Origin of the sequence: Rhizobium sp. AQ_MP (assembly GCF_014237835.1) — a bacterium.
Lineage (GTDB): Bacteria > Pseudomonadota > Alphaproteobacteria > Rhizobiales > Rhizobiaceae > Allorhizobium.
Genome location: NZ_JACJVI010000001.1, coordinates 112,246 through 220,924, shown reverse-complemented (window position 1 = coordinate 220,924; position 108,679 = coordinate 112,246). Strand labels below are relative to the sequence as shown.

General features: G+C 62.6%; 122 protein-coding genes and 1 tRNA gene (2 of these 123 running past the window's edge). 65 read left to right on the top strand and 58 right to left on the bottom strand.

The window, feature by feature from the left end; all coding sequences use genetic code 11:
- On the top strand, positions 1–385 hold the 3' portion of the coding sequence (gene dut, locus H6M51_RS01190; RefSeq protein ID WP_185808063.1) for a dUTP diphosphatase. 92 nt of this gene lie to the left of the window's left edge; 385 of the gene's 477 nt are visible here — the last part of the coding sequence; the start codon falls outside the window, past its left edge; the stop codon is at positions 383–385.
- Between the two features lie 10 nt (positions 386–395).
- Positions 396–1,280 (top strand): GNAT family N-acetyltransferase, encoded by an 885-nt coding sequence (locus tag H6M51_RS01185; protein ID WP_185808062.1) that lies wholly within the window; start codon positions 396–398, stop codon positions 1,278–1,280.
- 22 nt (positions 1,281–1,302) lie between these two features.
- Here H6M51_RS01185 and H6M51_RS01180 read toward each other — a convergent pair whose 3' ends face one another.
- Positions 1,303–1,926: a LysE family translocator gene (locus H6M51_RS01180; RefSeq protein WP_185808417.1), complete on the bottom strand. Its 624-nt coding sequence runs from the start codon at positions 1,924–1,926 to the stop codon at positions 1,303–1,305.
- A 134-nt stretch (positions 1,927–2,060) separates the two neighbouring features.
- On the opposite strand from H6M51_RS01180, the gene H6M51_RS01175 reads away from it, so the two are divergent.
- The 3 genes from H6M51_RS01175 (at position 2,061) to H6M51_RS01165 (ending at position 4,944) form a co-directional block, all read left to right on the top strand.
- Positions 2,061–2,678: a LysE family translocator gene (locus tag H6M51_RS01175; protein ID WP_185808061.1), complete on the top strand. Its 618-nt coding sequence runs from the start codon at positions 2,061–2,063 to the stop codon at positions 2,676–2,678.
- Between the two features lie 143 nt (positions 2,679–2,821).
- Positions 2,822–3,790 carry a cysteine synthase A gene (cysK, locus tag H6M51_RS01170; RefSeq protein ID WP_185808060.1) on the top strand — a complete coding sequence of 323 codons (969 nt, stop codon included), beginning with the start codon at positions 2,822–2,824 and terminating at the stop codon, positions 3,788–3,790.
- Between the two features lie 110 nt (positions 3,791–3,900).
- The gene (locus H6M51_RS01165; protein ID WP_185808059.1) at positions 3,901–4,944 is read left to right on the top strand and encodes an HWE histidine kinase domain-containing protein; all 1,044 of its coding nucleotides are present in this window, start codon (positions 3,901–3,903) and stop codon (positions 4,942–4,944) included.
- A gap of 40 nt (positions 4,945–4,984) precedes the next feature.
- Here H6M51_RS01165 and H6M51_RS01160 read toward each other — a convergent pair whose 3' ends face one another.
- The 8 genes from H6M51_RS01160 to rsmI all read right to left on the bottom strand — a co-directional run bounded on the left by H6M51_RS01160 (position 4,985) and on the right by rsmI (position 13,444).
- The gene (locus H6M51_RS01160; protein ID WP_185808058.1) at positions 4,985–6,514 is read right to left on the bottom strand and encodes a YifB family Mg chelatase-like AAA ATPase; all 1,530 of its coding nucleotides are present in this window, start codon (positions 6,512–6,514) and stop codon (positions 4,985–4,987) included.
- 227 nt (positions 6,515–6,741) lie between these two features.
- The gene (gshB, locus tag H6M51_RS01155) at positions 6,742–7,689 is read right to left on the bottom strand and encodes a glutathione synthase (RefSeq protein ID WP_185808057.1); all 948 of its coding nucleotides are present in this window, start codon (positions 7,687–7,689) and stop codon (positions 6,742–6,744) included.
- Positions 7,690–7,799: 110 nt separating this feature from the next.
- Complete coding sequence (locus tag H6M51_RS01150) at positions 7,800–8,912, bottom strand: sn-glycerol-3-phosphate import ATP-binding protein UgpC (protein WP_185808056.1); 1,113 nt, start codon at positions 8,910–8,912, stop codon at positions 7,800–7,802.
- A 14-nt stretch (positions 8,913–8,926) separates the two neighbouring features.
- Positions 8,927–9,769, bottom strand: a complete 843-nt coding sequence (gene ugpE, locus H6M51_RS01145) for a sn-glycerol-3-phosphate ABC transporter permease UgpE (RefSeq protein WP_185808055.1) — start codon at positions 9,767–9,769, stop codon at positions 8,927–8,929.
- Between the two features lie 10 nt (positions 9,770–9,779).
- A complete protein-coding gene (locus H6M51_RS01140; protein ID WP_185808054.1) occupies positions 9,780–10,661 on the bottom strand; it encodes an ABC transporter permease subunit in 882 nt (293 codons plus the stop codon).
- A 66-nt stretch (positions 10,662–10,727) separates the two neighbouring features.
- Positions 10,728–12,026, bottom strand: a complete 1,299-nt coding sequence (locus tag H6M51_RS01135; protein ID WP_185808053.1) for an extracellular solute-binding protein — start codon at positions 12,024–12,026, stop codon at positions 10,728–10,730.
- Between the two features lie 135 nt (positions 12,027–12,161).
- Complete coding sequence (locus H6M51_RS01130) at positions 12,162–12,530, bottom strand: YraN family protein (RefSeq protein WP_185808052.1); 369 nt, start codon at positions 12,528–12,530, stop codon at positions 12,162–12,164.
- On the bottom strand, positions 12,527–13,444 hold the full coding sequence (gene rsmI / locus H6M51_RS01125; RefSeq protein WP_185808051.1) for a 16S rRNA (cytidine(1402)-2'-O)-methyltransferase: 918 nt from the start codon (positions 13,442–13,444) through the stop codon (positions 12,527–12,529). The genes H6M51_RS01130 and rsmI overlap by 4 nt, the downstream gene beginning before the upstream one ends.
- A 225-nt stretch (positions 13,445–13,669) precedes the next feature.
- On the opposite strand from rsmI, the gene dnaN reads away from it, so the two are divergent.
- The 6 genes from dnaN to H6M51_RS01095 all read left to right on the top strand — a co-directional run bounded on the left by dnaN (position 13,670) and on the right by H6M51_RS01095 (position 18,106).
- Positions 13,670–14,788, top strand: a complete 1,119-nt coding sequence (dnaN, locus tag H6M51_RS01120) for a DNA polymerase III subunit beta (RefSeq protein WP_185808050.1) — start codon at positions 13,670–13,672, stop codon at positions 14,786–14,788.
- 126 nt (positions 14,789–14,914) lie between these two features.
- Positions 14,915–15,508, top strand: coding sequence for a phospholipid N-methyltransferase PmtA (pmtA, locus tag H6M51_RS01115; RefSeq protein WP_185808049.1), 594 nt, complete (start codon positions 14,915–14,917; stop codon positions 15,506–15,508).
- 112 nt (positions 15,509–15,620) lie between these two features.
- Positions 15,621–16,325: an orotidine-5'-phosphate decarboxylase gene (pyrF, locus tag H6M51_RS01110; RefSeq protein WP_185808048.1), complete on the top strand. Its 705-nt coding sequence runs from the start codon at positions 15,621–15,623 to the stop codon at positions 16,323–16,325.
- Between the two features lie 24 nt (positions 16,326–16,349).
- Positions 16,350–16,637, top strand: a complete 288-nt coding sequence (locus H6M51_RS01105; protein WP_185808047.1) for a DUF1330 domain-containing protein — start codon at positions 16,350–16,352, stop codon at positions 16,635–16,637.
- A gap of 134 nt (positions 16,638–16,771) precedes the next feature.
- The gene (locus tag H6M51_RS01100) at positions 16,772–17,752 is read left to right on the top strand and encodes a complex I NDUFA9 subunit family protein (protein ID WP_185808046.1); all 981 of its coding nucleotides are present in this window, start codon (positions 16,772–16,774) and stop codon (positions 17,750–17,752) included.
- A 195-nt stretch (positions 17,753–17,947) separates the two neighbouring features.
- Positions 17,948–18,106: a hypothetical protein gene (locus tag H6M51_RS01095; RefSeq protein ID WP_167494938.1), complete on the top strand. Its 159-nt coding sequence runs from the start codon at positions 17,948–17,950 to the stop codon at positions 18,104–18,106.
- Positions 18,107–18,169: 63 nt separating this feature from the next.
- Here the strand turns inward: H6M51_RS01095 and H6M51_RS01090 are convergent, their stop codons facing one another.
- Complete coding sequence (locus tag H6M51_RS01090; protein WP_185808045.1) at positions 18,170–18,976, bottom strand: undecaprenyl-diphosphate phosphatase; 807 nt, start codon at positions 18,974–18,976, stop codon at positions 18,170–18,172.
- Between the two features lie 141 nt (positions 18,977–19,117).
- Between H6M51_RS01090 and H6M51_RS01085 the strand changes: the two genes are divergently transcribed.
- From H6M51_RS01085 to guaA, 13 genes are all read left to right on the top strand, one after another.
- The gene (locus H6M51_RS01085; RefSeq protein WP_113460203.1) at positions 19,118–19,810 is read left to right on the top strand and encodes a glutathione S-transferase family protein; all 693 of its coding nucleotides are present in this window, start codon (positions 19,118–19,120) and stop codon (positions 19,808–19,810) included.
- A gap of 11 nt (positions 19,811–19,821) precedes the next feature.
- Positions 19,822–20,976, top strand: a complete 1,155-nt coding sequence (gene queG / locus H6M51_RS01080; RefSeq protein WP_185808044.1) for a tRNA epoxyqueuosine(34) reductase QueG — start codon at positions 19,822–19,824, stop codon at positions 20,974–20,976.
- A gap of 3 nt (positions 20,977–20,979) precedes the next feature.
- On the top strand, positions 20,980–21,861 hold the full coding sequence (locus H6M51_RS01075) for an SDR family oxidoreductase (RefSeq protein ID WP_185808043.1): 882 nt from the start codon (positions 20,980–20,982) through the stop codon (positions 21,859–21,861).
- Between the two features lie 370 nt (positions 21,862–22,231).
- Positions 22,232–22,594, top strand: a complete 363-nt coding sequence (locus H6M51_RS01070) for a septal ring lytic transglycosylase RlpA family protein (RefSeq protein ID WP_185808042.1) — start codon at positions 22,232–22,234, stop codon at positions 22,592–22,594.
- 102 nt (positions 22,595–22,696) lie between these two features.
- Positions 22,697–23,989: an RsmB/NOP family class I SAM-dependent RNA methyltransferase gene (locus H6M51_RS01065; protein WP_185808041.1), complete on the top strand. Its 1,293-nt coding sequence runs from the start codon at positions 22,697–22,699 to the stop codon at positions 23,987–23,989.
- A gap of 125 nt (positions 23,990–24,114) precedes the next feature.
- A complete protein-coding gene (locus H6M51_RS01060; RefSeq protein WP_185808040.1) occupies positions 24,115–25,395 on the top strand; it encodes an imelysin family protein in 1,281 nt (426 codons plus the stop codon).
- A 45-nt stretch (positions 25,396–25,440) separates the two neighbouring features.
- Entirely contained in the window at positions 25,441–26,967 is a 1,527-nt protein-coding gene (locus H6M51_RS01055; protein WP_185808039.1) for a di-heme oxidoredictase family protein, read from the top strand.
- Positions 26,967–28,073, top strand: coding sequence for an imelysin family protein (locus H6M51_RS01050; RefSeq protein WP_185808038.1), 1,107 nt, complete (start codon positions 26,967–26,969; stop codon positions 28,071–28,073). The genes H6M51_RS01055 and H6M51_RS01050 overlap by 1 nt, the downstream gene beginning before the upstream one ends.
- Before the next feature lies 1 nt (position 28,074).
- Positions 28,075–29,151 carry a DUF1513 domain-containing protein gene (locus H6M51_RS01045; RefSeq protein WP_185808037.1) on the top strand — a complete coding sequence of 359 codons (1,077 nt, stop codon included), beginning with the start codon at positions 28,075–28,077 and terminating at the stop codon, positions 29,149–29,151.
- Positions 29,152–29,190: 39 nt separating this feature from the next.
- Entirely contained in the window at positions 29,191–29,643 is a 453-nt protein-coding gene (locus tag H6M51_RS01040; RefSeq protein WP_407073533.1) for a TspO/MBR family protein, read from the top strand.
- Positions 29,644–29,709: 66 nt separating this feature from the next.
- Positions 29,710–30,159: a PaaI family thioesterase gene (locus tag H6M51_RS01035; RefSeq protein ID WP_185808035.1), complete on the top strand. Its 450-nt coding sequence runs from the start codon at positions 29,710–29,712 to the stop codon at positions 30,157–30,159.
- On the top strand, positions 30,156–30,794 hold the full coding sequence (locus tag H6M51_RS01030; RefSeq protein WP_185808034.1) for a 5'-methylthioadenosine/S-adenosylhomocysteine nucleosidase: 639 nt from the start codon (positions 30,156–30,158) through the stop codon (positions 30,792–30,794). The genes H6M51_RS01035 and H6M51_RS01030 overlap by 4 nt, the downstream gene beginning before the upstream one ends.
- 76 nt (positions 30,795–30,870) lie before the next feature.
- Entirely contained in the window at positions 30,871–32,433 is a 1,563-nt protein-coding gene (gene guaA / locus H6M51_RS01025; protein ID WP_185808033.1) for a glutamine-hydrolyzing GMP synthase, read from the top strand.
- A 69-nt stretch (positions 32,434–32,502) separates the two neighbouring features.
- On the opposite strand, the gene H6M51_RS01020 is transcribed toward guaA, so the two are convergent.
- Entirely contained in the window at positions 32,503–33,066 is a 564-nt protein-coding gene (locus H6M51_RS01020; RefSeq protein WP_185808416.1) for a methylated-DNA--[protein]-cysteine S-methyltransferase, read from the bottom strand.
- A 173-nt stretch (positions 33,067–33,239) separates the two neighbouring features.
- Here H6M51_RS01020 and H6M51_RS01015 point away from each other — a divergent pair, with 173 nt between their 5' ends.
- The 3 genes from H6M51_RS01015 to H6M51_RS01005 all read left to right on the top strand — a co-directional run bounded on the left by H6M51_RS01015 (position 33,240) and on the right by H6M51_RS01005 (position 35,669).
- Positions 33,240–33,590, top strand: coding sequence for an ArsC family reductase (locus H6M51_RS01015; RefSeq protein ID WP_185808032.1), 351 nt, complete (start codon positions 33,240–33,242; stop codon positions 33,588–33,590).
- A gap of 4 nt (positions 33,591–33,594) precedes the next feature.
- The gene (gene ybaK, locus H6M51_RS01010) at positions 33,595–34,068 is read left to right on the top strand and encodes a Cys-tRNA(Pro) deacylase (RefSeq protein WP_185808031.1); all 474 of its coding nucleotides are present in this window, start codon (positions 33,595–33,597) and stop codon (positions 34,066–34,068) included.
- A 350-nt stretch (positions 34,069–34,418) separates the two neighbouring features.
- Positions 34,419–35,669, top strand: coding sequence for an aminopeptidase (locus H6M51_RS01005; RefSeq protein ID WP_185808030.1), 1,251 nt, complete (start codon positions 34,419–34,421; stop codon positions 35,667–35,669).
- A gap of 4 nt (positions 35,670–35,673) precedes the next feature.
- On the opposite strand, the gene H6M51_RS01000 is transcribed toward H6M51_RS01005, so the two are convergent.
- From H6M51_RS01000 to H6M51_RS00965, 8 genes are all read right to left on the bottom strand, one after another.
- Positions 35,674–36,792 carry an endonuclease/exonuclease/phosphatase family protein gene (locus H6M51_RS01000; RefSeq protein WP_185808029.1) on the bottom strand — a complete coding sequence of 373 codons (1,119 nt, stop codon included), beginning with the start codon at positions 36,790–36,792 and terminating at the stop codon, positions 35,674–35,676.
- A 111-nt stretch (positions 36,793–36,903) separates the two neighbouring features.
- Positions 36,904–37,269, bottom strand: coding sequence for a hypothetical protein (locus H6M51_RS00995; RefSeq protein ID WP_185808028.1), 366 nt, complete (start codon positions 37,267–37,269; stop codon positions 36,904–36,906).
- Positions 37,270–37,463: 194 nt separating this feature from the next.
- Positions 37,464–37,844: a DUF6481 family protein gene (locus tag H6M51_RS00990; protein ID WP_185808027.1), complete on the bottom strand. Its 381-nt coding sequence runs from the start codon at positions 37,842–37,844 to the stop codon at positions 37,464–37,466.
- 26 nt (positions 37,845–37,870) lie between these two features.
- Positions 37,871–38,092 carry a hypothetical protein gene (locus tag H6M51_RS00985; RefSeq protein ID WP_185808026.1) on the bottom strand — a complete coding sequence of 74 codons (222 nt, stop codon included), beginning with the start codon at positions 38,090–38,092 and terminating at the stop codon, positions 37,871–37,873.
- Between the two features lie 131 nt (positions 38,093–38,223).
- Entirely contained in the window at positions 38,224–38,433 is a 210-nt protein-coding gene (locus tag H6M51_RS00980; RefSeq protein ID WP_006725042.1) for a cold-shock protein, read from the bottom strand.
- Between the two features lie 245 nt (positions 38,434–38,678).
- On the bottom strand, positions 38,679–39,278 hold the full coding sequence (locus tag H6M51_RS00975; protein ID WP_185808025.1) for an NAD(P)H-dependent oxidoreductase: 600 nt from the start codon (positions 39,276–39,278) through the stop codon (positions 38,679–38,681).
- Positions 39,278–40,888, bottom strand: a complete 1,611-nt coding sequence (gene xseA, locus H6M51_RS00970) for an exodeoxyribonuclease VII large subunit (RefSeq protein ID WP_185808024.1) — start codon at positions 40,886–40,888, stop codon at positions 39,278–39,280. Before xseA ends, H6M51_RS00975 begins: the two co-directional genes overlap by 1 nt.
- 65 nt (positions 40,889–40,953) lie before the next feature.
- A complete protein-coding gene (locus H6M51_RS00965; protein ID WP_185808023.1) occupies positions 40,954–42,786 on the bottom strand; it encodes a hypothetical protein in 1,833 nt (610 codons plus the stop codon).
- A 171-nt stretch (positions 42,787–42,957) separates the two neighbouring features.
- On the opposite strand from H6M51_RS00965, the gene H6M51_RS00960 reads away from it, so the two are divergent.
- Both H6M51_RS00960 and H6M51_RS00955 read left to right on the top strand, forming a co-directional pair.
- Complete coding sequence (locus H6M51_RS00960) at positions 42,958–43,995, top strand: glycosyltransferase (RefSeq protein ID WP_185808022.1); 1,038 nt, start codon at positions 42,958–42,960, stop codon at positions 43,993–43,995.
- Positions 43,992–44,366 carry a GtrA family protein gene (locus H6M51_RS00955; protein WP_185808021.1) on the top strand — a complete coding sequence of 125 codons (375 nt, stop codon included), beginning with the start codon at positions 43,992–43,994 and terminating at the stop codon, positions 44,364–44,366. Before H6M51_RS00960 ends, H6M51_RS00955 begins: the two co-directional genes overlap by 4 nt.
- 15 nt (positions 44,367–44,381) lie before the next feature.
- Here the strand turns inward: H6M51_RS00955 and H6M51_RS00950 are convergent, their stop codons facing one another.
- A complete protein-coding gene (locus tag H6M51_RS00950) occupies positions 44,382–45,368 on the bottom strand; it encodes a Gfo/Idh/MocA family protein (RefSeq protein ID WP_185808020.1) in 987 nt (328 codons plus the stop codon).
- A 193-nt stretch (positions 45,369–45,561) separates the two neighbouring features.
- On the opposite strand from H6M51_RS00950, the gene H6M51_RS00945 reads away from it, so the two are divergent.
- The 4 genes from H6M51_RS00945 to H6M51_RS00930 all read left to right on the top strand — a co-directional run bounded on the left by H6M51_RS00945 (position 45,562) and on the right by H6M51_RS00930 (position 49,233).
- The gene (locus H6M51_RS00945) at positions 45,562–46,122 is read left to right on the top strand and encodes an isochorismatase family protein (protein ID WP_185808019.1); all 561 of its coding nucleotides are present in this window, start codon (positions 45,562–45,564) and stop codon (positions 46,120–46,122) included.
- A gap of 11 nt (positions 46,123–46,133) precedes the next feature.
- Complete coding sequence (locus tag H6M51_RS00940) at positions 46,134–47,102, top strand: GlxA family transcriptional regulator (protein ID WP_185808018.1); 969 nt, start codon at positions 46,134–46,136, stop codon at positions 47,100–47,102.
- A 182-nt stretch (positions 47,103–47,284) separates the two neighbouring features.
- Positions 47,285–48,235: an aldo/keto reductase gene (locus tag H6M51_RS00935; RefSeq protein ID WP_185808017.1), complete on the top strand. Its 951-nt coding sequence runs from the start codon at positions 47,285–47,287 to the stop codon at positions 48,233–48,235.
- 2 nt (positions 48,236–48,237) lie between these two features.
- Complete coding sequence (locus H6M51_RS00930; protein ID WP_185808016.1) at positions 48,238–49,233, top strand: aldo/keto reductase; 996 nt, start codon at positions 48,238–48,240, stop codon at positions 49,231–49,233.
- Positions 49,234–49,241: 8 nt separating this feature from the next.
- On the opposite strand, the gene H6M51_RS00925 is transcribed toward H6M51_RS00930, so the two are convergent.
- Positions 49,242–50,102, bottom strand: coding sequence for a DMT family transporter (locus tag H6M51_RS00925; RefSeq protein WP_185808015.1), 861 nt, complete (start codon positions 50,100–50,102; stop codon positions 49,242–49,244).
- Between the two features lie 108 nt (positions 50,103–50,210).
- Between H6M51_RS00925 and H6M51_RS00920 the strand changes: the two genes are divergently transcribed.
- The 4 genes from H6M51_RS00920 to H6M51_RS00905 all read left to right on the top strand — a co-directional run bounded on the left by H6M51_RS00920 (position 50,211) and on the right by H6M51_RS00905 (position 54,584).
- Positions 50,211–51,638, top strand: coding sequence for a PLP-dependent aminotransferase family protein (locus tag H6M51_RS00920; protein ID WP_246780350.1), 1,428 nt, complete (start codon positions 50,211–50,213; stop codon positions 51,636–51,638).
- 98 nt (positions 51,639–51,736) lie between these two features.
- Positions 51,737–52,762, top strand: coding sequence for an ABC transporter substrate-binding protein (locus H6M51_RS00915; protein ID WP_185808014.1), 1,026 nt, complete (start codon positions 51,737–51,739; stop codon positions 52,760–52,762).
- 2 nt (positions 52,763–52,764) lie between these two features.
- Positions 52,765–53,817 (top strand): iron ABC transporter permease, encoded by a 1,053-nt coding sequence (locus H6M51_RS00910; RefSeq protein WP_185808013.1) that lies wholly within the window; start codon positions 52,765–52,767, stop codon positions 53,815–53,817.
- On the top strand, positions 53,814–54,584 hold the full coding sequence (locus H6M51_RS00905; protein WP_185808012.1) for an ABC transporter ATP-binding protein: 771 nt from the start codon (positions 53,814–53,816) through the stop codon (positions 54,582–54,584). Before H6M51_RS00910 ends, H6M51_RS00905 begins: the two co-directional genes overlap by 4 nt.
- Before the next feature lie 26 nt (positions 54,585–54,610).
- Here the strand turns inward: H6M51_RS00905 and H6M51_RS00900 are convergent, their stop codons facing one another.
- The gene (locus H6M51_RS00900; protein WP_185808414.1) at positions 54,611–55,354 is read right to left on the bottom strand and encodes a helix-turn-helix domain-containing protein; all 744 of its coding nucleotides are present in this window, start codon (positions 55,352–55,354) and stop codon (positions 54,611–54,613) included.
- A gap of 281 nt (positions 55,355–55,635) precedes the next feature.
- Between H6M51_RS00900 and H6M51_RS00895 the strand changes: the two genes are divergently transcribed.
- The 3 genes from H6M51_RS00895 (at position 55,636) to H6M51_RS00885 (ending at position 58,015) form a co-directional block, all read left to right on the top strand.
- On the top strand, positions 55,636–56,550 hold the full coding sequence (locus H6M51_RS00895) for a DMT family transporter (RefSeq protein ID WP_185808011.1): 915 nt from the start codon (positions 55,636–55,638) through the stop codon (positions 56,548–56,550).
- Between the two features lie 139 nt (positions 56,551–56,689).
- Complete coding sequence (rsgA, locus tag H6M51_RS00890; protein ID WP_185808010.1) at positions 56,690–57,712, top strand: ribosome small subunit-dependent GTPase A; 1,023 nt, start codon at positions 56,690–56,692, stop codon at positions 57,710–57,712.
- 153 nt (positions 57,713–57,865) lie between these two features.
- Positions 57,866–58,015: a hypothetical protein gene (locus H6M51_RS00885; protein WP_185808009.1), complete on the top strand. Its 150-nt coding sequence runs from the start codon at positions 57,866–57,868 to the stop codon at positions 58,013–58,015.
- Between the two features lie 131 nt (positions 58,016–58,146).
- Here H6M51_RS00885 and pheT read toward each other — a convergent pair whose 3' ends face one another.
- The 14 genes from pheT to infC form a co-directional block, all read right to left on the bottom strand.
- The gene (gene pheT, locus H6M51_RS00880) at positions 58,147–60,570 is read right to left on the bottom strand and encodes a phenylalanine--tRNA ligase subunit beta (RefSeq protein WP_185808008.1); all 2,424 of its coding nucleotides are present in this window, start codon (positions 60,568–60,570) and stop codon (positions 58,147–58,149) included.
- A gap of 82 nt (positions 60,571–60,652) precedes the next feature.
- A complete protein-coding gene (locus H6M51_RS00875; RefSeq protein WP_246780349.1) occupies positions 60,653–60,928 on the bottom strand; it encodes a DUF2442 domain-containing protein in 276 nt (91 codons plus the stop codon).
- On the bottom strand, positions 60,909–61,142 hold the full coding sequence (locus H6M51_RS00870; RefSeq protein ID WP_185808007.1) for a DUF4160 domain-containing protein: 234 nt from the start codon (positions 61,140–61,142) through the stop codon (positions 60,909–60,911). The genes H6M51_RS00875 and H6M51_RS00870 overlap by 20 nt, the downstream gene beginning before the upstream one ends.
- An 81-nt stretch (positions 61,143–61,223) precedes the next feature.
- Positions 61,224–61,514: a DUF2442 domain-containing protein gene (locus H6M51_RS00865; RefSeq protein WP_185808006.1), complete on the bottom strand. Its 291-nt coding sequence runs from the start codon at positions 61,512–61,514 to the stop codon at positions 61,224–61,226.
- The gene (locus tag H6M51_RS00860) at positions 61,511–61,825 is read right to left on the bottom strand and encodes a BrnA antitoxin family protein (protein ID WP_185808005.1); all 315 of its coding nucleotides are present in this window, start codon (positions 61,823–61,825) and stop codon (positions 61,511–61,513) included. The genes H6M51_RS00865 and H6M51_RS00860 overlap by 4 nt, the downstream gene beginning before the upstream one ends.
- A complete protein-coding gene (locus tag H6M51_RS00855) occupies positions 61,764–62,057 on the bottom strand; it encodes a BrnT family toxin (protein WP_185808004.1) in 294 nt (97 codons plus the stop codon). Before H6M51_RS00855 ends, H6M51_RS00860 begins: the two co-directional genes overlap by 62 nt.
- Before the next feature lie 39 nt (positions 62,058–62,096).
- Positions 62,097–63,182: a phenylalanine--tRNA ligase subunit alpha gene (gene pheS / locus H6M51_RS00850; RefSeq protein ID WP_185808003.1), complete on the bottom strand. Its 1,086-nt coding sequence runs from the start codon at positions 63,180–63,182 to the stop codon at positions 62,097–62,099.
- 126 nt (positions 63,183–63,308) lie between these two features.
- Complete coding sequence (rplT, locus tag H6M51_RS00845) at positions 63,309–63,713, bottom strand: 50S ribosomal protein L20 (RefSeq protein WP_185808002.1); 405 nt, start codon at positions 63,711–63,713, stop codon at positions 63,309–63,311.
- Positions 63,714–63,750: 37 nt separating this feature from the next.
- Complete coding sequence (gene rpmI, locus H6M51_RS00840) at positions 63,751–63,954, bottom strand: 50S ribosomal protein L35 (protein WP_054151415.1); 204 nt, start codon at positions 63,952–63,954, stop codon at positions 63,751–63,753.
- Positions 63,955–64,109: 155 nt separating this feature from the next.
- Positions 64,110–65,432 (bottom strand): HAMP domain-containing sensor histidine kinase, encoded by a 1,323-nt coding sequence (locus H6M51_RS00835; RefSeq protein ID WP_185808001.1) that lies wholly within the window; start codon positions 65,430–65,432, stop codon positions 64,110–64,112.
- Positions 65,429–66,094 (bottom strand): response regulator transcription factor, encoded by a 666-nt coding sequence (locus tag H6M51_RS00830; protein ID WP_185808000.1) that lies wholly within the window; start codon positions 66,092–66,094, stop codon positions 65,429–65,431. The genes H6M51_RS00835 and H6M51_RS00830 overlap by 4 nt, the downstream gene beginning before the upstream one ends.
- Positions 66,095–66,097: 3 nt before the next feature.
- The gene (locus H6M51_RS00825; RefSeq protein ID WP_185807999.1) at positions 66,098–66,667 is read right to left on the bottom strand and encodes a hypothetical protein; all 570 of its coding nucleotides are present in this window, start codon (positions 66,665–66,667) and stop codon (positions 66,098–66,100) included.
- Between the two features lie 146 nt (positions 66,668–66,813).
- Entirely contained in the window at positions 66,814–67,419 is a 606-nt protein-coding gene (locus tag H6M51_RS00820) for a hypothetical protein (RefSeq protein WP_185807998.1), read from the bottom strand.
- 170 nt (positions 67,420–67,589) lie between these two features.
- Positions 67,590–68,126, bottom strand: coding sequence for a translation initiation factor IF-3 (gene infC / locus H6M51_RS00815; RefSeq protein WP_185808412.1), 537 nt, complete (start codon positions 68,124–68,126; stop codon positions 67,590–67,592).
- Between the two features lie 178 nt (positions 68,127–68,304).
- On the opposite strand from infC, the gene H6M51_RS00810 reads away from it, so the two are divergent.
- Positions 68,305–69,099, top strand: coding sequence for a carboxylesterase (locus H6M51_RS00810; RefSeq protein ID WP_185807997.1), 795 nt, complete (start codon positions 68,305–68,307; stop codon positions 69,097–69,099).
- Positions 69,100–69,274: 175 nt separating this feature from the next.
- Positions 69,275–69,892 carry a transglutaminase-like cysteine peptidase gene (locus H6M51_RS00805; RefSeq protein WP_185807996.1) on the top strand — a complete coding sequence of 206 codons (618 nt, stop codon included), beginning with the start codon at positions 69,275–69,277 and terminating at the stop codon, positions 69,890–69,892.
- 6 nt (positions 69,893–69,898) lie between these two features.
- On the opposite strand, the gene H6M51_RS00800 is transcribed toward H6M51_RS00805, so the two are convergent.
- Entirely contained in the window at positions 69,899–71,080 is a 1,182-nt protein-coding gene (locus tag H6M51_RS00800; RefSeq protein ID WP_185807995.1) for an MFS transporter, read from the bottom strand.
- A gap of 136 nt (positions 71,081–71,216) precedes the next feature.
- On the opposite strand from H6M51_RS00800, the gene H6M51_RS00795 reads away from it, so the two are divergent.
- Both H6M51_RS00795 and H6M51_RS00790 read left to right on the top strand, forming a co-directional pair.
- Positions 71,217–71,834 carry an RNA polymerase sigma factor gene (locus H6M51_RS00795; protein ID WP_185807994.1) on the top strand — a complete coding sequence of 206 codons (618 nt, stop codon included), beginning with the start codon at positions 71,217–71,219 and terminating at the stop codon, positions 71,832–71,834.
- Between the two features lie 22 nt (positions 71,835–71,856).
- Complete coding sequence (locus tag H6M51_RS00790) at positions 71,857–72,255, top strand: VOC family protein (RefSeq protein WP_185807993.1); 399 nt, start codon at positions 71,857–71,859, stop codon at positions 72,253–72,255.
- A gap of 27 nt (positions 72,256–72,282) precedes the next feature.
- Here the strand turns inward: H6M51_RS00790 and mbfA are convergent, their stop codons facing one another.
- Positions 72,283–73,266: an iron exporter MbfA gene (gene mbfA, locus H6M51_RS00785; RefSeq protein ID WP_185807992.1), complete on the bottom strand. Its 984-nt coding sequence runs from the start codon at positions 73,264–73,266 to the stop codon at positions 72,283–72,285.
- A 130-nt stretch (positions 73,267–73,396) separates the two neighbouring features.
- Here mbfA and H6M51_RS00780 point away from each other — a divergent pair, with 130 nt between their 5' ends.
- Together H6M51_RS00780 and H6M51_RS00775 are read left to right on the top strand one after the other, a co-directional pair.
- Entirely contained in the window at positions 73,397–73,867 is a 471-nt protein-coding gene (locus tag H6M51_RS00780) for a group III truncated hemoglobin (protein ID WP_185807991.1), read from the top strand.
- Between the two features lie 154 nt (positions 73,868–74,021).
- Positions 74,022–75,119 carry a TRAP transporter substrate-binding protein gene (locus H6M51_RS00775; protein WP_185807990.1) on the top strand — a complete coding sequence of 366 codons (1,098 nt, stop codon included), beginning with the start codon at positions 74,022–74,024 and terminating at the stop codon, positions 75,117–75,119.
- Between the two features lie 73 nt (positions 75,120–75,192).
- Here H6M51_RS00775 and H6M51_RS00770 read toward each other — a convergent pair whose 3' ends face one another.
- The 3 genes from H6M51_RS00770 to H6M51_RS00760 all read right to left on the bottom strand — a co-directional run bounded on the left by H6M51_RS00770 (position 75,193) and on the right by H6M51_RS00760 (position 78,859).
- Positions 75,193–77,187: a primary-amine oxidase gene (locus H6M51_RS00770; protein WP_185807989.1), complete on the bottom strand. Its 1,995-nt coding sequence runs from the start codon at positions 77,185–77,187 to the stop codon at positions 75,193–75,195.
- Between the two features lie 65 nt (positions 77,188–77,252).
- Positions 77,253–77,423: a hypothetical protein gene (locus tag H6M51_RS00765; protein ID WP_185807988.1), complete on the bottom strand. Its 171-nt coding sequence runs from the start codon at positions 77,421–77,423 to the stop codon at positions 77,253–77,255.
- A complete protein-coding gene (locus tag H6M51_RS00760; RefSeq protein WP_185807987.1) occupies positions 77,420–78,859 on the bottom strand; it encodes an APC family permease in 1,440 nt (479 codons plus the stop codon). Before H6M51_RS00760 ends, H6M51_RS00765 begins: the two co-directional genes overlap by 4 nt.
- 121 nt (positions 78,860–78,980) lie before the next feature.
- Between H6M51_RS00760 and H6M51_RS00755 the strand changes: the two genes are divergently transcribed.
- Positions 78,981–80,012 (top strand): AraC family transcriptional regulator, encoded by a 1,032-nt coding sequence (locus tag H6M51_RS00755; protein ID WP_185807986.1) that lies wholly within the window; start codon positions 78,981–78,983, stop codon positions 80,010–80,012.
- 2 nt (positions 80,013–80,014) lie between these two features.
- Here H6M51_RS00755 and H6M51_RS00750 read toward each other — a convergent pair whose 3' ends face one another.
- The 4 genes from H6M51_RS00750 to H6M51_RS00735 form a co-directional block, all read right to left on the bottom strand.
- Positions 80,015–81,043, bottom strand: coding sequence for a histone deacetylase family protein (locus tag H6M51_RS00750; protein WP_185807985.1), 1,029 nt, complete (start codon positions 81,041–81,043; stop codon positions 80,015–80,017).
- 137 nt (positions 81,044–81,180) lie between these two features.
- The gene (locus H6M51_RS00745; RefSeq protein ID WP_185808411.1) at positions 81,181–81,522 is read right to left on the bottom strand and encodes a hypothetical protein; all 342 of its coding nucleotides are present in this window, start codon (positions 81,520–81,522) and stop codon (positions 81,181–81,183) included.
- Between the two features lie 145 nt (positions 81,523–81,667).
- Complete coding sequence (locus H6M51_RS00740; protein ID WP_185807984.1) at positions 81,668–82,198, bottom strand: GNAT family N-acetyltransferase; 531 nt, start codon at positions 82,196–82,198, stop codon at positions 81,668–81,670.
- 25 nt (positions 82,199–82,223) lie between these two features.
- Positions 82,224–82,796: an XRE family transcriptional regulator gene (locus H6M51_RS00735; protein WP_185807983.1), complete on the bottom strand. Its 573-nt coding sequence runs from the start codon at positions 82,794–82,796 to the stop codon at positions 82,224–82,226.
- Between the two features lie 124 nt (positions 82,797–82,920).
- On the opposite strand from H6M51_RS00735, the gene H6M51_RS00730 reads away from it, so the two are divergent.
- The 4 genes from H6M51_RS00730 (at position 82,921) to H6M51_RS00715 (ending at position 86,615) form a co-directional block, all read left to right on the top strand.
- Positions 82,921–83,484, top strand: a complete 564-nt coding sequence (locus tag H6M51_RS00730) for a helix-turn-helix domain-containing protein (protein WP_185807982.1) — start codon at positions 82,921–82,923, stop codon at positions 83,482–83,484.
- 82 nt (positions 83,485–83,566) lie between these two features.
- Positions 83,567–84,769, top strand: a complete 1,203-nt coding sequence (locus tag H6M51_RS00725; protein ID WP_185808410.1) for a glycine C-acetyltransferase — start codon at positions 83,567–83,569, stop codon at positions 84,767–84,769.
- A 2-nt stretch (positions 84,770–84,771) separates the two neighbouring features.
- A complete protein-coding gene (gene tdh, locus H6M51_RS00720) occupies positions 84,772–85,797 on the top strand; it encodes an L-threonine 3-dehydrogenase (protein WP_185807981.1) in 1,026 nt (341 codons plus the stop codon).
- 89 nt (positions 85,798–85,886) lie between these two features.
- Positions 85,887–86,615 carry an MOSC domain-containing protein gene (locus H6M51_RS00715; RefSeq protein ID WP_185807980.1) on the top strand — a complete coding sequence of 243 codons (729 nt, stop codon included), beginning with the start codon at positions 85,887–85,889 and terminating at the stop codon, positions 86,613–86,615.
- Here H6M51_RS00715 and H6M51_RS00710 read toward each other — a convergent pair.
- A complete protein-coding gene (locus H6M51_RS00710) occupies positions 86,600–88,291 on the bottom strand; it encodes an FAD/NAD(P)-binding protein (protein ID WP_185807979.1) in 1,692 nt (563 codons plus the stop codon). The two genes, H6M51_RS00715 and H6M51_RS00710, sit on opposite strands and share 16 nt — an antisense overlap.
- A 167-nt stretch (positions 88,292–88,458) precedes the next feature.
- On the opposite strand from H6M51_RS00710, the gene H6M51_RS00705 reads away from it, so the two are divergent.
- A complete protein-coding gene (locus tag H6M51_RS00705) occupies positions 88,459–88,689 on the top strand; it encodes a DUF2171 domain-containing protein (protein WP_185807978.1) in 231 nt (76 codons plus the stop codon).
- An 83-nt stretch (positions 88,690–88,772) separates the two neighbouring features.
- On the opposite strand, the gene H6M51_RS00700 is transcribed toward H6M51_RS00705, so the two are convergent.
- Positions 88,773–89,174, bottom strand: a complete 402-nt coding sequence (locus H6M51_RS00700) for a ketosteroid isomerase-related protein (RefSeq protein ID WP_185807977.1) — start codon at positions 89,172–89,174, stop codon at positions 88,773–88,775.
- An 81-nt stretch (positions 89,175–89,255) separates the two neighbouring features.
- Here H6M51_RS00700 and H6M51_RS00695 point away from each other — a divergent pair, with 81 nt between their 5' ends.
- The 8 genes from H6M51_RS00695 (at position 89,256) to H6M51_RS25040 (ending at position 94,373) form a co-directional block, all read left to right on the top strand.
- A complete protein-coding gene (locus H6M51_RS00695; RefSeq protein ID WP_185807976.1) occupies positions 89,256–89,849 on the top strand; it encodes a GNAT family N-acetyltransferase in 594 nt (197 codons plus the stop codon).
- On the top strand, positions 89,846–90,721 hold the full coding sequence (locus H6M51_RS00690; protein WP_185807975.1) for a carbon-nitrogen hydrolase family protein: 876 nt from the start codon (positions 89,846–89,848) through the stop codon (positions 90,719–90,721). Before H6M51_RS00695 ends, H6M51_RS00690 begins: the two co-directional genes overlap by 4 nt.
- Before the next feature lie 74 nt (positions 90,722–90,795).
- Positions 90,796–91,065 (top strand): CopG family ribbon-helix-helix protein, encoded by a 270-nt coding sequence (locus tag H6M51_RS00685; RefSeq protein ID WP_185807974.1) that lies wholly within the window; start codon positions 90,796–90,798, stop codon positions 91,063–91,065.
- The gene (locus H6M51_RS00680) at positions 91,062–91,376 is read left to right on the top strand and encodes a type II toxin-antitoxin system RelE/ParE family toxin (protein ID WP_185807973.1); all 315 of its coding nucleotides are present in this window, start codon (positions 91,062–91,064) and stop codon (positions 91,374–91,376) included. Before H6M51_RS00685 ends, H6M51_RS00680 begins: the two co-directional genes overlap by 4 nt.
- Positions 91,377–91,500: 124 nt before the next feature.
- Positions 91,501–93,324, top strand: a complete 1,824-nt coding sequence (lepA, locus tag H6M51_RS00675) for a translation elongation factor 4 (RefSeq protein ID WP_185807972.1) — start codon at positions 91,501–91,503, stop codon at positions 93,322–93,324.
- Between the two features lie 66 nt (positions 93,325–93,390).
- On the top strand, positions 93,391–93,621 hold the full coding sequence (locus H6M51_RS00670; protein ID WP_185807971.1) for a type II toxin-antitoxin system CcdA family antitoxin: 231 nt from the start codon (positions 93,391–93,393) through the stop codon (positions 93,619–93,621).
- A 2-nt stretch (positions 93,622–93,623) separates the two neighbouring features.
- Positions 93,624–93,923, top strand: coding sequence for a CcdB family protein (locus H6M51_RS00665; RefSeq protein WP_185807970.1), 300 nt, complete (start codon positions 93,624–93,626; stop codon positions 93,921–93,923).
- 84 nt (positions 93,924–94,007) lie between these two features.
- A complete protein-coding gene (locus tag H6M51_RS25040; protein ID WP_185807969.1) occupies positions 94,008–94,373 on the top strand; it encodes a DUF1508 domain-containing protein in 366 nt (121 codons plus the stop codon).
- Positions 94,374–96,016: 1,643 nt separating this feature from the next.
- On the opposite strand, the gene H6M51_RS00655 is transcribed toward H6M51_RS25040, so the two are convergent.
- From H6M51_RS00655 to H6M51_RS00640, 4 genes are all read right to left on the bottom strand, one after another.
- Positions 96,017–97,651 (bottom strand): CRTAC1 family protein, encoded by a 1,635-nt coding sequence (locus tag H6M51_RS00655; RefSeq protein ID WP_185807968.1) that lies wholly within the window; start codon positions 97,649–97,651, stop codon positions 96,017–96,019.
- The gene (locus tag H6M51_RS00650) at positions 97,648–98,961 is read right to left on the bottom strand and encodes a vanadium-dependent haloperoxidase (protein WP_246780348.1); all 1,314 of its coding nucleotides are present in this window, start codon (positions 98,959–98,961) and stop codon (positions 97,648–97,650) included. The genes H6M51_RS00655 and H6M51_RS00650 overlap by 4 nt, the downstream gene beginning before the upstream one ends.
- Positions 98,962–99,059: 98 nt before the next feature.
- Positions 99,060–99,653 (bottom strand): LysE family translocator, encoded by a 594-nt coding sequence (locus tag H6M51_RS00645; RefSeq protein ID WP_185807967.1) that lies wholly within the window; start codon positions 99,651–99,653, stop codon positions 99,060–99,062.
- Between the two features lie 99 nt (positions 99,654–99,752).
- Positions 99,753–100,457 carry a type 1 glutamine amidotransferase gene (locus H6M51_RS00640; protein ID WP_185807966.1) on the bottom strand — a complete coding sequence of 235 codons (705 nt, stop codon included), beginning with the start codon at positions 100,455–100,457 and terminating at the stop codon, positions 99,753–99,755.
- A 231-nt stretch (positions 100,458–100,688) separates the two neighbouring features.
- On the opposite strand from H6M51_RS00640, the gene H6M51_RS00635 reads away from it, so the two are divergent.
- Positions 100,689–100,991 carry a SelT/SelW/SelH family protein gene (locus H6M51_RS00635; RefSeq protein ID WP_185807965.1) on the top strand — a complete coding sequence of 101 codons (303 nt, stop codon included), beginning with the start codon at positions 100,689–100,691 and terminating at the stop codon, positions 100,989–100,991.
- A 43-nt stretch (positions 100,992–101,034) separates the two neighbouring features.
- Here H6M51_RS00635 and H6M51_RS00630 read toward each other — a convergent pair whose 3' ends face one another.
- Positions 101,035–101,478, bottom strand: a complete 444-nt coding sequence (locus H6M51_RS00630) for a BA14K family protein (RefSeq protein WP_185807964.1) — start codon at positions 101,476–101,478, stop codon at positions 101,035–101,037.
- A 253-nt stretch (positions 101,479–101,731) separates the two neighbouring features.
- Here H6M51_RS00630 and H6M51_RS00625 point away from each other — a divergent pair.
- Positions 101,732–101,816 (top strand) — tRNA-Leu (locus H6M51_RS00625).
- A 159-nt stretch (positions 101,817–101,975) separates the two neighbouring features.
- Positions 101,976–102,194 (top strand): hypothetical protein, encoded by a 219-nt coding sequence (locus H6M51_RS00620; RefSeq protein ID WP_185807963.1) that lies wholly within the window; start codon positions 101,976–101,978, stop codon positions 102,192–102,194.
- Between the two features lie 23 nt (positions 102,195–102,217).
- On the opposite strand, the gene H6M51_RS00615 is transcribed toward H6M51_RS00620, so the two are convergent.
- From H6M51_RS00615 to H6M51_RS00600, 4 genes are all read right to left on the bottom strand, one after another.
- A complete protein-coding gene (locus H6M51_RS00615; protein ID WP_210314657.1) occupies positions 102,218–102,535 on the bottom strand; it encodes a hypothetical protein in 318 nt (105 codons plus the stop codon).
- Between the two features lie 125 nt (positions 102,536–102,660).
- Positions 102,661–103,515: a C40 family peptidase gene (locus H6M51_RS00610; protein ID WP_185807961.1), complete on the bottom strand. Its 855-nt coding sequence runs from the start codon at positions 103,513–103,515 to the stop codon at positions 102,661–102,663.
- A 13-nt stretch (positions 103,516–103,528) separates the two neighbouring features.
- Positions 103,529–103,876: a MarR family winged helix-turn-helix transcriptional regulator gene (locus tag H6M51_RS00605; protein WP_185807960.1), complete on the bottom strand. Its 348-nt coding sequence runs from the start codon at positions 103,874–103,876 to the stop codon at positions 103,529–103,531.
- 92 nt (positions 103,877–103,968) lie between these two features.
- On the bottom strand, positions 103,969–105,360 hold the full coding sequence (locus H6M51_RS00600; RefSeq protein ID WP_185807959.1) for a M17 family metallopeptidase: 1,392 nt from the start codon (positions 105,358–105,360) through the stop codon (positions 103,969–103,971).
- Positions 105,361–105,615: 255 nt separating this feature from the next.
- Between H6M51_RS00600 and H6M51_RS00595 the strand changes: the two genes are divergently transcribed.
- Entirely contained in the window at positions 105,616–106,329 is a 714-nt protein-coding gene (locus H6M51_RS00595) for a tetratricopeptide repeat protein (RefSeq protein ID WP_407073543.1), read from the top strand.
- 4 nt (positions 106,330–106,333) lie between these two features.
- Here H6M51_RS00595 and H6M51_RS00590 read toward each other — a convergent pair whose 3' ends face one another.
- Entirely contained in the window at positions 106,334–106,921 is a 588-nt protein-coding gene (locus tag H6M51_RS00590) for a YigZ family protein (protein ID WP_185807957.1), read from the bottom strand.
- A gap of 7 nt (positions 106,922–106,928) precedes the next feature.
- Complete coding sequence (locus H6M51_RS00585) at positions 106,929–107,318, bottom strand: hypothetical protein (protein WP_185807956.1); 390 nt, start codon at positions 107,316–107,318, stop codon at positions 106,929–106,931.
- Between the two features lie 254 nt (positions 107,319–107,572).
- Between H6M51_RS00585 and H6M51_RS00580 the strand changes: the two genes are divergently transcribed.
- On the top strand, positions 107,573–108,679 hold the beginning of the coding sequence (locus H6M51_RS00580) for a DNA translocase FtsK (protein WP_185807955.1). The gene runs 1,980 nt beyond the window's last position; the window shows 1,107 of its 3,087 coding nt (coding positions 1–1,107); its start codon is at positions 107,573–107,575; the stop codon falls past the right edge of the window.

The window sequence follows — 108,679 nt, the reverse complement described above, 5'->3', positions numbered from 1 at the left end:
GGCCGGGGCAGCGGGGATGGATCTGCGTGCGGCTGTCGAAGAGGGTCAGCCGATGACACTCACACCGGGCGCCAGAGCTCTGGTGCCAACCGGCTTCATCATGGAAATCCCCGAAGGCTTCGAGGCCCAGATCCGGCCACGCTCGGGGCTTGCCTTCAAGAACGGCGTGACCTGCCTCAACACGCCCGGCACCATCGACAGCGACTATCGCGGCGAGGTGAAGGTGCTGCTGATCAATCTCGGCCAGGGGAATTTCGTCATCACCCGCGGCATGCGGATCGCCCAGATGGTGATCGCACCGGTGACGCAGGTGCGGGTGACCGAGGTGAACGAGACGAGCGACACGACGCGCGGTGCGGGCGGGTTCGGGTCGACCGGGGTGTGAGGGCGCCAGCATGCTGGAGGCACTGACGCTGCGGGAAGGTTACTTTGGAGATCCTCCGGCGTTTCAGGCGCTCGCGGAGCTGCTCCAGGACATCTTCAACATCGACATCTCCAACCAGATGAAACTGGGCGGACCTGATCCCACATCCATGCCGTTCGGCTATTTCGATCCGTTAGGACGATGCGTTGCGAATTTCTCCGCCTTCTCCATGCCACTTGTTGTCAATGGCCGTATGGTTCGGGCCGCTGGCTACCAGTCTGGAGCCGTGCTGCCGGGTTATCGCGGACAGGGGCTATACCGGACCCTAATGAAGCGAGCCTTCGACTGGGCGGAACGCGGAGGCTTCGAAGCCGGGATGTTGCTGACGGACAAGCCGGGGCTTTATGAACCCTACGGCTTTCGGATCATACCCCAGTTCAAATTTTATGGTGCCGTTCCACAAGCTGACTTGCCTGTGCCCAGAGCGCGTGACCTCGACCTGAAGCAAACGGCGGATCTCCACATCGTTCAGATGGCGCTCGAGACTCGGCAACCCGTCTCGGAAACATTCTCCGTCGTTAGGCAAAAGGAAATGTTCCTGCTTAACGCCCACTTTGATTCGGATATCAGACTGAGCCTGCTGGCGGAAGACAGTGCAGTGATTGCCTGGAAGCCCCAGGGGCAAACGTCGCTGCAGATCCTGGATGTCGCGGCCCGCTATGTCCCGCCGCTGAGCCATATCGTGGCAAGCCTCGGGCCGAATTTCGAGAATGCCGAGGTTTTCTTCCCCGTAGATCGGCTGGATTGGAAAGGTGCAGCAAGACCGCATCAAAGCGCCTGTGTGCTCATGGTAAAGGACCTTGAGCCTGCGTCTCTGACGCAGCCTTTCATGCTCTCGCCCCTGGCAGATTTCTGAGAAGTGGCCCTATTTCGGATGTTCAGCGCTGCGCTTCCGTCACCATGCGGATCGCGAGAGCCGCGAGCACCGTGCCCATGAGCCTGCGCTGCACCACCATCCAGAACGGGCGCCCGGCGAGGAAGACCGCAATAGAGCCTGCGGACAGGGCGATCAGGCCGTTGCCCGTCACGCCGATGACGATCTGCGTAAAACCCAAAACCAGCGACTGGAGCAGAACGCTGCCGCGGGTAGGATCGATGAACTGCGGCAAAAGCGACATGTAGAGAATCGCGACTTTGGGGTTCAGCAGGTTGGTGACAAGTCCCATGAAGAAGAGCTTGCGGGGACTGTCAGCGGGCAGATCACGCACATGAAAGGGCGAGCGGCCTCCAGGCCTCAACGCTTGCCAAGCGAGCCAGCCGAGATAGAGCGCGCCACAGAATTTCAGCACCTCGAAGGCGAAGGGAACGGCGAGCAGCAGGACGGTGATGCCGAAGGCTGCGAGAAGCATGTAGACGACAAAGCCAAGAGCCACGCCGCCCAGCGAAATGAGGCCTGCCATGGGGCCCTGGCAGATAGACCGGGACACCAGATAGGTCATGTTCGGCCCGGGCGTCAGCACCATACCAAGGCAGACAAGGCTGAAGGCAAGGAATGCGGGCATGCTTGGCAAGAGATCTTTTCCTCACGGCGGTTGATGCCTCGTAACGGCAACCGTCTCGGGGCCGCAACCGCGATCGTGTCACCGTTGCAAGTCTTTCGCTCCAGGTTTAGGAATCGCGACGCAGGAGGACACCCATGACCCTGACGACAATCATTGCCTATTGCGGCGCGCTCTTCATCGCGGCGGCCATTCCGGGACCCGGCATGACCGCGATCGTGGCGCGGGCCCTGGGCTCGGGCTTCCGGCCGACCTTCTTCATGGGTCTCGGGCTCATCCTCGGCGATCTCGTCTATCTGACCGCGGTGATCCTCGGGCTCTCGGTTTTGGCCAAGACATTCGTCACGCCGTTCCTGATCCTGAAATTTCTCGGCGCCGCCTATCTCGTCTATGTCGCCTGGAAGCTCTGGACGGCCGGCCTTGTTCCCCAGGACATCAAGGCGGAAAAGGCAATTCGCCCCTCCATGTCCTTTCTCTCCGGCCTGCTGGTGACACTCGGCAACCCGAAGACCATGCTGTTTTACGTCGCACTGGTGCCGACGCTGATACCGCTCGAGGCAATCGGGCTTGCCGACTATGTCCTGCTTGTCGGCCTGACCTTCATCGTGCTGATGGCGGTCCTGCTGCCCTATATCCTGCTCGCCGCCCAGGCGCGTGGATTGCTGAAGCGTCCCGAAGCCCTGAAGATGCTTAACCGCAGTGCGGCCGGCATTCTGGCCGGTACTGCCGCCTATATCGCGGTGCGCGCCAGTTGAGCACCGACACGGCGCCAGAGACCGTCTCGCGGGCAACCGGGGCAGATTTTTCCAAGGATGGCCTGCCCGGCGACATGAGCATGCTGGCATGCGCGCAACGTGCGGCGTAAGCTCTGCTCAACCAAATCACCAGGGAGAAACACATGACTGAGCAGAAGAAACCCGGTCGCGGACGCATCTATGGTTCGATCACGGAGACGATCGGCGATACGCCCATCGTGCGGCTCGACAAGCTGGCCAAGGAGAAAGGCGTCAAGGCGCATCTGCTCGCCAAGCTCGAATTCTTCAACCCGATCGCCTCGGTCAAGGACCGCATCGGCGTCGCCATGATCGAGAGCCTGGAAGCCCAGGGCAAGATCGTCCCCGGCAAGACCACGCTGATCGAGCCAACCTCCGGCAATACCGGCATCGCACTTGCCTTCGCGGCTGCCGCCAAGGGTTACAAACTGATCCTCACCATGCCGGAGACCATGTCGATCGAGCGCCGCAAGATGCTGGCCCTGCTCGGCGCAGAGCTCGTGCTGACGGAAGGCGCGAAGGGCATGAAGGGCGCTATCGCCAAGGCGCAGGAACTGGCAGAGACGACGCCGGACGCGATCATCCCGCAGCAATTCGAGAATCCGGCCAATCCGGAGATCCACCGCAAGACCACCGCCGAGGAAATCTGGAACGACACAGAGGGCACGATCGACTTCCTCGTCTCCGGCATCGGCACCGGCGGCACGATCACCGGCACGGGACAGGTCCTGAAGAGCCGCAAGCCGGAGATCAAGATCGTCGCGGTGGAGCCGGCCGACAGCCCGGTGCTCTCCGGCGGCAATCCCGGCCCGCACAAGATCCAGGGCATCGGCGCGGGCTTTGCACCTGCGATCCTCGACACCCATGTCTATGATGAGGTCGTCACGGTCACCAATGACGAAGCCTTCGAGCATGCGCGTCTGGTTGCCCGCCTTGAGGGCGTTCCGGTCGGCATTTCCTCGGGTGCGGCCCTGACCGCGGCGATCAAGCTTGGCCAGCGCGAGGAGAACGCCGGCAAGACGATCGTCGTGATCATCCCCTCGTTTGCCGAGCGTTACCTCTCGACGGCGCTCTTTGCCGGTCTCGGCGAGTGATGACCTGATGGAACGCCGGGGCACCCTCCGGCGTTCTGCCTCCGATTGCGGGCATCCCTTTACCGGGTTAGGATGATTTCCGAGAAATCGAATGCATCTTCTGGGGACTTATGCGCGCATTCCTACAACGCCTACCGGCCTTCGCATCCGTCCAAGACAGGCTGTCTCCGAGCAAACTTGTCGCGACCTATGTCGCGAGCCTGATGGTCTTCGCTGTCGCGCTTGCGATACGCGCGTGGTTCGATTCCGTGCTGCCCGCCGGCTTCCCCTTTCTCACCTTTTTTCCGGCCGTCATCATCTGCGGCTTTGTCTTCGGGTTGCGTCAGGGTATCCTCGTGGCCGCCCTGTCCGGCCTTTCCGCCTGGTATTTCTTCATCAGCCCGGGCCGCTTCGATTTCTCCATCGGCACGCTGCTGGCGATGAGCCTCTATCTGTTCGTCGTGACCACGGCGCTGGGGCTTACCTATCTGCTGACCAGCGCCTACAGGCACGAGATCACGGCACGTGAAGAGATCCAGCGACTGGCCGAGCAGCAGGAGGTCATGGCACAGGAACTGGACCACCGGCTGAAGAACATTTTCGCCACCATCAACGCCATCATCAGCCTGTCGCTTAAGAACGCATCAAGCGCGGACGAACTCGCTGCCAGACTCAGAGACCGACTGACCGCGCTTGGACGCTCGAACCTGCTGTTACGGGGATTGCGCCAGGGAGAGGACGCCTCCCTGCAGGCCGTCATTGACCAGGCGCTGGAACCCTTCGCGATCGTCGGCACCTCGCGCTTTTCATCGAGCGGTCCGCGCGTGCCGATCGGCGGCCAGACCGTCGTCGTACTGAGCCTGATCCTGCACGAGCTTGGAACCAACGCCGCCAAATACGGGGCGCTCAGCGTCAGCCACGGGCAGGTATCCCTCGACTGGCATATCGATACCGACACCTCAGCCCACCAGAACCTCGTGCTGCGTTGGCGCGAAACAGGCGGCCCGCCGCCCCTCGCCCCGCCACCGGGCTCAGGAGGGTTCGGCTCGACCCTGATGAAACGAGTGATCGCCGGCGTGCGCGGCCAGACGGAGATCACCTATCCTGCGAGTGGTGCGGAAGTCACCCTGACGCTGCCTGTCGACATGCTCAATCCCATGGTGAAGCAGGTCTGATCCTCCTTCCAGGCTTCATGCTTTTCCACACCCTTGCCGATCAAGCTGCCGCTGCAAGTCTTTCGGACGCAATCCGATAGGAAATCGCCTCGGCCAGATGGATCCGCCCCAGGGTCTCTGCACCGTCGAGGTCTGCCAGTGTGCGCGCAACCTTCAACACCCGATGGTAACCTCGCGCCGAAAACCGGAACTTTTCGGCGGCATCCCGCAACAGCTGCACCCCCGAAGCATCCGGTTCTGCCAGCGTCTCGATCAGCGCTGTCGAGCAGCGGGCATTGGTGCTGAACGGTAGGCCAAGCCGCTCGAAGCGCTCGCGTTGGCGGGCCCGGGCGGCAGCCACGCGTCTGGCGACCTCGGTGCTGCTTTCAGCGGCCCGTGGCCGGATGAGATCCGTTGCCGAAACGGCCGGGACATCGATACGGATGTCAATGCGGTCCATCAGCGGCCCCGAGATACGGCCCTGATATTCGCTCTGGCAACGGATGCCTCGGGCGCAGACATGGCCCGGCTCTCCTGCCATGCCGCAACGGCAGGGGTTCATCGCGGCCACCAGCTGGAAGTCGGAGGGATAGGAAACCCGGTGATTGGCGCGGGCAATGATGCATTCACCGGTTTCGAGTGGCTGACGCAGGGCATCGAGCACGGGAGGCGCGAATTCCGGCAGTTCGTCGAGGAAGAGAATGCCGTGATGGGCAAGCGAGGCCTCGCCGGGTTTCGCCCTCAGGCCACCCCCGACCAGGGCCGCCATGGTGGCCGAATGATGCGGCGTGCGGAAGGGACGACGATCAGATAGCTTGCCGCCGGAAAGCTGACCGGCGATCGAGTGGATCATCGAGACTTCAAGCAGTTCGGCAGCAGACAGTGGCGGCAGGATCGAGGGCAGACGCGCCGCCAGCATCGACTTGCCAGAGCCAGGCGGACCGACGAACAACAGATTATGACCACCTGCAGCCGCGACCTCCAGCGCCCGCTTCGCGCTTTCCTGGCCCTTGATGTCGGCAAGGTCAGGCAGGTTGGCTGCCAGCGCCCGGATCGATGGTTCCGGTCGGGACAGGACCTGGGTGCCGCGGAAATGGTTGGCGAGCGCGATCAGACTGCGGGGCGCGAGTATGTCGATCTCGCTGCCGGCCCAGGCGGCTTCGGCACCGCTGTCTGCCGGGCAGATCAACCCCTTGTCCATGGCATTGGCGCTGATGGCGGCCGGAAGCGCGCCAGCGATCGGCGCAATCGTGCCGTCCAGATTGAGTTCGCCGATCACGAGAAAGCCGGAGAGCGCGTCACCCGGAATGGCGCCCAAGGCTGCCATCAAGCCGAGTGCGATGGGCAAGTCGAAATGTGAGCCTTCCTTCGGCAGATCTGCCGGTGCCAGATTGACCGTCACGCGCTTGGCCGGAAGCGCCAGACCCGAGGCATGCAGGGCCGCCTGCACCCGCTCGCGGCTTTCGGCCACTGCCTTGTCGGGCAGGCCGACGATCTGCATGCCCGTCTTGCCGGGGGCGACCATGACCTGAACTTCGACGGGCACACCCTCGATGCCCTGGAATGCAACCGTACTGACACGCGCTACCATTGCCCGTCCTCGCCGATCGACCGATGGTCGCCACTGCAACTTCATATTGCGTGTGGCGACGGGAACAATCTCGCATAAGAAGCATTGGAACGCAAGAACATTTACGGAACATCCGCAGCCTCAAGTAGGGCCACAGTTGTTCCGGGTTGCATACGGCAAACAAGCGCTCATCTTCAACGTCGAAACAGGCCTTTAGAGCCGTTCGACTTCAAATGGAATGAACGGCCCTAGGCGCGCTTGCGCTCGATGGCATCCCAGAGGAGAGCCGCGATATCCGCGCCGCCGAACTTCTTAACCTCCCGGATGCCTGTCGGGGACGTCACGTTGATTTCGGTCATGTAGTCGCCGATCACGTCGATGCCGACAAGCAGGAAGCCGCGCTCGCGCAGGGCCGGGCCGATGCGGGCGCAGATTTCGCGCTCACGTGCCGTCAGTTCGGTCGGCTCCGGCTTGCCGCCGGCATGCATGTTGGAGCGGGCATCATGTTCGGCCGGCACGCGGTTGATCGCGCCCACGGGCTCGCCATCAACGAGGATGATGCGCTTGTCGCCCTTGCGCACGGCCGGCAGGTAGCCCTGGGCGATAAAGGGTTCGCGGAACATCTGACCGAACATCTCCATCAGCGAGGAGAAGTTGCGATCGTCGCGGGTGGAATGGAAGACGCCGGCGCCGCCATTGCCATAGAGCGGCTTCAGAATGATGTCGCCCTGCTCCTGGCGGAAACGGGCAATCTCGGCGGGATCCTTGGTGATCAGGGTCGGTGGCATCAGGTCGGCGAATTCGGTGACGAAGATCTTCTCCGGCGAATTGCGTACCCAGGCCGGATCATTGACGACGAGCGTCTTCGGATGGATCCGCTCGAGCAGATGGGTCGAGGTGATATAGGCCATGTCAAAGGGTGGATCCTGCCGCAGCAGGATCACGTCCATCGTCGAGAGGTCGACGCGCTCAGGGGCGCCAAGCGTGTAGTGGTCGCCCCTGATGTCGCGCAGTTCCATCGGCTCGACGGTGGCAAAAATCTTGCCATCACGCATGGAGAGCCGGTCCGGCGTGTAGTGGAACAGCTTGTAGCCGCGGCTCTGGGCCTCCAGGCTCATGGCGAAGGTGCTGTCGCCCGCGATGTTGATCGTGGACACATGGTCCATCTGGACCGCGACGTTTCTGATTCTGGCCATGCGCTATCCCCTTGCAATTGCCCCGCAGATTTAGGCGGCGCGCTTTGCGATGGCAACGCCGCCCTTCTTGAATTTTGCTGAAGCGAGCATGAGGCCGGCTGCGAATGCGTTCAGGCAAAGGCGCGGTCGGGGCTGTCTTCGTTCGCCCGATCCTCGGATGGGGAGAGGACGGGTTCCAGACGGCGACCGTTTTCGGCGGAGAAGACATGCAGCCTGGAGGGGGCGATCTTCAGCGGCAGACGGCCGTTCAACGCGACGTGGGATGCAACCACGGCCGTCAAGACCTGGTCGGCGACAAGGCCGTGAACCAGGCGCTGCGCGCCGAGTTCCTCGACATAATCGATGGTCATCGCGAACTGGGCATCCTCGTCGCTTGTGAGGACCAGATCTTCCGCGCGCATGCCGAGACGGACCGGACCGTCTGACCAGCCAGCACCGCTCAAGAGACACGCATCCGCAAAGAGCAGGCGTCCGCCTGAGATCCGCGCATCGACCAGGTTCATCGCCGGCGAGCCGATGAAGCTCGCGACAAAGGTGGAAGCGGGGCGGTTATAGACCTCAAGCGGTGTGCCGATCTGCTCGATGCGGCCGCCGTTCAAGACGACAAGACGATCGGCAAGCGTCATAGCTTCCAACTGGTCATGGGTGACATAGATCGCCGTGGTCTTCAGCCGCTTCTGCAGCTTGCGAATTTCGCCGCGCATGGTCACGCGCAGCTTGGCGTCGAGATTGGACAGCGGCTCATCGAAGAGAAAGACGGCCGGCTTGCGGACGATGGCACGGCCCATGGCGACGCGCTGGCGCTGGCCGCCCGAAAGCGCGCGCGGCTTGCGGTCGAGATACTTCTCGATCTCCAGCATCCTGGCCGCTTCCGCCACGCGGGCGGCGATCTCCGCTTTCGGCGTGCCGCGGTTCTTCAGGCCATAGGCGAGATTGTCGTAGACGGTCATGTGCGGATAAAGCGCATAGTTCTGGAAGACCATGGCGATGTCGCGATCCGCTGGCTCGACCTGGTTGACCACGCGGTCGCCGATCGAAATCGTGCCCTGGGAGATGTCTTCGAGGCCCGCCACCATGCGCAGAAGCGTGGACTTACCGCAGCCAGATGGGCCGACGAGCACGATGAACTCGCCATCCTCGATCTGGATATCGACGCTGTCCACGGCCTTGGCGCCGCTCTTGTCGTAGATCTTGGAGACCTCGTTGATGTCGATGGACGCCATGGTCGGCACTCCCTTTACTTGTCGGTTTCGGTGAGGCCCTTGATGAACCAGCTCTGAAACACCACCACCACGATGACGGGCGGCAGCATGGCGAGCACGGCCATGGCAAAGGCTTCGTTGTAATCGGGGATCTGCGAGCCGACCCAGACCTGCAGGATCTGCTTGATGCCGCGCATCAGGGTGTAGAAGCCCTCGTCCGTGGTCATCAGCATGGGCCAGAGATACTGGTTCCAGCCGTAGACGAACATGATGATGAAGACGGCAGCGATCATGGTGCGCGAGAGCGGCAAGAGGATATCGATGAAGAACTTGAAGGGGCCGGCACCGTCGATGCGGGCGGCCTCCAGGAGTTCGTCAGGGACCGACTTGAAGAACTGGCGGAAGAAGAAGGTGCCGGTGGCAGATGCCAGAAGCGGCAGGATCAGGCCCTGATAGCTATTGAGCAGCGAGAGATCGCTCATCACCTTGTAGGTCGGCATGATGCGCACTTCGAGCGGCAGGAGCAGCGTGGTAAAGATCAGCCAGAAGGCGAGTGTGGCGAAGCGGAAGCGGAAATAGACGATGGCATAGGCGGCCAGCATTGAGAGCACGATCTTGCCGATGGCAAAGCCCAGGCCGAGGATCAGTGAGTTCATCGCCATGGTGAGCCCGGTCACCTGACCGGTGAAGCCGCCGGACTTGAAGAGGACCTTGTCATAGGTCGAAGTAAAGTCGTCGCCGATGGACAGCATCAGCCCGTTTGTATGGATCTCGGCTGCAGAATGGGTCGATGTGGTGAAGGCCACCACCAGCGGCCCGAGCATGAAGAACACGCCCGCGATCAGGATCAGATGGTCGAAGAATTTGGTGCGGTACATTTCGCTCTCCTCAACCGTAGTGGACGCGGCGTTCGATGAAGCGGAACTGGATCATGGTCAGCACGAGGACGACGAGCATCAGGATGACCGACTGGGCCGAAGACGAGCCGAGGTCATTGCCGCGAAAGCCGTCGAGATAGACCTTGTAGACCAGCGTGATCGGGTTGTTGGCCGCCTTGTCCTTCACGATGACGTCGATGACGCCAAAGGTGTCGAAGAGCGAATAGGTCATGTTGATGACGAGAAGGAAGAAGGCGGTGGGGGTGAGCAGCGGCAGGATGACCGTCCAGAAGCGGCGCGTGCCCGACTTGCAGTCGATGGCGGCCGCCTCGCGGATCGAGACCGGGATGCCCTGGAGGCCCGAGAGAAAGAAGATGAAGTTGTAGGGGATCTGGTTCCAGACGGCGACCATGACCATGGCGAAGGCCGTGTCGAAATAGTTGAGGCCGACCTTCATCTCCCAGCCGAAGAGGGCGGCGAATTTGACGAAGGGGCCGATATGCTGGTCAAACAGCATCATGCCGATCAAGCCTGCGACTGGCGGGGCGATGGCATAGACGACGATCAACAGCGTCTTGTAGGCCGACTTGCCGCGGATCACCGCATCGGCCTTCAGGGCAAGCAGCATGCCGATCGAAAGAGCAAGGAAGGTGACGATCAGGCTGTAGCCGATCGTGAAGCGGGCGATCTTCTGGTATTCGGGCGAGGCCAGCGCATCAGTGTAATTGGCTGCACCGACAAAGGTCGAGCCGAAGCCGAAGGGATCCTCGATGTAGAAGGACGAGGTGATCGCCTGCATCGAGGGCCAGTAGAAGAAGATCGAAATGATCGCGAACTGCGGCAGCAGGAACAGATATGGCAGGTATCGCGAGTTGAACTGGACGCGCTTCATGGAGCCCTCTCAATGCAAGTCCCGGGGGCTTGTCGCCCCCGGGTCCCAATCAAGTTTCAGAAATGATCAGCCGGCCGTCTTGGCGAAGCGGGCGAGAAGCTCGTCGGCTTCCTTCTTGATCGTTTCCATGGCGTCCTTGGCCGTGGTCTCACCGGCGAAGAGGCGGTTGTATTCGCGCTCCATCACGGCGCGGATCTGCGGGTAGAAGCCGAGGCGATAGCCCTTGTTCCACTCCGCAGTCGGCAGCTGAAGCTGCTTGATGCCAACTTCGGCGGCCGGCTTTTCGTTGTAGTAGCCTTCCGACTTCGACAGTTCGTAAGCTGCGTTGGTGATCGCAACGTAGCCGGTGGCCTGGTGGTAGAACTTCTGGACTTCGGTCGAGGTCAGGAAGTTGAAGAAGGACGCCGAGCACTTGTTTTCTTCAGCCGACTTGCCAGCCATTGCGAAGAGGGCAGCGCCACCGATGAAGGAGTGGACGCCAGCGCCTTCGATCGAGTTCCAGTATGGCAGGAAGGTTGCCGAGAAGGGCATGGTGGCGGTCTTCTGCAGGCCACCGAAGGAGCCCGAAGAACCGATCCAGAGAGCGGCCTTGCCTTCTTCGAAGACCTTCTGGTTGTCGTTCCAGGCAGCACCGTAGTAGCCGAACAGGCCCTGATCGTACCAGGCCTTCAGCTTGTCATACATCATGACGTGATTTTCGTCGGTGACGTTGATGGTCGTGTCGACGATACTGTCATAGCCGTTGTTGTTCGAGGCGAACTGGAGGTTGTTGCGCGAGAAGAAGTTCTCGGTGAACTGCCAGGTGAGCTGCGACTGGACGAGCGGGATGAAGCCGGCTTCCTTGAGCTTCGGAGCGATGGCTTCGAACTCTTCCCAGGTCTTCGGGGCCTCGACGCCGGCCTTCTTCAAGGCCTCGTCGTTGATGTACATGATCGGCGCCGAGGAGTTGAACGGCATGCCGACGAACTTGCCGTCCGAGTCGGCGTAGAAATAGCGGACGCCTTCGATGAAGGCATTGCGATCGAATTCGAAGCCGTTTTCCTTCAGGAGGTCTTCGGCAGCAATCGTCGCGCCCTTGGCGTTGATGATGGTGGCGGCACCGGCGTCGAAGACCTGCAGGATGTTCGGCTGCTCGCCCGACCGGAAGGCGGCGATGCCGGCCGACAGGGCTTCTTCGTACGAGCCCTTGGAGACAGGCGTCAGAACGCACTCGGTCTGGGCAGCGTTGAACTTCTGGGCGATCTCGTTGATGACTTCGCCGTTGCGGCCACCCATGCCGTGCCACCAGGTGATGTTGGTCGCGGCAAGCGTCGTCGATGCGGTCATGGTCAGGGCCAGAGCGGCCAGGGAAATCTTCTTGATCATGGGTCAGATCCTCTCCACCGGTTGTTGCGGTGAGGGCTCCAATAGGCGTGCTCCGTGACAGCGCCTTGAAAGTTTTGTGTCAGGGCTGTCACAAAACGAAGGTTTCATTCACCCCAGCTCGAAAGTGAAACGAAGCTAAAATGCACCCTCGAAATGGGTCGGCCAGCGCCATGGCCGCACCACGATGATGTCATGGCGAAGTGACAGACGTGTTGCATCGGATTGCCTGCGCAGCCAATGATCTGCAGCATTCGCGATACGGCGCTCGGCCTCGTATCCGACGGCATCGACGCCAGCGCGCAGATCTCGTCTGGCTTTCACTTCTACGAAAATGACGAGGTCGCCTCGGCGGGCGATAATGTCCACCTCCCCCGCCTTTGTCTTGTAGCGCAGAGCCACGATCCGGTAGCCCTTGAGGAGGAGCGCGAGCGCTGCACGGTATTCCGACCAGCGGCCCAGCCTCTCGGCGCGGATGCGTTTCTGATCCGCGCCTTTGGGCCTCATGCGGCCCCCTTGAGTTCCAGAAGGCGCTGGTAGAGATCCTTGCGCGGCAGGCCGGTCAGGCGCGCGGCTTCCGTGGCGGCCTTGGCCGTCGGCATGGTGGCGGACAGTTCGGCAAGCAGGCTGTCGACATCAGCGGCATCGGGCGCCGCATCGGGAGCCGGCGGGCCGATGACAAGGACGATCTCGCCCTTCACCGTCTTCTCCGCATAGTCTTGCGCGAGATCGCCCAAGGGACCCCGGCGGAATTCCTCGAAGGTCTTGGTCAGCTCGCGGCAGACGGAAGCCGGTCGATCATTGCCGAGTTCGTCGGCCGCGGCTGTCAGCGTATCGCCTATGCGATGGGGCGATTCGAAGAAGATCAGCGTTGCGGGCACTTTGGAGAGTTCGCGGAGGCGATCGCGTTTGGCCTTGTCTTTGGTGGGCAGGAAGCCGGCAAAGAGGAAGGCATCGTTCGGCAGGCCGGATCCGACGAGGGCTGCGAGCGGGGCCGAGGCGCCGGGGATCGGCACGACGCGGTGGCCGGCCTCAATGGCGAGCTGGCCGAGGCGATAGCCCGGGTCGGAGACGAGCGGCGTGCCGGCATCGGAAACGAGGGCGACGGACTTGCCGGCTTCCAGCGCGGCCAGCAGACGGGCGCCCGCCTCATCGGCATTGTGCTCGTGATAGGCATAAGGCCGGTTCTCGATGCCGTAGCGGTCGAGAAGCACACGTGTCACCCGCGTATCCTCGCAGGCGAGCACATCGGCGCCAGCCAGCGTTTCCAGTGCGCGGATGGTGATGTCGCCGAGATTGCCGATCGGCGTTGCCACGAGATAGAGCGCAGGCTCCAACGGGCGGGCCGCAATCGGCGTATCGTTCAGGCGGTAGCGCTTGGCACCAGGCGCCGCGGCCGCATTTTTCTCTTCTGTTGTCATTCGGCCTTTATCCTCCAGCCCCTTGCCCGCGGCAAGGGCGACGCGGTCATAAACCATTCCGATAACCTTCGCGTGGGACGAACGTGGAAAACCTTGGAGCCTCTTGCTTTTCCCGCTCTTTTGCTGCCATTTTGCCCGTCCACATCGTCCGGCCCGGGGACTGCCCGGCCCCCTTTTTCCGATCCGGAACTCCGGAAGACGACACGTCGAAAGCGGTAGCATCCCATGCGTATAACTCTTGAACGGTCCAATCTCCTCAAGTCTCTGAACCACGTGCACCGCGTGGTCGAGCGTCGCAACACGATCCCGATCCTGTCGAACGTGCTGCTGAAGGCCGAAGGTGCCGAGCTCGACATGAAGGCAACGGACCTCGACCTCGAAATCACCGAGGGCACACCCGCCATGGTCGAGCAGGCCGGCGCCACGACGGTTCCAGCCCATCTGCTTTACGAAATCGTGCGCAAGCTGCCCGACGGTTCGGAAGTCCTGCTTGCCACCAATCCGGACGGCTCGACCATGACGGTCGCCTCCGGACGTTCCAAGTTCTCGCTGCAGTGCCTGCCGCAGTCCGACTTCCCGGACCTGACGGCCGGCACCTTCACCCATTCGTTCAAGATCAAGGCATCCGATTTCAAGATGCTGATCGATCGCACCCAGTTCGCAATCTCGACGGAAGAAACCCGCTACTATCTGAACGGCATCTTCCTGCACACGATCGAAGCCGGCGGTGCGCTGAAGCTGCGCGCCGTGGCAACCGACGGTCACCGTCTGGCGCGCGCCGATGTCGATGCGCCCTCGGGTTCGGAGGGCATGCCGGGCATCATCATTCCGCGCAAGACGGTCGGCGAGCTGCAGAAGCTGATCGACAATCCGGATCTTGTCATCTCTGCAGAGATTTCCGATTCCAAGATCCGCCTGACCATCGGCTCGATCGTTCTGACCTCCAAGCTCATCGACGGCACCTTCCCCGATTACCAGCGAGTCATTCCGCAGGCGAACGACAAGGAGATGCGCGTCGATTGCCAGACCTTCGCGCGTGCCGTTGACCGCGTCTCGACCATCTCGTCTGAGCGTGGCCGCGCCGTGAAGCTCGCACTCGCCGACGGCCAGCTGATGCTCACCGTCAACAATCCGGATTCCGGAAGTGCGACGGAAGAAGTAGCCGTCGGTTATGAGAGCGACGCGATGGAGATCGGCTTCAACGCCAAGTATCTCCTCGACATCACCGCCCAGCTTTCCGGTGACGATGCGATCTTCCTGCTGGCCGACGCCGGCTCGCCGACGCTCATTCGCGACACGGCTGGCGCTGATGCGCTCTATGTCCTGATGCCGATGCGCGTCTAAGTCGGGAATTTTCTTTCCGGATTCTTGCTCCGACTGCGTCATTCTCCCTTGCGTTTGCGACAGACAGGCCCAAAATTGTCGCAATCGGCTCGCAGCAATCGAGCAGCAACAAGAAGAGGGACGATCATGGCCATTCGACTGAAGGAACGGTTCGAGAAGAAATTCGACGAGGAAATCCGGTTCTTCAAGGGCATGATGCAGGGTCCGAAGACGGTCGGCGCGATCGTGCCGACGTCCTCTGTCACGGCAAAGCGCATGGCAAGCGTCATCGACGTGAAGTCTGGCTTGCCTGTGCTTGAGCTCGGCCCCGGGACGGGAGTCATCACCAAGCAGATCCTCGCGCGCGGCGTATCGCCCGAGAAGATCGTTTCGGTCGAGTATTCAGAAGACTTCTATCGTCGCCTGGTCGAGGACTATGCCGGCGTCAACTTCATCCATGGCGATGCCTTCGATCTCAAGAACTCGCTTGGTGCCTTCGCCGACAAGACGTTCGATTGCGTCATCTCCGCCGTGCCGATGCTGAGCTTCCCCATGGAAACGCGTATCGCCCTGCTGGAAGACCTGTTGTCGCGCATTCCGCAGGGGCGCCCAGTGGTGCAGATCACCTATGGCCCGGTGTCTCCGATCATCGCCCGGCCTGACCGCTATCATATCCAGCATTTCGACTTCGTCGTGCGCAACATCCCGCCGGCCCAGCTCTGGATCTATCGCAAGGCCTGAGGGCCGCCTCAGCAGAACAGGGGATCGTCGCGTTACCACCATTTGTCGTGCTTGCGCTTCATCGCGCGGCATGCGACTGGACGGCCATGGAGATCTGGCAGGAGTCTTAAACTTGAGCGCACGTCACCGTCTCATCGTCGGACTGGATGTTCCGACCGTCCAGGAAGCGGAGCGGGTCGTCTCGACGCTCGGCGACAGCATCTCCTTCTACAAGATCGGCTATCAGCTCGCCTTTGCCGGGGGGCTGGAATTCGCCCGTGACCTCGCCAAACAGGGCAAGCAGGTCTTCCTCGACATGAAGCTGCTCGACATCGACAACACGGTGGCATCCGCCGTCGAGAATATCGCGCGCATGGGCATGACCATGCTGACGCTGCATGCCTATCCGAAGGCGATGGCTGCGGCGGTCAAGGCGGCCGAGGGATCCGGCCTCTGCCTGCTCGGCGTGACCGTGCTGACGTCTATGGACGAGCAGGATCTGACGGATGCCGGATACGAATACGATCCGCGCACGCTGGTGATGCGTCGCGCAGAACAGGCTCGCATCGCTGGCATGGGCGGAATCGTCTGCTCGGCGGAGGAAGCCTCGGCCGTGCGCCAGATTGTCGGTCCGAAAATGGCGATCGTGACGCCCGGCATCCGGCCGGCCGGCGCCGACAAGGGCGACCAGAAGCGTGTCATGACACCATCCGATGCAATCGCCGCCGGCTCGAGCCACCTTGTCGTCGCGCGCCCGATCGTCAAGGCTGCGGATCCGAAGGCTGCAGCGCTGGCCATTCTTGCCGAGATGGACGAGGCACTTACCAAGCAGGCATGAACAAAGAAAAACCGGGAGGAAGACATGGCCAAGGGCTACTGGATCGCACGCGTCGATATTCGTGACACCGAGCGCTACAAGGATTATGTCGCGGCTGCAAAGCCTGCATTCGAGAAATACGGCGCGAACTTCCTCGCGCGTGGCGGTGCCTATACCCAGCTTGAAGGCCCGGGCCGGGCGCGTAACGTGGTGGTCGAATTTCCGTCTCACCAGGCTGCCGTCGATTGCTACAACTCGCCGGAATACCAGATCGCCGCGAAGATCCGCCAGGAAGTGTCGGACGGCGAAATCGTCGTTGTCGAAGGCATCTGATCGCGCCTCCAGCCCTGCGCCTCCATGTCCTTCGGGTGCGGCCTTGACGGGCCTTTCCCCCGTCGGACGATTCGGTTAAGAGAGGCCAGATCGCGCACATCGTGTGCGCCCATTTTCGTTCAGGGGAGCCGTCCATGACCTTGTCCAACCTTCCGCCGCTCGTCACCGTTTTCGGGGGCTCGGGCTTCGTCGGACGGCATGTGGTCCGGGCGCTCGCCAAGCGCGGCTACCGGATCCGTGTCGCCGTACGCCGCCCGGATCTCGCCGGTTTCCTGCAGCCGCTCGGCAATGTCGGCCAGATCTCCTTCGTCCAGGCCAATCTGCGCTACCGGTCGTCGGTCGATGCTGCGGTCCAAGGCGCCGACCATGTCGTCAACTGCGTCGGCATCCTGTTCGAGAGCGGCCGCAATGGCTTTGACGCCGTTCAGGATTTCGGTGCCCGCGCGGTGGCAGAAGCTGCCCGCTCCGTCGGCGCGACGCTAACGCATATCTCGGCGATCGGCGCCGATGCCAAGTCCGACTCGGTTTATGCAGCGACCAAGGGCCGTGCGGAAGCCGCCGTCCAGGCGATCATCCCGGATGCCACCATCCTGCGTCCGTCGATCGTTTTCGGTCCGGAGGACGGCTTCTTCAACAAGTTTGCCGCCATGGCGCGCCTGGCGCCGGCGCTGCCGCTGGTGGGCGGCGGCAAGACTAAGTTCCAGCCGGTCTATGTCGGTGACGTCGCCGAAGTCGTGGCGCGCGCCGTCGATGGCACGATCGCCCGCGGCAAGATCTACGAGCTCGGCGGCCGTGACGTTGCGACCTTCAAGCAGTGTCTCGAGATGATGCTCGACATCGTCGGCCGCAAGCGTGCCCTGGTCACGCTGCCCTTCGGCATCGCTTCGCTGATCGGCAGCATTGCCTCGGCTGTACCGCTGATCACCCCGCCGCTCACCAGCGATCAGGTCAAGCTCCTGAAGAAGGACAATGTGGTCTCTGCTGCCGCGAAGGCGGAAGGACGCACGCTCGAAGGCCTCGGCATCCAGCCCGTCACCATGGCGGCCATCCTGCCGACCTACCTGGTGCAGTATCGCGTTCACGGCCAGTATACGGGATCCGGCAAGGCGGCCTGAGGCTGCCTTCACCCGCCTGGCAATCGTCACGCCGTTGCACAAAAGACGCAGCTAAACAAAGACCTGCGTTAACCGCGGATAAAGCAAGTTCGCCTATTGATGACGATCGTGGCAATGCGTAAAGACTGGCCCCCAACGGCCGGCCGGCAACGATTGCCGGCCCTTCATTTCAAGTCAGTCTCAAGAGGCATTTCCATGGGCAAGTCCATCGCACTGTTCTTCGCATGTGCGGCACTGGTTATCATCGCTGGCTCCTTCGTCGCGCCGACCACCGTCGCCGCCCGCAAGGACAATTGCTCGCCTGCCTATGGCATCGACCCCTGCTCGACGGCGTCGATCCCGTCCACCAACTGATTTCCCAAATCAAAAAGGCTGCCCCTCGGGACAGCCTTTTTTCTTGCCTCTGATCTGTCGGCCTCAGCCGAAGATCAAAAGTCCGACAAGGCCGGCCATGCCGACGGCGATGCGCCACCAGGCGAAGGGCGCATAGCCTCGCTTCGAAATGAAATTCAATAGCCCCCTGACAACGAAGAGCGCCGAGACAAAGGCAGCCACGAAGCCGATGGCGATGATCATGGTGTCATCGAAGGTCAGCGCGTTACGGTTCTTGTAGAGGTCGAGCGTGAAGGCGCCGAGCATGGTCGGCATGGCGAGGAAGAAGGAAAACTCCGCCGCCGAGCGCTTGTCGGCGCCGAGCAACAACGCGCCGACGATGGTGGCACCCGAACGCGAAGTACCCGGGATCATGGCCACGCATTGGCAAAAGCCGATCTTCAGCGCAAGCGACAGCGGATACTCGGTGACGTCGTGATATTTCGGCTTCAGCGGCAGGCGGTCGATCCATAGCAGGACAAAGCCGCCGAGGATCAGCACGACGCAGATCAACATGGGGGTTTCGAAAAGCACCGTCTTGATGAAGTCGTGGGCCAGCGCGCCGATCACAGCGGCCGGCAGGAAGCCCAGAAGCACGGCGCCGACGAAGCGCCGGCTCTCAGCGCTCGTCGGCAGCGACAGCGCGATCTGGAGCAGCTTGGCGAAGTAGACGCTCAGGATGGCGAGGATTGCGCCCAACTGGATGAGAACCGCAAAGGTGTTGCCGGGCGATTCGAAGCCGAGGAAATGGCCGGCCAGTAGCACATGCGCAGTGGACGACACCGGCACGAACTCGGTCAGGCCTTCGATTATGCCGAGCACGAGCGCGCTGATAATGGATTGATCTTCCATGAGGTCTCCTTCTAGGGGAAGGCAAAGTGATTTGCTTGTATTGCGGGGGCCGAAACCCTATAGCTTGGAAGCCGCGCTGATGACCAGCCGCTTAGACAGCCTGCGTCGCGGCCACTGAAAAATCCGAGAATCCGAGTTCCGATGCCGACCCTGTATCATCACACGATGTCCACCGCGTCCCGTTTCATTCGTCTGGTCCTGTCCGAATACGGCTTCCAGACGGATCTGGTGGAAGAACAGACCTGGGAGAAGCGCAAGGAGTTCCTCGCCTTCAACCCGGCCGGCACCCTGCCCGTCTATGTCGACGACAGCATGAGGGCGCTTTGCGGCCCCTTCGTGATCTCGGAATTCATCGATGAGACGCATGGCGTCTTGAAGCGCGACCGGCGCCTCTTTGCCGAAGACCCGTTCCAGCGCGCCGAGATCCGCCGACTGACGGAATGGTTCCTGCAGAAGATGGAGCAGGACGTGACGAAACCGCTGGTGCGCGAGCGCGTGCACAAGCTGATCATCCCCAACGGTCTCGGCGGTGGCGCGCCCGACTCGAAGGTGTTGCGCACCGCGCGCTCGAACATCCGCCACCACATGAAATACCTCACCTGGCTGTCGGGCTCGCGCCAGTGGATCGCCGGAGAGCGACTCAGCTATGCCGACCTGTCTGCGGCAGCGGCCGTCTCCGTTCTCGATTATCTCGGCGAGATCGACTGGAACGAATTCCCGGTCGCCAAGGAATGGTACCAACGCATCAAGTCGCGCCCCTCCTTCCGCCCGCTCTTGACCGAGCGGGTGCGCGGCATCACGCCGGTCTCGCATTACGCCGACCTCGACTTCTGACTGACACCGCCATGGACGAGCCGCAGATCGACATGAAGATCCGGAAGCGGCGGGCAGACCTCACACGCTTCTTGCGGCAGGAGGCGGAAGCACAGGGCTTCGATCTCTGTCGCATCACGCTGCCGGACGCGATCCCCGAGGCTCCAGCAAGGCTTGAAACCTTCCTTGAGGCCGGTCGTCACGGCACCATGACCTGGATGGAAGAAACCAGGGATCGCCGCGCCAATCCGCGCGTGCTCTGGCCGGATGTCCGCTCCATCGTCATGTTCGGCATGAATTATGGACCTGACGAGGATCCGCGGCTTTTGCAGTCGCAGACCGATAAAGCTGCAATCTCCGTGTATGCCCGCAACCGCGACTATCATGATGTCATCAAGGGGCGCCTGAAGGAAGTGGCGACGCGCTTTGCCGCGCGTGCGGGTGAGGACGTCAAGGTCTTCGTCGATACCGCACCCGTCATGGAGAAGCCGCTGGCCGCTGCCGCCGGGCTCGGCTGGCAAGGCAAACACACCAATCTCGTCAGCCGCGACTTTGGCTCCTGGCTCTTCCTCGGCAGCCTGTTCACCACAGCCGAGCTTGAGATCGACACCCCTGAGCGTGACCACTGCGGATCGTGCCGGGCCTGTCTCGACGCCTGCCCGACGGACGCCTTCCCGGCTCCCTACCAGATCGATGCGCGACGCTGCATTTCCTATCTCACGATCGAACACAAGGGACAGATCGACCGGGCTCTGCGTCCGGCATTCGGCAACCGCATCTATGGCTGCGACGACTGTCTTGCGGCCTGTCCCTGGAACAAGTTTGCGGCTTCGGCCCGGGAGATGAAGCTCGTCGCGCGCGAGGACCTGAAAGCACCCGACATCGCCTCCTTCCTGACGCTGGACGATCCGGCCTTCCGCACCTATTTCAGCGGCTCGCCGGTCAAGCGGATCGGGCGGGACCGTTTCGTGCGCAACGTGCTGATTGCGGCCGGCAATTCCGGATTGCCCGATCTGGCGCCGGCCTGTGTCGCACTGCTGACGGACGTCTCGGCCGATGTGCGCGGCATGGCGGTCTGGGCATTATCGCGGCTTCTGCTGGGGCCAGACTTCATAAGGCTCCGGGCGGAGCATCTGGAACAAGAAACGGACGAGCATGTCCGACAGGAATGGATGACGGAGAGCTGACGCATGCGTGTGATGATTTTCGGAGCGGGTTATTCGGGCAAGGCGATCGGCAGGCTGCTCCATGATCAAGGCGCATCCGTCGCCGGCACGACACGCAGCGCCGAAAAGGGCAAGGGGCTCGAAGACGCCGGCATCCGGCCTTTCCTCTTCGACGGCACAAGCCTCACCGATACTCTGCTGGCAGAGCTTGCGGAAACCACTCACCTCGTCCAGTCGATTGCGCCCGGCAGCGAAGGCGACCCGCTGATCCGGCTCTGCGGTCAGGCGGGCATCAAGGTCCTCATGCCGAAACTCGAATGGATCGCCTATCTCTCGACCGTCGGGGTCTATGGCGATCATCACGGCGCCTGGGTCAATGAGGATACGGAATTGAAGCCGGTCTCTGTGCGCTCGGTCGAGCGGGTGGAGGCCGAGCAGGCCTGGCAGGTGGTTGCGGCGCGTGCCGGCCTGCCGCTCGCGATCCTGCGTCTTTCCGGTATCTACGGTCCCGGTCGCAATACCTTCATGAACCTTGCCAACGGAACCGCACGGCGACTGGTGAAGAAGGACCAGGTGTTTAACCGGATCCGGGTCGAGGACATCGCGTCGGCGACCGCCTTCCTGGCCGCGCCCAGGACCCCCGGGATCTTCAATGTCACCGACGACCTGCCCTCTCCGCCCCAGGACGTGGTGACCGAAGCCGCCCGTCTAATGAGCATGGAGGCGCCGCCGGAGCAGCCTTTCGAGACCGCCGATCTGACCCCCATGGCACGCTCCTTCTATGGCGAGAACAAGCGCGTTTCGAACGCCAAGATCAAGGCACTCGGATTCAACTTCCAGTACCCGAATTACCATATGTCCTTGGTGGATCTACTTGGGTCCGGCAGCTGGAACCAGAAGGCCTAGGAAGGCGTTCCACGGGGTCAAACTTTGCGGCAAGCCTTGAGAAGAGCCGGGAGAATATAGGCTCTCGCCGCTTTCAAAACACAAATGGGGCGTGAAATTGGGCAGCAAAGGAAAATTTTTCTCCAGCGATTCCGTGATCGCCTGCAAACGCTCGATCAGAAGTTTTTCATTCCGTGAAGACTCATGGAATCAAACGATTTTTCTCAAAAATTCATGATTGATCAAGGTAAACATCCTGCTGATCTTCATCACATATGTTACGTATTGTAGCTTTTCGTGATTGCATAATGGCACTTTTTTGCCATTTTTGACCCTGCCTAGGCGTCGGCACGCAAAAAACCACTCGTGTCAACGACTAGGGACGTATAACTTGACGATCACCGGACGCTCTATTTTCACCGCTGCAACTATTGCTGCACTCTGTGCTTTCGCGCCCCATAGTGCAAATGCCAAGTCTTCCTGCGGCGGCGCTTCCTGGTATGCCCTGCATTCGAAGACCGCCTCCGGTGAACGCATGAACCCGGCCAAGATGACTGCCGCCCACAAGACGCTGCCCTTCGGCACCAAGGTGAAGGTCACCAACTCGCGAAGCGGCAAGAGCGTCGTCGTCCGCATCAACGACCGCGGCCCCTTCATCCGCGGCCGCGTGCTCGATCTCTCCAAGGCCGCCGCGCAGAACATCGGCATGATCCGCTCGGGCCATGCCAAGGTCTGCTACGAGATCATCGGCTGATCGCCGACCCTTTCTGGAACGGTGCTCGCTTGATGGCTTTAGACGCTTGCTCTTGCCCCTGATCGCCGTTACCACGCTCTCTTCTTTCAGAGGAGAATGACCATGCGCCTGGGCGGCCGTCTTGCCGGTGCGATCGAAGTCTTGAACGATATCGAGACCCGTCGCCGTCCCGTTGCCGATGCCCTCAAGGATTGGGGCCTGTCGCATCGTTTCGCCGGCTCCGGCGACCGTGCGGCGATCGGCAATATCGTCTACGACGCCCTGCGCATGAAGCTGTCGCATGCCTGGCTGATGGACGACGACAGTGCCCATTCCCTCGGCTGGGCCGTCCTGTTGCGCCAGTGGGGGATGAGCCTTGAGGCTCTGCAGGCGGATTTCGAAGGGGACAACTTTGCCCCCGCGCCGCTCTCGGAAAGCCAGGTCCAGGCCTTTACCAGCCGCGACCTTTCGGATGCGCCGCTGCATGTCCAGGGCGACATTCCCGACTGGGTCCAGCCCTCCGTCGAGCAGGCCTTCGGGGACGACTGGCTTGCCGAAGCTCAGGCACTCGCCACCCGCCCGACGCTCGATCTGCGCGTCAACACGCTGAAGGCCAACCGGGACAAGGTGCTGAAGGCACTCGATCGCTCCGGCGCCAAGGCCTCGCCCATCGCCCGTTTTGGCATGCGCGTGCCGGCCGGCGAAGGCCCGTCACGCCTCCCGAATGTCACGGCAGAACTCAGCTTCCAGAAGGGCTGGTTCGAGGTGCAGGACGAGGGTTCCCAGATCGTCGCCGACCTGGTGACGCCACGCGAAGGCGACCAAGTGCTGGATTTCTGTGCCGGCGGCGGCGGCAAGACGCTCGCCATGGCGGCTGCCATGAACAACAAGGGCCAGGTGCATGCCTATGACGCCGACCGCAAGCGGCTCGCACCAATCATCGAGCGGCTGAAGCGCGCGGGTACGCATAACGTGCAAGTGCATGACAGCAGCAAGGGGCTCGCAAGCCTTCGAGAGCGTTGCGACGCCGTGCTGGTTGATGCCCCCTGCACCGGAACCGGCACATGGCGCCGCCGCCCCGACACGAAGTGGCGCCTGACCGACCGAAACCTGCAGGAGCGCATAACCCAGCAGCAGGAGGCGCTGACCGAGGCTTCTGCCTTCGTCAAGCCAGGCGGCGCGCTGCTTTACGTCACCTGCTCGGTGCTGCCGGAAGAGAACGATCGCCAGGTCCAGGCTTTCTGCGAGGCCAATCCGCAATTCGAGATTGCTCCCGTCGTCGAGGACTGGACGCGCCTCTTCGGCGCTTCGGCTGCCAAGCCGCGCTCGGCCGATGGCAGGACCGTCACCCTCAGCCCCGCGAGCATGGATACCGACGGCTTCTTCTTCTGCCGCATGCGGCGCCGGCCCACCTGACTTGATCGCAGTCAATTACGGTCGTTATTTGTTATACTCGACTGTTTGACACCAGTTTCTTTTTGCGCGAAGACATGGCCGTCCGTTTACATCGAGGCGCCCAGTCCGCGCCGGAGGGAGACACCATGATCCGGAATTCCGTCATCGGCGCGTCGATTGCGCTGCTCGTCACATCGGCTGCGATTTTCGCGGGCCCGGCCATCGCCGCACCTACGCCCAAGGACGTGCTGACGCATTACACCGTGCTGGCCGAGGCAAAATTCCAGGACGCGCTTTCGACCGCCAAAGCGCTCGATGCCGCCATCGATGCGCTGATCGCCAAACCGAGCGACGAGACGCTGAAGGCCGCCCGCGAAGCCTGGATCGCCGCCCGCGTGCCCTACCAGCAGACGGAAGTCTATCGCTTCGGCAACCCAATCGTCGATGATTGGGAAGGCAAGGTGAATGCCTGGCCGCTGGATGAAGGCCTGATCGATTACGTCGATGCTGCTTACGGCACCGAAAGCGACGGCAATGCGCTTTACGTGGCAAACGTCATCGCCAACCCGAAGATCAAGATCAATGGCGAAGACGTCGACGCCTCCAAGATCACGCCACAACTCCTCGCCGAAACGCTGCACGAAGCCGGCGAAGTCGAGGCCAATGTCGCGACCGGCTATCACGCCATCGAATTCCTGCTCTGGGGCCAGGATCTGAACGGCACCGGTCCGGGCGCCGGCAATCGCCCCTACACCGACTATGACACGGCCAATTGCACCAATGGCAATTGCGACCGCCGCGCGGCCTATCTGAAGGCTGCCTCCACCCTTCTGGTCCAGGACCTTGAAGAGATGGTTGCTGCCTGGGCGCCCGAGGGCGAGGCAACGAAAGCCGTTCTCGCCGACGAGAAGAAGGGCATTTCCGCCATGCTCACCGGCATGGGCTCGCTCTCCTATGGCGAACTCGCCGGCGAGCGCATGAAGCTTGGCGTTCTGCTGCACGACCCGGAAGAGGAGCATGACTGCTTCTCTGACAATACCCATGCCTCGCATCTCAACGACGCGATCGGCATCGCATCCGCCTATACCGGCGAATACACGCGCGTCGACGGAACGAAGCTCACCGGCCCGTCTTTGTCGGAACTCGTTGCTGCCAAGGATGCCGCACTCAACGCGGAAATGAAGGGCAAGCTCGACAGGACGCTTGATGCCATGAATGCGATGGCAGAGCGTGCCAAGACCACGGAAGCCTACGACCAGATGATCGGCGAAGGCAATGCCGAGGGCAATGCCACCGTCCAGGCCGCCATCGACGGGTTGATCGACCAGACCCAGACCATCCAGCGCGTCATTGCGTCGCTGGATCTCGGCACGATCGAGCTTGAAGGCTCCGACAGCCTTGATAATCCCGGCGCGGTCTTCCAGTAAGCAGCAAAGGCGGGCCGTATCTTCCGGATGCGGCCCGATCCTCCGATGACATCCTCCCGCCTCTTCACGTTGAGCCTTGCGACACTGCTGGTGGTCGCCGCCCAGCCCGGGCTGGCTGCGGCGGATGATGCCCCGCAGCGCGGCGACCTGACGACCAAGGATGCCGCCCGCGTTGCAGCCGTCACCAAGCCGGCAGAGGATTTCAGCAAGGCCGAGGCCTTCGAACTGATGCAGGGGGGTGCGGGCACCTCCACCCATGGCGTCAACCAGGATGCCTTTTCGCAGTTTTCGACCAACATCACCTTTGCCGAAGAGCAGGATTTCAAGCTCGGCAATGCGCTTTTCCGCAAGCTCTGGGTCTCTTCGCCGTCCTCGACCCAGGCCTCCGATGGTCTTGGTCCACTCTACAACGCACGCGCCTGCCAGAGCTGTCACCTGAAGGATGGCCGCGGTCATCCGCCGGAGGGCGATCGTGACCACACTTCGATGTTCTTCCGCCTCGCCCGCCCTGCCGCCACGGCAGAGGAGAAGGCGGAGCTGGAGCGGCTGGAGATCGCCTCCCTGCCCGACCCCGTCTATGGTGGCCAGCTGCAGGACCAGGCCATTCCCGGCATCTCCGCCGAAGGGCGCATGGTCATCACCTATACCGAGGAGCCGGTGACACTGGCCGGCGGCGAGACGGTTATGCTACGACGCCCCAGCTATTCCGTCAGCGACCTGAGTTACGGCCCGCTCGATCCGACGACCGTTCTTTCACCCCGCATTGCCAATCCGATGATCGGGCTCGGCCTGATCGAGGCGATCCCGGAGGAGGATATCCGGGCGCTGGCCGATCCGGACGACCTTGATGGTGACGGGATATCCGGCCGCGCTGCCCGCGCCCGCGACCACCGCACAGGCGAGATCAAGCTCGGCCGCTTCGGCTGGAAAGCGCAGAACGCCTCGGTGCGTGACCAGAGCTCCAGCGCCTTTGCCGGCGATATCGGGATATCGACGCCCGATGATCCCAGGCATTTCGGCGACTGCACGGCGAAGCAGACCGCCTGCCTTGAGGCCGCAACCGGCGTGCAGCCACGTCTCGGCGATACCGAAGGTCCAGCGCCTGTGCTCGATCTCGTGACCTTCTATGCCAAGAACCTCGCTGTGCCGAAGCGCCGCGATGTCGAGGACGCAGAAGTCCTGCGCGGCAAGGAAATCTTCTATGCGAGCGGCTGCATCGCTTGCCACCGGCCGAAATTCGTCACCAGCCGCAAGGCCGAGAACAAGGCACAGGCCTTTCAGCTGATCTGGCCCTATTCCGATTTCCTGTTGCATGACATGGGCGAAGGTTTGGCCGACGGTCAGGCCGTGGGCGATGCCACCGGCCGGGAGTGGCGCACGCCGCCGCTCTGGGGTATCGGTCTCACACCGGTGGTCAGCGGCCACAGCTTCTTCCTGCATGACGGGCGGGCGCGTAACCTGACCGAGGCCATTCTCTGGCATGGCGGCGAGGCAGAAGCCTCCCGCAATGCCTTCGCCGCCGCCACCCCCAAGGACCGCAAGGCCCTGATCACGTTTCTGGAGTCCCTCTGATGCGGTTCGTCGCGTGCCTTGCCCTTCTCTCCACGATGCTGCTGCCCCTGCCCGCGCTGGCGCAGGAATCGAGCCCGGCCGTTGGCGTGCTCGACACCGCCAAGGTGCCGGCCGTGATGGCCCGGGCCGTCGACGGTTTCATCCGCCCCGGTTACCGCCACTTCACCGAAGAGGCTGCGACCATGGAGGAATCCATGGCCATGCTCTGCGAAGCGCCCTCGACCGAGAGCCTGTTGAACGCGCAATCGACCTTCAGCGATCTCGTCGAAGCCTGGTCGCGCATCGAGATCGTTCGGGTCGGCCCTGTGCTCGACGACAACCGCTTCGAGCGCATCCTGTTTTTCCCCGACCGCAAGGGCACGGGGCTGAAGCAGGTTCAGGCAGCCCTCGCCAAGCCTGACCCGAGCGTGACGTCGGTCGAGACGCTGAAGGGCAAGAGCGTTGCCATGCAGGGGCTGGGCGCGCTGGAATTCGTGCTCTTCGGAACTGGCTCGGAAACGCTCACGGCCAACGAAGGCAATTACCGCTGCCAGTATGGCACGGCGATTGCGGCCAACCTTGAGCGCCTCGGTTCGGAACTCTCCTCAGCCTGGGATGCGCCTGATGGTGTCTCTGCCGCCTGGAAGGCGCCAGGCCCCGACAATCCGCTCTACCGCGACGAGGCGGAGGCCGCCAAGGAACTGCTCGGCGTGCTCGTGCATGCGGCCGAGACGATCCGCGATCAGCGCATAGAGCATTTCTACAAGGGCGACCCGAAAAAGGCCCTGCCGCGCCAGGCGATCTACTGGCGCTCGGGCAATACCTTCCGTTCGATCACGGCCAATATCGAGGGACTGCGCGACCTGCTCGACACCTCTGGCATGGCCGAGCTTCTGGCCGAAGACAATCGCTCGGTCGTCTCCTCGACCGATTTCGTGGCCCGCTCCCTGTCGCGCGTCTCCGGCGACATCAAGCCGGATGTGGCGAAGGTCTTCGAGGATCCGGCCCAAATCGCCAAGCTCGACTTCCTGCTGCTCAACAGCCGCGATCTCATCCTCCGCCTCAACAACGATCTCGGCGGCGGCATCGGGCTTGCCGCAGGCTTTTCCTTCTCCGACGGCGACTGAGATGATTGCAACGCCGCTGATCGATCGACGTGCCTTCCTGCGTTCTGCTGGCCTCGCCTTCGTCGCGGGCCTGGCACCACGCGCGGCCTTTGCGCTGGAACGCGCGGATGCCGTCTATGCCAGCGGCCTGAAGCGTGCGGATGGCTCCTTCGCCATCGGGCTTGTCAGCGATGTCGGCAGCTTGATCGACGAAATCGCCCTGCCGGGCCGCATTCACGGGCTCTGCCATAGCCCGGCAAACGGCCTCTCCGTTGCCTTTGCCCGCCGTCCCGGAACGTTTGCTGTCATCTTCGACGCCAAGAAGGCGCTTGAGCCGCGGATCATCGCGGCAGCGGAAGGCCGGCACTTCTTCGGCCACGGCGCCTTTGCGCCCGATGGCCGGCTCTTCTATGCCAGCGAAAACGACTTCGACGCCAATGCCGGGGTCATCGGGATCTATGACTGCCTCACCGGCTTCGAGCGGGTGGGCGAGGTGCCGGCCCATGGCATCGGCACGCATGACATCACCGTCACGGCGGACGGGCTTCTGGTCATCGCCAATGGCGGGATCGAGACACATCCGGATTTCGGCCGCACCAAGCTCAACCTCGACCATATGGAGCCGTCACTTGTTCTGGCCGATGCCCGGACCGGGGCGCTGATCGAGAAGCACACCCTTCCGCCCGATCTCAGGCAGCTCTCCACCCGACATCTCGATGTCGCCGCCGATGGGCGGATCTGGTTTGCCTGCCAGTATGAAGGCCCGCGCACCGATCGACCGCCGCTGGTCGGACATTTCGCCAAGGGCGTTCCCGTCTCCTATGTCCAGCTGCCCGACGAGACGACCGACCGGCTGGGCAATTATGTCGGCGCCATCGCCGTCAACCGCGCGTCAGGCCTCGTCGGCATCGCCTCACCGAAAAACGGGCTGTGGGCGGTGCTCGATAGCAAGGACGGGCGCCTTCTGTCAGAGACAGTGCTCGCGGATGCAGCGGGCATTGCCCCCTCGCCGAAGAGCTTTGCCGTCTCCTCCTATCGCGGCGATTTCCTCGACCGAAAGACCAGGGTGGCCTGGGATCAGCACATCATCCGCCTGTAAACACTGGTCGAACCGGAAGCCAAGCCCTAGATGCCTGCCATGTCAAAAATCCTGAGCTATATTCTCTTCATCGGTTTCGTTGTCGGCGCAGGCCTGCTCTCCGGTCTCACCAATATGCCGGGCGAGTGGTACCAGTCCCTCGAAAAACCGTTCTTCAACCCGCCCTCCTGGCTCTTCGGGCCGGTCTGGACCACGCTTTACGTGATGATCGGCGTGGCCGGTGCCCGGATCTGGCAGCGGGCACCGAAATCGGCGGCCATGCAGCTCTGGTTCGCGCAGGTGGCCTTCAACCTGATGTGGTCGCCCGCCTTCTTCGGTCTGCAGAATCCGGAACTGGCGCTGGTGGTCATTGCCGGCATGCTGGCAACGATCATCGCCTTCATGGTCAAGGCAAGGCCGATCGACGGGATTTCGACCCTGCTCTTCGTGCCCTATCTCGCCTGGGTCGCCTTCGCGAGCGTGCTGAACCTCTCGATCGCCTGGCTGAACTAATTCGCCCGTCTCCGGCTTGCTTGCCCGGAACACCCGTGCCAATTTCGCCGCCGAAGGGGACAAGGCATGGTGGACTACGATCAGGAAGCCGTCGAAACACGGATCCGAAAGAGTTTTGCGCGTCAGGGGGCGATGGAAACGCTGGGAGCGGAGCTTTCGAGCGTCAGCCCCGGCGTGGTCGAGATCGAACTTTCCTATGACCGCAAGCTCACCCAGCAGCACGGCTTTCTGCATGCCGGCGTTATTTCCGCTGCCCTCGATACCGCCTGCAGCTATGCGGCCTATACGGTGACCACGCCAGAGGTCTCGCTGCTCACCATCGAATTCAAGGTGAATCTGATGTCGCCGGGGCGCGGCGAGCGCTTCCTGTTTCGCGGCGAGATCACCAAGCCCGGGTCCAACATCATCGTCGCCGACGGTCGCGGCTATGCGCTGACCGACGGTCCGGCCAAGCTGATTGCCTCAATGACCAGCACGATGATGGTCATCCGCGGCCGCGAGGGGATTTCCGGATGACCTACGAGATGAAGCCGATCGCCGGCAAGAACGTGCTCTTCGTCATGGCGGCGGATGCCGAATACGGCGTCTTCCTGCGCACCCGCATCTCGCCGTTGATGACCGGCGTCGGACCTGTCGAGGCCGCCGTTGTCCTGACCAAGGAACTGGCCCGCCTCTCAAGCCATGACGATCTGCCGGATCTCGTGGTCTCGCTGGGTTCGGCCGGATCCGCGACGCTCGAGCAGGCGGAAGTTTACCAGGTTTCGGCCGTCTCCTATCGCGACATGGATGCCTCTGCCTTCGGTTTCGAGAAGGGCAAGACGCCGTTTCTCGATCTCCCCGTTTCCGTCGAACTGCCGCTGCGCATTCCCGGCATTCCGACAGCAACACTCTCGACCGGGGCGAATGTCGTCTCAGGCGCCGCCTACCAGTCGATCGACGCCGACATGGTCGACATGGAAACCTTCGCCATCCTCAGGGCCTGCCAGAGCTTCAACAGCCCGCTCATCGGCCTGCGCGGCATTTCCGATGGCCGCCACGACGTCAACCACATCGACGACTGGACGCAGTATCTGCACATCATCGACAAGAAGCTGGCGCTGGCGGTCGACAGCCTGCAGACGGCGCTGGAAGACGGCGTCTTCTGGTTCTGAGCAGGCGCACAAAAAATCCAGGTTCTGTGGGTCATCTGCCATTGAAAGATGGCCGCGATTTCTTTAAAGGCTCGCCATGACCCAGACAGCACATCCCGACAGTGTTCTTATCGTCGATTTCGGCAGCCAGGTAACGCAGCTGATCGCCCGCCGCGTTCGTGAATCCGGCGTCTATTGCGAAATCGTCCCCTTCCAGTCCGCCGAAGAAGGCTTCAATCGCCTGAAGCCCAAGGCGATCATCCTGTCGGGAAGCCCTGCTTCCACGCTGGATGAGGGAAGCCCCCGCGCGCCGCAGGTGCTGTTCGACAGTGGTCTTCCGATCTTCGGCATTTGCTATGGCCAGCAGACCATGTGCGCCCAGCTCGGTGGCAAGGTCGAAGGCGGCCATCACCGCGAATTCGGCCGCGCCTTCCTCGATGTCGAGCAGGATTGCGAACTCTTCAACGGTCTCTGGTCGGTCGGCTCCCGCCATCAGGTCTGGATGTCCCATGGCGACCGCGTCACCGCGATCCCGCCGGGCTTCAAGGTGCTTGCCACCTCCGCCAACGCGCCGTTTGCCTTCATCGCCGACGAGGCGCGCAAGTATTACGCCGTGCAGTTCCACCCCGAGGTCGTGCACACGCCCGATGGCGCGAAGCTGATCCAGAACTTCGTCCAGAATGTCGCCGGTGTTAAGGGCGACTGGACCATGCAGGCCTATCGCCAGAAGGCCGTCGAGCAGATCCGCGCCCAGGTCGGCGACAAGCGCGTCATCTGCGCGCTCTCGGGTGGTGTCGACTCCTCCGTGGCAGCGCTCCTGATCCACGAGGCCGTCGGCGACCAGCTGACCTGCATCCTCGTCGACCACGGTCTGATGCGCAAGAACGAGGCAGCCGATGTCGTTGCCATGTTCAAGGAACACTACAACCTGCACCTCATCCATGTGGACGCCGTCGACAAGTTCGTCGGCGAGCTGGAAGGTGTTTCCGACCCGGAAACCAAGCGCAAGATCATCGGCCGCCTGTTCATCGAGACCTTCGAGGAAGAAGCCAAGAAGCTCGGCGGCGCGGATTTCCTCGGCCAGGGCACGCTTTATCCCGACGTCATCGAAAGCGTCTCCTTCACCGGCGGTCCGTCCGTGACGATCAAGAGCCATCACAATGTCGGCGGCCTGCCCGAGCGCATGAAGATGCAGCTCGTTGAACCCTTGCGCGAACTCTTCAAGGACGAAGTGCGCGTGCTTGGCCGTGAGCTTGGCCTGCCCGACAGTTTCATCGGTCGCCACCCCTTCCCGGGTCCGGGCCTTGCCATCCGCTGCCCGGGCGGTGTCACCCGCGAAAAGCTCGACATCCTGCGCGAAGCCGACGCCATCTATCTCGACGAGATCCGCAAGGCCGGCCTCTATGACGCGATCTGGCAGGCCTTCGCCGTGCTGCTTCCGGTCCAGACCGTCGGCGTCATGGGCGACGGCCGCACCTATGAATTCGTCTGCGCGCTGCGCGCCGTCACCTCGGTCGACGGCATGACCGCCGACTTCTACCACTACGACATGGAATTCCTCGGACGGGCTGCCACCCGCATCATCAACGAAGTCCGCGGCATCAACCGCGTCGTCTACGACGTGACGTCGAAGCCGCCGGGCACGATCGAGTGGGAATGAGGCGAACGCCTCAGCCACAGTGAACGAATGAAACGGAGGGCCATCGCCCTCCGTTTTTCTTATGCCCCTTCAGAAGGCGAAGGACTGCTGGGCCGGGGTCGTGTCGGGCAATTGGACACCTTCCAACTCCAGCATGCGCAGCTTGGACTCCGATCCGCCGGGCGCGGAAAAGCCGCCGATCTTTCGTCCTGCCGCGAGAACCCGGTGACATGGGATGATGAGCGGGATGGGGTTCTTGGCCATGGCCTGGCCGACCGTCCAGGCGCCCGCCGGCCCAAGCTGAAGCTCTCCGGCGAGGCCGCCATAGGTCGTCGTGCTGCCCCAGCCGAGACGGCGGGTGGCCAGATAGATCTGGCGAAAGAGGTCCGTCTGGGCGGAAAGGTCGAGGCGCAGGTCGGAGAAGTCGCTGCGTTCGCCTTCGAAGTAGGCTCGCACGCGATCGATGACGACAGCGATTTCGGGGATTGGAGACACGCGCTCTGCCCCCGCGAAACGTCGGCTTATGGCGCGCTCTGCCTGCTCCGTCTCGTCGCCCGGCAGGTGAAAGCCGCAAATTCCTTCATCGCTCCAGGCGATGGCGCAGGTGCCACTCTTCGTATCGAACACCGCATAAGCGTGGTTGGTCGCCATGATCAAGCATCCTCTCCCGACGCTACAGGTTGGCCCGCTCTTTGCGATCGATCAACCCGTTTCATGCAGGGCAAGCACAGACTTTCCAACGGGTGGGCAGCGCGACCAAGCGCTCGGCTTGCCAGCCGTGGGATCGGCTTGCTATCGGTCGGTCACGAACAGGAGACTAGCGGCCCATGGCAATCACCATCTACGGCATCAAGAACTGCGACACGATGAAGAAGGCGCGCACCTGGCTCGAGGAACACAGCGTGGCGCATGACTTCCACGACTACAAGGCCAAGGGCATCGATGCGGCAACCCTCGACAGCTGGATCGGCAAGGTCGGCTGGGAGGTTTTGCTCAACAAGGCCGGCACGACCTTCAAGAAGCTCGACGAGGCGCAGAAAGAGAACCTTGACGCAACCAAGGCCAAGGCGCTGATGCTGGAGCAGCCGTCGATGATCAAGCGGCCGGTGCTCGATGTGGACGGCGCGCTCACGGTCGGCTTCAAGCCGGAGATCTATCAGCAGACCTTCAAGGCCTGACTCCATGGCCAAGACCACCCGCGCCACGCAGTTTCTCGACAAGGCCGGTGTGGCCTATACCACCGCGACCTATGACTACGACCCGAATGCCGAGCGCATCGGGCTGCAGGCGGCGGAAGCGATCGGCGAGCATCCGTCGCGGGTGCTGAAGACGCTGATGGCTGAACTCGATGGCAAGCCGGTCTGTGTCGTCGTGCCCTCCGACAAGGAGGTCTCGATGAAGAAGCTCGCCAGCGCCTTCGGCGGCAAATCGGCGGCGATGATGAAACCGGCCAATGCGGAAAAACTCACCGGCTTCGTGGTCGGCGGTATCAGCCCCTTCGGCCAGAAGAAGCAGGTGCCGACGGCCATCGAGATCTCGGCCATGGACGAGGCGCTCGTCTATATGAATGGCGGGCAGCGCGGCTTGCAGGTGCGGCTCTCGCCGCAGGATGCACTCAAGGCGCTGGGTGCGATTGCGGCGCCGCTCGTTGCCTGACGTCATCCATGCTTTGGCGCCCATGGTCTGGACTTCGCCATCTTTCCCCTTGATACCAAGTGTCGATGATAGGAACCAATAGGATCGGCTCGACCGCCCTTTCTGGCTAGGAGAGGTCCGAAGAGCGATGCTCTCGCATCGGTCAAGGAGCTCGACGACGCCAGAACGGGCGGGAAGCCGACCGAAGGTGGCTTACTTTGGGTCTCTGGCGTTGTTGCGCCGCTTGGCCGATGCGCAAGCATCGCCCGGCGCGCCGCGCCTAGCCAGAGACCCAAAATAAGCCATCCTATAGGTTCCTATCATCAACACTTGGTATAAGTCTGGCGTGACAGCCACAACAGGAATACCCCATGACCCTCCCCGATCTCTCCGCCTCCATTGATCCCGTCAAGCTCGACAAGCTCGCCGAGGTGGCGATCAAGGTTGGGCTGCGATTGCAGAAGGGGCAGGATCTGGTGCTGACCGCACCGCTCATTGCCGTGCCGCTGGTGCGGCTGATCACGGCCCATGCTTACCAAGCGGGTGCCTCGACGGTGACGACCTTCTATTCCGACGAAGAGACAACGCTGGCACGCTATCGCCACGGCCATGACGAAAGCTTCGACCGGGCGCCGAACTGGCTCTATGACGGCATGGCGAAGGCCTATGAGAATGGAGCTGCACGCCTCGCGATCGCCGGCGACAATCCGATGCTGCTTGCCGAGCAAGATCCTGCCAAGGTGGGCCGTGCCAACAAGGCAAACTCGATTGCCTACAAGCCGGCGCTGGAGCATATCTCCAATTTCGACATCAACTGGAATATCTGCTCGTATCCGAACCCCTCCTGGGCGAAGCTCGTCTTCCCGGACATGCCGATCGAAGAGGCCGTGCGCAAACTGGCCGACGCCATCTTCGCCGCCTCGCGCGTCGATCTCGACGATCCGGTCGCGGCCTGGGTCGATCACAATGCGGAACTGAAGAAACGCTCGACCTGGCTGAACGGCGAGCGTTTCTCGGCGTTGCATTTCACCGGCCCCGGCACGGACCTGACGGTTGGCCTCGCAGACGGCCATGAATGGCACGGCGGCGCCTCGACGGCGAAGAACGGCGTGACCTGCAATCCCAACATTCCGACCGAGGAAGTCTTCACCACACCGCATGCGCTGAAAGTGGAGGGCCATGTCTCCTCGACCAAGCCGCTTTCCCATCAGGGCACGCTGATCGATAACATCCAGGTACGCTTCGAAGGCGGACGCATTGTCGAGGCCAAGGCCTCGAAGGGCGAGGCCGTGCTCAACAAGGTGCTCGACACCGACGAGGGCGCGCGGCGTCTCGGCGAGGTGGCGCTGGTGCCGCATTCCTCGCCGATCTCGGCCTCTGGTATCCTGTTCTACAACACCCTCTTCGACGAAAACGCCTCCTGCCACATCGCGCTCGGCCAGTGCTATTCGAAGTGCTTCCTCAATGGCGCCTCGCTCAGCCAGGACCAGATCAAGGCGCAGGGCGGCAATTCCTCGCTGATCCATATCGACTGGATGATCGGATCGGACAAGGTCGATATCGACGGCATCCGGGCCGACGGCTCGAAGGTGCCGGTGATGCGGAAGGGTGAATGGGCCTGAGCACTCAGATGGCGAGATCGACCCAGAGCGCCGCGTGATCAGAGGCCGCATCCTGCGGCCTCTTCAGTTCCTCATAGGTGTCCCAGCGCTTCGGCTTTACCCCCGGCCACATGCCCTTGCGGATCACCCCGCCCTTCTCCACCTTGTCGAATAGCTTGGGAGACATCAGCAGGTAATCGATCTTGTTGCCGGGATTGGAAAGGCCATAGGTGCCTTCATAGCCGCCATTGTCGAAGCTCGGATGATCGAAGGCATCTTTCATGCCACCGTGCTGCAAGAGCGGGCTCAAGGGATCGCTCCCGGGAGTATCGTTTAGGTCGCCGACGACCGCAATATACTCCCAGCCTTCAGCCAGACGCTCCTGCACGATCTCGGCGACACGGGTCGCCTGGGCCTTGCGGCGTCGGTCAGACTCGGCCTTGCCGCCGAAGCCCTTGCTCTTGAAATGGTTGACCATCATCAGCAGCCTGTTACCGCTTGCGGTCGTCACCTCGTATTCGGGGCAATCACGCGAGAAGATGATGCGGTCACTGCCATCGGGCAGACGATCGTCGACATGGCTGCGCATCCGGCCGATCGGGAATTGCTGGCCTGACATCAGACCGACATCGATGCCGCGCTCGTCATTGCCGTCGATCAGCATCACATGGCGAAACGGCGTGCCCTCGACAGACGCGACGATCTCCTCGTTGAAAGCCTTCAGCACCGGCCGGCTTTCGGCCTCGACCACGCCCAGCACGTCCGCCTTCAAATCGCGGATCACGCGCGCCGTGTTGCGCATGGCATGTTCGTTGATGGGTTCATCGCGCAGTTCCAGCGAGCCGACCCAATCGGCACGGCCGGATGCGGTGATCTCGACGCCACCCGTCTTGGGGCGCTTCAGAAGGCCGCCTCGATTGCGGCGCAGGATCACGAAGGGGCCGGTATCACTCTTTTCCATGCCGAGCGCGACGATCAGAGCGGCCATTTTCCGGCGGGCGGTAGAGGAATAGGTGACCTCTCCCAGAAGCGCATTGAGTTCCGCAAACTTTTCGAGGACGGGCCGTCCGTCCTCCCAGGTCTCGAGATTCATCGCCTTGGCGCGATCGAACAGGTTCTCGACGTTATAGACTGCAAGGCGCATTGCTCCCTCCCAGGCTTTTGGACAGGGAGGGAGTCATATCAGAGATTTTTGATGCGCGCATGTCGCGAAGATCGCGGCGCAAAACGCAACCGAAAAGAGCCTAATGTCGCCTCAGCGATAATAGACGATCTTGCCGCCGTTGAAGGCGGTGTCGACCCACAGAACGTTATGGGGAGAGATCCCCCTGACCTTCAGAGCCGCTGCGAGGCTCGGGTCCTCTGTCACGGCCGACTGGGCCAGCCGCATGCTGTTGCCAGTGGGGTAGATGACCTGCATCGGATAGGTGTGGCGGTTGACGCCGCCACGATCGACGTGAATGGCCGTGACGTTACCGTTATACTGCTTGCCGAAGAGAATTTCCCGCGGTGTCCAGTTGCCGACTTCGACATAGCCGGCAGAATTTGGTGCCGCAAAGGCCGGAAGGGCTGGTAAAGCGGCTGCTGCAATCGCGGCGGCAGCCATGATTTTCTTTATCATGATCATACTCCTTTAGGCCGGACGCTTGGGAGCCCGTCCGGCTTCAGTGCCACATGTGGCGATGACGACGATTGTTGTCCAGCATAATCACGTTGGATTGATCAATTGCGCGCAACTTAATTAGCGACGCCTGACGGAGCCAGACCCGCTGACCGTGATGCAGGGGCATTTCGCCCCTTGGAGCGGTGACGCGTTCAGCCCTGACGGGCCTTGCGGGCGGCGTAGCGACGGTCGCGCTCGGCCTTGCGGGCAGCTTCGTCTTCGACAACGCGGGAAATCCGCGACGCTTCCGCCTGCTCGCGGGCTTCCTTTTCGGCGCGGGCTTCGGCGACAAGGGCTTCTTCCCGTGCGCGGGCTTCCTGCTCGGCGCGGAGCTTTTCCTCGGCCTTCAGGCGGTCGCGTTCGGCGTGACGCCTCTCGCGCTCTTCGGCACGGGCGGCACGTTCGGCCTTGCGGGCTTCGCGCTCGGGGTCGGTGGCAGCCTGGGCTGCCTTGTAGGCCTGCAGCAGGGCTGCCTTGGCGTCGGAGGCCGTCGTGCGGCGCTCGGCCAGGCCATGGTCTCTGGTGAATTTCATCGGTGCTCCGATCTCTCGAGTCAGGGTCAGGTCCGGGCGCGCTTGGCGACGAGGGCCGCCGTCGCGCTCTCGCGGGCTTCGCGTTCGCGCGTCAGACGCGCCTCGCGCAGGCGAATGGTCTTTTCATCGCGGGCGGATGCGATCGCATCCTGCTCGTCGATCGCACGACCGCGGGCGAGAAACTGCGACTGCGTCTTGGCAAAAGCGATTTCAGCGGTTTGGCGCGACTTGGTGTGATTTTCGGTCATGATGTCTCCTTTCGGGAGCCTGCCCGTCAGGGCAATAAAAAAGGCCAGGCGAACCGCCTGACCTTCCATGGGATCGTGCCTTCAACAGTGCCAGTACATCCGTGGTCAAAGGAAAGCGGATCCCGGATCTATCAGGCTGCCTGCAGGTTGCAGGCCGACATCTTGCCCGACTTGTTGTCGCGCTCCATGTCGTAAGCCAGCTTCTGGCCTTCAACGATTTCGCGCATGCCCGACCGTTCGACGGCGGAGATGTGCACGAAGGCGTCCGGGCCGCCGTTGTCAGGCTGAATGAAGCCGAAGCCCTTGGTGGAATTGAACCATTTTACTGTGCCAGTGGTCATGTTGAACCCTTTCATAGCGCATAGAGTGCCCCAGCGCGGATGCGCTGTGGAGGTAACGATTTTTGAAAGGAAGGTTCGACAGGGCGCGGGCTGTTCCGCGCGATAACCAAAGCTTAGCAAGCAAACATCGATGACCCCTAGATAGAGGTCTTCCTAATGAAAGTCAACCATCGGTTTTCAATCCGGTTGATTTCTCAATCAAAAGTGTAATTTTAGTCGATGCAACCGGAGTGCCGGTGCATGCATCAGACCGCGCTGATTGCCGCCCGGACCCGGGCCAGGAAGCGCTTGCGCTTGTCCTCTTTCGCACGGTCCATGTCGTGCAGCGACAGCATGCGGAAATCGACGGATTTGGCGCAGAAGGCCGCCACGCCGCGCTTCAGGATGCGCTTCACAGGATTGCCCATGTAGAGATGCACCACCCACCAGGGCGAACCGGTGGAGGTCACGACCCAGAATCTCCTGATATGGGTCATCAGCGGTACGATGCGTCCGCCAGCCTTGTCATGTTCGAAGGCGACGCCGGGCACGAAGATGCGGTCGATGAAGCCCTTCATGATCGCCGGCAGATTGAACCACCATTGCGGAAAGACGAGGATCAGGCCATCGGCGGCCTTCAGCCGGGCGATAATGCCCGAGACGTCTTCAGCCGGCCGATAGCCCGGCTCCAAATAGGCGGCGCGCTCGGCTGGGGAAAGCCGGGGATCGAAATCCTCGGCATAGAGGTCGAGCATATCAACCGTATGGCCTTGATCTTCCAGCGCCTCGACCACTGTTTTTGCAGCGGAAGCTGCGAAGCTTTCCGGCAAGGGATGGGCGAGCACGACCAGGAAGTGCTGGGCCATCAGAAGAGGCTTCCCTGACCGGCCGGCGGCTCGCTCTTGCGAGGCGGCTTTGCGATGCTGGGGGTGCGCGCCGGCTGCGGCGCCGATGGTTCCGGCGGTGAGACGCCCTCACCCGCCACCGCAGCCACGCGGCCATCGGCAAACTCGATCGCGATCGCCTGACCATAGGCCAGTCCATCGGCGCGCGAAACCGGGCGATCATGCTCGTCGCGGATCACGGCATAGCCACGCGCCAGCACGTTCTTGTAGGAGAGCGACTGCAGCACGCGGTCCTGCGAAACCAGCGACTGACGGGCGCGGCGCAGGTCGTTCATCACCGCACTGTCGGCGCGGCGACCAAGGCTTTCCAGCCTGTCCTTCGAGCGCTCGGTCATCGCCTTCAGCCGCGCCGGGACTGCCGTCAGCGTCGCGTCGAAACGCCCGAGCCGCGCCTTGTTGCGCTCGATCAGTCGCTCGATGACGCGTTCGGCCCGCACGGCATTTTCCGTGAGTTTCTGCCTTCGCTCCACCAGCCGGCGCGCCAGCATGTCTGGCGAAAGTTTCGCCGCCGCACGCTCGAAGCTGCGGCGCTTGTTCATGGTGTTGAGTTCGAGGCTGCGCCCGAGACCTGCGGCAGCCTCGTCGAAGCGGCGTCGCGGCAGAGCCAGAAGCTGGTCGAGCGAGGGCAGCGCCCGCACAAGGCTACGCAGGTTCTGGCGGCGATTGTCCATCTGCCGGTTCATTGCGCCGGAAAGCCGGGCGGACAGCGTTGCCACCTGCGCCTCGAGATCGGCCTTCACCGGAACCGCCATTTCGGCCGCGCCCGTCGGCGTGGGCGCACGCACGTCGGCGGCGTAATCAATGAGCGTCCAGTCGGTCTCGTGGCCGACGGCCGAGATCAGCGGGATGGTGCTCGCAGCAGCCGCGCGCACGACCGCCTCGTCATTGAAGCTCCAGAGATCTTCGAGGCTGCCGCCACCGCGGGCGACGATCAGCACGTCGGGCCGCGGGATCGCTCCGCCACGCTCCAGCGTATTGAAACCCTGGATCGCGTTTGCCACCTCGTCGCCGGAGCCTTCGCCCTGCACCTTGACCGGCCAGACCAGCACATGCACCGGGAAACGGTCCGAGATGCGGTGCAGGATATCGCGGATGACCGCACCCGTCGGCGAGGTTACAACGCCGATGACCTTGGGCAGGAAGGGCAAGAGCTGCTTGCGCGCGGGGTCGAACAGGCCTTCCGCCGTAAAGCGCCGCTTACGCTCCTCGATCAGCGCCATCAGCGCACCAGCGCCGGCAGGCTCCATCTGCTCGATGACGATCTGGTATTTCGACGAACCGGGGAAGGTGGTGACCTTGCCGGTCGCGATCACCTCCATGCCCTCTTCCGGGCGGTATTTCAGTTTGGAAAAAGAGCCCTTCCAGATCACCGCATCAATGCGCGCCTTGTCGTCCTTCAGGCTGAAATAGGCATGCCCGGAGGAATGTGGACCGCGATAGCCGGAGATTTCGCCGCGCACGCGAACATGATCGAAGGAGGTTTCGATGGTGCGCTTGATCGAGCCCGAGAGTTCCGAAACGGAAAACTCGGTGAGGTTCGTCGGCGAATCGTTGTCGAAGAAATTGCTCATGCCCCTTCCCTAGCGGAAAATGGCGGCAAGATCAGCCCGACACGCCGATCATCTGCCGCTTTCCCTCAGGGCAGTTCGACGCGGTAGATCTGCATGCCGGAGGGGCCGTCTAAAGCCACAGGCCGAAGATAGGGGGGGACCTCCCCCTTCAACATGCCTGCATAAAGGCCATCGGCCTTGGTCGCGGCAATGTTCTTGGTCTGGAAGAGCTCGGGGCAGAACACCAGAATGGTCGCGCCAGATCCCCGCAGGAAGGCGGAGGCCTCATCCGGCTTGGCAAGGCCGACATGCAGTTCCGTCAACATTCCACCCTCGTTGCGGTGATAGGGTCCGGCGAGCGCCCGATGACGGGTGAAACGCAGGATTTCCGGACCGAGATCTGCGGTCGCTACGACGACACCGTCCGGCAGACGGTTCAGGGCGGCGAAGCCGGCGGGCGTATCGCAGGCCGGCTTGCTCTCTGCCTGTGCGGCTGACGTCTCGGATAGACCTTTCATTCGGTTCATCACGCCCGCTGTGCCCTCGACGAACAGCACACCGAAGAGAGACCAGGCGCTGGGGACCGAGAGAAAGGCCGCGAGGGCAAAAAGCAGGCCCGCACCAAGCTGCGCAGGTTCCTGGCGCGCCTTGAAGCGCAGTTGCCCGATCAGCAGCGCAAGGGGCGGAATGGTCAGCAGATTGGCAAAGATTGCGCCGCGCACCTGGATAAGCGCGATCAGGAAGGAAACGGCGATGAGACCGAGCATGATCGCATGGGCGCGGACACGATCACCATTGAAGATCCGGAAGCTGCAGACGCCCATGGCAAAGAAGGATACCGCATAGAAGCCACCGAAGGCTGCAGGTTCCTTGGCAAGCTGGTCCAGGAATGACTGGGCTTCGATGACGCCGGCAAGCCAGAGCGAATGCAGCAGCGGATCGAGTTCATTCAGCGGATTTTGAAGGCATTGCGGCGCAATGCTGACTGTTCCCAACGCCACCAGCACGCCCGTCCCGCCGATTGCGGCGATGCGATAGCGGATGTCGTGCATGCCCGGCAGCTGCGTGGCGATGAAGAGCGACGCTGTGCCGATACCGACCACGGCGTAGAAACCGACCGAAAGGCTGTCGCAGGTCACCATCGCATAGTGAACCGGCGGGACGGTCGAAAAAAACATGGCTGAGAGGCTGATGACGAGCGCCAGGGAGAAGGAACGGGCCGCCTTGGCATAGGGAGCTCCCTCGATGCCCCAGAGAATACCGACTGTCGCACAGACGGTTGCGACGAGCGGCGTGGTTTCCGCGCCGATTGCAATCGCAAGCGCTGCGGCAACGCCCGCCAGAGCATGGCTTGCTGCTCCGCGCGCAGGATCGAGAAGACCGGCAGCCATTGTTGCGACCAAAACCAGCTGGACGTTGTGATGGTCGATCGACCCGGGCAAAAAGCGATTGCTCGTGATGACGAAGACAGCCGTCAGGAGCAAAGCGATATGCAGCGTCACCTCGTCACCGATCCTGCGAGCGGCGACGGCGATTGCCCCCATCAGTGGCAGAACAAGAAACAAGGGCCAGACGAGCAGCGCCAGCGCCTCGGCCTGATCCATCGGCAGGATCTGTGCGAAAAGCCGTATGAGAAATGCAATCGGCAGGTCGATCAGGCGCGACCAGTGCATCAGTGTGCCGCCGTCCAGCCCTAGCCGGTACTGAGTCACGTCGAACCAGGACTGCCCAGCCAGCAGATCGCGCACCTGTACGAGGCGCATGACATCGTCGTTGTCGGTTCCGACATAGTCGCTCATCGCCGGGATGTTCAGCAGGGCGATCACGGCCATGGCAACGAGGCCATAGACCAGGGGCCAGACCAGCAAGGGTCGCTGAGCAGACGTTCGAGACGCGCCGGGCAGAGTGATGTCGGCCATGCTTCGTCAAACCTCTCTGTCCGTGCGGATCGCTCCCCACCGGCAGGGGATCGTTGGACCATATTTCAAAGACTGATCTTGCCCGAAACCTAGCCTTAACCTTCTCAAGAAATAGTAAAACCAGAGACAGCTTGCCGGCTGTCGGAACCCCAGCGCCTTGAGCAGGTCCCCATGAGCCAGACGGCCACCTCCGCCCTCGACATTGCCGTGCTTCTGCCGTGCTACAACGAGGCCGCAACGATCGGCGACGTCGTCCGCGATTTCCGCGCCGCCCTGCCCGAGGCAAGGATCTATGTCTACGACAATAATTCGACCGATGGCACGGCGCTGAAGGCCATGCTGGCAGGCGCCACCGTCGTGCGCGAACGCCGCCAGGGCAAGGGCCATGTGGTGCGCCGCATGTTCTGCGACATCGATGCCGATATCTACATCATGGCCGACGGCGACGGAACCTATGGCCCCGCAGACGCCGAGGAGTTGATCCGCACACTGATCACCGAGCGCGCCGACATGGTGGTTGGCACGCGCCGTGGGGTCCACGACGATGCCGGCCGCAACGGCCATGCCTTCGGCAACCGGCTGTTCAACCAGCTCTACCGTGTGCTGTTTGGCAATGATTTCACCGACATCCTCTCCGGCTACCGCGCCTTTTCCCGCCGCTATGTGAAGAGCTTCCCGGCCGTTTCCGCCGGCTTCGAAATCGAGACGGAAATGTCGGTGCATGCCTCCCGCCTGAAGCTTCCGGTCTGCGAGATCGAACTCGACTACGGTCGGCGTCCGGAAGGCTCACATTCGAAGCTTTCCACCTTCAAGGATGGCTTCAAGATCCTCTGGATGTTCGCCATGCTGATGAAGGAAACCCGCCCCTTTGCCTTCTTCGGCCTGATCGCCGCCGGCCTGATGGGCGTCAGTCTCGCTGCGATGGCACCCGTTCTCTACGAGTTCTTCACGACCGGCCTCGTCTCGCGCATGCCGACCTGGATAGGCGCCATGGCGCTGATGATGATGTCGTTCCTGTCCTTTACGGCCGCACTCATCCTGGATTCGGTCGCCCGCTCCCGTGCCGAGCAGCTGCGCATCCATTACCTGACCTTGCCTGCGCTCAACACGGCAAAGCTTGCCGTCGAAGCCTCCGCCGAAAACGAAAAGGCACGCCGCGAACGTTCGCCGAAGACGACGGAAAAGGCCCGGTCGTCCCGCGCGGCATGAAGAAGTTCCTGCGCTTCGTGCTTGTCGGCGGGACCGGCTTCGTTGTCGACGCCGCCGTACTCTGGCTTTTCCTGACCTTCACGCCGATCGGCCCGCTTCCCGCCCGCATCGTTGCGATCGCGGTTGCGATGGCAACAACCTGGCTGCTCAACCGCACTTTCACCTTCGGCGCCTCGAAGCGCACGCTGGTGGCCGAAGGCTTCCGCTATGGCTTCATCGGCGTGGTGACGTCGCTGATCAATTACGGGGTCTACGCCCTGCTTCTCATCGGCGCACCGCTGCTCAGCCCTTACGCCGCGCTGGTCTTTGCGTCCATCGCGGCGATGCTGTTTAGCTTTTTCGGCTATTCGCGCTACGTCTTCCGGCGCTAGAGCGAAAGCCGCAGCTTACACCGTTTCCCAGCCGTCCTTCTCGGCTGCGCGATAGATCGCATCGATCAGCTTCTGGTTTGCCTTGGAGCTTTCCAGCGTGACGACCTCACCCTTCGTACCGGCCACCGCGCGGGCAAAGGCTTCCGCCTCCAGCTTGTATTGGCGGCTGTCGGGGAAGCGGAAGATCTGCGAGACATTGTGGCTGCGGTTGGTGAGTTCCACTTCCTCCGCGCCCCAGCGATCGGCGTTGAAGGGCGACTTCACTTCGATGAAGCCATCCGTGCCGTGGAAGACCATCAGCTGGCGGTTGGCCATCTGGGTCGCGACGTAGAAGTTCAGTTCGAAGTCAGCGAAGTCGGCCTTGACGCTTGCATAGATGTCCGTGCCGAATTCCGGATCGCGCTCGATGGTCGACTGGACACGGACCGGTTCCTTGCCCGTGACAAAACGGGTGGTGATCGTCGGATAGACGCCGATATCCGGCAGCGCGCCGCCGCCAAGCTCGGGGATATTGCGCATATTACCAGGGTCGCGGTTGAAATAGGTGAAGGAGCCCTGGACCATCTTCAGCGTGCCGATGGCACCCTGGCTCAGGAGTTCGCGGACCTTCAGCCAGACCGGTGCGTAAGTGACCATGTATGCTTCGGTGATGAGCACCTTGTTGCGCTCGCGGGCCGCGATGATCTCGTCGATTTCGGCGGCCTTCAGCGCGATCGGCTTTTCGCAGAGAACATGTTTGCCGGCATCGGCCGCCTTGATCGCCCATTCGACATGCTGCGAGGTCGGCAGCGGGATGTAAACGGCATCGATGACGTCGGACGCAAGCATTTCCTCGTAGGAGCCGAAGGCATGCGGCACCGAGAAGCGATCGGCCATTTCGCGGGCCTTGGCGAGATCGCGGCTGGCAACCGCCGTCACCACGGCGTTTTCGGCATCCTGGATCGCCGGCACCACAAGTTCGCGACCGATCTTGGCCGTCGACAGAATTCCGAAACGCAGCATCTCAAATCCTCCTCAAAAATGTCGGCGCGGACATTAGGCGAAGCCTCGGCGGGGCGCAACGGGTTGTCAGACAATTGGCCGACCGGATCGAGGGCATGCTTGGCCGAAAATGTCCGGTCTTCGTCCGGACGGCGCATGGTATGCGCATCTGCTGCGCTTATGCTAGACCTCATCGCAACGACAGGAGACAAACATGTCCGCTCAAGACACTGCCCTCATCGTAGTCGACGTCCAGGAGAGCTTCCGCAAGGCGCCCTACTGGGATGCGTCGGAATTGCCGACCTATATTGCCCGCCAGCAGGCGCTGATCGATGGCGCGAAGGCGGCCGGCATGCCGGTGGTCCAGATCTTCCATGTCGACACGGACGAGGCCTTCACGCTTGAAAGCGGGCTGGTTCGTGCGCTCGAAGAGATCAGGATCGCGCCTGACGTCACCTTCCACAAGGGCGTGCATTCGGCGCTTGTCGATACCGGGCTCGAAGCCTGGCTGCGGGAACATGGCATCCGCCGTGTGATCGTTTCCGGCATCCGCACCGAGCAGTGCTGCGAGACGACCACCCGTCACGCCTCCGATCTCGGCTTCGAGGTCGACTTCGTGACCGAGGCAACGTTGACCTTCCCGATGACGCATGCGTCCGGTCGCGTCTTCACGGCCGAGGATATCCGCGTTCGGACTGAGCTGGTTCTTGCCGGTCGGTTTGCCCGGATCACCACGGTCGAGCAGGCGCTTTCACCGCTGTCCAAGGCAGCCTGAAGGCGATCCTCATGGAGATGATCCCGGTCTTCATTCTCGTTCCGCCAGACACGCTGCTGATCGACATTGCCGGTCCGCTGGAAGTGCTGCGCTATGCGAACGGAGAACAGGACCGGGTTCGCTTCGACTACCGCTACATCTCGGCAAAGCCACGGCAGTCAACCTCGATCGGGCTCGTTCTCGACGGGCTCGATCCTCTGCCCGAGATGCTGCCGAAGAACGCGATCCTGGTGATCTCCGGCAGCCTTACCGTCGGCATCGAGGAAATCGCGCGCGACGCGGAGCTCAAAGGGCTGACCCGCTGGCTTGCCCGCGCGGTCAGACCCGATACACGTCTCGTCACCATCTGCTCCGGCGCGCTTCTGGCGGCTGCCGCGGGCCTGATGGAAGGCTTCCAGTGCACCACGCATGCCGAATGCCTGGACGAGCTCAGGGCACTTGCGCCAACGGCATCCGTCCTTGAGAACCGTCTCTATGTCGAGGATGGCAACCGCTTTTCGAGCGCCGGTATCTCCACCGGCATCGACCTCATGCTGCATCTCGTCAGCCGCTTCGCCTCGCCGCAGGCAGCCCTTGCCGCGGCCCGCAAGATGGTCATCTATCTGCGTCGCGGCGGCCAGGACCCGCAGCTGTCGCCCTGGCTTTCGGGACGCAACCACATCCATCCCGCCATTCACCGGGCGCAGGATGCGATCATGGCCGATCCGGCCCGCGATTGGTCGCTGCCGGGGCTCGCCGGTATCGCGCATTTGAGCGAGCGGCACCTGTCGCGACTGTTTCGAGAGCATGTCGGCCAGTCGGTCGTCGACTATGTCAACCTGATGCGGGTGACGCTCGCCCAGGAGCTCCTCAAGCAGAGCCGGCTCGACATGGAGAGCCTGGCGCATCGCGCCGGATTTGCGTCTTCCCGCCACATGCGACGGGTGTTTGCACAACACCACGGCCTCTCCCCGAGTGCCTTTCGCAAAACGGCGGACTGAATGGCTGTGAGAGACTGGAAAGACTGGCGCCATGCCCCATATCGATTTCGCTTTCAGACTTTGGGCCGGAGTGTCGAGACAGCGGTGTTTCAGATCCCATCAATGCTTTTCAATGGTGCCCATGCCTGACGCTTGCTAGCGTCTCTTTCCAGTCCATCCCCTCACGCATCTAAGGCTTTCCCATGCAGAAACGTGCTCTCGGCCGCACCGGCCTTTCGATCGCTCCCGTCGTGCTCGGCGGCAATGTCTTCGGCTGGACCGCCGACGAGAAGACCTCCTTTGAAATTCTCGACCGCTTCTTCGGGGCCGGCTTCAACACGATCGACACGGCCGACATGTATTCGCTCTGGGCCGATGGCAATGTCGGTGGGGAGAGCGAGACGATCATCGGCAACTGGCTGAAGCGCGGTGGCGTGAAGCGTGAAGATGCCGTTATCGTCACTAAGGTCGGCGCCGATCTTGGCGGCAAGAAGCGAGGCCTCAGCGCCTGCCGCATTGCGGAGGCCGTTGAAGACTCGTTGCGCCGTCTGCAGACCGACTATATCGACCTTTATCTCGCCCACTGGCCGGATGCAGAAACCGAGGACGAGGAAAGCCTCGCGGCGTTCGGCAAGCTGAAGGAGGAGGGCAAGGTGCGGGCAATCGGTTGCTCGAACCTCGATGCCGAACAGCTGCAGGCGACCTTCGATGCGGCAGCCAAGGTCGGCGTCGGGCGCTATGACGTCATCCAGCCGGAATACAATCTCTACACCCGCTCGAAATTCGAGGGGGATCTCGCGAACCTTTGCCAGCGCGAAGAGATCGGTGTGATCACCTACTATGCGCTCGCCTCTGGTTTCCTCACCGGCAAGTACCGCAGTGCGGCCGATACCGAGGGCAAGGCGCGCGGCGAGGATATGGAACCCTATCTCAACACCCGCGGCTTCCACATTCTCGGCGCCCTCGACCAGGTGGCTGCCGAAACAGGCACAAGTCCTGCGACCGTCGCGATCGCCTGGATTGCCGCGCAACCCGGGGTCACCGCTCCGATCGCATCCGCCACCAGTCTGCGCCAGCTCGACAGCCTGATCGCCGCCGGCAAGCTGGAGCTTACGAAAGCCCAGATGGACCAACTCAACCAAGCCGGAGCATGATCATGAAGACCCGCAAACTCGGCACGCTTACCACATCTTCCATCGGCCTCGGTTGCATGGGCATGAGCCATGCCTATGGCACCAATATCGACGAGGCGACGGCGCAAAAGCTGTTCGACCATGCGGTCGAGCACGGCGTGACCTTCTTCGATACGGCGGAGGTCTATGGTCCCTTCACCAACGAGGAGCTGGTCGGCAAGGGCCTGAAGCGGCATCGCGACAAGGTGGTGATCGCCACCAAATTCGGCTTCACCATCGGCGACGAGGCCAAGGCCGCGCGTCCGTCCGGTCTCGACAGCCGACCGGAGCATCTGCGCGCGGTCGCAGAGTCCTCGCTGAAGCGGCTGGGTGTCGAGGTCATCGACCTCTTCTATCAGCACCGCGTCGATCCGGATGTTGCGATCGAAGAGACCGTCGGCGCGATGGCCGAGCTCGTGAAGGAAGGTAAGGTCAAGGCGCTCGGTCTGTCGGAGGCCAGTGCCGCGACGCTACGCCGGGCGCATGCCGTGCATCCGATCTCCGCCATCCAGAGTGAGTATTCGCTCTGGACCCGCGACCCCGAGACCAACGGCGTCCTCGAAACCTGCCGCGAACTCGGCATCGGCTTCGTGCCCTTCTCGCCGCTCGGTCGCGGCATGCTGACCGGGGCGCTCAAGGACCTCTCCAAGCTCGGCAAGGACGATTTCCGCCGGGGCCTGCCGCGCTTCGACCAGGAGAATTTCGACGCCAATCTGGCGCTGGTCACGGCACTTGAAAGCATGGCGGCGGAGAAGGGTGTGACACCCGGCCAGCTGGCGCTCGCCTGGGTTCTCGCCCAGGGCGACTTCATCGTGCCGATCCCCGGCACGACGAAGATCGCCAATCTCGACAGCAATATCGATGCGACCGGGATCACGCTCTCGACCGAGGATCTTGCCGCGTTGTCGAATGCTGTTTCACCCGACAAGGTGGCCGGCGCGCGCTACAACGAGGCCATGGCCAAGATGGCGGGACGCTGAGACACCCCTTACGCAAAGCGCCGGCTGCCCGCCACGCAGAGCACCACCAGCAAGGCTGTCGCCAGCATGGGAAGGCTCACCTTCTCATGCAGCAGCCCTGCGGCCAGCACGAAGCCGAGGAAGGGCTGCAGCAGCTGCAGCTGACCGACCGAGGCAATGCCGCCGAGCGCCAGGCCGCGATACCAGAAGATGAAGCCGATCATCATGCTGAACAGCGAAACGTAAGCAAGAGCCAACCAGCCGGATGTCGAAACGGTGCCGAGATCCTCCGGCAGGGTCCAGAGTGCCAGCGGCAGCATCACCGGCAGCGACAGCACCAGAGCCCAGCTGATCACCTGCCAGCCACCCAGCCGACGCGACAGCCGCGCGCCTTCGGCATAACCCAGACCACAGGCAAGCACTGCGGCGATCATCAGCCCGGCACCGGCCACGGCCATGTCCGCCGTGGTCGACAGCGCAAAACCGGCGACCAGGGCTGCCCCGGTCACGGAGAACATCCAAAAGACGGCCGAGGGCCGCTCACCCGCCCGCAACACGCCGAACAGCGCCGTGCAGAGCGGCAGCAGACCGATGAAGACGATAGACTGGGCGGACGTAATGCTCTGCAGCGCCAGTGCCGTCAGCAGCGGGAAGCCGACAACGACCCCGAGCGCTACGACTGCGAGCGGAAGAAGGTCGCTGCCCAAGGGCCGTTTCTGGCGGAGAAAAACCAGCAGGACGGCGCCCAACCCCGCCGCGATCACGGCACGCGCCGAGGTCAGGAACAGCGGGGCGAAATCAGCCAAGCCCACGCGCGTTGCCGGCAGCGAGCCGCTGAAGATCAGCACGCCGATGAAACCGCTGGCCCAGGCCTTCCAAGACGTCGTCATTCTTATCTCCTTCTTTCCTGCCCTCCCCTATCGCGCGAGGAGGCTGGCGCATCCAGAAACGGAGCGATACAATCTGGCCAAACTGTACTGATGACAAAGGCCATACAAATGAACGAGCGCGTTCAACCACCGGAGCTGCCGGCCACGCGGACGGCGCAGGTCATGGCCGATATTCGCGGCCGCATCGGCTCTGGCAAACTTGTGCCCAATGATCGGCTGCCCTCGATCCGCCGGCTGGCCATAGAGCTCTCGGTCTCACCCTCCACCGTCGTCGAGGCCTATGACCGGCTGGCGGCGGAAGGCCTGATCCGTCCCCGCCCCGGTTCCGGCTTCTTCGTCACGGAGGCCGGTCGCACGCCTGCACCCCTCGTCCGGCTGGAGCCGCCGCGTGCGATGGAGGTCGATCCCTTCTGGGTGGCGCGCCAGGCGCTCGATGCCGATCCCGGCACATCGAAGCCCGGCTGCGGCTGGCTGCCACCGGACTGGATGCCGACCGCCCTCCTGCATGCCGGCCTGCGCAACGTGCTTCGCCAGGCGACAAGCCTCACCACCGATTACGGCCCCTCGCGGGGCAGTGCGGCGCTCAGGCGTTTCGTCGAGACGCGGCTGCGTCAGCAGTCGATGACGCTGTCCGAGGATCAGGTCCTGCTTGCCGGTTCCGCCACCCAGGCGCTCGATCTCATCTGCCGGCTGTTGCTTCGCCCCGGTGACCGCGTCATCGTCGACGATCCCTGCTACTTCAATTTCCAGACGCTGCTGCGCGCCCATCAAGCGGTCGCAATCCCCGTGCCCTATACGGAAAACGGCCCCGACATCGCCGCCTTCGAGGCCGCCGTCGCCCGCGAGGCACCGCGGCTTTATCTCACCAATTCCGGCCTGCACAATCCGACCGGTGCGACGCTCTCGCCGCAGATTGCCTTCCGGCTGCTCGGCATCATCACGCGTGCGGATATGCTGGTCGTTGAGGACGACATCTTCTCAGATTTCGAGCCGGAGCCGGCGATCACGCTCGCCACGCTCGACGGGCTTTCTCGCGTCATCCGTATCGGCAGCTTTTCCAAGACGATCTCAGCCTCGCTGCGCACCGGCTTCATCGCCGCCGATCCCGAGCGCATCCGGCTGTTGACCGACCTGCAGGTCGCGATCCAGTTCGGCGGCCCGAGCCAGGTGGCGACCGAGGCGATCCATGGCGTGCTGTCGAGCGGCGGCTATCGCAAGCATCTCGACCAGTTGCACCGGCGTCTCGACACGGAACGGCGCGCGGTCGCCACCCGGCTTGGGGAGCTCGGCATCTGCCCCGTGCTCATGCCCCGTGGCGGTCCCTATCTCTGGTGCCGCATGCCCGATGGCGTCAGCTCGACCGCGCTCGCCCAGGCCGCCCTGCCCCAGGGCGTGGTGCTGGCGCCCGGCAATGTCTTCAGCCCCTCGCTGTCGGCCGACGGCTTCATGCGCTTCAATGTCGCGCATATGGGTGACGCACGGCCGTTCAGGGTGATGGAACGCGTCCTGAAGGAGATCGGATTAGGCAGAACCTGAACACGGAAGCGGGACTGACGATAACATGAGAAAATTAATCTTGTTTCAGTGCCCGTTTGCGGTTAGGTGGCGCGCATCAATTTTTGCAGGATCCCATCATGACCAAGTTTTCGTCGTCTCTGCTCGTAGCCGGATTGCTGAACGCAGCTCTTCTGGCAACGGAAGCCTCCGCCGCGCCAACCCAGTATCCGCTGACCATCGAGAACTGCGGCGTGTCTGTCACCTTCACGAAGGCGCCTGAGCGGGCCGTTGGCCTTGGCCAAAACAGCGCAGAAATCATGCTGCTGCTCGGCCTTGAGGACAAGATGGTTGGCACTGCTTTCTGGCCGAACAAGGTGCTGCCTCAGCTGGAGGAAGCCAATGCCAAAGTGAAGGTCCTGACGGTCGAGTTCCCGACCTTCGAAGCCATTCTTGCTGAAAATCCGGACTTTGTAGCCGCTGCGCTGCCGAGCCTGATCGGCGCATCGAGCAAAGTTGCAAAGCGCGAAGACTTTCAAAAGCTGGAGATACCGACCTACCTGTCCCCCAGCACCTGCGTCGCAGAAGGCGCTGCCAAGGACAAGTTCGGCTATGGTGATCGCTCCGAGCTCTGGCAGATGGACACGCTTTTCAAGGAGATCGAAGACCTCGCTCAGATCTTTGATGTTCAGGACAAGGGGCAGGCGCTTATCGCCGACCTGAAGAAGCGTGAGGCCGCTCTGCGCGCCGCTTCGCCGAAGGACGGCAAGAAGCTGTCTTACGTATTCTGGTTCTCCAGCCCGTCCCCGTCCGCAGATGCCTATCTGGGCGGAAAGTACAGTGCATCGGGCTTCATCGCTGATGTTCTGGGCGGGACGAACGCCATCACCTCGGAAGCAGAATCTCCGGCCCTCGGCTGGGAAAGCATCATCGCCTCCAATCCTGACGTCATCGTCGTTGCCCGTGTTGACCGTAACCGCTGGGAACTCGACAAGGCCGAGGCCAAGATCCAGTTTCTGACCACGGACCCGGCAACCAGCCAGATGCCTGCCGTCAAGAACAAGGCAATGGTGATCATGGACGGACAGGCGATGAACCCGACCGTTCGCACGATCTTCGGCGCCGAACAGGTGGCAGAGCAGCTCAAGGCGCTCGGCCTGCGGTGAGCATGCTGCTCGAGACAAGCCAGTCTGGCAACGCAAGAAGGCGTTCCCTGGTAACGCTGGGCCTGCTGCTCGCCAGCCTTGCAGCCATTGCCCTGGTTGTCGGCATCAGCGTCGGGATCGGTGACATGCCGATCCCGCTTGCCACCACATATACGGCAATCACCAACAAGCTCGGCTGGACTGCAGTCGAGCTTAACCGCATCCATGAGTCCGTCATCTGGGACTATCGTCTCAGCCGGGCTCTTGTTGCGGCGTTCTGCGGGGCAGGCCTTGCCATGTCCGGCGCAATCATGCAGTCGCTGTTACGAAATCCACTGGCCGAACCCTATGTGCTCGGCATTTCTGCAGGCGCGTCGACCGGCGCTGTCTGCATTGTCATCCTCGGCGTCGGGGCAGGCACGGTCTCTCTCTCCGCAGGCGCTTTTGCCGGTGCCTTCGCCGCCTTTCTCTTCGTCGCCCTCTTGTCCAACGGCACGCGCGGTGGGGCCGACCGCACGATCCTGGCTGGCGTTGCCGCTTCCCAGCTCTTCAACGCTTCCACCTCCTACATCGTGACGACCGCGGGCAATGCGCAGCAGGCGCGCGACGTGATGTTCTGGCTGCTTGGCAGTTTCGGCGGCGTGCGCTGGCCGGAGTTCATGCTCGTTTCCGTCGTCGTCGGCTTCGGCCTGATCGCCTGCCTCGCCTATTCCCGCATCCTCGATGCTTTCGCCTTTGGCGACGAGGCCGCAGCAGCACTTGGCGTCAATGTCGGTCGCGCGCGGCTCGCGCTTTTCTGTCTGACCGCCATGCTGACGGCAACGATCGTCAGCATGGTCGGCTCGATCGGCTTTGTCGGGCTTGTTATCCCGCATGCCGCGCGTTTTCTCGTCGGGCCGCTGCATATCCGCCTGCTTCCAGCCTGCGCCATCGGTGGCGCCATCTTCATGGTGCTCGCCGATATCGCCTCGCGGATCCTGGTGCCACAGCAGGTGCTGCCGATCGGCGTCGTGACCGCGCTGGTCGGCGTCCCCGTTTTCTCCATCATCCTCTATCGTTTCCAGCGACCGACATGAGCATCACGGCCGACACCATCACCTGGAAGATCGGGTCGAAGACCATTCTCGACCAGGTGAGCTTTGCCGCACGTCCCGGCGAGATGCTTGGCCTGCTCGGCCCCAACGGCTCCGGCAAGACCTCGCTGCTGCGGCTGCTCGCGGGCCTGAAGCGCCCCCATTCGGGCAGCATCAGCCTCGAGGGGCGCGATCTCCAGTCGATCGCGCGCAAGACGATCGCCCAGCGCGTGGCCTTCGTCGAACAGCATGCGACGACCAATGCCAATCTGAAGGTCATCGATGTCGTCAAGCTCGGCCGCTTCCCGCATCGTTCGATGTTTTCTGCCTGGACTGTAGAAGACCAGACAGCTGTGGAGCAGGCGCTGGAGCGTGCGGGGATGGTGACAAAACGCGACCATACCTGGCAGAGCCTGTCCGGGGGCGAACGACAGCGGGCGCACATCGCCCGGGCCTTGGCGCAAGCCCCGAAGGAAATCATTCTCGACGAGCCGACCAATCATCTCGACGTGCAACATCAGATCGCGCTTCTGTCGCTGATCTCTGATCTGCCGGTCACCAGCGTGATCGCCCTGCACGATCTCAATCACGCGGCGATGTTCTGTGACCGGCTGATGGTGCTGAAGGAAGGCCGCGTCGTCGCCTGCGGCACGCCGGAGGAGGTGCTCACCGAGCATCTGCTGCGCGAGGTTTTCTCGATCGACGCCCATGTCGAGCCATCGGCACATCATGGCCGGCCGCTTATCCAGTTTACCCGGACTGCCCGCTAGGTCGAGGCGACCACAGCGCGCCTCGTTCAGCCGCTGACCGCGCGGCGATAGGTGGACGGCGTCGTGCCTGTGACAGCCTTGAACATGCGAGTCAGATGGCTCTGGCTGCTGAAACCGCAGGCTGAGGCGATCTGGGCGATCGGCTCGCTGCCTTTCAGCATATGCCGGGCGCGGTCGATGCGGCGGTTGAGGATGAAGTCATGCGGGGAGACGCCGCAGCTCAAGCGAAACATCCGCTGCAGATGGAATTCGCTCAAATCGGCGAGCTTCGCCAGATCCTTCAGCGTGATCGTCTGATCGAGGCTCGCCTCGATATGCTCGACGAGGCGTCGCCGCAGGACAGGTGCCAGACCGCCACGCAGCACAGGGCGCCGCTCACCGCCATATCGGGGATCGGCAAACAGCTGCTCCACCGCCGTGACGATCGCCTGTTCGGCAAGCAGCCGGTCGCCGCCCTGCGTGGCCGTGGCCAGATGCACCAGCGCCTCCGCCAGTCTTGGCGCTTCGGCAAAGGTCGCTTCGGGCAGAAGCATCAGCCGCGCATCGCGGTCGAAGGTCTCGGAAAAGAGCCGGCGCAGCTCGTCGTCGGCGACGTAGAGATGCACGAATTCGAAGTTGTCGGTGATCTCCCACTCGGACGAGGCCCCCTGCGGCATGATGCAGAGCGCACCCGGCCAGCCGGCGATGCTACCGGCATCGATCCTTCGCGTGCCGTCGCCGCCGCGCAGATAGCAGCTGAAGGTGTGGCCGTCGGTCCGCTCATAGCGCATGCGGTCATGGCTGTTGCGCCAGATCGCACTTGCCCGGCCCTCGCCGAGGTCAAGCGTTTCCCCACGCTCGGCACGGGACGAGGCGGACAGGGAGCCGAAAACGGTGGCGGTGTGCAGCATGGATGGCCTTCAAGAGATCGCCTCACATTTTAGCGCGGTTGTCGTGCTGTGCCACCACCAATCGGGTGCCTTTGGCCGACAGGCCGAAGTTCACCGCAAGATCATGCAAGAACTGACGAGACGTGCGGCGTTACCTGCCTCCCGAAAGCGAGGCGCAATCCATGACCAATCTTCTTCTCTTCTCATCGACGGTGCTGATCTGGGGCACGACCTGGATCGCCATTGCGCTGCAGATCGGGCCGGTGCCCGTGCTGGTCTCGGTCTTCTACCGCTTCGCGCTTGCCGCCCTCGTGCTTGTCTGCGTGCTCGCCCTGACAGGTCGCCTGAAGGTGCCGACGCTGAAGCAGCAGCCCTTCATCCTTGTCCAGGCGCTGTCGCTGTTCTGCTGCAACTTTCTCTGCTTCTATCACGCGGCAAGCTATGTGCCCTCGGGGCTCATTTCCGTCGTCTTCTCGCTCGCCACAGTCTACAACGCCGTCAATGCCCGGATCTTCTTCGGTGATCAGATCAAGCCGCGCACGCTGGTCGCCGCGGGTCTCGGCGCCACCGGGCTTGCGCTGCTCTTCGGGCCTGAGATCTTCGTCGCCGTCAATCCGGACAGCTGGAAGGGCATCGGCCTCTCTGCCCTCGGAACGCTGTTCTTTTCCTTCGGCAACATGGCGTCCCGTCGCAACAGCGCGGAGGGCATTGCGCCCGTGACCGCCAATGCCTGGGGCATGAGTTACGGAGCAATCGCATTGCTCGCCCTGATTGGCATCACCGGCACGCCCATCGTGCTGCCGCCGAACCAGACCTATCTCGCCGCCCTTGTCTATCTCGCGGTTATCGGCTCGGTCGTCGGCTTTACCACCTATCTGATGCTGGTCTCGCGCATAGGCTCGCAAAAGGCTGCCTATGCCACAGTGCTCTTCCCGGTCGTCGCGCTGACGCTGTCGAGCCTTTACGAGGACTATCACTTCACGCCGCTCGCCATGACGGGTCTTGCGCTGACGCTCGCTGGGAATGCGGTCATGTTTGCGCGGCTGCCGCGCCGGCAGCCGGCAGCCACCGTCGAGCCGGTGGAACTCAAGGTCTGATCGCATAACCGCACCTGCGACGGATGGCGCGGACGATTTCCCGCGTCAGCGACGACTTTCTGCGCTATGAGAAGCGTCAATCTCCGATCTCAACGCCGAAAGTGCCCATGGCTTTACGTCTCACCCCGGTGATCCGCCCTTGACCGGCCTTAACGATAACGCCGCCCTCGCCCGGCTTGGCTTCGGCGCCTTTTTCGCCGAGCAGGTAAGCGCTGATGAAGCCGATCTGCTGGTGCGTCGGATCTCCTCGGTACACCGCGACCGTCTGGAAGCGATCGACAGCACCGGGCCTGTGGAGATCGAACTTCCGCCCAACAGCAATACCGCCGATTTTGCCGTGGGCGACTGGGTGCTCGCCGAGCGCTACACAGGCCTCCTGGTGCGGCGCCTGGATCGCCAGACCGTCCTACAGCGACGCACGGAAGGCGCCTTCGGCCAGCAGCTCGCCGCCACCAATATCGACACGCTGTTTATCGTCACCTCCTGCAACGCCGATTTCAATGCCGCGCGGCTGGAACGCTATCTGGTGATGGCCAACGAGGCGGGAACGCGGCCTGTCATCGTTCTCACCAAGGCCGACACCGTCGACGACGCATCTCCCTTTGCCGATGAGGCCAAGGGCCTGCAGCGCGATCTGCCCGTCGTCATCGTCAATGCGCGCTCGCCTGAAGCCATCACCCCCCTGATGCCCTGGTGCGGCCCCGGCCAGACCGTTGCGCTGGTGGGCTCCTCCGGCGTCGGCAAATCGACGCTCGTCAATACACTCGCCGGCCACGGCGCGGAGACGGCGCAGAAGACCGGCGCGATCCGCGAGCATGATGCCAAGGGGCGGCACACGACCACGGCCCGTTCGCTGCATTCGATCGCAAACGGCGGCTGGGTTATCGACACGCCCGGCATCCGCACGCTCTATGTCAGCGACATCACCGACGGCATCGACAGGCTGTTTGCCGAAATCACCGAGCTTGTGCCGCATTGCAAGTTTCGCGACTGCAGCCACTCGCATGAAAAGGGCTGCGCCGTGCAGGCGGCGATCAAGGACGGCAGCCTCGATCCTGCCCGTCTCGACCGCTGGCGTCAGCTCCAGGCGGAGAACCGGGAGCGCACACCGGTCTATTCCGGGCCGAAGGGCAACAAGACGCTGCGCAAGAAGAAGTATTGAGCTTTCGTCTCCCGATCCCTACATAGGCATCATAGGCGACGCCCTTCGCACGCGTCGTATCCGCTCGCCATCTGCGAGCTTTCCTTCCCCGTATACCCGCGACATACCAGGCTCCGGCATCCCGCCGGCGCATTTCCAGAATTGGAGACCAGCATGGCAGACGACAATACAGCCAAGGGCTATGAGCCCATCCCCTTTGCAAAGAAGCACCGCATCTCGGTCGAAGATGCCAAGGCAATCCTTGCAAAGCACGGCAGCGACCGCAAGTCCGCCGACAAGGAAGGCCGTCGCGTCAGCCTCTGAGGCGTGATGACGAAGCCTTATGTCCTGGCGGTGAATAACCAACAGGTTCAAATCAAAAAGCCCTTTCCCTAGCATGCAGGGAAAGGGCTTTTTCGTGAACGAAACAGGCAAGCTTGCCCGTCAAACACAGATCAGGCGCGCAGCGTGCCGCCCGTGGACTTTTCGACATTGCCGACGATCTTCTTCGTCAGCGCATCGAAATCCTCATCGGTCAGCGTCTTGTCGGTCGGCTGGATCAGAACCTCGATCGCCACCGACTTCTTGCCCTCGCCAACAGACGCGCCCTCGAAGATATCGAAGACGTTGACGCCCGAGATCAGCTTGCGGTCGGCGCTTGTCGCTGCCTTGATGATCGCGCCCGCTTCGACCGCCTTTTCGACGACAAAGGCGAAGTCGCGCTTCACCATCTGGAAGGACGACAGCTCAAGTGCCGGCTTGGTGCGGGTCGCCTTCTTCTTCGGCTCGGGCAGGGCATCGAGATAGATTTCGAAACCACACAGCGTGCCGGAGACGTCGAGCGCTTCCAGCGTCTTCGGATGGAATTCACCGAAGGTGCCGAGGATAACCTTGGGGCCGGCCTTGATCGTGCCGGACCGGCCGGGGTGGTACCATTCCGGGCCACCCTGCTCGATCTGCACATTGCTCATCGGAATGCCGCTGGCTTCGAGCACGGCGAGTGCGTCGGCCTTGGCGTCAAAGACGTCGACCGGCTTGCCGCCGCCCTTGGCCTGGTTGGACCACATGCGGCCGGCACCAGCGATCGAGGCCGTGCCACGGCGCACGCCACCGGCAACGCGGCGCTGCGTGTCGGGCGTGTCGCCCTCATAGGTGCCGGAGACTTCGAAGATCGCCACATCGCCAAAGCCACGGTCGGCATTGCGCTGGGCTGCCGTCAGCAGGCCCGGCAGCAGCGAGGGCCGCATGTCCGACATGTCGGCTGCAATCGGGTTGACCAGCTTCAGCTTGTCGCTGCCGCCGCCGAAGAGCTTGGCATGCTCAGCCGAAATGAAGGACCAGGTGACGGCTTCCAGCATGCCGCGCGAGGCAAGTGCCCGGCGGGCCGAGCGCGTGCGGATCTGCAGCGTGGTCAGGATCTTGCCATTGACCGAACCGGTCGGCGGCAGCGGTTCCGGCTTGATCTTGTCGACGCCGTGCATGCGCATGACCTCTTCGACGAGGTCGGCCTTGCCGTCGACATCAGGACGCCAGGAGGGCACGGAAACCTTGGCTGAGGTCTCGTCGCCCGACAGGACTTCGAAGCCGAGGGCTGTCAGGATCTGGCGCGATTCATCGTTGGAGACGGTCAGACCCGTCAGGCGCTTGACTTCCGAATAGGGGAAATCGACGACCTTCTTCTGGTGGCCCTTGTAGCCCTCGACCTTCGCTGCCGCTGCCGTGCCACCACACATCTCGAGTACCAGCTCGGTCGTGCGCTCCAGACCCGGGACCATATATTCCGGATCGACGCCGCGCTCGAAACGGTAACGCGCATCGGTGATGATGCCATGGGCACGGCCGGTCTTGGCGATGTTGATGGGGTCCCAGAGCGCCGACTCGATCAGCACGTTGACGGTGTTCTCGTCGCAGCCCGAATGCTCGCCGCCCATGATGCCACCGATGGATTCCGGGCCGTTATCATCAGCGATGACGACATTGTTCGGGTTCAGCTTGTAGGTGCGGGTGTCCAGCGCGAGGATCTCCTCGCCCTCCTTCGCCCGGCGAACCACCAGCGCGCCCTTGACCTTGTCGGCGTCGAAAACATGCATCGGACGGCCCTGGTCGAAGGTCATGTAGTTGGTGACGTCGACGAGCGCCGAGATGGGGCGCAGGCCGATCGACAGCAGACGCTGCTGCATCCACTTCGGGCTCGGGCCGTTCTTCACGCCGCGCACCAGGCGATAGGCGAAGCCGGGGCAGAGATGGTCTTCGAGCTCAAGCTTGACCTGATGCGGCGTCTCGCCCTCAACCTTGAAGGCGGGCGCCCTTGGGGCCTTGAGCTTGCCCAAACCGGAAGCGGCCAGATCACGGGCGATACCGAAGACCGAGGTGCAGTCCGGACGGTTCGGCGTCAGGTTGATTTCGATGACCGGGTCGTCGAGACCGGCATAAGAGGCAAACGAAGTGCCGACCGGCGCATCCTCGGGCAGGTCGATGATGCCGTTGTGGTCATCGGAGATGTTGAGCTCCTTTTCGGAGCACATCATGCCGTGGCTTTCGACACCGCGGATCTTGCCGACGGACAGCGTGACATCGATGCCCGGCACATAAGTCCCCGGACGCGCAAGTGCGCCGATCATGCCGGCGCGGGCATTCGGCGCGCCGCAGACGATCTGCACCGGCTTGCCGTCGCCGGCGTCGACGGTCAGGACCTTCAGGCGATCGGCTTCCGGATGCTTCTCGGCCGTCAGGATCTTGGCGATGACGAAGGGCTTGTAGGCCGCCTTGTCGTCGACGTCCTCGACCTCGAGGCCGATAGCCGTCAGCCGCTCGCAGATTTCCTTGAGCGAGGCCTCGGTTTCCAGGTGATCCTTCAGCCAGGAGAGTGTGAATTTCATCGAACTTTCTCGTCTTCCTCATGCGCGCCAGTCGCGCCAATTCACTATTCCGTCACGGTCTCATCGATACGTCAGCGTGAAGTTAAGCCGCCTCTTCCGGCGCTTTCGCGCCCGGGGCCTTGGCTCCAAGGAACATGCTCTTCACAGAGATGCCCTCATCGACCTTCGTCCACCAGATGCCTTCATACATCAGCTCAATCTCGTTCAAGCCCTGCTCATTGAGGCCAGACAGAAACGGATACCACCAGAGCGGCGCGGAGATCGTGCGCCCATCGGCAAGCGTCACATGCACCTCCTCCTTTGTGCACCATGCCTTTACCGGACGCATTTCCTCGGTCTCAAATTCCAAAGAAGTCATTCCAGGCCCCCCATTCGCTTCGATGCTCGGCGATCACCGCCAAGATCCGTTCTATTTCCCGCTCATTGTATCCGACATTCCGCGCCACCGCCAAATTCGTCAGCCAGACCTTGAGCGACTTACCATCCTTGACCACGTGGATATGCGCCGGTTCGTCTCGGTCGAGAGCGTAGAACCTGAACTTGTATCCATGCCACACAAGGAGTGTTGGCATCGACTTTTCTCACCTCTCGATCAGACTGGCACTATTGCAGATTCAGGTCCAATTCCATGTGGGTCCAGATTGGCTTGGTCGTTACTGTCTCGTTCCCATCCGCATCTTGCCCGAAGCGTCCAGCGGTCGCGCGCCTGACGCCTGTCTTCCGAGGAGCATGCTGACCACCGTCACATCGAGATCGATGTCGGGCCAGTGGATGCTCGACGGCATGAATTCCACATTGTTCCGCTCCACCGGCATCGCCTCCTGAAGGGGCGGGTACCACCAGACCGGAACGCTGACGATACGACCGTCCGTCAGTTTCACATGCAAGAGGTCGTCATCGCAAAGCAGATCGACCGGCCGCATGTTGTCGAGATGTTCAATCAATTCTCTCTTGCCTTCACATAATCCTCGAGCACCTCGTTGATCCGACCCTGCCATCCCGGACCGGTCCGGCGAAAATGCTCAACCACGTCCCGGTTCAGCCTCAGACCGACCCGCTCCTTGACCGGGGCTTTCTGGGGCCCGCGCTGGCCGCGGGTCCTCTCCCAGCGCTCGACCACCTCCGGAACAAGGTCACGCGTCGGTCGAAATGCGCTGAAATCTTCCAACGTCATTTCGCGAACCTCACCATCATCATCCGTCAGCGGCAGATCCTGATCCAAAGGCTTGGGCGAAGGCTTTCTGTTCTCGCTCATTGGCTTTCCTCAGTGAGATGATCCGCATTCGTTCGCCGCGCTCGGTCCAGCACATGACATGCAGCCGACCACCAAGTAGACCGTAGGTCACAAAGCGGGTTTCCCCGTAATCAACCAGGTCGTCGACGCGCGTCACGGAAGAAGCAAGGTCGAATTCATAGGCCTCGGCAAAGTCGATCCCCCGCTCACGCAGGTTGCGTTGTCGCTTCTCCTCGTCCCATTTCAGCTCCATCTCTACCACATATATTTAATTGTGGCCACGATATAATCATTAGCTGCTCAGACCGCCGAACAGCGTCGGCACGTCGAGCGGGCGGAAGCCGTAATGGCTCATCCAGCGGACATCGGCGTTGAAGAAGTCGCGCAGGTCCGGCATGCCGTATTTCAGCATGGCGATGCGATCGAGGCCCATGCCCCAGGCGAAGCCCTGGTACTCGTCCGGATCGAGACCGCCGGCGCGCAGCACGTTCGGGTGAACCATGCCGCAGCCGAGGATTTCCATCCAGTCCTTGCCTTCGCCGAACTTGACGATCGGACCCGAGGAGCGGTCGCACTGGATGTCGACCTCGAAGCTCGGCTCCGTGAACGGGAAGAAGGAGGGGCGGAAGCGCATGGTGACGCTGTCGACCTCGAAGAAGGCCTTGCAGAATTCTTCCAGGATCCAGCGCATGTGGCCGACATTCGCCGTCTTGTCGATGACGAGGCCTTCGACCTGATGGAACATCGGCGAATGGGTCGCGTCACTGTCCTGGCGATAGGTCTTGCCGGGAATGACGATGCGGATCGGCGGCTTCTGGGCTTCCATGGTGCGCACCTGCACCGGCGAGGTGTGCGTGCGCAGCACCTTGCGCTCACCATTCTCGTCCGGCTGGAGGAAGAAGGTGTCATGCATCTCGCGGGCCGGATGGCCCTCGGGGAAGTTCAGGGCCGTGAAGTTGTAGTAGTCGGTCTCGATATCCGGACCTTCGGCGATCGAGAAGCCCATGTCGGCGAAGATCGCGGTAATCTCGTCGACGATCTGGCTGATCGGGTGGATGCGACCGCGCTCGGCCGGCGAGGAGCGAACGGGCAGCGAGACATCGAGAGTCTCGGCCTTCAGGCGGGCGTTGATCGCCGCATCCTTCAGCGCCGTCTTGCGGGTCGCGATTTCCTCGGTGATCTCGTTCTTCAGCGCGTTGATCGCGGCACCGCGCGTCTGGCGCTCTTCCGGCGTCATCGTGCCGAGCGTCTTCAGGAGCTCCGAGACGGACCCCTTCTTGCCGAGGGCCGCCACGCGCACCGCCTCGATCGCAGCCTCGTCCGCAGCCGCGGCGATGTCAGCGAGAAGCGTCGTCTTCAAACTGTCGAGATCGGACATGTTTCCGTTTCCTGCCCCATTGTCTCGCCACCATTTCCCGGCGGCATGAAGATCACATGAAAAAACCCGCGCCAGCCCTGCCAGCGCGGGTTTCCCAATACTTGAATTCAGTCTGGGAAGCGCTGGTTACTTGACCGCGCTTTCAAACTCGTTGGCCGTGCCGGCGTCCTTGAGGTAGGCGAGCGCCTTCTTCGAGGCTTCCACGAGCTTCGCGAATGCTGCCGGCTCATGGATGGCGAGGTCGGACAGGACCTTGCGGTCGACTTCGATGCCAGCCTTGTTCAGGCCGTCGATGAAGCGGCCGTAGCTCAGGCCGAATTCGCGGACAGCAGCGTTGATACGCTGGATCCACAGAGCGCGGAAGTTGCGCTTGTTGGCCTTGCGGTCGCGGTAAGCAAACTGCTTGGAACGATCAACGGCAGCCTTTGCTGCGCGGATCGTGTTCTTGCGGCGGCCGTAGAAGCCCTTGGCCTGCTTGAATACCTTGTTGTGCTTGGCGCGGGAAGTTACGCCACGTTTTACGCGTGCCATGTCATGATCTCCTTAATTGTCCAACAGCGATCGGGTCTCAGAGACCGTTCGGCAGGTAGTTCTTGATGACCTTCTTGCCATCCGGTTCAGCCAGAACCATCGTGCCGCGGGCATCGCGAATGAACTTGTTGGAACGCTTGATCATGCCGTGGCGCTTGCCAGCAGCAGCGGCGAGAACCTTGCCGGTCGCCGTGATCTTGAACCGCTTTTTGGCGGCAGACTTCGTCTTCATCTTGGGCATTTTGCTACTCCATTGTTCTTGTATCGAAACAGGCTGACGAATGCCCGTTTTCAAGCATAAAGAACGGCCACGGCATGCCCTGCCGGACCGTTCGGACGCGCGCTTATAACCGCAGACCTTGGAAAGCGCAACGGGTCGACCGAGGGAATCTTCGGCTAGCGGCTCGCAGGCAGGCCGAGGCTCACCTTCAGACCGCCACCGGTCGCACGCGAGAAATCGATCGAGCCGCCATAAGCGGCGATTATGTCGGACGTGATCGCAAGGCCGAGCCCTGTCCCCTCATCATCCGCCAAATGCACGCCGCGGGCAGCGATTTCGGGAAGGACGGCATCCTCGACGCCCGGCCCGTCATCCTCCACATCGACGCGGATCCGATCCTTCTCGCGTTCGGCCGAAACGCTGATCCTCGTGCCAGCAAATCGTGTGGCATTGTCGAGCACGTTGCCGAGCGCTTCAGCCAGATCGGCCGGATCCATGTCGACCGTGAGGCCCTCGTCCACATCGACTTCCCAGGCAACTTCGCGTGCGGCGGTCACAGGGGCGAGAACCGAAATCAGCTTGCCGGTCAAGGATGCCAGGCCGGTCTGCGCCATCTGCTCGACGCCAAGACGCGCCGACTGCAGTTGACGATCGGCACGCTGGCGGATGAGATCGACCTGCTGGCGGATCATGCGGCGTTCCCGATCGGGCAGGGTGTCGGCCAGCTGCAGAAGTACGGTCAGCGGTGTCTTCAGACCGTGGGCGAGGTCGCTTGCGCGCGCCCGCGCTCTCTCCACCGCCGTTTCCCGCTCCTTGAGAAGGCCGTTCAATTCGCTCACCAGTGGCCGCAATTCCGTCGGACCGGCATCCGGCAGCTGGTCCGTGCGCCCGGAACGCACCAGCGAGAGCGCGGCCTGCAATCTCGAAAGTGGTGCAAGGCCGATGCCGATCTGCATGAAGGCTGCAGCGAGGAGCACTGCCGCAGTCAACACCAGCATGATCGTCATGGCACCCCGATATTCGGCAATCGCATTGTCGATCACTTTCCGATCGAAGGCGGCGAGCAGCGTCAGGGGCTGGTTGCCCTCGGACGTTTCCAGTTCCAGGGCCTGCAACTGCACCAGCACGGGTTCACCGTCCGGCCCTTCTCCCTGACGAAAGCCATAGGGACCCTCGGTGAGATTTTCCGGTGCCAGCTCGACGTCCCACAGCGAGCGTGACCGGAACACAAGACCGTTCTGCGCCACCACTTCCCAATAGAGCCCGCTGCCGGGAAGATTGAAGCGGGGATCGCCAGGCTCGGCGGTCATGCGCGCCGTGCCACCCTCGAACTCCACGCCGACGGCAAGCTGATCAATGATCGCCGCCATGTCCGTCCGGTATCGGTCCGCAACATAATTGGCAAAGATACGACTGAGCCCGGAGGCGACCAGAAGCAGAATGAAGGCAATCGCCAGAACAGCGCCGAAGAGCAGACGCAGGCGCAGCGACTGGCTCATGATTCTTCGCCGGCGAGCGTGTAGCCAAAGCCACGCCGGGTTGCGATCGCCGAAGGATGCGTCTTCCGCCTGATCCGTGCGATCATCGCCTCGACGGCATTCTTTGCCTGCTCGTCGTCGCGGCCCTGCACCTGACGGGCGATATCTATGGGATCAAACACCTTCTGCGGTTCTGCAATCAGCATTGACAATAGCCGGTATTCCAATGGCGTGAGCTCGATCGGCCGGCTTTCAAAAGTCACCCGCCTGGAATTGTCGTCGAGCACGAAGCCACCGGCAGAGGCAGTCGTCCTGGCGCGACCATGGGCTCGCCGCAGGAGCGCCTTCAGGCGTGCAATCAATTCCTCGCTGCGAAAGGGTTTGGGCAGATAGTCGTCTGCGCCGGCCTCGAAGCCATCGACCCGCTCCATCCATGAGCCGCGGGCCGTCAGCACGAGGATCGGCACTTCCAGACCCGCATTGCGCCAACGCTTCAAGATGGAAAGACCATCCATGCCGGGCAGGCCCAAATCGAGAATGATCGCCTGGTAGTCTCCGGTCTCACCCTCGGCCCAGACATCGGGTCCGTTGGCCATGTGCTCGACCATGAAACCTTCGGCCTCCAGCTTGGTCCGTGTGTAGGTCGCAATCGTCTGATCGTCCTCCGCGAGCAGAATACGCATGGGTCACCATCCGAAGATATTGAGTTTGCGGCCGGTGGCGGCCTCGAATTTCAGGGTCTTGACGCTCGATCCTCTCTGGACCTTCAGCGTGTAGAAGGGCTTCAGGGCGCGCATGTTGAGATCGACCCCTATGACGCGACCGCCACCCTCATCGTCCACCCGCTTGAGGATGTCCTTGAGCGGAAGGATTTCTCCACGCTTGACGGCTTCCCGCGCCTCCTTCTGATCCCGCTCACGGGCCGAACGGCCCGATCGGTCATCGTTCTCACCGTCTTTCTTGTCGTCGTTTCGATCATCGCGTGAGCCGCGTCCGGAGCCGCTGCGGTCTTCGGACCGGGCACCATCGTCATTGCGCTTTTCGCCACGATCCCGGTCCTCACTTTTGTCACGACCAGACCTGCTGTCGTCGGAACTCCGGCTGTCGGACCCGCTGCCACCACTGCTACTGCCACTGCCGCCGCTGTCGCCGCCACCATCATCATCCTCTCCGTCCTTGGCATGCGCCTCTGCGGCCGGAAGTGCGGCGGCACATCCGAGGCTTAGCAACAGGAGGATGAAGAGGCGACGATCCATGGGGCTCTGTTCTGGTTTCAGAGAGACTAGCGCGAGGCTTCGGCCGCGCCAACTGGAGAAAAGGCATCCCCGCCCGGTGGGGGCCGGGCGGGGCGAAACGGTGAAAGGGTGCCCGCGGCGGCTCGGGCTTCACCGCTCCGGTTCCATCAGGTGGCAGGCACCACGGTGACCCTCGACAACGTGCCTCGCGGGGCCCGAAGCTTGATCTCGGTGCCGCCGTCCTCCTGTTCGACTTCATATCGCAAGCGTCTGCCGTTCTGATCCACGGGCATCAGAGCGCCGCTGATCAGCCCCTGGAGCTGAGTGTTGTTGACGATCAGCCGGATCTCGTCACGATCCCGGTTGCCGCGGCGACTGCTGTCGTCGGCGGCGCGATCGTCGGGGCGGCCATCGCTGTCGTCGTAGCTGTCGCCGCTGTCGTCGCTGCTGCGGTTGCGATCCCGATCCCGATCCCGGTCGCGGTCACGGTCACGGTCACGGCCAGAGCTGTCATCGGAGCGACCGGGGCTATCGTCAGAACTGCTGCGGCCGCTATCGTCGCGCCCGCCACCACCGCTGCCACTGCCACCACCGCTGCCACCGCCGCCGCTGTCATCGCTGCCGCCATCGTCGCTTCCGCCGCGGGCCTCGGCCTGGCTGACGAACAGGGATGCGAAGGAAGAGGGAGCAAGCGTGCTGAGCACGGGGATGAAGGTGAGAACGGCCATTGCCGTGGTCGAGACCAGTAATGTTCGGCGAAGAGATGCGGTCATCAGAATGTCCTCCAAAGTCTCGATGATTTCGATGGAGGGAGCATGCATCAGGCGGGCTGACAGACCGGTTGGCCTCTCGATCAGCATTCTGTCAGATAAGTCGGTGAGAGCCGCACACGAAAAAGCCGCCCCGAAAGGCGGCTCTATCTGGTCCAGCACGTGGCCGGCGATCAACGCGGTGCGAGAACCATCATCATCTGGCGGCCCTCGAGCTTCGGCTCGGCTTCCACCTTTGCGATCGTGGCGGTGTCTTCCTTGACCTGAAGCAAGAGCTTCATGCCGAGCTCCTGGTGGGCCATTTCGCGGCCGCGGAACTTCAGGGTCACCTTGACCTTGTCGCCGTCTTCAAAGAAGCGGTTCATCGCCTTCATCTTCACCTCATAGTCATGGGTGTCGATGTTCGGGCGCATCTTGATTTCCTTGACCTCGACGATCTTCTGCTTCTTGCGCGCTTCGGCCGCCTTCTTCTGGTTGGCGTACTTCAGCTTGCCGAGATCGAGGATCTTGCAGACCGGAGGCTCGGCATTCGGCGAAATCTCGACCAGATCGAGCCCGGCTTCTTCGGCCATACGAAGCGCCTGATCCGTCGGCACGATGCCGAGGTTCTGGCCTTCCTCGTTGATCAGCTGGACTTTCGGAATGCGGATTTCACGGTTGGAGCGCGGCCCATCCTTCACGGGGGCATCGGCTTTGAACGGTCTGCGAATGGTCGTATTCTCCTCAAATCATTTCGGGATGTCGCAGCGCAAACCCGCGCGCATCCACGGCAAAGGGCTATGTGATATCTGCGACGGCAGTGTCAATAGCATGCTTGCGAAAGAAAATCACCTGTTGTCGCTCACTTCCTGGATGTGTTTTACAGCGATTCGACAAAAGGAGCATGCGATGACCGGGACCGCCAACATCCTCAGACAGACAGAAATCACCGTCGGCTCGGGCGAGGCGGCGCGCGACATTACCGTCATCACCCGACTCGGCACGGCTGTCGAGCGACCGGCACTGGTTTGGCTCGGTGGCTATCGCTCCGATATGTCCGGCACCAAGGCCATTGAAATGGATGCGCTCGCGGCAGAACAGGGGCTGACCGCCATCCGCTTCGACTATTCCGGTCATGGGGTCTCCGGCGGCGACTTCCGAAAGGGGACGATCTCGCGCTGGACCGAAGAGGCCTTGGCCGTGATTGCAGCCGCAGGCGTCGAACAGGTTGTTCTGATCGGCTCCTCCATGGGCGGATGGATTGCGCTGCGCGTCATACAGGAGCTGCGTAGCCTTAACCAGGGCCTCAAGGTTGCCGGGCTCGTGTTGATCGCTCCAGCCCCCGACTTCACGTCTGAACTGATCGAACCCAGCCTGACGGAGGCGGAGCGACAGTCTCTTGCCGAGCGCGGCTACTTCGAAGAGGTGTCCGAATACAGCCCCGAACCCAATATCTTCACGCGGGACCTGATGGAGGACGGGTTGAAGAACCGGGTGCTGACCGGCCTGATCGAAACCGGCTGCCCGGTCCATATCCTGCAGGGCATGAAGGATCCTGATGTACCATATCAGCACGCCCTGAAGCTGATGGAATTCCTGCCGCTCGATGACGTCGTGCTGACACTGATTCGCGACGGAGATCACCGTCTGTCCCGCCCCGAAGACATCGCAAAGATGAAAACCGCAATACTCTCGATGATCTGAGTATTTCGGTCTTTCTATATCTCACGATTCTTTGGGAACCAATTCTCCTTTCACCGGTTCCAACTGTCGCATTTTAACCATACCGGATGATTTGCGTGGGGCCCCTCTTCCCGCGCCGTTGACTCGCGTCCTCCTGCAATCTTAACGTTTTGTTAAGGATACAGGGGACGTGTTCATGAAGAACGGCTCGCGCGCCATCAAGGCGCTGATCATTGCAGTTGCGGTGCTCGCACCTGCCCATGCGGGTCTTTCGGCACCGCAGTCATTGCGGTCGATGATCACCGGCGCCGTGACGTCCCAGCCCATCGGGCACTACGAGTTCTGCAAGGCTCTGCCCGATGAGTGCAATGTCCGGACCCGTCCGACGCTCCCGCCAAAGGTGACCGACCATGGCTGGACCGTGATCCGCGACATCAATGCAAGCGTTAATCACGCCATCGTCCCGATGACGGATATGGAGATCTACGGCCGCGAGGAAGTCTGGGCCTATCCGGTCGATGTCGGCGATTGTGAAGATTTCGTCCTGTTGAAACGCAAGAAGCTGATGGCAGCCGGCTTCAAGGCGGCAGACCTTCTGATCACCGTCGTGCGCAAGCCCGATGGCGAAGGTCATGCGGTCCTGACGGTGCGGACCCAGTCCGGCGATTTCGTGCTCGACAACCTGAACGATGACGTGAAGCTCTGGAGCGAAACGCGCTATGCCTTCCTGAAGCGCCAGTCTTCAACCGATAGCGGCCGCTGGGTCACCATCGAGAACGGCACATCCGACGTCCTCGTCGGCGCACTGCAGTAAATCCCGTCAGTGCCCATGCCCTCGCGTGAGCGCGAGGGTCGCCAGCACCGCCAGACAAGCCATGCCGGCCAATGCCGATAGAGCCGCCGCCGAGCTAACGGCCTCATTCAACCAGATGACCGACACCGGTGCGATTGCGGACGCGATGATGCGGGCCGAAGCCAGCGTGCCCATGGTCCTGCCATAACCGGCGACACCGAAGTAATGCAAAGGCAGGACCCCGCGGACGATCGAGGTCAGCCCCTGCCCTGCGCCGTAGAAAACCGCAAAGGCGATGGCAAAGGCCGCCAGCGGCTGCATCAGCGCGCCGAAGAGCAAGGCGAGGCCGAGCGCCATGGAGACCGCTGCGAGGATGGCGGTCAGCGGCGGGGAGAAGAGGTTGCGCCTGACATATTCGAAGAGCCGCGCCGCCACCTGGCTTGGTCCGATCAGGCTGCCGGCGAGTGTTGCCATCGCGGTCGCGTAACCGAGGTCGCGCATCAAGACGAGCAGTGTCGCGCCGACCGCGGAAATGACGAAGCCGCCGGCAGCGAATGCCGTTGCCATCAGGATCATCCGGCGCTTTCGTTCGCCATCCGGACTCATGTCGATGGCGGATTGCGCCGGCTCGGTCGAGGGCTTGGTTTCGTCGATCCGCGCTCTTGGCAAAGCGAGATGGATCGGCAGGGCGATCAGCAGGTTCATGGCCGCCATGACGAGGTAGATCTCGCGCCAGGTCATCCATGTCAGCAGCCATTGCAAGAGCGGCCAGAAGATGGTCGAGGCAAAGCCGGCAATCAGCGTCACCAGCGTGATATGCGCACGCGCTTCTCGTCCATGCGCCTGGGCGAGAGCGGCAAAACCCGCATCATACTGGACGGCAAGCGCGATGAACTCTGCCGCCAGCATGATCGCAGCAAAATGCCAGACGTTCTGCATGACCGAAAACAGGGCGAGGATGACTGCCGTCGCAATCGATCCGAGGCAAAGGATAAGCCGCGCGCCATAACGATCGACGAAACGTCCAAGCACGGGTGCTGCCACAGCGCCTGCGAGAAGGCCGAAGGAGAACACGCCGAAGACAAAGCTCTGCCCCCAGCCGAATTCGCGGGCGATTTCGGGGGCCAGAACAGAGAAGGAATAATAGAGCGTCCCGTAACCGATGGTCATGGTGACGCCCAGACCGATGGTCGCGGGAGAGGCTTTCATGGATGCGCCATAACGACGGATGATTGCAGGTGTGTGACTGTCATTTTGACGCAAGGGATCCGCCTCGCCAATCGTTATTCAACTGGCTTGTCGCATCCGCCGCCGTCTGCCACCATTCTCCTGATGGGGGGGACAGGTGCAGAGCAAACAGTTCAAACAGCTTCTCAACGAAGCGAGACGCCACGCCCGACGCGCGGATGAGGCCGAAGACCTGCTTCAGGATGCCTTTGTCGCGGCGCTCGCCGCAGGTCGAGCCGATCTTACGCAACCGGAAAACATGCGCTGGATGCGGGGCGTATTGCGCCATCGGAGCACCTTCATCGCCCGTTCGGCGGTCCGTCGGCGACAGCGCGAGAGCGTCTTTGTTTCCCAGCAGCCGGCGACGAGCGAGCCGGTGGCGCCACACGATGTCGCCCGACAGGTCGAGCTGTTGCCGCCTGCACTGCGCACAACATTTCTGCTTGCCGTCAACGGCCAGACCCATGGCGAAATCCGGCATCTCCTCTCGGTCAGCGAAGTGGCGCTGCGGCAACGGATCTGCGAGATCCGCAAGCGCCTGCGGGCCGCCGAACTGTCCGGTGCGGCACCCGAACGCCTCTCGCTGCAGCTGTCCTTCGGCGCAATCCGGCGGTCACTGCGTCCGCTGGTGTTGCGCCTCGGGGCACGGCTCGCGACCCACGACCCGGACGGTCACCTTGTTTGTTTCGGCCATGACCTCACGAAAATGCGGTTGGCGGCAACAACAAGGCGTTAGCGTTCCAACACGGGAGTTCTCCATGCTGAAAACCAAGAAGCTCAACAATATCTGCTATTTTGTCACCGATATCGAACGGACCGCCCGCTTCTACGGCGAAACCCTAGGGCTGCCCCTGCAGCGGATGGAAAACGAACCGGGAGAGCCGGACTGGCTGATCGCCTCGACGGCGAACGGGATCGATCTCCTGTTCTTCCAGGTCGAATCGAAGCCGGGCAACTCGCCGATCGTCGTGTTCGACCTCGAAGATGGCGGCATCGATGACATGGTAAAAGGGCTTGCCGAACAGGGTGTCACGATCGTGACACCGGTCAGCCATTCGCCGGGCGGCTGGTCGGCAGAGTTTGCCGACCCCGACGGGCATACCCTGTCGATGTATCAGACGGCGGACATGCCGCGGCAACTGAAGGCCATGGCCTGAGGCCGCTTGCCCCAGTCAGCGGCCTCGTCATCCCTGCCCGATCAGGATGCCGGCGGCCAGCACCAGCGAGCCTCCGAGCACCACCTGCATGGCGGCGCGCCAGAAGGGCGTTTCCATGTAGCGTTTCTGGATGAAGGCGATCGCCCAGAGTTCGAAGAAGACGATGACGATGGCGGTGATCGTGGCGGTCCAGAAATGCGGGATCAGATAGGGCAAAGCGTGGCCCAGTCCGCCGACCGTCGTCATGATGCCGGAGGCAAGGCCGCGCTTCAGCGGTGAGCCGCGGCCCGAGAGCTTGCCGTCGTCGTGGGCGGCTTCGGTGAAGCCCATCGAGATGCCCGCGCCGACAGAGGCCGACAGGCCGATCAGGAAGGTCGACCAGGTGTCACCGGTGGCAAAGGCCGCCGCAAAGATCGGCGCCAGCGTCGAGACAGAGCCGTCCATCAGGCCCGCCAGACCCGGCTGCACATAGGTCAGGACGAACTGCCGCTTCTTCGTTTCGTCCTCCGCCTGACGCGCATCCTCCGGCAGATGCCGGTCGCCGAGCATGGTGGCGATCTCCTCGTGTCCCTGTTCGGCCATGGCGAGATCGCCGAGAAGTTTGCGGGTCTCCGCATCCGAGGTGCGCTGCGCCGCTTCATGATAGAAGCGATAGGCGCCCTCTTCCATGCGCATCGCCTCCTCGCGGATCTGGTCCAGCGTCAGGTTCTTCCTGAGCCAGTCCGGTTTGCGCTCGTAGAAGCCGCGCACATGTTCGCGCCGGATCAGCGGAATGCGCTCGCCGAACCGGTCCCGGTGCCTGGCGATCAGCATGTTGCGATGGGTGTGCTCGACCTCGGCCATATCCTCGAAGACTTTGGCAGATTGCGGATAATCCGCACGCAGCTGATCGGCATAGGCAAGATAGATGCGGGCATCGTCCTCCTCGCAGGATATGGCGAGCGCGAGGATCTCCTGTTCGGAGAGTGCATCAAAGGGGCGTTTGCCGCCATTGCGAAAGAGACTGAACATGACTGGACATCACCCATCTTAGAATAATTCTAAACTTAGTCCTGATCGCGTCTTGTATCAAGATGCCGCATGGACCATTTGCGTTCGAGCGTGCATCAGCATTGCGACAGCCACGAAACGAGACGACGCCATGACCACCGAGTTATCGGGCCGCGCCGCCCACCGCGCCGAGATCACCGCCCGCGCCCAAGCAGAGATGTCAGCCATGGGTGTGGATGCCGTCTTCATCGACCGGCTTGTCGACACCTTCTACGGCAATATCCGTCGGCATTCCGACCTGGGGCCCGTCTTTGAAGGGCGGCTTGCCGGGCGCTGGCCGGAGCATATGGTCAAGATGAAGGCCTTCTGGGGCTCCGTGGCCTTCAAGACCGGGGCCTATGGCGGCAAGCCGGTCCAGGCCCATCAGGGTGTCGACGGCATGGCGGAAGGCCTCTTCCTGCAATGGCTGCAACTTTTCTCCGACACGTTGATCGAGATCGGTGCCTCGGAGGAGGCGCATCGCTGGTTCATGGCGAGTGCCGAGCGGATCGCCAAGAGCCTTGTCCTGTCACTCTTCTACAACCCGGCCCTGGACGACCCGCGCATGCGCAGCGCGCCCTGACAGTTCCTTGCGCACACCACCGGTTTTTGGAAACAAACGCAGATTTGGTCGGGTTGTCAGACAAGATTGCGTCTTTTCGCCCTTGCGTTGCCCGACCGGCGCGACTAGACCCGCCGGGGGAGCTGGAGGTCCGTAAAATCAGAGGCAAGAGATCATGAACCGCCGTCAATTCTTCAAGCAGGCCAGCGCTGCGGGCATCGGTGCCGCCGCCCTTGCGGCCCCCGCCCTCGCCCAGGAAAACCCGAAGATCACCTGGCGCCTTGCCTCGTCCTTCCCCAAGAGCCTGGACATCATCTACGGTGCCGCAACCGACATCGCCGAGAGCGTGGCGAAGGCAACCGACGGCCAGTTCCAGATCCAGGTCTATGCCGCAGGCGAAATCGTCCCACCGCTGGAAGTCGCCGACGCCGTGAGGGACGAAACCGTCGAAATGGGCCATACCTGCTGCTATTACTACATCGGCAAGGATCCCGCATTTGCGCTCGGCACGGCCATTCCCTTCGGCCTCAATGCCCGCATGACCAATGCCTGGTTCACCGCCGGCGGCGGCAATGAGCTGCTCAACGAGTTCCTCGCACCTTACAAGCTCTATGCCCTTCCGGCTGGCAATACCGGGGCCCAGATGGGCGGCTGGTATCGCAAGGAGATCAAGACGATCGACGACCTCAAGGGGTTGAAGATGCGCATTGCCGGTCTTGCAGGGGAAATCATGACCAAGGTCGGCGTCACGCCACAGCAGATCGCCGGCTCCGACGTCTATCCGGCGCTCGAGAAGGGCGCCATCGATGCTACCGAATTCGTCGGCCCTTATGACGATCTGCAGCTCGGCTTCTACAAGGTCGCACCGTTTTACTACTACCCGGCGTGGTGGGAAGGCGGCCCGGCGGTGCATGCCTTCTTCAACCTCGACAAGTTCAACGCGCTGCCGGAAAGCTACAAGCGCATCCTGACCGATGCCTGCGCTGCGGCGAACGCCCGCATGCTCGCCCGTTACGATGCGTCGAACGCCCGGGCGCTGCGCGAGCTCGTCGCCGGCGGCGCACAGCTGCGCGCGTTCTCGTCCGACATCCTCGACACCTGCCACAAGGCGGCGAAGGAAACCTATGCGGACCTTTCGGCCAAGAACGAGTGGTTCAAGAAGCTCTATGACAGCCAGCAGGCTTTCAAGCAGGACGCCTATCTCTGGGCGCAGATCGCCGAATACAGCTTCGACACCTACCAGATGATCCAGCAGCGTCAGGGCACGCTCTGAATGCTTGCCACCATTCGAAACGACGGAGGCCCGGGCATCGACCCGGGCCTCTTCGTCTCGGGAGGTCTGGATATCAGTGACAGCAGCCGCTCTTCGTCTCGGCCTTGGGTGGGCAGCAGTCCGCCTCGCGGTTGTCCTTGCTGTGGCCGTTCTTCTCGGCGGGCAGGTCCATCGCGATGTTGGCGTCGAAGAAGCCGTTCGGCTTCAGGGTGAAGCCCGCATATTCGACCGGCATGATCGGGAAGTCCTCGGGCTTGCAGACATGGGTGTGGCCGAAGGAATGCCAGAGAACCACATCGGCATTTTCGATATTGCGGTTCTGGGCGACATATTTCGGCAGGCCATCGCCGCCGGAATGGACATTCGGATAGTCGCCGGAGGCATATTTCTCCGCCGGATCGAAGGCCGTCACCCAGATGTGCTTCTTGGCAAAGCCGCCGCGCTGGGCCACGGTCGACCCTTCCTGCGCCAACATCAGCGGGCTCGGCATCACCACCATCTTGTAACCCGGCGCCTTGCCGACGGAGTTTTTGACGTTGGGGTTCTGGACCTTCCAGTAGCGCCCGGTCTCACCGTTGGCGATGGCGGGTGAATCGAGCTCGCGCTTCAGCACCTTGGTCTTGGTGTCGAAGACATTGCCATAGGGATTGTCGTCGCCCCAGGGACGGGGAACGAACTCATGCTCGGTGACCGTATTGCCGCCGCCATCGACATCCATGTGCAGGCGGGCGTTGAAGAAGTGCTGATGCGTCGGGCCGCCGAGATTGTCGTCGACCATGCCGCCCCATGCATAGGTCTCGCCGGGAGCGACGGCTGCCGTCTGGATGATACCGGTGAGCTTTGCCTCCAGCTGGATCGTCCCGTCCTGGTAGAGATACCAGTAGAAACCGTAGTCGTAATTGCCGACGGTGGCGAAGAAGGAGATGACGAGCCGACGCGAGCGGCGGACCTCGAAGATGCCGTTGCGGAATTCGTAGTGCTTCCAGAGGATGCCGTAATCCTCCTCATGCATGCAGATGGCATTCTTCATCACCATCGGCTGGCCGAAATCATCCGCCGAGGGCACGTCGAAATAGTGGATGTGGCCCAGGCAATCGCAGCCAAGTTCCAGACAATTGGCGAGACGCCCGAGGCCGTATTCGCCGGCATCGAAGGCGCTTTTCCAGAAGTGGTTGGCGGTCGGATCGGCATAGGGCACCACCATCTCCGTCACCGAGGCGCGGAAGACAATGGGGCGGATCTTGCCGCCATCCCTGATGCCGAGTTCATGCAGCACCAGACCTTCACGCGGGGTGAAGCCGACGCGGAAGGACCAGTTCTGCCATTCGACCTTCCAGCCATCGACGGTGAAGCTGGGTCCCTCCGGCTGGACGATGTCCAGGGGTTTGAGGCCCTGGCGGATTTCCGGAAAGGCCTCCTGGCCATAATTGCGCTTCTTCCTGGGGATCGCAATGATCTTCTCATCGTCGACGAGATCGACGACCTGGTTCTTGACCAGATCGACCACTGCAACCACGCCTTCGATCGGATGCGAGTACCCGTTGTCGCGGATGTCTTCCCGCCAGTAAGAGACAGCACGGACGATGCGCTGGCCCTTTTCGAACTCGAGGCCGAAGTAACCCGAGGAGAAGGGGTCGATCTGGACGAGCGGGATATCCTCATCCGTGATGCCACGCTTCTTGACCGCTGCGATCCAGCGCGGGTCGGATTTCACCGTCGCTTCGACTGTCTCGAACTCGCAGAGCATGACCGGCGGCTGACCATAGGGCAGCTCGTCATGGGCCAGCCGCTTGTGGTCGATGACATGCTTGGCAGTGAGATCGACGATGCTCTCATGGGACACGCCCGTGGTGATATCGAGCGAGAGGATGAAGGCGAGGCGGGCGAGTGGCCTGCCGGCGCGGAAGGCGGCAAGATCCGCCTTGGTTGGTTCTTCAAGGCGGATGATCGGGAAACGGATGGTTTCCGCGAGCGCCTTCTCATCCTTGAGGATGGCAACGGCTTCCGCGATCTCGGAGAGGCTCAATGGATCGAGCGGATGGAGGATAGCTTCAACGACGGCGTCCATGGGGGCGTCCTTCAGGCAATATGGTTGGAAAGGTCGGGTGGCGCCGTTGCGCCACCCCAGTCGTGTCAGCCGCGGCCGGCGCAGATCTCGGTCTCGACCATGGGCGTGCCATGGATGCAGAAGAGATTGCAGAAGGCATGGGCCTCGGCAGCCATCACGATGGTCGCAGCGGTCAGGGCGGCGAGCGTGATCCCGAGCAACCGGTCCGCTGCAGGAAGGGTCCGGAGTGCCGTCATTCGAAGGCCTTTCCGAGCGAGGCGTAAAGTTCCGGCCTGGCCTTGCGGATCTGCATGGCGAAGGCCGCCCCCACGAGGCCGATGAGCACGATCAGATAGGGGAAGGACTTGACGATCAGGCTTTCGGAACCCGAGAGCAGCGAGAGATTGGCAATCACCAGTCCCAGCGCCCCGAGCAGACCGGCCAAGCCCAGCGCCGGGGCAATCACGGTCGTCCAGACACCATAGCCGGTCTTCACCTTGCGGAAGAACAGGATGATTGCGACGGATACCAGGGCCTGGACCGTGAGGATCCCGATGACCGCCAGCGCCGACATCCAGGAGAAGACGACCGCGTAGGGATCGGCGCCGGCGAAGACGAAGAGGGCGAGCACGACCGCCGCGATGGCACTCTGCAGCATGCCGGCGACGTAGGGCGAACCATGCATCGGATGCACCTTGCCGAGCAGTTTGAAGGCAAGCCCTTCGCGGCCGAGCGCAAAGAAGTAGCGGTTCAGCGTGTTGTGGAAGGAGAGCACGCAGGCAAACAGGCTGGTGATCAGCAGGATGTTCATCACCTGCGAGGCCCAGGGACCCAAGACGGTGTCCGTGGCGGTGAAATAGAAGGTTCCAAGCGCCGCTTCAGCCGTCGGCTGTACCGCTGCCGGACCGTAGAACTGCACGATCGCCCAGGTGGAAAGGGCATAGAAACCCGTAATCAGCAGCACCGCGACATAGGTTGCGCGCGGAATGGTCTTTTCCGGGTTCTCGGCCTCTTCACCGAAGATCGCGGTCGCCTCGAAGCCGATATAGGAACCGACGACAAAAACGAGGGCCACCCCGAGGCCCGGCACAAAGACCGTGGCCGGATCGAAGGATGTGAAGCCGAAGCCTTCCGGTCCTCCGCCAGATAACACGATCCCGATATTGAGCAGCAGCAGAATGGCGATTTCGGCGATCATGCAAACGCCGAGTATGGCGCCCGAGAAGGCGATGTTGCGCTGACCGCAGACATGCACGATCAGCAGCGCCGCAAAGGACCAGACCCACCATGGCAGCTCCGCGATCGGTGCCATGGCACCGGCCATGAACACGCCAAAGAGGCCGTAGACGGCGATCTGCACCGCCGAATAGGTGACGAGCGCCATCAGCGCCCCTCCCACACCGGCCGGCTTGCCGATGCCATGGGTGATATAGGTGTAGAACGCACCCGCCCCGCCGACATGACGGCTCATGGCCGTGAAGCCGACCGCGAACAAGAGATAGAGGATGCCGGCGAGTACAAAGGCGCCTGGGACGCCTGCGCCGTTGCCGAAGGCAAAGGCCGCCGGCGTTGCCCCGACCACGGCAGTCAAGGGCGCTGCGGCAGCGACGACGAAAAAGACGATATGGGCGAGACCGACGGAGTTTTTCGCCAGCCGGTCCGGTGGACCAACCTGAATGGATTGTATTGTCATGGTAACCCCTCTTATGCTTGATTTTGGTCAAGAGGTTAGGCGCGACAATTTGGTCTCGTAATTGCGATCTACGTCAATGAATCGATAATTCATGCCAACACGGGCCGTGGGGACGCTGAAAATGGCATCTGCACCGGAATTGAACAATCGAATCCCAAGAATTGCATCCATTCGAGCCTCGGTCTTGTGGCCACTGGTCGAGCAGATTGACAGGTGCAGCGGCAAGGCGGATCTCCTGCTGGCCTGCCATGGCATCCTGCGGAGCCAGCTCAACGATCCCTATGCGATGATCCCGATGCCGCGTTATGTGGCGATCTTCGAGGAGGCAGCGCTGATCACCGGAGAGCCAACGCTGGGTGCACGCCTCGGCACACTGGTGCAGCCGAGCGATATCGGCCCGATCGGCGTGCTGTTTTCGATATCCGCCACCATGCGCATCGCTTTGGAGCGACTGGCCAAACATGCCAACGCCGTCCAGGGAGCCACGAGTTCCGGGCTTTTCGAGGAAAACGGGAATCTTGTCTGGAGCTACAGGCTCGATGACCCCCGGATGTGGCCGAGGCGCCAGGACAGCGAGTTCAGTGTTGCCGCCATCTGCCAGCTGCTGCGGTCCTGCTTCGCCTGGGGCTGGAGGCCGATCGAGGTGCATTTCGAGCATGTCGAACCGCGCGACCAGACGGTGCTGAAGCGCATCTTTCGCTGTCCTCTGGTCTTTGGCGAAACAGCCAACCGGATCCTTGTTTCCAGCGAGGATGCGAACCGTGTTCACCGGCAGGAGGACCCCGCGCTCTTGCGGGTGCTGGAACGGCATGTTGCCGAACTCGGTGGCCAATCCGCGATGCCCGAGACGATGACCGACCAGGTGCGTGCCCTGATCGGCATCTATCTCGGCCACAAGCCGATCACCCTGTCCGCGCTTTCGGCCGAATTGCGCATCTCAGTGCGCACGTTGCAGCGCCGCCTCTCCGAAGAGGGGACAACCCTCAGAGACCTGGTACGCGACAATCGTAAGATGATCGCCGCCACCCAGCTGGCGGCACATGTTCAGAAGGCGCGGATCGCCGAGGTGCTGGGCTATGCCGACTCGACCGTCTTTTGGCGGGCGCAGAAGGCGTGGCGGGGTCAAGGCAGCGGACCCGGCCAGCCGGGCTAGATCTAGGTTTCCAGGCCCTTCAGGACATTGGCGACGTTCAGCCCGATTTCCGGCACACCGTAGCCGCCTTCCATCAGGGTGAGTACGGGCACGCCGCTTTGCGCGATCATCTCGCCCATGCGGATGTAATCCGGGCTCTTCAGCTTGAAGAAGCTGATCGGGTCCTTTTCGAAGGTATCGACGCCGAGCGAGACGACGATCGCTTCGGCACCATAGGCCCTGATCTTCTTCAGACTGTCTTCCAGGGCGGCCGACCAGATTTCCCATGGCGTGCCCGAGGGCATCGGATAGTTGGCGTTCAGGCCTTCGCCGTCGCCCTCGCCCGTCTCGTCGGCATAACCGAGGAAGAAGGGGAAGGCGTCTTCCGGCTCGCCATGCAGGGAGGCGAAGAAGATGTCGCCGCGGCGATAGGTAATGTCCTGCGTGCCATTGCCATGGTGGAAGTCGACATCGAGGATCGCGACCTTCTTCGCGCCGTGGTCGATCAGGCGCTGGGCAGCGACGGCGGCATTGTTGATGAAGCAATAGCCGCCAAAGAGATCGATGCCGGCATGGTGGCCCGGCGGGCGGCAGAGCGAGAAGGCGAAGCGGTTGCCCTCATTCAGCCAGTCGGCACCGGAGAGCGCGACATCCATCGAGGCGATCGCCGCCTCGTAGGTGCCCTTGGAAATCGAGGTTTCCGCCGAATTGGTGTAGTAGCCGACCGCACCGTCGATGTTCTTCGGCACGCGGCCCGTCTGGCTGCGGCGGCAGGGGAAGGAGGTGGCGATTGCCTCGCCCTCGAAGCCATGTGCCTGCCAGCGATCCCAGCAGGTGCGCAGGAATTCGAGGTAGCCCGCATCATGCACCTTGAGCGCCGTTTCAAGCCCGTGCTCCGCCGGCGCGCGCACATCGGTGAAGCCGGCCTCCTTGACGCCTGCCAGCACCCATTCGGCGCGGAAAGGCCCCTCGAAAGGCTTGACCAACAGGCCGCCATGCAGCTCGGTCTTGGCATCCCGGAGCTTGTGTTTTTCGGAATAGAATACGCGCATCGTTTCGTTTTCCCTCTGGTTCTTTTGGAGGAAAAACTAGCCTTGTCACAGGTAAAGCCACAAGTGCAAAGGGGGCGATTTCCTGGTCGTTTGACCAGAAAAATCGCCCCCGCCCCTCGGCCCCCGCCGATCCGATGTTACTCGGTCAGATTGATCTGCTCGGTCTCGCCACCGGTGCAGGTGTAGCAGCAGTTCTCGCAGTTTTCCGCGTTGTTCGGCCCCACGCCCCAATAGCTCTGCTTGTCGCCCGAAAGCCAGGCGCCATAACAGATGGTCTCGCCTTCCTGGCAGGACAGCGGGATCTGCTTCGTCTCGCCGTCGTCGAGGTAGAAGACCTCACCATTGCCGGGCCAGACATAGTCACGGTCCTGGCTGTAGAGTTCGACTTCGACCGCATTGGGATGGTCATTGCGCATCACGAAGGTCACGTCGGCAGCCAGCGCAGGTGCCGCGACGGCGATCGCCAGACCGACTGCCATCCATTTCAAGGTTGCTTTCACAGCCATTACGTTTCATCCCCCAAGACTAGAAACGTCCGGACGATAAGCAGATGCACGACTTGCTGAAAAGGGCGTGAAACGGACGTTTTTTGGGCTGAATATCAGGAACTTGCGGGCGATGCGCTCAAGCCACAGTTTTCCAGAAGATCACCGTGTCGCAATAACGCCCGTCCGGAAACAGCGCGTAGCTCGGGATGACGCCGGAGCGCTGCCAGCCAAGCTTTTCGTAGAGGCCCTCGGCCAGTTCGCCCGCGGCGGTGTCGAGCACCAACAGCCAGCGTCCAGCCTTGGCGGCACCGGCTTCGGCCGCCGCCATCAGTGCCTTGGACAGCCCGAGGCCGCGCGCGTCGCGATGCACGAGCAGCTTCATGAGATCGGCACGATGCGGCTGGTTGGGCTTGGAGGCAAAACCGACCTGCACGGTGCCAACCAGTCTGTCCCCGACAAAGGCGCCGTAAAGCAAAACTTCGCCGCGCCCGACGGCGTCCGCCACACCCCGCCAGAAGGCCTGTCCGTCATCAGGCCTGAAAGGCGACATATAGCCGAGCGAGGCCCCGCCCTCGACGCAGTCGGCGAGCGTCTCGGAGAGATCCGGCAAGGCGGCGATCGCATCGGCCTGTGAAAGCAGGCGAATGTCCGTGGTGGTGTCAGTCATGGTCAGGTCCTGTGGTCTTTGGTGTTCAGGGGCCGAGGGAGATCACCACGGCATAGCGGGCGGGTCGGTCGGTCGGGTTCCTGTAGCCGTGCACATCACCGACATTCATGAACAGGCAGTCGCCGGCTTCCAGCCGGTGTACCGTCTCGCCGACCATCAGCTCGATTGCGCCTTCGAAGACCCAGACATGCTGGGTCTGGCTGCGGCCGGTCGGGCGGCCGGGAAAACGCACTTCGGCACCGGCCGGAAATTCGACCTCGACGATATCGGTGCCGCTGCCCGTGCCCTGAGGCGAGACGGCACGGCGCAGATAGCCGCTTTCCGGATCGCGCCAGACCGCCTGGTCGGCGCGTCGTGCCAGCGGCGATAGCTCGGCTTCATTGCCCGCAAAGAAGACCGAGAGCGATACCCCAAGGGCCGAGCAGAGCCGCGCCAACAGCGCTGCAGTCGGGCTTGCCTCCATGCGCTCGATGCGCGAGATCATCGCCCGGCTGACGCCCGAGAGCTCCGCCAACTGGTCCAGCGTCAGGCCGCGCTCAAGGCGCAGGCGCTTCAGCCGTTCGGCAACATGTTCCTCGAATTGATCGATCGATTCCATTATCTGAGAATTTCATGCGCTGATATTGGAGTCAAGCTCCGTGCACTTGCCTCTTCCGCATTCCCGCAGGCTCAGCTTAAAAGGATTGTCGGCCAACGCCGTCCAAACCGCAGGACATGACCCCATGCAGCACACTCCCGAGATCGGCCCGGCCATCAAGCGCGAGCGCAAGGCGCGCAAGCTGACGCTCGAGCAGCTCGGCACACTGTCCGGCGTCTCTAAGTCGATGCTGAGCCAGATCGAGCGCGGCGAGGCCAACCCGACCTTTGCCGTGCTCTGGAGCCTCACCCAGGCCATGGAGATCGAGTTGTCCGATCTGATCGGAAACGGCACCTCCGTCGCGGGTCGCGAGGAGATCGAGGTGACCTCAGTCATGCACACGCCTGTCATCCGCAGCGCCGACGGCTCCTGCCGGCTGAAGATCCTGAGCTCGCCCCGGCTCGCCGGCCAGACGGAATGGTATGACCTCGAAATGGATCCGGGCGGCGCGCTTGTCAGCCAGCCGCATTCGATCGGCGCGTTTGAGCATTTCACCGCCTTCACCGATGGCTTCGAGATTTCCTGCGGCGGCAGCACGACAGTGATCCGATCAGGCGAAACCGCCCGCTACCGCGCCGATGTTCCACATGCGATCCGCAATGCCGGAAGCGATATCGGCAAGGGCCTGCTGGTCGTGCTACACAGATAGACGAAAAGGCAATTCCAAAATATCGATTGCCGAAGCGCAAAATTCCGATATGCTGGAATTATTCAGCATCGAGGGATTTCCCATGCAGGCCGGCTTTCTCGACCATATCACCGAAACACTTAAGGGCATCGAAGCCGACGGGCTTCTGAAGCGCGAGCGCGAGATCGTCAGCCCGCAATCGGGTCGCATCCAGGTGCGCGATGCCAGGGGCACGCGCGAGATGATCAATCTCTGCGCCAACAATTATCTCGGCCTTGCCAACCATCCCGAGATCGAACGGGCCGCGAAGGCCGCGATCGACAGCCACGGCTTCGGCATGGCTTCGGTGCGTTTCATCTGCGGCGCGCAGGACATCCACCGTCAGCTCGAGCAGGCGATCGCCCGTTATCTCGACAAGGACGACGCCATCCTATTTGCCGCCTGTTTCGATGCCAATGGCGGGATCTTCGAGACGCTGCTCGGTCCGGAAGATGCGATCATTTCCGACAGCCTCAACCATGCCTCGATCATCGATGGCGTGCGCCTCTCCAAGGCAAAGCGCTATCGCTATGCCAATTCGGACATGGATGCGCTGGAAGACGAGCTGAAAAAGGCGATTGCCGAGGGTACTCGCTTCCGGCTGATCGTCACCGACGGCGTCTTCTCGATGGACGGCTATGTCGCCAAGCTCCCGGAGATCTGCGCGCTCGCCGAGAAATACGGCGCCATGGTGATGATCGACGAATGCCATGCCACAGGCCATCTCGGCGCCAAGGGCAAGGGCACACCGACGCTGACCGGCGTCGGCACCCGCGTCGACATCATCACCGGCACCTTCGGCAAGACGCTGGGTGGAGCCATGGGCGGCTTCATCGCCGGCCCGAAAGCCGCGATCGACCTGCTTCGCCAGCGGGCGCGGCCCTATCTCTTTTCCAACAGCCTGGCGCCTGCCGTCGCCGCCGGCTCGCTGAAAGCGATCGAGATCGCCGAAAGTGCCGACGATCTGCGCGCCAAGCTCTCTGGTCATACCCGGCGGTTCCGCCAGGGCCTGACCGAGGCCGGGTTCGAGCTGCTTCCCGGCGAAACGCCGATCATCCCGGTCATGACCCATGACGCGGTGCTCGCCCAGAAGCTCGCCGCCGAACTCGATGCGCGCGGCGTCTATGTCGCCGGCTTCTTCTTCCCCGTCGTGCCCAAGGGCCAGGCCCGCATCCGCACCCAGATGTCGGCAGCGCTCAGTGAGGCCGATATCGACACCGCCATCGCCGCATTCATCGATGCCGGCAAGACCATCGGGATGATCTGATCATGAAGGCGCTTTCCAAACAGAAATCCGAGGTCGGCATCTGGATGATCGACGCGCCGGTCCCGGAGATCGGGCCCGACGACGTGCTGGTCAAGATCAACAAGACCGGCATCTGCGGCACCGACGTGCATATCTACAAATGGGACGAGTGGGCGCAGAAGACGATCCCCGTGCCGATGATCACCGGCCATGAATATGCCGGCGAGATCGTCGCCATCGGCGCCAATGTGCGCAACCTCCAGGTCGGCCAGCGCGTCTCCGGCGAGGGCCATCTGGTCGGCATGAACAGCCGCGCTTCGCGGGCGGGCAAATATCATCTCGACCCGGAGACGAAGGGCATCGGCGTCAATGTGCAGGGCACGTTTGCGGAATTCGCCAAGATCCCGGCCTTCAACATCATCCCGCTCCCCGACACGATCGACGACGAGATCGGCGCGATCCTCGATCCGCTCGGCAATGCCGTGCATACCGCACTCGCCTTCGATCTCGTCGGCGAGGACGTGATCATCACCGGCGCCGGGCCGATCGGCATCATGGGGGCCGCGATCGCCCGCCATGTCGGCGCGCGTCATGTTGTCATCACCGACGTCAATCCGGAGCGCCTGGCGCTTGCGGCCGAAGTCGCCGACGTGCATCCGGTCAACGTCGCGAACGAAGACCTGCGCGACGTCATGGCGACGCTGAAGATGAAGGAAGGCTTCGATGTCGGCCTCGAGATGAGCGGCTCCCCCGCGGCCCTCGATCAGATGATCGACCATCTCGTCATGGGCGGTCGCATCGCACTCTTGGGCGTCCCGGCCCGGCCCTTCCATTTCGACCTCTCCAAGGTCGTCTTCCGCATGGTGACGCTGAAGGGCATCTACGGCCGCGAAATGTTCGACACCTGGCACAAGATGCTCGCCATGCTGGAAAGCGGCCTCGACATCCGCAAGGTCATCACGCACCGGATGAAGGTGGACGACTACGCTGAAGCCTTCGAACTTGCGGCTGCCGGCAAGGCGAGCAAGATTGTGCTCGACTGGACCTGACCGCTGGCGGCCAAACCGAACTCAGGCTGTTTCGATGGAACAATGCACGCCGCCGGGCGTATGGTGACGGTCTTTTATGGGGAGCCACCATGCGAAAAATCGGCCGGGTACAGGAAGTCTGGCGTTATCCCGTGAGTTCGGTCGGGGGCGAGGCTCTCGAATCAATCACCATCACGCCCCTTGGCATCGCAGGCGATCGGCGTTTTGCACTGTTTGATCCGGAAACTGGTCTTGCCGCCGCCCCCGAGAAGGAAACGCGCTGGCGTCCCGCCCTCTTCATCACCGCGTCGCAACCGTCCTCCGGGCTGCCGGTGCTGCGCTTTGCCGACGGTGCCGAGCATGCGCTCGATGATGGAGCCCTGCCGGACCGACTGGCCGAGCATTTCGGTTTCGCCGTTGCAGTCGGCCTCGTCGGCGCGGGAGACTACCGTTTCCCCGTCGTCTCCAACCGTTACAAGCCTGCGCCACTTCACCTGGTGACAACCGCCTCGGCGGAGGCCCTTGCCAAAGTGACCGGTCTTCCGCCGCTCGATGCAAGACGGTTCCGGCCCTCCGTTCTGATCGAAACGGACGACGGCGAAGGCTTCATCGAGAACGACTGGGTGGGTCATACGTTACGAATCGGCGACGCCGACATTCATGTGACGGAAGCCTCGCGCCGCTGTGGCATGACGCTGGTCGCACAACCCGGTCTTGCGGAAGAGCCCGACGTGCTGCGCGGCATCATGCGCCACAACAAGCGCAATCTCGGCGTCTATGCCACGCCTGCCGACCCCGTCACTATCCGTGTCGGCGATCCCGTTCATGCCGAGATCTGAAACAGCGGCGTTTTCTCGTCGGTGATATCGCTCAGGATCGCGCGGCCAACCGTTTCACCGATGTCGCGCGCGCTGGTGATGCCCTGGACGAAGGGCTCCTTGTGCAGCAAGAAGGCGATCGCCGCGCAATAGAGCCGGCCTTCCGACATGAGGCCGAGACGCGGGCGATAGAATTCATCGACATCGATGCCGCCGGTGCGGACCGTATCGGGATCGCGGTCCGGCTGCCGGATCGCGGCCGCCTTCGGGGTCGCCGATACCTGCACGCCGCCCTGGGCGACCAAGGTCGGGAATGGAAGGTCCGTGGCCGAGAGTGTCTCCTGACCCGTTGCGTCGATGAAGGCACCGAAGCGATGAACCTCGCCATTCACTTCGACCTCCGCGCCACGCTCCAGCCCATCTTCCGCCGTGCGGATCTGGTAATCCTCGCCGAGCTTCAGGATCGAGAGCTTGCCGGCCCGGGACAGCGCCAGCAGCCTGCGGATCGACATCAACGGCACCGTTGCATAGTCATCGATGAAAATGCCCTTGAAGTGCCGATGAAAGCGCTTCAGGTCGTTTTCATCGAGGTGGGGAATGACCTTTGCCACGATCTCGTGGGTGATCAGGATCGCATAACGCCACGGCACCGTATAACGCTTCTGCCTGTTCTCCTCGGCTTCGGCCAGGTTCTTGGCCGCCCAGACGAAGGGATCGCTCTCCGTCCGGTCCGCATAGTAGGCGGCGGCGAAAGTCTCGACCGTCAATTGCGACAGCCCGATCCGGGCAGCATATTCAGGGTCGCGGGCGACGATTTCTCCCCGGAACAGCTCGAAGACGTCATCGAGCAAGTCGTGACGACCTGTCGCGATCAGCGCCTCGATGGCCTCTTCCGTGCAGACAAGCGGCGTCACATAGGGGAGCGGGCAGTAGAAGTCGGCCTCCGGCAGGATACCCTTGCGCGACATCAGCGTGGCGCGGAAATCTTCCGTATCCGCTGCCGGCTGATATTGCAGATCGCCGGCCGCATCGGCATAGAACATGCCGTGGGCCGTTGCGACCGTCATCAGGGCATCGATCCCGCTCAGCGACGTGCCGAGAATGCCGACCGCCTCGTTGCGCACCGACTTCAGGATGCTCGCCGGCCAGGGCGAAACGAAGTAGCCCGGGCGGATTTCGGTGCTTTCCGGCCAGTTGTGGCCGGTTGCCATCACGACATGGTCGAAGATCGCATCGTCTTCGCCGTCGGGATGGGCAATCCTCAGCCGGATCGCCTCAGCCTGGATCTCGATATCTGTGACCTTGTGGCGCGCCAGCACCGTCACCTGGTGGCCGCGATCGGCTGCCTGAGCCTGCATCTGCTGAAACTGTGCCTGCATGTAGTCGCCAAGCACCAGACGCGGATAGAATTCCCGCTCGTCGATCGCCTCCCGGCGGATACCATGGCGCATCAGCGTGTCGTCATCCTGTCGCCGCAACCAGTCGGCCAGCGTCTCGGCAAAGGCCGGAAGCTCGATGCTCGGAATGTTGGAGAGCATGGCCGGGTCGTTCATATCAGGGTGATAGGGCGTGCCCTTGCCCGGTTCGCCTTCCGCTTCGTAGAGCGTGATCGACAAGGGAACAGTCGAGCCGATCAGTTGTTTGAACGTGTAGAGGCCGGTCGGGCCGGTGCCGATGATCGCAATTCTCGGAAGCATGGATGTACTCGCTTGCCGGCGAGGGATCTCGCGCGGGGTCTCTCACAATGCGCGCGCAAGGCGGATGTTCCGTTGCGGCATGCCCGATCTCGCCGCAGATTCTCTCCGGAACAAATCCCGCCGGTCGCGCCTTTCTTCGGCATCGCAACCCCAAAGGAGAATGACCGATGATTTCCGCAGACGAGATCCGCGAGCACATGGAAGTTCTGGCTCAGGACGGCGCCCATGTCGGCACCGTCGACCACATGGATGGTGAAAGCCGCATCAAGCTGACCAAGAAGGATTCGGCCGACGGCCAGCACCATTACATCCCGCTCGACTGGGTCGACCACGTCGACCAGCACGTGCACCTCTCCAAGGACGCCGACACGGTCAAGCGCGACTGGTCGGTCAACTGACCGATCATGGCTGGCATGATGCTGGCAAACAGGAGGGCCGTCCCGCATCCGCGTGACGGCCCTTTCTTTGTTTCTGTAAAAGCTCAGCCGCCCACCTGGGCGATCCAGTCCGGCAGGCTGTAATAGTTGGAAATGCGGGCGACCTTGCCGTCGCGGATCTCGAAGAAAGCGCCGGCCGGCAGGCGGTAGGTCTGGCCATTGGCTTCCGGCAGACCCTCGTCGGTCGCGAGATAGGTGCCGTTGACGATGAATTCGGCAGCCCCGCGTGTCCCGTCCTCGCTGACCATGATCACCATGTCGGTCAGCTCTTCCTTGTAGCAGCGGTTCATGTGGTCCATGAACTTCGCGAATGCGTCCTTGCCCGTCTGGCGCGCACCCTGGTTGATGTCATGGGCCACGTCGTCGGTCAGGAGCGAAAGGAAGCGGTTCATGTCGCCGGCATTGAAGGCGTCGTAGTAGGCGCGGATGGTGTCAGCGGCGGTCATCGGTCACTCCTCGTCGTGGAATTGCTTTCTTGCGTGGTCGCAGATGGGTATAACCACTCCGCAACGGACTGAAAACACTCTATGACGCTCACGATCCAATCCTTTTCCGGCAGCGACGCCACGCCTTTCTTCGGCGACCTGGCGCGGCTTAGAACCAGTGTCTTTAGGGCCTTTCCCTATCTCTACGAGGGAAATCCTGCGTACGAGCAGACCTATCTCTCCACCTATGCGAAATCCGAAGGCTCCGTCTTCGTCATCGCGCGCGATGGCGACGCCGTGGTCGGGGTGGCCACGGGAACGCCGATGGCGGGTGAGACCGAGGAGGTCAAACGTCCCTTCATCGAGGCGAACCTCGATCCCGAACAGTTCTTCTATTTCGGCGAAAGCGTGCTTTTGCCGCAGTATCGCGGCCAGGGCATCGGCGTGAAATTCTTCAAGAACCGCGAGGCGCAGGCGAAGAGGCTCGGGCTGCGCTACGCCACGTTCTGCGCCGTCGAGCGCCCGGCCGACCATCCGCGCCGACCCGCCGACTATTTGCCGCTCGATGCCTTCTGGGCCAAGCGTGGCTACACGCACCACCCCGCCCTTCGCACGACGTTTACCTGGCGCGACCTCGACGACACCGTCGAAAGCCCCAAGCCGCTCTCCTTCTGGATCCGGGATCTCAAAGCATGACAGCCCTGACGCTCGCCGCCTGCCAGTACAAGATCGATCTGATCGAGAGCTGGGAGGATTACGTCCTGCATCTGACGCGTCTGGTGCATCGGGCCGTCGAACGGGGCGCAAAGCTCGTGCTGCTGCCCGAATATGCCGGCCTTGTGCTCGCCGGCCAGCTCGATGCCGACACCCGCTCAGACCTGCATGGCTCGATCGCCGGCATCCAGCCGCTCATCCCGGCCTGGGTCGAGCTCTGCGAGGAGCTCGCCCGCACCCATGCCATCGTCTTCCAGCCCGGCTCCGCACCAGTGCTCGATCCTGACGACCAGTACCGGAACCGCGCCTTCCTTTTCGGCCCCGACGGTCTGATCGGCCATCAGGACAAGATCATCATGACCCGCTTCGAACGCGAACAATGGGGGATTGCTGCCGGAAAGGGCGGCCTCACCGCCTTCGACACGCCACTCGGCAAGCTCGGCATACTCATCTGCTACGACAACGAATTCCCGATGCTGGCCCACACCCTCGCCGAACAGGGCGTCGACCTGATCCTCGCCCCCTCCTGCACCGACACGCTGGCCGGGGCGTACCGCGTGCGCATCGGCGCCCAGGCCCGGGCGCTGGAAAACCAGATCGCCGTCCTCTCCTCGCCCACCGCAGGCACCGCACCCTGGTCGCCGGCGCTCGACGAAAACCGCGGCCGTGCGGCCCTTTACGTGCCTTCCGACTACGGCATGCCGCCGAATGGCATCTATGCGGAAAGCGAGAGCGACGCGGTCGAAGAGAGCCACTGGCTGATCACGCAGATCGACCTCGGCACCGTCCGGCGCCTGCGCACGGAAGGCCAGGTCGCCACACGCCGCGACTGGCCGGAACAGTTCGGGGGTTGAGCCGACATAGCGGTGGTTCTGGCGAATGACCTGCAGACAGGCTATGATCACCACGAAACCTGTGGAACAGCGCCATGTCTTCCCGCACCACGATGACCATCGAGATCCGCCAGGACGTGAAGGACCAGCTTGATGCGCTGGCATCCGGCGCCGATCAAAGCAGCCAGCGCCTCGCCGAAGAAGCAGTCACCGCCTTTGTCGAGCAGGAACTCGCCTTGCGGCAATCCATTGAAAAAGGACTTGCGCAGGGTCGGACAGGCGACACCGTTGCCCATTCAGACGCTATCGCCGAAATGCGCGCCATGATTGCCGCGGTGCGTGACGAACAGGCGGCGCGGGGATGAGGGGGCCGGTCCTGTGGGCAGCCGATGCCACGCGGGACACTCTCGACATCCTCCGCCATATCGCGGAAGACGACCCGGATGTGGCCGAGCGCATCGTCGATCTCATCGAGGTCGCAGGCTACCGGCTTGGCGAGATCCCCACGGGCCGCCCCGGACGCGTCCGGGGCACATTCGAGAAATCGCTTGCTCCGCTGCCCTGGATCCTCTGCTATGCTGTCGATGACGGCTTCGGCGAACAACGCATTCTCATTCTCAGGGTCATCCATACCGCCCGCAACTGGCCGAAAGGGGATTGGCCCCAAAGCTCATGAGCGACCGCGGCTTTCAGTTGCGCTTCGCAGCCCGTCGCCTGCGACGTCAAAACCACCGTGATCGCCCGGAAAACCCGATCTTTCCGCTTTGCGATACAAGGGGTCGCTGCTATATGCGCGAGCCATGAGCACATCGTCCCGCACTCCCCTCGACCATATCCGCAACTTTTCCATCGTCGCCCATATCGACCATGGCAAATCGACGCTGGCCGACCGTCTGATCCAGACGACCGGCGGCCTTGCCGATCGCGAGATGTCGGAACAGGTTCTCGACAACATGGAGATCGAGAAGGAACGCGGCATCACCATCAAGGCCCAGACAGTGCGCCTGCACTACAAGGCCAACAATGGCGAGACCTATGTGCTGAACCTGATCGACACGCCCGGACACGTCGACTTCGCCTATGAAGTGTCGCGCTCGCTGTCGGCCTGCGAAGGCTCGCTGCTCGTCGTCGATGCTTCCCAGGGCGTCGAGGCCCAGACGCTCGCCAATGTCTATCAGGCGATCGACAACAATCACGAGCTGGTCACCGTGCTCAACAAGGTGGACCTGCCCGCCGCCGAGCCGGAGCGCATCAAGGAGCAGATCGAGGAAGTCATCGGCATCGATGCCTCGGAAGCCGTGCTGATCTCGGCGAAGACGGGCTTGGGCATCCCCGATGTTCTCGAAGCCATCGTGCACAAGCTGCCGGCGCCGAAGAGCGAAGGCGGCGAGAAGGCCCCGCTCAAGGCGCTGCTGGTCGACAGCTGGTACGACACCTATCTCGGCGTCATGGTTCTCGTGCGCATCATCGATGGCGTGCTGGTGAAGGGCCAGACGATCCGCATGATGGGCACGGGTGCGAAGTATTCCGTCGAACGCGTCGGCGTGCTCACCCCGAAGATGGTCAATGTCGATTCGCTCGGGCCCGGCGAAATCGGCTTCATCACCGCCTCGATCAAGGAAGTGGCCGATACCCGCGTCGGCGACACGATCACCGATGACCGCCGCCCGACGGAAAAGGCCCTGCCGGGCTTCAAGCCGGCCCAGCCGGTCGTCTTCTGCGGTCTCTTCCCCGTCGACGCCGCAGACTTCGAAGACCTGCGCGCCGCCATGGGCAAGCTGCGCCTCAACGATGCCTCCTTCTCGTTCGAAATGGAAAGCTCGGCAGCACTTGGCTTCGGCTTCCGCTGCGGCTTCCTCGGCCTGCTGCACCTCGAAATCATCCAGGAGCGCCTGGAGCGCGAGTTCAATCTCGACCTCGTCGCGACCGCCCCTTCCGTCGTCTACCAGATGGTCATGACCGACGGCACGGAGAAGGAGCTGCACAACCCGGCCGACATGCCCGATGTCGTGAAGATCGAGGAAATCCGAGAGCCGTGGATCAAGGCGACGATCATGACGCCGGACGAGTATCTCGGCGGCATCCTGAAGCTCTGCCAGGACCGTCGCGGCATCCAGACCGAACTCACCTATGTCGGCAACCGCGCGATGATCACCTATGAGCTGCCGCTCAACGAAGTGGTCTTCGACTTCTACGACCGCCTGAAGTCTATCTCCAAGGGTTACGCCTCCTTCGACTACAACATCATGGATTATCGCGAGGGCGACCTCGTGAAGATGTCGATCCTGGTCAATGGCGATCCCGTCGATGCGCTCTCCATGCTCGTCCACCGTTCGGCAGCCGACCGTCGCGGCCGCGGCATGTGCGAGAAGCTGAAAGAGCTCATCCCGCCGCACATGTTCCAGATCCCGATCCAGGCCGCGATCGGCGGCAAGGTGATCGCCCGCGAAACCGTCCGCGCGCTGCGCAAGGACGTCACCGCCAAGTGCTACGGCGGCGACGCCACCCGCAAGCGCAAGCTGCTCGACAAGCAGAAGGAAGGCAAGAAGCGCATGCGCCAGTTCGGCAAGGTGGAGATCCCGCAGGAAGCGTTTATCGCGGCGCTGAAGATGAACGACGAGTGAGGCGGGCCAAGGCCCTCCCCACGCAGCCGATTTCACGCTATGATGGCGCATTCCCGGAGCGCCGCCATGTCGATCGAAGCCCGAAGGCCACGTGACCTTAGTATCAGCGAAACGCTTGCCGCCGAGGCGGAGGCGCTCGGGCTCGATGTGACAGGGGCCGCCGAGAAGGGCATTGCGCTTGCCATCAAGGCAGAGAAGGAGCGACGCTGGAAAATCGAGAATGCCGAAGCGATCAAGGCGTCAAACGACTATGTTGCCAAACATGGCCTGCCGCTCGCGAAGTATCGGCTGTTCTGACGATGACCCGTTTCCACGTTCACCGGATCGGGAACGATGGAAGTCTCGCACTCGACGTCCAGTCCAATCTGCTTGATGCCCTGACGACCCGCGTGGTCGTGCCGCTCGCACCGGTCGAAGACGTGGCGACGCTCGTTCCGCGCCTCAATCCGCGCCTCACTGTAGATGGTCAGCGCTTTGCGATGCTCACGCAGTTCGTCACGACGGTCCCGGTCTCCGCCATCGGCCCCTCGATCGAAGACCTTTCCGCCCGGGCCGACGAGATCACCGCCGCGACCGATTTCCTCTTTCAGGGCTTCTGAGCTCCTGCTTGCCCGTCTGCCCCAGTCGAGTTAGCATTCGAATGCAATCATAAGCCGAAAGGCCAAACGACAGGGGAGACGAGCATGCACAAGTTCAAGATCCTGAAGACGGAAAAGGGCGAGTTCCGGGCCCAGTTCGTCTACAATTCCGAGGTCATGGTCTGGTCGGAGAACTATGCCTCGAAAGCGAGCGCCAAGAACTGCATCGAGTCTCTGAAAAAGAACGCCCCCGGCGCCCCGGTCATCGATCTCACCAAGCAGGAAACCGGAAGCGGCTACCGCTTCGAGATTGACGAGGCCAAGAACGGCGAAACCTTCGTCCGCTTCCGCGCCGCCAATGGCGAAATCATGGTGCGCTCGGAAACCTACAAGTCGAAATCCAGCGCCAAGAACTGCATCGCCTCGATCCAGAAACGCGCCGCCGAGGCTGCGGTGGAGGGGGCTGAGTAACGCCTCGGCTCTATCCGTCAAACTGAGGCGCCGGCGGGTTTCCACCTCTCCCCTAGGTGGGAGAGGTTACAAAATCGAAGGCTTAGGCCAGCGCAAGCGGCCTAAACTTCAGATTTTGTTGGCGAGGGGATCGGTTCCGTTGCCACGACATAACCGACCCCCTCGCTTGCGATTTCAGATGTTTAGGCGGCTTACGCTCGCCAATTTCTCTTCCAGCCTTCGCGCGGCGTCGCGCTCAGGCCTCCGTTCGCTGAAATCGATTCACGGGATCGATTTCTGGCCTTCGGCCACCGCTCCGAAGTCTCCCCACCAACGGGGAGATGGGCGTCGCGCAAGACGCAACCGCCCCTCATTACCCGCCGCCTTAGCCCCTCATCCGCCCTTCGGGCACCTTCTCCCCGCAGGCGGGGAGAAGGCCGAGACCTCAACCGCGCGTGCCTCCCTCTCCCCGCCTGCGGGGAGAGGGTAGGGTGAGGGGCAAAGCAAAAAACACGACGTATCCGCATGAAAAAGGGGGATGAGTTTGAGAAAATCCCAAGCAAATTCAGACCCCGACATGTTTTTTCATCCCCGCCCATTTTTCCTCTCCTAGACTCAGAGCTGTCCCGCCCTCGGATACACCTGACGATGCGATGTCAGGCGAGGCGGGGCCGGCGCCGGGGTGGAGGGTTGTCGCAGACCTGAAGTCCCGGCCCGCTGCAACGGTCTCCCTCCGGACGAAGGGCTTGACGAGGGTGATGGGGTCGGATGTCCCCAGAACCTGGATACCCTGATCGGAAGGACGTGCCTCAGAGGCACACAGACAAGGCGCCCGCGCTGTCGCGAACACCCAGACAGCGGGGCGAAACAAACGGCGGGGATGAGGACCGAGGTCGGAAATGACCAGAGCCCCATCCCCCGGGCGAGGGTCCCGGTCGGAGTGGTGCACCATCCGGCGGGAACCTCCCGGGCCACCGGCCAGGCTGAAGCGTCATCCCACGGTGATGCCGCAGCCGGACCCGCGCCCGGTCAATCTTCGGTCATCCTCGGGCCTGACCCGAGGACCGAAGACCGTCGCCGCCTTGCCAGAGAGACGTATGCAGCGGGAATAGACGCCGAACGAGGCGCCGGAAGGAGCCACATAAAACTACATAGACAGGTTGCTTCTGGCGCCTCGTCCGAGACAAGTTTTGACCCACCCGGAGGGAGTGATCCTGACCGGCGGCGAAGCTTGGGGTTTTTGACAACACAAGATCACCCCTCACCCTGAGGTGCCCGACCGCGTCGGGCCTCGAAGGGCGAGGCCACCACCCCTGCCCCAACCTCATGCTGAGGTGCCAGGCAATGCCCGGCCTCGAAGCACGAGGCCACAGATAAGGATGCTTCGAGGCCCGCGCTTCTCGCGGGCACCTGAGCATGAGGGCGCCGAAACGCCTGCGGCGGGGCCATCTCCCCCCTTGCGGGGGAGAAAGCGAAATCGAGGAATTGGCCCGATCAGGGCCAAACCTCAGATTTCGCAAGAGGGGGGCTCGGTCAGGTGAGCACCAGCGGAACGCTGCCCCTCTCTTGGAAAATCTGAAGTTTAGGCGGCTTGCGCTGACCTCAAGCCTTCGATTTTCCGTTCTCCCCCGCAAGGGGGGAGATAGGCGCCCCACAGACTTCCCTCAAATCCCCTCGCCCGGCTTCCAGGCTTTCGGCACTGCCCCTCGCTCGACCACATAGAAACCATCGGTCGACACCTTCTCCCACGCACCCGCCTCGCCGTCCGGCCAGAGCACGCGGATCTCGGTTTCGGCCTGATCGCCCAGACCGAAATGGTGCCAGCCGGTCTTGCCGCTGACATGGCTGCCGCCGATGGTGATTTCGCGGCGCTGGATATAGTCTCCGGTCTTCACCTCGATCCAGGCGCCGATGGCGTCCCGGTTCGGGCCATCCTGGCGCAGTGCCACCTGCAGGAAGCGGCCGGGCGTTTCCGTCGTGTTGCGCCAGATCTCGACCGGTGAGCCCTGATTGACGACGAGCAGATCGATGCGACCGTCGAGGTTGAAGTCGGCTAGCGCGCCGCCGCGGCCGGTGGCCATGGAGGCGACGCCGGCCTTGTCGCCCATTTCGATGAATTTGCCGTCCTCGCCCTGGACCAGCAGGTTGTTGGGATCCTTGGCCGCAAAGTCGGGCATCTTGGCAACATTGCCCTTGGCGATGAAGAGATCGGTGCGGCCGTCATTGTTGACGTCCTCGAAATCCGTATGCCAGGCCGTCGAGGGTCGGATTTCGCCGCCGATATAGGGCCGGTGGGCGGTCGCGCCCTTGGCGAAGGCGACGTCGGCATAGGACGGTTTCGGCTTGCCGTCGGCGGGGATTTCGGCGAGCTTCTGCAGCTTGTTGTCCGTCATACTGGTGAGGAAATACTCGGGATAGCCATCAAAATCGAGGTCGTGGGATGCGATGCCCATGCCCCAGATGCGCAAATATTTCCAGCCTTCCTCCTGGGTGAAGAGCCGCGGCGGCTGGCCGGGCTCGACATGCCACATCTGCTCCTGACCGCCCTTGTAATACTCACGGTCGTTGGAAACGCGCAGCGACGGCGTACCCGAGCGATCCCAGTCGGTGAAGAGAATGGAGAGCGGGCAGTAGGACGGGTTGAGCGACAGCGGCGGCTTAAAGCGGCGTTCGCTGCCCGATGCCGGGCGATGCAGCCAGTTGTCGGTGCAGGAGCCCCAGGGTTCGAGATCCTCGAAGCGGTCGATGTAATTGCCGACGGCGAGCGTCGGCCAGGCATTGCCCTTTTCCCAGGTGGCGGAAAAGGCCGTCGACCAGGCGTCGCCGCCATCGAAGCCCCAGGCCTCATTGGCGCGTTCGAAGCGGCACTCGCCGAGGCCCCGCATCAAGACATTCTCGCCGGAGCGCAGGAGCACGACGTCCTGGTTGCCGTCACCATCGACATCGAGCGGATAGGCGCCGATCACCTTGTCGAGCTCGAGGCCCGAGGCCTGTTCCTCGAATTTCAGTGCGCCGCCGGGCTGGCTGCGGTTGAGATAGAACCTGGCCTTGTCCTCGCCGCCAGCCAGGACGAGGTCCGGAAATCCGTCGGCATTGCAGTCGAAGCTGCCAGCGCCGCCGCCGACCATGAACTCCCAGTCGCCGCGATAGGTGCTGGCAATGCCACTGGTCGATGTTTCATCGGCAAAGCGGGGAGCGAGCGGGCCGCCATTGGCCAGTGCGGTGCCGGCATGCAAGGCAAAGGCCAGCGTTCCCAGGATGGTAAGGCGCGTTGCGCCAGAGGTGATCGATCCGGTCATCCGCGTGTCCTCAATGCAACCGCCTTTTCGCCGATGCACCTTCCCTGATCCAGGCCGCGTTCGATGGCGGCACGGAAATGGATGCCGCCATAGAGGCGGGAGATGCCGGCCTCGTTGGCCGCATCCCAGAAGCTCTTGAAGCTGCGGTTGGGCAGCTTGTCCTTTTCATGGGTGCTGTCGGTGAAGGCAAAATTCTCGCCGAAGAAGGCGGTCAGAACGGTCGCCGCCGCTCCCGACTGGGTGGAATGGCCGGAGGGATATTCCGGGAAGGGCGGGGTGATCAGCACCGGCTCCCATTTCGGGTCGATGACGCGCTTGATATAAGTGACCGGGCGCAGCAGATCGTATTCGAACTTCGAATGCCAGCAGCCGATGAAGGCATCGGCAAGCGTGATGCCGAGACGGGCCAGGAGGTCGGCGTGTTCGGCCGCACTTGCCTTGCGCTCATCGAGCACCTTCAGCGCGATGACGATCCAGTGGCCGGGCGGGGTGGGCGAGAGCATGGGATCATCCGACCAGAAGCGGGCAATGGCGCGCTGCTCGGGGGTGAGGTTCTTGACGGTCTCGTAGACTTCGAGAGCTTCCTTGTAGAAGTCCGAGCCCTTTTCCTCGCTATAGGCGGGCGGCGGCGGCAGCGGGCAGGCATTGCCAGTCGGCATGGCGAAGGGCCGGTTCTCGCCCCATTTGGGCAGGAGCGGCAGCTGCTGCTGGTTGATCAGGCTGGTCGGCACCCAGCTCTCCGGCCGACTGCCAAGCGCAAACTCGAGCGGAAAGCCCATGTTCTCGACCTTGGCCCCGCCATCCTGCAGTGACCAGGCGAGAATATGCGCGGAGATGCTCTCGCCATAGGCGTGGCTGCGGGCGACGAGATCTGGGGCCAGACCGGCCGAGACTTCGGCGGAGAGCTTCTCGGTCATGCGATTCAGCGCGCGCTGTCCGGTCGGGCCGGTATTGCCGAAGAACTCGCGGGCAGCGGATGACAGTGCGGCCTGCATGACAACGGCCTCGTCATAGGCCATGCCTCCCTGGCGCTGCCGCACCGGCGTGAGGCCATTCAACTGCCCGGCGAGCGAGGTCATGCTGCGATCACCGGAAGCGAGCGCCTCGTAAGCCGTGACCCCGAGATAACCAAAGGCGCGGCTTGCAACCGGAGGCGAATAGGTCGGCGTGTGGCGGACGAGTTCCAGGATCAGGCGATACCAGTCGCGCATGACCTTGTCGGCCCCGACCGTCGATGCGTAAGCCGGCTGGAGCGCCAGCGCCAGCATGATGAAGCAGAGCGCCATCAGGCGCTTCCCCACTGCTTTCATGTCCCCCTCCCACAGGTTTCTGAAGCCATCTCAATCGATTGAATGCCGATTAAGCACGGTGACGGAACAGTCGCAAGGGGGCAGGCGATGACGGAAGATCAAATCCAGCCGATGGCGCGGCCCGCAAGGCTGATGGCAAAGACCACGAGGAAGCTTGCGGCGACCCGTCCGAAAAGCAGCGGACTTGTGGTTGCGACACGACGCAGGATGGCGGCGCCGGCAATCAACCAGCAGGTGGCGACACAGACCACCGTCAGGCAAAACACGCCGATGTAAGGCAGAGGCTGAAGCAGCGTTTCCAGTGAGGCCAGCGAGGCCGCAGGCATCAGGGCGAGGCCAATGATGAGAGCCTTGGGATTGAGCACGGTGGTGCAGTAGACACTGGCAACCGTGACGGCGCCCGGCCTGCTCGCCGAGGGTGGGCGGGTCCAGAGACGGGCCGCCAGCAGCAGAACCCAGAGCGTCGAGGCCAGCTTGACCAACAGCGCTGCCAGCGGCTGATCGGCCAGCAGCGGCGCGGCGAGAAATACAAGCGGCAGAATGGTGGTGAGATAGCCGCCGAGTTCAGCGCCGATCAGCGGCAGGGAAGCCTTCAGGCCCCGCGTCGCGCCGGAGACGGCGAGCAGCGTGTTTGTCGGGCCGGGCGTCAAGAGCAGGAGAAGAACGGCGAGGGCAAAGGCGGACCAGGACAAGCGGGATACTCCGATATCATGACGCCCGAGATAACATCCGGATCGGACTGGCAGCTTGATTTCGGTCAAGCCAGTTCTGCATCGAGCGCGCGTCGGCAGTCAGGCTGGATTGATCTGGCGAACCCAGGCGCGGGCAATCGCCAGTCCCGCCTCGTCCGAGAGGGCGCCATCGGTCGGCTCGAGCTCCGCATGGCGGGAAAGCCAGCCCGGCTCCTTGCTCTCGATGACTTCGGGGAAATGCGTCATCCAGTTGCGCACGACGTCGCGATTGGCCTCGAAATGGAACTGGAATCCATAGGCCGCGCGGCCCATGCGGAAGGCCTGGTGGCGGGCGGCGGCGTTTTCGGCAAGGTGGGTCGCCCCTCGCGGCAGGGTGAAGGTGTCGTCATGCCACTGGAAGGACAGGAAACGATCAGGCATGGCCGCAAGGACCGGGTCTACCCCGCCAGCTTCGGTGCGGCCAATGGTATGCCAGCCGAATTCGGGAGCAGCACCAATGAGGTTTTCTCCGCCATAGGCACGGGCGAGCAACTGGCTGCCGAGGCAGATGCCTAGCACCGCCTTGCCGCTGTCACCGAAACGGCGCATCAGCTTTGCCAACTCCGGCAAGTATGGATGTCTGTCGTCATCGCGGGCGCTCTGCTCCCCGCCGAAGACGACGAGAGCGTCATGGGCCTCGAAATTGGGCAGGGCTTCGCCGGCATAGGGGCTGAAGGTGATAGTCTTCGCGCCGGCCTCTGCAAGCGCAATGCCGACCTGACCGGCTTCGGTGACTCTGGTGTTCTCAACAATGGCGACGCGCATGGGGGAATCGGATCTCTGAGGCGGGGTGCCCTAGAGAAAGCATGAGTGCGCCCTTGTCGCAAGACGGGAGGGCGCTGCAACGGCACCTTCTCGGCAAGCCGGGACGCTCGGTTGCAAGTGCAAGGGGAATGACGACGGACAGTCGCCGCCCGGGTCTCGACGGGCTCGATGCGGAGGCGATAGACAGGGGGAAATTGCGGGAATCGAATCTGCAAAACGAGGATGACAAGCATGAGCAAGCCCAGGCTATCGATCACCTATTGCACCCAGTGCAACTGGCTTCTCCGGTCCGGATGGATGGCGCAGGAACTGCTGCACACCTTCGCCGACGACCTCGGCGAGGTGGCGCTCATACCGGGGACAGGCGGGATCTTCGAGATCCGGCTGAACGACGAACTGATCTGGGAACGCAAGCGCGATGGCGGCTTTCCGGGGCCGAAGGAGCTCAAGCAAAAGGTCAGGGACGCAATCGACCCCGAGCGCGATCTCGGCCATGTCGACCGCGCAAGCGCAAACGAAGGTCTCGACAGTTGATGGGAAACAGGCGGCCCGGAGGCCGCCTCAAAGCTTGGGTCGCTCAATAAAACGGCGACCGGCAGACCTTGTAGTAACCACTCGAGGAGAGGAACTGGTTGGTACGCGGGCTATAGGACCGGTAGCGATCAAGGCACCAGTCGACGTGCCGCTCCCAGGACCGGCGTGGCGGGCGATAGCCCGGGTCGGCATAGACTGGCGGGCGGGGCCGTGGACGGTAGACCGGTTCGTCATAGACGGGTGGGCGCGGGCGCGGGCGGTAAACCGGCGGCTCGTCATAGACCGATGGCGGATCATAGTCCGGCGGCGGCGGACGATCCCAGGTTTCGTAGCAGCCGGAGAAGTCGCAGACGAGATCAACCCGTTCGACATCGGAGTGTCGTGCGAGGGATTGCTGCGCCGGCATGGGCATGGCGGCCTCCGCCGCCTGGGTCATGAACTGGGCACCGGCCAATGCCAAGGCCAGGCAAGCAGATCGAATCGTCATCGCGTCATCCTGTTTTTCGTCCCGACACGCCCGAGATCAAGGCGCACCGACCGAGAAGTAGAGCGTTTCGATCACGGCTTTTTCACGACGGCGTCATCGGTCGGTCGCCTGCATATTCCTGGATGGCGCCTGGCGGATATGGCTCGGAGACTGAGGGCGCCTGCTTTCCGCGGAACGGTTTTTCGGCGTCGACATGAAAACTTCAAAATGCCGGTTGACAGGCCGGAGCAGTGCCTTTACACGGCTCCTCGTCGCCCAGATGGCGGAATTGGTAGACGCGCAGGTTTCAGGTACCTGTGCCGCGAGGCGTGGAGGTTCGAGTCCTCTTCTGGGCACCAAATTCCGATTTGAGATCAGCAGTTTATGCGGTCCTCAAACAGCAGAAAAAGCCCGGTTCGCCGGGCTTTTTTCTTGCCCTGACACAGGGCGTCGTGCCGCGATGCGGTCGGCCGCGCTTCCCACTCTCCAGCACCTCGAACAGACGAGAAGGACAGATCATGGACGAGACCGTCGCAATCGAAAGCCGCAGCGATTTCGCGCTCTGGGCCATCGAACGGGCCAAGGAAATCGTGTCGCAGGAGGGTACGGCGCTGGCACTGGCTGCCCGAGACATGGACGAAGAGGCCCTGCGCGAAGCCGGCCACAAACTCGGTGGGGCGATCAGCGAAGCGCTTCTCGAAGTCTTCGACGGCCTGCTGGGCCAGGATGACGGCTGACGCCGCAGTCCCGGACTATCCCGTCAGTCGATGACGCGCGGATTGACGCCCGGATACCACATGCGGCCGGTGCGGGGCGGCTGGGTTCCCTCGTAGACGATGCCGTTCTTTTCGCAGCGGTAGACCGTGTAGGGAAGAGAATCACGCAGCTCATAGCGTCCGAAGCGGCGGTCGGGAAAGACGGTGCGCGTTTCGCAGCTGAGGTTGTCGCCGAACTGGTTTGCCGGGTCCTGCGGCTTGACGCCCGGCAGGTCCTTGAAGCTTTCCTGGCCTGCCCGGCCCCAGGCGATACCCTCGGCTGCCTGGACAGGCGACACGAGCGCTGCGAGCAGCAAGGCCACGGGAAACAAAAGGCGCTTGCGGGATACATGAGGATTTCGGCACAAAGGCAGCATGGGCAATCATCTCGTCAGCAGTATCGACGTCGATATAAGCATTCCGTCCGCTGCCACCAAGCCCGGTATCATCACGTTTCGGCGACAGGGCGACGGTAGCCGGTCGGGGTGCCGTAGAGCCAGCCGATGCGTTCTATGGCGGCTTCCAGCGTTTCCCGCGCCACGGACATGGTGTTGCCGTTGGCGTGGATCATGGTCGTCTCGTCTTCCATGATCGCCACATGGCCCTTCCAGAAGACGAGATCGCCGCGCTTCAGCTCCGGCCGTTCGATCGGTGTGCCAAGGTCCTTTGCCTGCATGTCGCTGTCGCGCGGGGCTTTCTGGCCGGCAAGGCGCATGGCGAGCTGGACGAGGCCCGAGCAATCGATGCCGAAGCCGGATTTGCCGCCCCAAAGATAGGGCGTTTCGAGGAAAAGGGCGGCAACGCCGACATAATCCGGCGCCGGCGGATCCGCGATCGGGCGAAGATGGCGGGCGACGAGGGCGCCGCCATCCGACAGCAGGAGATAGCGGGTGCCGCGGGTCTCCGCCTCTCCGACGACCGTTAGCCGGCTTCCGATCGACAGGGCCATGCGGGTGGGAAAGCGGAGATCGGGCCCGGAATAGACGAAGGTGCGGGGTGCCGTGACGATATGGGTCGGGGCGACAACGGGTCCGAGCGCCTCTTCCGGCAGATAGCCGACATAGGCATCGTCGACGGCCTGGACCCAGGCCCAGCCTTGTCTGCGTTCGAAAACGCGGACCTCTTCCCCGATCAGCAGCTCGGTGTCGATGCCGACCATGGGATCCGGTTTCGGGCGGAGCGCGACGACCGGCACGGTGATCATTGCCGGTTCGGGGGAGACGAACCGATCGGCCTCGACCTGACCCTCAAGGGCGATGTCGGCAAGATCCGGACGGAAGGCGTGGAGGCGCCGGTCGAGCATGAAGAATTCTCCGTCAGCCGAGCGATCGGCCCCTGGCGATGATGTTATCGCCGAATTTTTCGAGATAGAGCGCACCGCTGACGGTGCGCTTGACGATGACGCTGCGGCGATCGAGGTCGTCGCGAACACGGTCCACCAGGCCCATTTCGCCGAGCGTATCGAGCGCGCGGGTGATGACGGGCTTGGTGACGTTGAGGGTTGCAGCCAGGCCGCGCACGGTATGCGGCGGGGGCACGAGATAGATCTCGAGCAGGACGGCGAGCTGGCGCATGGTGAGATCATGTCCATCCTTGAGGACCTGATCAAGCGTTACCCTGTGCCACAGGCCGAGCGCCTGGGTTGCCGTCATTTCGAGGCCCATGGCCCCTCCCCTCGTCATCCTGCGGGGCGGAAAAACCCCTCGCCCGCATCATTCCGGCAATGGAACGATCTGGCAAGGGCCTCTCAATCATCTCAGTCGGCACCGGACTCCAGATAACGGTAGAGAGCGCGAATGGCCTGGGCTTCGCCGCCGACGGGCGAGTGGGCGCGCTCGGTCTGGGACCAGCCGAAGATATCGAAATGCGCCCAGCGGCGTTTCGGCGAGACGAAGCGCTTGAGGAAGAGGGCTGCGGTGATCGCACCGGCCATGCCGCCGGATGGGGCGTTTGTGAGGTCGGCGATCTGGGCCTTCAGCATGCGCTCATAGCCCTTGTGCAGGGGCAGGCGCCAGAGCGGGTCATCGACTTCCAGGCTCGCCTCGGCAATTGAATGGGCGAGGTCTTCGTCATCGGTGAAGAAGGGCGGCACATCCGGGCCGAGGGCGACACGAGCGGCACCGGTCAGCGTTGCCATGTCGATCAGGAGTTCCGGCTCCTCGGCATCTGCGTAAGTCAGTGCATCTGCGAGGATCAGCCGTCCCTCGGCATCGGTGTTGTCGATCTGGACGGTCAGGCCCTTGCGGCTCCTGTAAACGTCGCCGGGGCGGAAGGCATTGCCGGCGATGGCGTTTTCGACGGCGGGGATGACGACGTGCAGGTCGACCTTGAGCTTGGCATCCATGATCATCAGCGCAAGGCCGAGAACATTCGCCGCGCCGCCCATATCCTTCTTCATCAGCAGCATGGAGGAAGCCGGCTTGATGTCGAGGCCGCCGGTGTCGAAGCTCACGCCCTTGCCGACAAGGGTGACCTTGCGGTGGCCCTTCTTGCCCCAGCGCATCTCAATGAGGCGCGGAGCGATCGTGGAGGCGCGGCCGACGGCATGAACGAGGGGGAAATTCTTCTCGATCAGTTCATCGCCGGTGATGACGGAGACTTCCGCCTTGTAGTGCTCGGCGAGACGACGGACGGCGGCTTCGATATCGGCCGGGCTCATGTCGTTGGCGGGCGTGTTGATCAGGTCACGGGCGAGATAGACGCCAGCGATCTGGCGCTTGATATCAGCGGCATCGGCATCCTGCGGGATCAGCAGGCGCGGTTCGGTGACGCGTTCGGATCGGTAGCGGTCGAAGCTGTAGGCGCCTAGACCATAACCGAGCAGCAGGCGGTTGGCGGTCAGGGGTGCGGTCTCGATGTGCCATTCGCCGGCCGGCAGAGCGCGCGCGAGCTTGCCGGTCAGATAGGGGTTTTCGGAGGGGTTGGAGCCAAGGCCGAAGAGGGCGCCGCCGACATGGCCATCGGCCGTCGGGATCAGCAGGACCGAGCCGGCCTCTGCCTTGAAGCCGGCTTTCTTTGCCCAGTCCAGTGCCAGCGGTTCCAGCGTCCCTGTCTCGACATGGGCCGGGGTGACCGCAAAGACCGGCAGCGATTTGCCGCCCTTGGTGCTGAAGGGCGATGGTCTTTCGATATACTGGAACGGGGCCATGGTGGACGCTTTCTGGAGAGACGGCTGAGGAATCGCGGACGAGCCGGATTAACACTCCGTTAGGGTTAACAGATTATTGCTTGAGTGGAGGTTGCGCCGCCCTGCACTGACGAGGCGGTGGAGACGACTTAACGCGGGACGATCACCATGCGCATGCGAAATCCAGGCTCGGCAAACCGTTTGCGGATCATGGCCACGACCGGCCTCGTGCTGGCGGCGCTGACGCTGACGGGTTGTGCCTCGTCGAAGAAGGAGCTGACGACCGGTTCGATCCCGAAGATGAACCGGCAGCTCGACCAGCTGAGCGGACCGCAGCTCAATGCCGCGGTCGAAGGGATCGGCCAGGCCTATGAGCGCGACCCCAAGGACCGCAATACGGGTCTTTCCTATGCCAACGGCCTGATGATGACCGGGCGCAATACCCAGGCGCTCGCCGTGATGCAGCAGGTGGCGATCGCTCATCCGAGCGACCGCGAAGTGCTGGCGGCGCTCGGAAAGGCGCAGGCCGCGGCCGGCCAGCTGGAAAAGGCGCTTGGCACCATTCAGCGGGCGCAGACGCCCGACCGGCCCGACTGGCGGCTCTATTCGGCGGAAGGTGCCGTGCTCGACCAGCTCGGCCGCTCCAGCGAAGCGCGCTCGCGCTATCGCATGGCGCTGCAGATGCAGCCGAACGATCCGAGCGTGCTCTCCAACATGGGCATGTCCTTCGTGCTCTCCGGCGATCTGAAGACGGCGGAAGACTATCTGCGACAGGCCTCGCAGCAGCCGGGCGCCGACAGCCGCGTGCGCCAGAACCTGGCGCTGGTCGTCGGTCTGCAGGGGCGCTTCCAGGAAGCCGAGCAGCTTGCGGCGCAGGAACTCGACCCGCAGCAGGCAGCGGCAAACCTGCAATATCTGCGCGGCATGCTCGCCCAGCAGAATTCGTGGAAGCAGCTGTCCAGCCAGGACAAGGCCAAGCAGAACGGCTAAACCCTCAATCGGGAAAGAAGAGGTTCGAGCGACCGCTGGTGAGATCACGCACCAGGCGGATTGCCTGTGGCTCGTCGCCTTGCCGCAGGGTGACGGTGAGATCGACGCCTTCTGCGGTGAAGCTCTCGGCAAGGACGAGATGCGGGATCGCAGTCAGCCGCGATTTGACCAGCGCGAGATCGGAAAAACTCACGGCACAGGTGCCCGAGACCATCGGGATGATCTCGCGCTTGTCGGCTTGGCGCAACATCTGGGCCGCCGTGCCGCCATAGGCCCGCACCAGGCCGCCACTGCCCAGCAGGATGCCGCCGAAGAAGCGCGTGACGACCACGACCACGCCATCGAGATCCTGGCCGTCGATCGCCTGGAGGATCGGTTTGCCGGCCGTGCCTGAGGGTTCGCCGTCATCGGAGAAGCGGTAGGACTGACCGAGGCGCCAGGCCCAGCAATTGTGGTTGGCGGCGAGATCTGAGACCTTTGCGAGGAAAGCCCTGGCGTCTTCTTCGCTGGAGATCGGTGCCGCCTGGCCGATGAATCGGCTCTTCTTGATGTCCTGGACGAATTCGACGGGGGCGACGAGGGTATGGGGCATGGGCGACTCAGCCTTGCCTCTCGTGCTCGGCGAGCCAATCGGCGAGGGCTGCGATGACGGAGAGCCTCAGGGCGGCCTTCATAGCGAGCGCGCGGGTGAGCGAGGCATCCCGGCTGGAGAAGCCGAGTTCGGCCATGACACCCGAAGGCGAGAGCTTTCGGGCGCGCATGACGGCTTCCACACGCTCGATGGTCGAGGGCAGGAGATAGCGGCCATTGGCAATCAGAGCGGCAGCATCCCCGGGCACCGGGTCCTGGCCCTGGCACGAGGTGTCGGTGCCCCTCGCCCGCGCCTCGGCCTGGACCAGATCCAGAAAGGCCTGACGCTCTTCCGGACCTGCTGATGTCCAGGCCTTCAGGAGCTTCTTCAAGGGGCTGGGCTTCTCTTTCTTCGACATGACCGGCTTTCTGTTCGTTACCGTCCATAGCCCGAGCCGAGACAGGGCGCGAGAAAAAAACTTGGGGTCCCGCTTCTTGTCGCAGGGGAGGAAATTCGGCTTTGGCAACAGCGGCATCGGGGTCGAAACAGCCGTTTTTCGAGCGTCCGTGCATTAGCGATTTCTGTTGGACGGAAAGCGGTCGTTAACCTTTATTTTCTACTCAGATAGCTCCGTTTTCGCGTTCTTGTATCCCGCCAGCGTTCAGGTTTTCGATGCACCCTCCCCGTTCCAATTCCGCGTATCAGGTCAATCAGTTAGGGGACAACACGGGTGAAGGCGCCGATCAGTCGGCGGCCAACCAGATCGAGGGGCGTGAGGAAACACCGGTCTGGCAGAAGGCTTTCGTGCTGGGCCCGAACGTCCGCTTCACGCGCACGCCCGACCGGGTGCCGGCCAAGCCCGACGCGACTCCGGTCCCGACGTCTCCTCCAAGCGTACCAACAGTCCGCACAGCCGCGCCGGAGCCACTGTCTCAGCAGACGCCGCCGCGCCAGGCGTATGTGCCGGCGAGCCAGCGCACCCCCTCCACCCAGGCAAAGCCTGCGACGTCGACCTCGACGGGCGTTCCGTTTGCCGGATTGCCGCGAACCGGCGCGCCTTCGCCGGCACCGAAGCTGGAAGCACCGCGCATGCCGGCCTCGGTCACACTGCCGCAGCCACCGGACGCCGTCGGTGCGCGGGCGCTCACCTACAAGCTTCGTCGCGAACTGGCGCGCCAGCAGGCCGAGCAGGCCGCCTGGGAAGCAGCGATGGCCGAGGGCGCCTCCCCGAGCGAGATCGGCCCGGCGCCGCAGCAGGCGCAGCCTGCACCGCTTGTCCAGGGTATGCGTAGCGTGCTGGCAAGCACGCAGGCCGCCAGTGTCGGCTCTGCCACACGTCCCGGAACCGAGGCGCAGGTGCCGCCGCATCTGCAGCGGTCGCTGGCCCAGCAGGCCGAAGCCGCGCGGCTTGCCGCCCACCAGGCGGCGCCGACGCCGCGTCCCCCTATGGTGCGCAATGCGTTTTTGCGCACGCCACCCCAGCCGATCGCTCCGGAGCCAGCTGTGGCGCCCGTGACAGCGTTTACACCTGCGCAACCAGTTGCAACGGTTCCGGTCGCAAACCCGGCAGCCACAGCGGGCTTTGCCGCCTGGGCGCAGATGACCAATCCGGCGCCGGCCACGCCCGAGCCACTCGCCGCCGTGGCACCTGTCGTTGCCGAAGAGCAGGCTGAAGCCGCACGACTTCCGATCGCTTCGCTCCTGTCTGACCACATCTTCTTCGAGGCCATGGTGGCGCCGGTGGAGGCGCCCGCCGAGATCGAGATGGCGCGACCTGCT

Coding starts and splice junctions, on each gene's coding strand:
- H6M51_RS01185 (WP_185808062.1), top strand. CDS start 396: ATGCTGGAGGCACTGACGCTGCGGGAAGGTTACTTTGGAGATCCTCCG.
- H6M51_RS01180 (WP_185808417.1), bottom strand. CDS start 1,926: ATGCCCGCATTCCTTGCCTTCAGCCTTGTCTGCCTTGGTATGGTGCTG.
- H6M51_RS01175 (WP_185808061.1), top strand. CDS start 2,061: ATGACCCTGACGACAATCATTGCCTATTGCGGCGCGCTCTTCATCGCG.
- cysK (WP_185808060.1), top strand. CDS start 2,822: ATGACTGAGCAGAAGAAACCCGGTCGCGGACGCATCTATGGTTCGATC.
- H6M51_RS01165 (WP_185808059.1), top strand. CDS start 3,901: ATGCGCGCATTCCTACAACGCCTACCGGCCTTCGCATCCGTCCAAGAC.
- H6M51_RS01160 (WP_185808058.1), bottom strand. CDS start 6,514: ATGGTAGCGCGTGTCAGTACGGTTGCATTCCAGGGCATCGAGGGTGTG.
- gshB (WP_185808057.1), bottom strand. CDS start 7,689: ATGGCCAGAATCAGAAACGTCGCGGTCCAGATGGACCATGTGTCCACG.
- H6M51_RS01150 (WP_185808056.1), bottom strand. CDS start 8,912: ATGGCGTCCATCGACATCAACGAGGTCTCCAAGATCTACGACAAGAGC.
- ugpE (WP_185808055.1), bottom strand. CDS start 9,769: ATGTACCGCACCAAATTCTTCGACCATCTGATCCTGATCGCGGGCGTG.
- H6M51_RS01140 (WP_185808054.1), bottom strand. CDS start 10,661: ATGAAGCGCGTCCAGTTCAACTCGCGATACCTGCCATATCTGTTCCTG.
- H6M51_RS01135 (WP_185808053.1), bottom strand. CDS start 12,026: ATGATCAAGAAGATTTCCCTGGCCGCTCTGGCCCTGACCATGACCGCA.
- H6M51_RS01130 (WP_185808052.1), bottom strand. CDS start 12,530: ATGAGGCCCAAAGGCGCGGATCAGAAACGCATCCGCGCCGAGAGGCTG.
- rsmI (WP_185808051.1), bottom strand. CDS start 13,444: ATGACAACAGAAGAGAAAAATGCGGCCGCGGCGCCTGGTGCCAAGCGC.
- dnaN (WP_185808050.1), top strand. CDS start 13,670: ATGCGTATAACTCTTGAACGGTCCAATCTCCTCAAGTCTCTGAACCAC.
- pmtA (WP_185808049.1), top strand. CDS start 14,915: ATGGCCATTCGACTGAAGGAACGGTTCGAGAAGAAATTCGACGAGGAA.
- H6M51_RS01105 (WP_185808047.1), top strand. CDS start 16,350: ATGGCCAAGGGCTACTGGATCGCACGCGTCGATATTCGTGACACCGAG.
- H6M51_RS01100 (WP_185808046.1), top strand. CDS start 16,772: ATGACCTTGTCCAACCTTCCGCCGCTCGTCACCGTTTTCGGGGGCTCG.
- H6M51_RS01095 (WP_167494938.1), top strand. CDS start 17,948: ATGGGCAAGTCCATCGCACTGTTCTTCGCATGTGCGGCACTGGTTATC.
- H6M51_RS01090 (WP_185808045.1), bottom strand. CDS start 18,976: ATGGAAGATCAATCCATTATCAGCGCGCTCGTGCTCGGCATAATCGAA.
- H6M51_RS01085 (WP_113460203.1), top strand. CDS start 19,118: ATGCCGACCCTGTATCATCACACGATGTCCACCGCGTCCCGTTTCATT.
- queG (WP_185808044.1), top strand. CDS start 19,822: ATGGACGAGCCGCAGATCGACATGAAGATCCGGAAGCGGCGGGCAGAC.
- H6M51_RS01075 (WP_185808043.1), top strand. CDS start 20,980: ATGCGTGTGATGATTTTCGGAGCGGGTTATTCGGGCAAGGCGATCGGC.
- H6M51_RS01065 (WP_185808041.1), top strand. CDS start 22,697: ATGCGCCTGGGCGGCCGTCTTGCCGGTGCGATCGAAGTCTTGAACGAT.
- H6M51_RS01060 (WP_185808040.1), top strand. CDS start 24,115: ATGATCCGGAATTCCGTCATCGGCGCGTCGATTGCGCTGCTCGTCACA.
- H6M51_RS01055 (WP_185808039.1), top strand. CDS start 25,441: ATGACATCCTCCCGCCTCTTCACGTTGAGCCTTGCGACACTGCTGGTG.
- H6M51_RS01050 (WP_185808038.1), top strand. CDS start 26,967: ATGCGGTTCGTCGCGTGCCTTGCCCTTCTCTCCACGATGCTGCTGCCC.
- H6M51_RS01045 (WP_185808037.1), top strand. CDS start 28,075: ATGATTGCAACGCCGCTGATCGATCGACGTGCCTTCCTGCGTTCTGCT.
- H6M51_RS01040 (WP_407073533.1), top strand. CDS start 29,191: ATGTCAAAAATCCTGAGCTATATTCTCTTCATCGGTTTCGTTGTCGGC.
- H6M51_RS01035 (WP_185808035.1), top strand. CDS start 29,710: ATGGTGGACTACGATCAGGAAGCCGTCGAAACACGGATCCGAAAGAGT.
- H6M51_RS01030 (WP_185808034.1), top strand. CDS start 30,156: ATGACCTACGAGATGAAGCCGATCGCCGGCAAGAACGTGCTCTTCGTC.
- guaA (WP_185808033.1), top strand. CDS start 30,871: ATGACCCAGACAGCACATCCCGACAGTGTTCTTATCGTCGATTTCGGC.
- H6M51_RS01015 (WP_185808032.1), top strand. CDS start 33,240: ATGGCAATCACCATCTACGGCATCAAGAACTGCGACACGATGAAGAAG.
- ybaK (WP_185808031.1), top strand. CDS start 33,595: ATGGCCAAGACCACCCGCGCCACGCAGTTTCTCGACAAGGCCGGTGTG.
- H6M51_RS01005 (WP_185808030.1), top strand. CDS start 34,419: ATGACCCTCCCCGATCTCTCCGCCTCCATTGATCCCGTCAAGCTCGAC.
- H6M51_RS01000 (WP_185808029.1), bottom strand. CDS start 36,792: ATGCGCCTTGCAGTCTATAACGTCGAGAACCTGTTCGATCGCGCCAAG.
- H6M51_RS00995 (WP_185808028.1), bottom strand. CDS start 37,269: ATGATAAAGAAAATCATGGCTGCCGCCGCGATTGCAGCAGCCGCTTTA.
- H6M51_RS00990 (WP_185808027.1), bottom strand. CDS start 37,844: ATGAAATTCACCAGAGACCATGGCCTGGCCGAGCGCCGCACGACGGCC.
- H6M51_RS00985 (WP_185808026.1), bottom strand. CDS start 38,092: ATGACCGAAAATCACACCAAGTCGCGCCAAACCGCTGAAATCGCTTTT.
- H6M51_RS00980 (WP_006725042.1), bottom strand. CDS start 38,433: ATGACCACTGGCACAGTAAAATGGTTCAATTCCACCAAGGGCTTCGGC.
- H6M51_RS00975 (WP_185808025.1), bottom strand. CDS start 39,278: ATGGCCCAGCACTTCCTGGTCGTGCTCGCCCATCCCTTGCCGGAAAGC.
- xseA (WP_185808024.1), bottom strand. CDS start 40,888: ATGAGCAATTTCTTCGACAACGATTCGCCGACGAACCTCACCGAGTTT.
- H6M51_RS00965 (WP_185808023.1), bottom strand. CDS start 42,786: ATGGCCGACATCACTCTGCCCGGCGCGTCTCGAACGTCTGCTCAGCGA.
- H6M51_RS00960 (WP_185808022.1), top strand. CDS start 42,958: ATGAGCCAGACGGCCACCTCCGCCCTCGACATTGCCGTGCTTCTGCCG.
- H6M51_RS00955 (WP_185808021.1), top strand. CDS start 43,992: ATGAAGAAGTTCCTGCGCTTCGTGCTTGTCGGCGGGACCGGCTTCGTT.
- H6M51_RS00950 (WP_185808020.1), bottom strand. CDS start 45,368: ATGCTGCGTTTCGGAATTCTGTCGACGGCCAAGATCGGTCGCGAACTT.
- H6M51_RS00945 (WP_185808019.1), top strand. CDS start 45,562: ATGTCCGCTCAAGACACTGCCCTCATCGTAGTCGACGTCCAGGAGAGC.
- H6M51_RS00940 (WP_185808018.1), top strand. CDS start 46,134: ATGGAGATGATCCCGGTCTTCATTCTCGTTCCGCCAGACACGCTGCTG.
- H6M51_RS00935 (WP_185808017.1), top strand. CDS start 47,285: ATGCAGAAACGTGCTCTCGGCCGCACCGGCCTTTCGATCGCTCCCGTC.
- H6M51_RS00930 (WP_185808016.1), top strand. CDS start 48,238: ATGAAGACCCGCAAACTCGGCACGCTTACCACATCTTCCATCGGCCTC.
- H6M51_RS00925 (WP_185808015.1), bottom strand. CDS start 50,102: ATGACGACGTCTTGGAAGGCCTGGGCCAGCGGTTTCATCGGCGTGCTG.
- H6M51_RS00920 (WP_246780350.1), top strand. CDS start 50,211: ATGAACGAGCGCGTTCAACCACCGGAGCTGCCGGCCACGCGGACGGCG.
- H6M51_RS00915 (WP_185808014.1), top strand. CDS start 51,737: ATGACCAAGTTTTCGTCGTCTCTGCTCGTAGCCGGATTGCTGAACGCA.
- H6M51_RS00910 (WP_185808013.1), top strand. CDS start 52,765: ATGCTGCTCGAGACAAGCCAGTCTGGCAACGCAAGAAGGCGTTCCCTG.
- H6M51_RS00905 (WP_185808012.1), top strand. CDS start 53,814: ATGAGCATCACGGCCGACACCATCACCTGGAAGATCGGGTCGAAGACC.
- H6M51_RS00900 (WP_185808414.1), bottom strand. CDS start 55,354: ATGCGCTATGAGCGGACCGACGGCCACACCTTCAGCTGCTATCTGCGC.
- H6M51_RS00895 (WP_185808011.1), top strand. CDS start 55,636: ATGACCAATCTTCTTCTCTTCTCATCGACGGTGCTGATCTGGGGCACG.
- H6M51_RS00885 (WP_185808009.1), top strand. CDS start 57,866: ATGGCAGACGACAATACAGCCAAGGGCTATGAGCCCATCCCCTTTGCA.
- pheT (WP_185808008.1), bottom strand. CDS start 60,570: ATGAAATTCACACTCTCCTGGCTGAAGGATCACCTGGAAACCGAGGCC.
- H6M51_RS00875 (WP_246780349.1), bottom strand. CDS start 60,928: ATGACTTCTTTGGAATTTGAGACCGAGGAAATGCGTCCGGTAAAGGCA.
- H6M51_RS00870 (WP_185808007.1), bottom strand. CDS start 61,142: ATGCCAACACTCCTTGTGTGGCATGGATACAAGTTCAGGTTCTACGCT.
- H6M51_RS00860 (WP_185808005.1), bottom strand. CDS start 61,825: ATGAGCGAGAACAGAAAGCCTTCGCCCAAGCCTTTGGATCAGGATCTG.
- H6M51_RS00855 (WP_185808004.1), bottom strand. CDS start 62,057: ATGGAGCTGAAATGGGACGAGGAGAAGCGACAACGCAACCTGCGTGAG.
- pheS (WP_185808003.1), bottom strand. CDS start 63,182: ATGTCCGATCTCGACAGTTTGAAGACGACGCTTCTCGCTGACATCGCC.
- rplT (WP_185808002.1), bottom strand. CDS start 63,713: ATGGCACGCGTAAAACGTGGCGTAACTTCCCGCGCCAAGCACAACAAG.
- rpmI (WP_054151415.1), bottom strand. CDS start 63,954: ATGCCCAAGATGAAGACGAAGTCTGCCGCCAAAAAGCGGTTCAAGATC.
- H6M51_RS00835 (WP_185808001.1), bottom strand. CDS start 65,432: ATGAGCCAGTCGCTGCGCCTGCGTCTGCTCTTCGGCGCTGTTCTGGCG.
- H6M51_RS00830 (WP_185808000.1), bottom strand. CDS start 66,094: ATGCGTATTCTGCTCGCGGAGGACGATCAGACGATTGCGACCTACACA.
- H6M51_RS00825 (WP_185807999.1), bottom strand. CDS start 66,667: ATGGATCGTCGCCTCTTCATCCTCCTGTTGCTAAGCCTCGGATGTGCC.
- H6M51_RS00820 (WP_185807998.1), bottom strand. CDS start 67,419: ATGACCGCATCTCTTCGCCGAACATTACTGGTCTCGACCACGGCAATG.
- H6M51_RS00810 (WP_185807997.1), top strand. CDS start 68,305: ATGACCGGGACCGCCAACATCCTCAGACAGACAGAAATCACCGTCGGC.
- H6M51_RS00805 (WP_185807996.1), top strand. CDS start 69,275: ATGAAGAACGGCTCGCGCGCCATCAAGGCGCTGATCATTGCAGTTGCG.
- H6M51_RS00800 (WP_185807995.1), bottom strand. CDS start 71,080: ATGAAAGCCTCTCCCGCGACCATCGGTCTGGGCGTCACCATGACCATC.
- H6M51_RS00790 (WP_185807993.1), top strand. CDS start 71,857: ATGCTGAAAACCAAGAAGCTCAACAATATCTGCTATTTTGTCACCGAT.
- mbfA (WP_185807992.1), bottom strand. CDS start 73,266: ATGTTCAGTCTCTTTCGCAATGGCGGCAAACGCCCCTTTGATGCACTC.
- H6M51_RS00780 (WP_185807991.1), top strand. CDS start 73,397: ATGACCACCGAGTTATCGGGCCGCGCCGCCCACCGCGCCGAGATCACC.
- H6M51_RS00775 (WP_185807990.1), top strand. CDS start 74,022: ATGAACCGCCGTCAATTCTTCAAGCAGGCCAGCGCTGCGGGCATCGGT.
- H6M51_RS00770 (WP_185807989.1), bottom strand. CDS start 77,187: ATGGACGCCGTCGTTGAAGCTATCCTCCATCCGCTCGATCCATTGAGC.
- H6M51_RS00765 (WP_185807988.1), bottom strand. CDS start 77,423: ATGACGGCACTCCGGACCCTTCCTGCAGCGGACCGGTTGCTCGGGATC.
- H6M51_RS00760 (WP_185807987.1), bottom strand. CDS start 78,859: ATGACAATACAATCCATTCAGGTTGGTCCACCGGACCGGCTGGCGAAA.
- H6M51_RS00755 (WP_185807986.1), top strand. CDS start 78,981: ATGGCATCTGCACCGGAATTGAACAATCGAATCCCAAGAATTGCATCC.
- H6M51_RS00750 (WP_185807985.1), bottom strand. CDS start 81,043: ATGCGCGTATTCTATTCCGAAAAACACAAGCTCCGGGATGCCAAGACC.
- H6M51_RS00745 (WP_185808411.1), bottom strand. CDS start 81,522: ATGGCAGTCGGTCTGGCGATCGCCGTCGCGGCACCTGCGCTGGCTGCC.
- H6M51_RS00740 (WP_185807984.1), bottom strand. CDS start 82,198: ATGACTGACACCACCACGGACATTCGCCTGCTTTCACAGGCCGATGCG.
- H6M51_RS00735 (WP_185807983.1), bottom strand. CDS start 82,796: ATGGAATCGATCGATCAATTCGAGGAACATGTTGCCGAACGGCTGAAG.
- H6M51_RS00730 (WP_185807982.1), top strand. CDS start 82,921: ATGCAGCACACTCCCGAGATCGGCCCGGCCATCAAGCGCGAGCGCAAG.
- H6M51_RS00725 (WP_185808410.1), top strand. CDS start 83,567: ATGCAGGCCGGCTTTCTCGACCATATCACCGAAACACTTAAGGGCATC.
- tdh (WP_185807981.1), top strand. CDS start 84,772: ATGAAGGCGCTTTCCAAACAGAAATCCGAGGTCGGCATCTGGATGATC.
- H6M51_RS00715 (WP_185807980.1), top strand. CDS start 85,887: ATGCGAAAAATCGGCCGGGTACAGGAAGTCTGGCGTTATCCCGTGAGT.
- H6M51_RS00710 (WP_185807979.1), bottom strand. CDS start 88,291: ATGCTTCCGAGAATTGCGATCATCGGCACCGGCCCGACCGGCCTCTAC.
- H6M51_RS00705 (WP_185807978.1), top strand. CDS start 88,459: ATGATTTCCGCAGACGAGATCCGCGAGCACATGGAAGTTCTGGCTCAG.
- H6M51_RS00700 (WP_185807977.1), bottom strand. CDS start 89,174: ATGACCGCCGCTGACACCATCCGCGCCTACTACGACGCCTTCAATGCC.
- H6M51_RS00695 (WP_185807976.1), top strand. CDS start 89,256: ATGACGCTCACGATCCAATCCTTTTCCGGCAGCGACGCCACGCCTTTC.
- H6M51_RS00690 (WP_185807975.1), top strand. CDS start 89,846: ATGACAGCCCTGACGCTCGCCGCCTGCCAGTACAAGATCGATCTGATC.
- H6M51_RS00685 (WP_185807974.1), top strand. CDS start 90,796: ATGTCTTCCCGCACCACGATGACCATCGAGATCCGCCAGGACGTGAAG.
- H6M51_RS00680 (WP_185807973.1), top strand. CDS start 91,062: ATGAGGGGGCCGGTCCTGTGGGCAGCCGATGCCACGCGGGACACTCTC.
- lepA (WP_185807972.1), top strand. CDS start 91,501: ATGAGCACATCGTCCCGCACTCCCCTCGACCATATCCGCAACTTTTCC.
- H6M51_RS00670 (WP_185807971.1), top strand. CDS start 93,391: ATGTCGATCGAAGCCCGAAGGCCACGTGACCTTAGTATCAGCGAAACG.
- H6M51_RS00665 (WP_185807970.1), top strand. CDS start 93,624: ATGACCCGTTTCCACGTTCACCGGATCGGGAACGATGGAAGTCTCGCA.
- H6M51_RS25040 (WP_185807969.1), top strand. CDS start 94,008: ATGCACAAGTTCAAGATCCTGAAGACGGAAAAGGGCGAGTTCCGGGCC.
- H6M51_RS00655 (WP_185807968.1), bottom strand. CDS start 97,651: ATGACCGGATCGATCACCTCTGGCGCAACGCGCCTTACCATCCTGGGA.
- H6M51_RS00650 (WP_246780348.1), bottom strand. CDS start 98,961: ATGAAAGCAGTGGGGAAGCGCCTGATGGCGCTCTGCTTCATCATGCTG.
- H6M51_RS00640 (WP_185807966.1), bottom strand. CDS start 100,457: ATGCGCGTCGCCATTGTTGAGAACACCAGAGTCACCGAAGCCGGTCAG.
- H6M51_RS00635 (WP_185807965.1), top strand. CDS start 100,689: ATGAGCAAGCCCAGGCTATCGATCACCTATTGCACCCAGTGCAACTGG.
- H6M51_RS00630 (WP_185807964.1), bottom strand. CDS start 101,478: ATGACGATTCGATCTGCTTGCCTGGCCTTGGCATTGGCCGGTGCCCAG.
- H6M51_RS00620 (WP_185807963.1), top strand. CDS start 101,976: ATGGACGAGACCGTCGCAATCGAAAGCCGCAGCGATTTCGCGCTCTGG.
- H6M51_RS00610 (WP_185807961.1), bottom strand. CDS start 103,515: ATGCTCGACCGGCGCCTCCACGCCTTCCGTCCGGATCTTGCCGACATC.
- H6M51_RS00605 (WP_185807960.1), bottom strand. CDS start 103,876: ATGGGCCTCGAAATGACGGCAACCCAGGCGCTCGGCCTGTGGCACAGG.
- H6M51_RS00600 (WP_185807959.1), bottom strand. CDS start 105,360: ATGGCCCCGTTCCAGTATATCGAAAGACCATCGCCCTTCAGCACCAAG.
- H6M51_RS00590 (WP_185807957.1), bottom strand. CDS start 106,921: ATGCCCCATACCCTCGTCGCCCCCGTCGAATTCGTCCAGGACATCAAG.
- H6M51_RS00585 (WP_185807956.1), bottom strand. CDS start 107,318: ATGTCGAAGAAAGAGAAGCCCAGCCCCTTGAAGAAGCTCCTGAAGGCC.